At 53.7% G+C, this 114,506-nt stretch carries 112 protein-coding genes, 1 tRNA gene, 1 other RNA gene and 1 other annotated feature (2 of these 115 cut by a window edge); of the genes, 52 read left to right on the top strand and 62 right to left on the bottom strand.

The genetic code is table 11. The annotated features are described in order from the left end of the window. Positions 1–677, bottom strand: partial view of a Kdo(2)-lipid IV(A) acyltransferase gene (locus PGR10_RS16615; protein ID WP_087860324.1) — the 5' portion only. Its footprint begins 244 nt before the window's first position; 677 of the gene's 921 nt are visible here — the first part of the coding sequence; its start codon is at positions 675–677; its stop codon lies beyond the left edge, outside the window. A gap of 287 nt (positions 678–964) precedes the next feature. Next, positions 965–1,801 (bottom strand): alpha/beta fold hydrolase, encoded by an 837-nt coding sequence (locus tag PGR10_RS16620; protein ID WP_045393439.1) that lies wholly within the window; start codon positions 1,799–1,801, stop codon positions 965–967. A 603-nt stretch (positions 1,802–2,404) separates the two neighbouring features. Here PGR10_RS16620 and PGR10_RS16625 point away from each other — a divergent pair. Further along, positions 2,405–3,271 (top strand): GNAT family N-acetyltransferase, encoded by an 867-nt coding sequence (locus PGR10_RS16625; RefSeq protein ID WP_020079430.1) that lies wholly within the window; start codon positions 2,405–2,407, stop codon positions 3,269–3,271. Positions 3,272–3,389: 118 nt separating this feature from the next. Next, complete coding sequence (locus PGR10_RS16630; protein WP_087860325.1) at positions 3,390–4,289, top strand: LysR family transcriptional regulator; 900 nt, start codon at positions 3,390–3,392, stop codon at positions 4,287–4,289. On the opposite strand, the gene PGR10_RS16635 is transcribed toward PGR10_RS16630, so the two are convergent. From PGR10_RS16635 to PGR10_RS16660, 6 genes are all read right to left on the bottom strand, one after another. After that, positions 4,290–5,090: a substrate-binding domain-containing protein gene (locus tag PGR10_RS16635; RefSeq protein WP_430923805.1), complete on the bottom strand. Its 801-nt coding sequence runs from the start codon at positions 5,088–5,090 to the stop codon at positions 4,290–4,292. 9 nt (positions 5,091–5,099) lie between these two features. Continuing rightward, positions 5,100–6,407, bottom strand: a complete 1,308-nt coding sequence (locus tag PGR10_RS16640) for an MFS transporter (protein WP_015367869.1) — start codon at positions 6,405–6,407, stop codon at positions 5,100–5,102. Positions 6,408–6,662: 255 nt separating this feature from the next. After that, on the bottom strand, positions 6,663–7,499 hold the full coding sequence (gene kduI / locus PGR10_RS16645; RefSeq protein ID WP_430923806.1) for a 5-dehydro-4-deoxy-D-glucuronate isomerase: 837 nt from the start codon (positions 7,497–7,499) through the stop codon (positions 6,663–6,665). Positions 7,500–7,557: 58 nt separating this feature from the next. Further along, a complete protein-coding gene (gene kdgT, locus PGR10_RS16650; RefSeq protein WP_411325652.1) occupies positions 7,558–8,556 on the bottom strand; it encodes a 2-keto-3-deoxygluconate transporter in 999 nt (332 codons plus the stop codon). 402 nt (positions 8,557–8,958) lie between these two features. Further along, positions 8,959–9,360, bottom strand: a complete 402-nt coding sequence (gene uraH / locus PGR10_RS16655; RefSeq protein ID WP_015367872.1) for a hydroxyisourate hydrolase — start codon at positions 9,358–9,360, stop codon at positions 8,959–8,961. Between the two features lie 160 nt (positions 9,361–9,520). Next, a tRNA-Arg gene (locus PGR10_RS16660) sits at positions 9,521–9,597 on the bottom strand. Between the two features lie 319 nt (positions 9,598–9,916). Between PGR10_RS16660 and folD the strand changes: the two genes are divergently transcribed. The 5 genes from folD to PGR10_RS16685 all read left to right on the top strand — a co-directional run bounded on the left by folD (position 9,917) and on the right by PGR10_RS16685 (position 12,917). Next, positions 9,917–10,783, top strand: coding sequence for a bifunctional methylenetetrahydrofolate dehydrogenase/methenyltetrahydrofolate cyclohydrolase FolD (gene folD, locus PGR10_RS16665; RefSeq protein WP_087860332.1), 867 nt, complete (start codon positions 9,917–9,919; stop codon positions 10,781–10,783). 1 nt (position 10,784) lies between these two features. Beyond that, positions 10,785–10,997, top strand: coding sequence for a ribosome-associated protein YbcJ (gene ybcJ, locus PGR10_RS16670; RefSeq protein WP_015367876.1), 213 nt, complete (start codon positions 10,785–10,787; stop codon positions 10,995–10,997). A 118-nt stretch (positions 10,998–11,115) separates the two neighbouring features. Beyond that, on the top strand, positions 11,116–11,649 hold the full coding sequence (locus PGR10_RS16675) for a metal-dependent hydrolase (RefSeq protein WP_430923807.1): 534 nt from the start codon (positions 11,116–11,118) through the stop codon (positions 11,647–11,649). Positions 11,650–11,658: 9 nt separating this feature from the next. After that, the gene (locus tag PGR10_RS16680; protein WP_430923808.1) at positions 11,659–12,090 is read left to right on the top strand and encodes an STM0539 family protein; all 432 of its coding nucleotides are present in this window, start codon (positions 11,659–11,661) and stop codon (positions 12,088–12,090) included. Then, positions 12,087–12,917, top strand: a complete 831-nt coding sequence (locus tag PGR10_RS16685) for a DUF2145 domain-containing protein (protein ID WP_430923809.1) — start codon at positions 12,087–12,089, stop codon at positions 12,915–12,917. Before PGR10_RS16680 ends, PGR10_RS16685 begins: the two co-directional genes overlap by 4 nt. A gap of 45 nt (positions 12,918–12,962) precedes the next feature. Here PGR10_RS16685 and cysS read toward each other — a convergent pair whose 3' ends face one another. Continuing rightward, a complete protein-coding gene (gene cysS / locus PGR10_RS16690; RefSeq protein WP_045393462.1) occupies positions 12,963–14,348 on the bottom strand; it encodes a cysteine--tRNA ligase in 1,386 nt (461 codons plus the stop codon). A gap of 173 nt (positions 14,349–14,521) precedes the next feature. Here cysS and ppiB point away from each other — a divergent pair, with 173 nt between their 5' ends. The 7 genes from ppiB to mnmH all read left to right on the top strand — a co-directional run bounded on the left by ppiB (position 14,522) and on the right by mnmH (position 19,392). Further along, positions 14,522–15,016, top strand: coding sequence for a peptidylprolyl isomerase B (ppiB, locus tag PGR10_RS16695; RefSeq protein ID WP_015367878.1), 495 nt, complete (start codon positions 14,522–14,524; stop codon positions 15,014–15,016). 3 nt (positions 15,017–15,019) lie between these two features. After that, complete coding sequence (gene lpxH / locus PGR10_RS16700; protein ID WP_411325647.1) at positions 15,020–15,742, top strand: UDP-2,3-diacylglucosamine diphosphatase; 723 nt, start codon at positions 15,020–15,022, stop codon at positions 15,740–15,742. A 105-nt stretch (positions 15,743–15,847) separates the two neighbouring features. Continuing rightward, positions 15,848–16,189 carry a hypothetical protein gene (locus PGR10_RS16705; protein ID WP_087860337.1) on the top strand — a complete coding sequence of 114 codons (342 nt, stop codon included), beginning with the start codon at positions 15,848–15,850 and terminating at the stop codon, positions 16,187–16,189. Between the two features lie 8 nt (positions 16,190–16,197). After that, positions 16,198–16,536, top strand: coding sequence for a hypothetical protein (locus tag PGR10_RS16710; protein WP_430923810.1), 339 nt, complete (start codon positions 16,198–16,200; stop codon positions 16,534–16,536). A 96-nt stretch (positions 16,537–16,632) separates the two neighbouring features. Beyond that, the gene (purE, locus tag PGR10_RS16715; protein WP_087860339.1) at positions 16,633–17,142 is read left to right on the top strand and encodes a 5-(carboxyamino)imidazole ribonucleotide mutase; all 510 of its coding nucleotides are present in this window, start codon (positions 16,633–16,635) and stop codon (positions 17,140–17,142) included. Continuing rightward, the gene (purK, locus tag PGR10_RS16720) at positions 17,139–18,206 is read left to right on the top strand and encodes a 5-(carboxyamino)imidazole ribonucleotide synthase (RefSeq protein ID WP_087860340.1); all 1,068 of its coding nucleotides are present in this window, start codon (positions 17,139–17,141) and stop codon (positions 18,204–18,206) included. The genes purE and purK overlap by 4 nt, the downstream gene beginning before the upstream one ends. A 109-nt stretch (positions 18,207–18,315) precedes the next feature. After that, on the top strand, positions 18,316–19,392 hold the full coding sequence (mnmH, locus tag PGR10_RS16725; RefSeq protein WP_430923811.1) for a tRNA 2-selenouridine(34) synthase MnmH: 1,077 nt from the start codon (positions 18,316–18,318) through the stop codon (positions 19,390–19,392). A gap of 107 nt (positions 19,393–19,499) precedes the next feature. On the opposite strand, the gene PGR10_RS16730 is transcribed toward mnmH, so the two are convergent. From PGR10_RS16730 to ybbA, 3 genes are all read right to left on the bottom strand, one after another. Then, complete coding sequence (locus tag PGR10_RS16730; protein ID WP_087860342.1) at positions 19,500–20,645, bottom strand: porin; 1,146 nt, start codon at positions 20,643–20,645, stop codon at positions 19,500–19,502. Positions 20,646–20,826: 181 nt separating this feature from the next. Further along, on the bottom strand, positions 20,827–23,241 hold the full coding sequence (gene ybbP, locus PGR10_RS16735; protein ID WP_430923812.1) for a putative ABC transporter permease subunit YbbP: 2,415 nt from the start codon (positions 23,239–23,241) through the stop codon (positions 20,827–20,829). After that, positions 23,238–23,924 (bottom strand): putative ABC transporter ATP-binding protein YbbA, encoded by a 687-nt coding sequence (gene ybbA / locus PGR10_RS16740; RefSeq protein ID WP_047049495.1) that lies wholly within the window; start codon positions 23,922–23,924, stop codon positions 23,238–23,240. The genes ybbP and ybbA overlap by 4 nt, the downstream gene beginning before the upstream one ends. On the opposite strand from ybbA, the gene tesA reads away from it, so the two are divergent. The 3 genes from tesA to PGR10_RS16755 are packed head-to-tail and all read left to right on the top strand — an operon-like array spanning position 23,892 to position 26,227. Further along, on the top strand, positions 23,892–24,518 hold the full coding sequence (tesA, locus tag PGR10_RS16745) for a multifunctional acyl-CoA thioesterase I/protease I/lysophospholipase L1 (protein ID WP_430923813.1): 627 nt from the start codon (positions 23,892–23,894) through the stop codon (positions 24,516–24,518). The two genes, ybbA and tesA, sit on opposite strands and share 33 nt — an antisense overlap. Further along, positions 24,508–25,314, top strand: coding sequence for an SDR family oxidoreductase (locus PGR10_RS16750; protein ID WP_162750175.1), 807 nt, complete (start codon positions 24,508–24,510; stop codon positions 25,312–25,314). Before tesA ends, PGR10_RS16750 begins: the two co-directional genes overlap by 11 nt. A 58-nt stretch (positions 25,315–25,372) precedes the next feature. Continuing rightward, a complete protein-coding gene (locus tag PGR10_RS16755; RefSeq protein WP_113373769.1) occupies positions 25,373–26,227 on the top strand; it encodes a thioredoxin family protein in 855 nt (284 codons plus the stop codon). A 94-nt stretch (positions 26,228–26,321) separates the two neighbouring features. On the opposite strand, the gene fetB is transcribed toward PGR10_RS16755, so the two are convergent. Continuing rightward, complete coding sequence (gene fetB / locus PGR10_RS16760; protein ID WP_015367890.1) at positions 26,322–27,104, bottom strand: iron efflux ABC transporter permease subunit FetB; 783 nt, start codon at positions 27,102–27,104, stop codon at positions 26,322–26,324. Further along, on the bottom strand, positions 27,091–27,768 hold the full coding sequence (gene fetA, locus PGR10_RS16765; protein ID WP_087860346.1) for an iron efflux ABC transporter ATP-binding subunit FetA: 678 nt from the start codon (positions 27,766–27,768) through the stop codon (positions 27,091–27,093). Before fetA ends, fetB begins: the two co-directional genes overlap by 14 nt. A 139-nt stretch (positions 27,769–27,907) precedes the next feature. Between fetA and PGR10_RS16770 the strand changes: the two genes are divergently transcribed. Next, positions 27,908–28,825 carry an SPFH domain-containing protein gene (locus tag PGR10_RS16770; RefSeq protein WP_020079443.1) on the top strand — a complete coding sequence of 306 codons (918 nt, stop codon included), beginning with the start codon at positions 27,908–27,910 and terminating at the stop codon, positions 28,823–28,825. After that, complete coding sequence (locus PGR10_RS16775) at positions 28,822–29,280, top strand: NfeD family protein (protein WP_430923814.1); 459 nt, start codon at positions 28,822–28,824, stop codon at positions 29,278–29,280. Before PGR10_RS16770 ends, PGR10_RS16775 begins: the two co-directional genes overlap by 4 nt. Here PGR10_RS16775 and cueR read toward each other — a convergent pair. Further along, entirely contained in the window at positions 29,277–29,687 is a 411-nt protein-coding gene (cueR, locus tag PGR10_RS16780; RefSeq protein ID WP_430923815.1) for a Cu(I)-responsive transcriptional regulator, read from the bottom strand. The two genes, PGR10_RS16775 and cueR, sit on opposite strands and share 4 nt — an antisense overlap. 105 nt (positions 29,688–29,792) lie before the next feature. On the opposite strand from cueR, the gene copA reads away from it, so the two are divergent. The 3 genes from copA (at position 29,793) to ybaK (ending at position 33,903) form a co-directional block, all read left to right on the top strand. Further along, on the top strand, positions 29,793–32,294 hold the full coding sequence (gene copA, locus PGR10_RS16785) for a copper-exporting P-type ATPase CopA (protein ID WP_213317123.1): 2,502 nt from the start codon (positions 29,793–29,795) through the stop codon (positions 32,292–32,294). 133 nt (positions 32,295–32,427) lie between these two features. Then, positions 32,428–33,222 carry a TraB/GumN family protein gene (locus PGR10_RS16790; protein ID WP_113373765.1) on the top strand — a complete coding sequence of 265 codons (795 nt, stop codon included), beginning with the start codon at positions 32,428–32,430 and terminating at the stop codon, positions 33,220–33,222. Positions 33,223–33,423: 201 nt separating this feature from the next. After that, entirely contained in the window at positions 33,424–33,903 is a 480-nt protein-coding gene (gene ybaK / locus PGR10_RS16795; RefSeq protein WP_015367897.1) for a Cys-tRNA(Pro)/Cys-tRNA(Cys) deacylase YbaK, read from the top strand. Positions 33,904–33,960: 57 nt separating this feature from the next. On the opposite strand, the gene ushA is transcribed toward ybaK, so the two are convergent. Next, a complete protein-coding gene (gene ushA / locus PGR10_RS16800) occupies positions 33,961–35,613 on the bottom strand; it encodes a bifunctional UDP-sugar hydrolase/5'-nucleotidase UshA (protein WP_213794240.1) in 1,653 nt (550 codons plus the stop codon). A 295-nt stretch (positions 35,614–35,908) separates the two neighbouring features. Here ushA and PGR10_RS16805 point away from each other — a divergent pair, with 295 nt between their 5' ends. Beyond that, positions 35,909–37,129, top strand: coding sequence for an MFS transporter (locus PGR10_RS16805; protein WP_430923816.1), 1,221 nt, complete (start codon positions 35,909–35,911; stop codon positions 37,127–37,129). Positions 37,130–37,364: 235 nt separating this feature from the next. Further along, complete coding sequence (gene ybaL / locus PGR10_RS16810; RefSeq protein ID WP_015367901.1) at positions 37,365–39,041, top strand: YbaL family putative K(+) efflux transporter; 1,677 nt, start codon at positions 37,365–37,367, stop codon at positions 39,039–39,041. Positions 39,042–39,081: 40 nt separating this feature from the next. Here the strand turns inward: ybaL and PGR10_RS16815 are convergent, their stop codons facing one another. From PGR10_RS16815 to PGR10_RS16855, 9 genes are all read right to left on the bottom strand, one after another. Continuing rightward, complete coding sequence (locus tag PGR10_RS16815; protein ID WP_015367902.1) at positions 39,082–40,386, bottom strand: inosine/guanosine kinase; 1,305 nt, start codon at positions 40,384–40,386, stop codon at positions 39,082–39,084. Between the two features lie 63 nt (positions 40,387–40,449). Beyond that, positions 40,450–41,412, bottom strand: coding sequence for a ferrochelatase (gene hemH, locus PGR10_RS16820; protein WP_087860353.1), 963 nt, complete (start codon positions 41,410–41,412; stop codon positions 40,450–40,452). A gap of 128 nt (positions 41,413–41,540) precedes the next feature. Then, positions 41,541–42,185 carry an adenylate kinase gene (gene adk, locus PGR10_RS16825; protein WP_015367904.1) on the bottom strand — a complete coding sequence of 215 codons (645 nt, stop codon included), beginning with the start codon at positions 42,183–42,185 and terminating at the stop codon, positions 41,541–41,543. Positions 42,186–42,422: 237 nt separating this feature from the next. Further along, on the bottom strand, positions 42,423–44,297 hold the full coding sequence (gene htpG, locus PGR10_RS16830; protein WP_045393519.1) for a molecular chaperone HtpG: 1,875 nt from the start codon (positions 44,295–44,297) through the stop codon (positions 42,423–42,425). 114 nt (positions 44,298–44,411) lie between these two features. Beyond that, on the bottom strand, positions 44,412–45,017 hold the full coding sequence (gene recR, locus PGR10_RS16835; RefSeq protein ID WP_113373763.1) for a recombination mediator RecR: 606 nt from the start codon (positions 45,015–45,017) through the stop codon (positions 44,412–44,414). Then, positions 45,017–45,349: a YbaB/EbfC family nucleoid-associated protein gene (locus tag PGR10_RS16840; protein WP_008805448.1), complete on the bottom strand. Its 333-nt coding sequence runs from the start codon at positions 45,347–45,349 to the stop codon at positions 45,017–45,019. Before PGR10_RS16840 ends, recR begins: the two co-directional genes overlap by 1 nt. 57 nt (positions 45,350–45,406) lie before the next feature. After that, positions 45,407–47,317 (bottom strand): DNA polymerase III subunit gamma/tau, encoded by a 1,911-nt coding sequence (gene dnaX / locus PGR10_RS16845; RefSeq protein ID WP_213317120.1) that lies wholly within the window; start codon positions 47,315–47,317, stop codon positions 45,407–45,409. Beyond that, positions 46,010–46,074 (bottom strand) — a sequence feature (DnaX frameshifting element). It overlaps the preceding gene by 65 nt. Positions 47,318–47,409: 92 nt before the next feature. Further along, positions 47,410–47,961: an adenine phosphoribosyltransferase gene (gene apt / locus PGR10_RS16850; RefSeq protein ID WP_047076200.1), complete on the bottom strand. Its 552-nt coding sequence runs from the start codon at positions 47,959–47,961 to the stop codon at positions 47,410–47,412. A gap of 150 nt (positions 47,962–48,111) precedes the next feature. Beyond that, complete coding sequence (locus PGR10_RS16855; RefSeq protein ID WP_015704615.1) at positions 48,112–48,489, bottom strand: DUF454 family protein; 378 nt, start codon at positions 48,487–48,489, stop codon at positions 48,112–48,114. A 69-nt stretch (positions 48,490–48,558) separates the two neighbouring features. Here PGR10_RS16855 and priC point away from each other — a divergent pair, with 69 nt between their 5' ends. Together priC and rsmS are read left to right on the top strand one after the other, a co-directional pair. Beyond that, positions 48,559–49,086: a primosomal replication protein N'' gene (priC, locus tag PGR10_RS16860; protein WP_213317119.1), complete on the top strand. Its 528-nt coding sequence runs from the start codon at positions 48,559–48,561 to the stop codon at positions 49,084–49,086. 12 nt (positions 49,087–49,098) lie between these two features. Beyond that, complete coding sequence (rsmS, locus tag PGR10_RS16865) at positions 49,099–49,272, top strand: pleiotropic regulatory protein RsmS (protein ID WP_430923817.1); 174 nt, start codon at positions 49,099–49,101, stop codon at positions 49,270–49,272. A gap of 37 nt (positions 49,273–49,309) precedes the next feature. Here rsmS and mscK read toward each other — a convergent pair whose 3' ends face one another. Together mscK and acrR are read right to left on the bottom strand one after the other, a co-directional pair. Further along, on the bottom strand, positions 49,310–52,654 hold the full coding sequence (mscK, locus tag PGR10_RS16870; RefSeq protein ID WP_087860355.1) for a mechanosensitive channel MscK: 3,345 nt from the start codon (positions 52,652–52,654) through the stop codon (positions 49,310–49,312). Positions 52,655–52,783: 129 nt separating this feature from the next. Continuing rightward, positions 52,784–53,434, bottom strand: a complete 651-nt coding sequence (gene acrR / locus PGR10_RS16875) for a multidrug efflux transporter transcriptional repressor AcrR (protein ID WP_045393528.1) — start codon at positions 53,432–53,434, stop codon at positions 52,784–52,786. 141 nt (positions 53,435–53,575) lie between these two features. On the opposite strand from acrR, the gene acrA reads away from it, so the two are divergent. The 6 genes from acrA (at position 53,576) to PGR10_RS16905 (ending at position 60,321) form a co-directional block, all read left to right on the top strand. Then, positions 53,576–54,775 carry a multidrug efflux RND transporter periplasmic adaptor subunit AcrA gene (gene acrA, locus PGR10_RS16880; RefSeq protein WP_087860356.1) on the top strand — a complete coding sequence of 400 codons (1,200 nt, stop codon included), beginning with the start codon at positions 53,576–53,578 and terminating at the stop codon, positions 54,773–54,775. Between the two features lie 22 nt (positions 54,776–54,797). After that, positions 54,798–57,944 (top strand): multidrug efflux RND transporter permease subunit AcrB, encoded by a 3,147-nt coding sequence (gene acrB, locus PGR10_RS16885; RefSeq protein WP_015704610.1) that lies wholly within the window; start codon positions 54,798–54,800, stop codon positions 57,942–57,944. 472 nt (positions 57,945–58,416) lie between these two features. Then, entirely contained in the window at positions 58,417–58,791 is a 375-nt protein-coding gene (gene tomB / locus PGR10_RS16890) for an Hha toxicity modulator TomB (RefSeq protein ID WP_015367917.1), read from the top strand. A 26-nt stretch (positions 58,792–58,817) separates the two neighbouring features. Continuing rightward, positions 58,818–59,036: an HHA domain-containing protein gene (locus PGR10_RS16895; protein ID WP_015367918.1), complete on the top strand. Its 219-nt coding sequence runs from the start codon at positions 58,818–58,820 to the stop codon at positions 59,034–59,036. A gap of 131 nt (positions 59,037–59,167) precedes the next feature. After that, positions 59,168–59,728, top strand: a complete 561-nt coding sequence (gene maa, locus PGR10_RS16900; protein ID WP_087860357.1) for a maltose O-acetyltransferase — start codon at positions 59,168–59,170, stop codon at positions 59,726–59,728. Positions 59,729–59,856: 128 nt separating this feature from the next. Next, positions 59,857–60,321, top strand: a complete 465-nt coding sequence (locus PGR10_RS16905; RefSeq protein WP_087860358.1) for a YlaC family protein — start codon at positions 59,857–59,859, stop codon at positions 60,319–60,321. Here the strand turns inward: PGR10_RS16905 and PGR10_RS16910 are convergent. After that, positions 60,296–61,750, bottom strand: coding sequence for a PLP-dependent aminotransferase family protein (locus tag PGR10_RS16910; RefSeq protein WP_395226829.1), 1,455 nt, complete (start codon positions 61,748–61,750; stop codon positions 60,296–60,298). The genes PGR10_RS16905 and PGR10_RS16910 overlap by 26 nt on opposite strands. A 102-nt stretch (positions 61,751–61,852) precedes the next feature. On the opposite strand from PGR10_RS16910, the gene PGR10_RS16915 reads away from it, so the two are divergent. Next, complete coding sequence (locus PGR10_RS16915; RefSeq protein WP_087860360.1) at positions 61,853–62,563, top strand: GNAT family N-acetyltransferase; 711 nt, start codon at positions 61,853–61,855, stop codon at positions 62,561–62,563. On the opposite strand, the gene ykgO is transcribed toward PGR10_RS16915, so the two are convergent. Then, complete coding sequence (ykgO, locus tag PGR10_RS16920) at positions 62,560–62,700, bottom strand: type B 50S ribosomal protein L36 (RefSeq protein ID WP_003859006.1); 141 nt, start codon at positions 62,698–62,700, stop codon at positions 62,560–62,562. The genes PGR10_RS16915 and ykgO overlap by 4 nt on opposite strands. 2 nt (positions 62,701–62,702) lie before the next feature. Continuing rightward, positions 62,703–62,963 carry a type B 50S ribosomal protein L31 gene (locus PGR10_RS16925; protein ID WP_015367923.1) on the bottom strand — a complete coding sequence of 87 codons (261 nt, stop codon included), beginning with the start codon at positions 62,961–62,963 and terminating at the stop codon, positions 62,703–62,705. 222 nt (positions 62,964–63,185) lie between these two features. On the opposite strand from PGR10_RS16925, the gene PGR10_RS16930 reads away from it, so the two are divergent. Then, positions 63,186–64,745, top strand: a complete 1,560-nt coding sequence (locus tag PGR10_RS16930; RefSeq protein ID WP_348854129.1) for an EAL domain-containing protein — start codon at positions 63,186–63,188, stop codon at positions 64,743–64,745. 40 nt (positions 64,746–64,785) lie between these two features. Here the strand turns inward: PGR10_RS16930 and PGR10_RS16935 are convergent, their stop codons facing one another. Both PGR10_RS16935 and PGR10_RS16940 read right to left on the bottom strand, forming a co-directional pair. After that, entirely contained in the window at positions 64,786–65,139 is a 354-nt protein-coding gene (locus PGR10_RS16935) for a DUF1428 domain-containing protein (protein WP_015367925.1), read from the bottom strand. A gap of 88 nt (positions 65,140–65,227) precedes the next feature. Beyond that, on the bottom strand, positions 65,228–65,842 hold the full coding sequence (locus PGR10_RS16940) for a YczE/YyaS/YitT family protein (protein WP_045393554.1): 615 nt from the start codon (positions 65,840–65,842) through the stop codon (positions 65,228–65,230). 87 nt (positions 65,843–65,929) lie between these two features. On the opposite strand from PGR10_RS16940, the gene PGR10_RS16945 reads away from it, so the two are divergent. Further along, positions 65,930–67,357 carry a PLP-dependent aminotransferase family protein gene (locus PGR10_RS16945; RefSeq protein ID WP_087860364.1) on the top strand — a complete coding sequence of 476 codons (1,428 nt, stop codon included), beginning with the start codon at positions 65,930–65,932 and terminating at the stop codon, positions 67,355–67,357. A gap of 132 nt (positions 67,358–67,489) precedes the next feature. Here PGR10_RS16945 and PGR10_RS16950 read toward each other — a convergent pair whose 3' ends face one another. The 3 genes from PGR10_RS16950 to ffs form a co-directional block, all read right to left on the bottom strand. Further along, entirely contained in the window at positions 67,490–67,705 is a 216-nt protein-coding gene (locus PGR10_RS16950) for a hypothetical protein (RefSeq protein ID WP_015367928.1), read from the bottom strand. Continuing rightward, positions 67,702–67,959, bottom strand: coding sequence for a hypothetical protein (locus PGR10_RS16955; RefSeq protein ID WP_015367929.1), 258 nt, complete (start codon positions 67,957–67,959; stop codon positions 67,702–67,704). Before PGR10_RS16955 ends, PGR10_RS16950 begins: the two co-directional genes overlap by 4 nt. Before the next feature lie 313 nt (positions 67,960–68,272). Further along, an RNA gene (ffs, locus tag PGR10_RS16960) (signal recognition particle sRNA small type) lies at positions 68,273–68,369 on the bottom strand. Between the two features lie 254 nt (positions 68,370–68,623). Here ffs and PGR10_RS16965 point away from each other — a divergent pair. After that, positions 68,624–69,022, top strand: a complete 399-nt coding sequence (locus PGR10_RS16965; RefSeq protein WP_032705506.1) for a hypothetical protein — start codon at positions 68,624–68,626, stop codon at positions 69,020–69,022. A 60-nt stretch (positions 69,023–69,082) separates the two neighbouring features. Continuing rightward, positions 69,083–69,397, top strand: a complete 315-nt coding sequence (locus PGR10_RS16970) for an MGMT family protein (RefSeq protein WP_087860365.1) — start codon at positions 69,083–69,085, stop codon at positions 69,395–69,397. Positions 69,398–69,435: 38 nt separating this feature from the next. On the opposite strand, the gene PGR10_RS16975 is transcribed toward PGR10_RS16970, so the two are convergent. Beyond that, positions 69,436–69,948, bottom strand: a complete 513-nt coding sequence (locus PGR10_RS16975) for a YbaY family lipoprotein (RefSeq protein WP_020079459.1) — start codon at positions 69,946–69,948, stop codon at positions 69,436–69,438. 220 nt (positions 69,949–70,168) lie between these two features. On the opposite strand from PGR10_RS16975, the gene tesB reads away from it, so the two are divergent. Next, positions 70,169–71,032 carry an acyl-CoA thioesterase II gene (gene tesB / locus PGR10_RS16980; RefSeq protein WP_087860366.1) on the top strand — a complete coding sequence of 288 codons (864 nt, stop codon included), beginning with the start codon at positions 70,169–70,171 and terminating at the stop codon, positions 71,030–71,032. Between the two features lie 34 nt (positions 71,033–71,066). Here the strand turns inward: tesB and PGR10_RS16985 are convergent, their stop codons facing one another. Further along, positions 71,067–71,957: a LysR substrate-binding domain-containing protein gene (locus tag PGR10_RS16985; RefSeq protein WP_213317112.1), complete on the bottom strand. Its 891-nt coding sequence runs from the start codon at positions 71,955–71,957 to the stop codon at positions 71,067–71,069. A 119-nt stretch (positions 71,958–72,076) separates the two neighbouring features. Here PGR10_RS16985 and PGR10_RS16990 point away from each other — a divergent pair, with 119 nt between their 5' ends. Continuing rightward, on the top strand, positions 72,077–73,561 hold the full coding sequence (locus tag PGR10_RS16990) for a UbiD family decarboxylase (protein WP_430923818.1): 1,485 nt from the start codon (positions 72,077–72,079) through the stop codon (positions 73,559–73,561). A gap of 65 nt (positions 73,562–73,626) precedes the next feature. On the opposite strand, the gene amtB is transcribed toward PGR10_RS16990, so the two are convergent. From amtB to PGR10_RS17015, 5 genes are all read right to left on the bottom strand, one after another. After that, positions 73,627–74,916: an ammonium transporter AmtB gene (amtB, locus tag PGR10_RS16995; protein WP_020079462.1), complete on the bottom strand. Its 1,290-nt coding sequence runs from the start codon at positions 74,914–74,916 to the stop codon at positions 73,627–73,629. A 32-nt stretch (positions 74,917–74,948) separates the two neighbouring features. After that, a complete protein-coding gene (gene glnK / locus PGR10_RS17000; RefSeq protein ID WP_015367937.1) occupies positions 74,949–75,287 on the bottom strand; it encodes a P-II family nitrogen regulator in 339 nt (112 codons plus the stop codon). A 241-nt stretch (positions 75,288–75,528) separates the two neighbouring features. Then, positions 75,529–77,307, bottom strand: coding sequence for a SmdB family multidrug efflux ABC transporter permease/ATP-binding protein (locus tag PGR10_RS17005; protein WP_113373753.1), 1,779 nt, complete (start codon positions 77,305–77,307; stop codon positions 75,529–75,531). Beyond that, positions 77,300–79,069 carry a SmdA family multidrug ABC transporter permease/ATP-binding protein gene (locus tag PGR10_RS17010; protein WP_087860370.1) on the bottom strand — a complete coding sequence of 590 codons (1,770 nt, stop codon included), beginning with the start codon at positions 79,067–79,069 and terminating at the stop codon, positions 77,300–77,302. Before PGR10_RS17010 ends, PGR10_RS17005 begins: the two co-directional genes overlap by 8 nt. Positions 79,070–79,112: 43 nt before the next feature. After that, positions 79,113–79,571: an Lrp/AsnC family transcriptional regulator gene (locus tag PGR10_RS17015; RefSeq protein ID WP_015367940.1), complete on the bottom strand. Its 459-nt coding sequence runs from the start codon at positions 79,569–79,571 to the stop codon at positions 79,113–79,115. A 115-nt stretch (positions 79,572–79,686) separates the two neighbouring features. On the opposite strand from PGR10_RS17015, the gene PGR10_RS17020 reads away from it, so the two are divergent. Next, entirely contained in the window at positions 79,687–80,739 is a 1,053-nt protein-coding gene (locus PGR10_RS17020; protein WP_213317110.1) for a PLP-dependent cysteine synthase family protein, read from the top strand. A 44-nt stretch (positions 80,740–80,783) separates the two neighbouring features. On the opposite strand, the gene cof is transcribed toward PGR10_RS17020, so the two are convergent. Continuing rightward, on the bottom strand, positions 80,784–81,602 hold the full coding sequence (cof, locus tag PGR10_RS17025; protein WP_213317109.1) for an HMP-PP phosphatase: 819 nt from the start codon (positions 81,600–81,602) through the stop codon (positions 80,784–80,786). A gap of 107 nt (positions 81,603–81,709) precedes the next feature. Here cof and PGR10_RS17030 point away from each other — a divergent pair, with 107 nt between their 5' ends. Further along, positions 81,710–83,410: an SgrR family transcriptional regulator gene (locus tag PGR10_RS17030; RefSeq protein WP_430923819.1), complete on the top strand. Its 1,701-nt coding sequence runs from the start codon at positions 81,710–81,712 to the stop codon at positions 83,408–83,410. 66 nt (positions 83,411–83,476) lie between these two features. Further along, entirely contained in the window at positions 83,477–84,187 is a 711-nt protein-coding gene (gene queC / locus PGR10_RS17035; protein ID WP_308959032.1) for a 7-cyano-7-deazaguanine synthase QueC, read from the top strand. 70 nt (positions 84,188–84,257) lie between these two features. On the opposite strand, the gene PGR10_RS17040 is transcribed toward queC, so the two are convergent. The 9 genes from PGR10_RS17040 to bolA all read right to left on the bottom strand — a co-directional run bounded on the left by PGR10_RS17040 (position 84,258) and on the right by bolA (position 94,695). Beyond that, entirely contained in the window at positions 84,258–84,659 is a 402-nt protein-coding gene (locus PGR10_RS17040) for a YbgC/FadM family acyl-CoA thioesterase (protein ID WP_316425296.1), read from the bottom strand. Between the two features lie 110 nt (positions 84,660–84,769). Then, entirely contained in the window at positions 84,770–85,135 is a 366-nt protein-coding gene (locus PGR10_RS17045) for a helix-hairpin-helix domain-containing protein (RefSeq protein ID WP_213317107.1), read from the bottom strand. A 148-nt stretch (positions 85,136–85,283) separates the two neighbouring features. Then, on the bottom strand, positions 85,284–87,158 hold the full coding sequence (gene ppiD, locus PGR10_RS17050; protein ID WP_430923821.1) for a peptidylprolyl isomerase: 1,875 nt from the start codon (positions 87,156–87,158) through the stop codon (positions 85,284–85,286). 214 nt (positions 87,159–87,372) lie between these two features. After that, entirely contained in the window at positions 87,373–87,645 is a 273-nt protein-coding gene (gene hupB, locus PGR10_RS17055) for a nucleoid-associated protein HU-beta (protein ID WP_002444653.1), read from the bottom strand. 206 nt (positions 87,646–87,851) lie between these two features. Beyond that, positions 87,852–90,206 carry an endopeptidase La gene (lon, locus tag PGR10_RS17060; protein ID WP_430923823.1) on the bottom strand — a complete coding sequence of 785 codons (2,355 nt, stop codon included), beginning with the start codon at positions 90,204–90,206 and terminating at the stop codon, positions 87,852–87,854. Positions 90,207–90,389: 183 nt separating this feature from the next. Continuing rightward, on the bottom strand, positions 90,390–91,664 hold the full coding sequence (gene clpX / locus PGR10_RS17065; RefSeq protein WP_015704591.1) for an ATP-dependent protease ATP-binding subunit ClpX: 1,275 nt from the start codon (positions 91,662–91,664) through the stop codon (positions 90,390–90,392). Between the two features lie 134 nt (positions 91,665–91,798). Further along, positions 91,799–92,422: an ATP-dependent Clp endopeptidase proteolytic subunit ClpP gene (gene clpP / locus PGR10_RS17070; protein WP_003021624.1), complete on the bottom strand. Its 624-nt coding sequence runs from the start codon at positions 92,420–92,422 to the stop codon at positions 91,799–91,801. Positions 92,423–92,733: 311 nt separating this feature from the next. Beyond that, entirely contained in the window at positions 92,734–94,032 is a 1,299-nt protein-coding gene (gene tig, locus PGR10_RS17075; protein ID WP_015367952.1) for a trigger factor, read from the bottom strand. Positions 94,033–94,377: 345 nt separating this feature from the next. Then, entirely contained in the window at positions 94,378–94,695 is a 318-nt protein-coding gene (bolA, locus tag PGR10_RS17080) for a transcriptional regulator BolA (RefSeq protein WP_015367954.1), read from the bottom strand. 370 nt (positions 94,696–95,065) lie between these two features. Between bolA and PGR10_RS17085 the strand changes: the two genes are divergently transcribed. From PGR10_RS17085 to PGR10_RS17130, 10 genes are all read left to right on the top strand, one after another. Further along, a complete protein-coding gene (locus PGR10_RS17085) occupies positions 95,066–95,644 on the top strand; it encodes a lipoprotein (protein ID WP_032705501.1) in 579 nt (192 codons plus the stop codon). Positions 95,645–95,687: 43 nt separating this feature from the next. Further along, positions 95,688–97,163 (top strand): muropeptide MFS transporter AmpG, encoded by a 1,476-nt coding sequence (gene ampG, locus PGR10_RS17090; RefSeq protein ID WP_087860377.1) that lies wholly within the window; start codon positions 95,688–95,690, stop codon positions 97,161–97,163. Positions 97,164–97,643: 480 nt separating this feature from the next. Continuing rightward, positions 97,644–98,588: a cytochrome o ubiquinol oxidase subunit II gene (gene cyoA / locus PGR10_RS17095; protein ID WP_015704588.1), complete on the top strand. Its 945-nt coding sequence runs from the start codon at positions 97,644–97,646 to the stop codon at positions 98,586–98,588. A gap of 19 nt (positions 98,589–98,607) precedes the next feature. Continuing rightward, positions 98,608–100,599 (top strand): cytochrome o ubiquinol oxidase subunit I, encoded by a 1,992-nt coding sequence (gene cyoB / locus PGR10_RS17100; RefSeq protein WP_015704587.1) that lies wholly within the window; start codon positions 98,608–98,610, stop codon positions 100,597–100,599. Next, the gene (locus PGR10_RS17105; protein ID WP_087860378.1) at positions 100,589–101,200 is read left to right on the top strand and encodes a cytochrome o ubiquinol oxidase subunit III; all 612 of its coding nucleotides are present in this window, start codon (positions 100,589–100,591) and stop codon (positions 101,198–101,200) included. Before cyoB ends, PGR10_RS17105 begins: the two co-directional genes overlap by 11 nt. Further along, positions 101,200–101,529: a cytochrome o ubiquinol oxidase subunit IV gene (locus PGR10_RS17110; protein ID WP_015704585.1), complete on the top strand. Its 330-nt coding sequence runs from the start codon at positions 101,200–101,202 to the stop codon at positions 101,527–101,529. Before PGR10_RS17105 ends, PGR10_RS17110 begins: the two co-directional genes overlap by 1 nt. 11 nt (positions 101,530–101,540) lie before the next feature. Next, positions 101,541–102,428, top strand: a complete 888-nt coding sequence (gene cyoE, locus PGR10_RS17115; RefSeq protein ID WP_015367961.1) for a heme o synthase — start codon at positions 101,541–101,543, stop codon at positions 102,426–102,428. 260 nt (positions 102,429–102,688) lie between these two features. After that, positions 102,689–103,021, top strand: a complete 333-nt coding sequence (locus tag PGR10_RS17120) for a hypothetical protein (RefSeq protein ID WP_047739997.1) — start codon at positions 102,689–102,691, stop codon at positions 103,019–103,021. Positions 103,022–103,222: 201 nt separating this feature from the next. After that, on the top strand, positions 103,223–104,590 hold the full coding sequence (locus PGR10_RS17125) for an MFS transporter (RefSeq protein WP_087860379.1): 1,368 nt from the start codon (positions 103,223–103,225) through the stop codon (positions 104,588–104,590). A 262-nt stretch (positions 104,591–104,852) separates the two neighbouring features. After that, entirely contained in the window at positions 104,853–105,179 is a 327-nt protein-coding gene (locus PGR10_RS17130) for a hypothetical protein (protein ID WP_087860380.1), read from the top strand. A 46-nt stretch (positions 105,180–105,225) separates the two neighbouring features. Here PGR10_RS17130 and PGR10_RS17135 read toward each other — a convergent pair whose 3' ends face one another. The 10 genes from PGR10_RS17135 to PGR10_RS17180 all read right to left on the bottom strand — a co-directional run. Next, on the bottom strand, positions 105,226–106,092 hold the full coding sequence (locus PGR10_RS17135; RefSeq protein ID WP_430923864.1) for a hypothetical protein: 867 nt from the start codon (positions 106,090–106,092) through the stop codon (positions 105,226–105,228). Positions 106,093–106,222: 130 nt separating this feature from the next. Further along, positions 106,223–107,152 (bottom strand): ACP S-malonyltransferase, encoded by a 930-nt coding sequence (locus PGR10_RS17140; protein WP_113373745.1) that lies wholly within the window; start codon positions 107,150–107,152, stop codon positions 106,223–106,225. A 13-nt stretch (positions 107,153–107,165) separates the two neighbouring features. After that, complete coding sequence (locus tag PGR10_RS17145) at positions 107,166–108,554, bottom strand: hypothetical protein (protein ID WP_430923824.1); 1,389 nt, start codon at positions 108,552–108,554, stop codon at positions 107,166–107,168. After that, positions 108,551–109,339: an outer membrane lipoprotein-sorting protein gene (locus PGR10_RS17150; protein ID WP_213317103.1), complete on the bottom strand. Its 789-nt coding sequence runs from the start codon at positions 109,337–109,339 to the stop codon at positions 108,551–108,553. The genes PGR10_RS17145 and PGR10_RS17150 overlap by 4 nt, the downstream gene beginning before the upstream one ends. Positions 109,340–109,347: 8 nt before the next feature. After that, on the bottom strand, positions 109,348–110,658 hold the full coding sequence (locus PGR10_RS17155; RefSeq protein WP_430923825.1) for an ABC transporter permease: 1,311 nt from the start codon (positions 110,656–110,658) through the stop codon (positions 109,348–109,350). Next, positions 110,659–111,309 carry a hypothetical protein gene (locus PGR10_RS17160; protein WP_430923826.1) on the bottom strand — a complete coding sequence of 217 codons (651 nt, stop codon included), beginning with the start codon at positions 111,307–111,309 and terminating at the stop codon, positions 110,659–110,661. Then, complete coding sequence (locus PGR10_RS17165) at positions 111,284–112,000, bottom strand: ABC transporter ATP-binding protein (protein WP_087860385.1); 717 nt, start codon at positions 111,998–112,000, stop codon at positions 111,284–111,286. Before PGR10_RS17165 ends, PGR10_RS17160 begins: the two co-directional genes overlap by 26 nt. Before the next feature lie 11 nt (positions 112,001–112,011). Continuing rightward, positions 112,012–112,974 carry an ATP-binding protein gene (locus PGR10_RS17170; RefSeq protein WP_430923866.1) on the bottom strand — a complete coding sequence of 321 codons (963 nt, stop codon included), beginning with the start codon at positions 112,972–112,974 and terminating at the stop codon, positions 112,012–112,014. A 1-nt stretch (position 112,975) separates the two neighbouring features. Continuing rightward, positions 112,976–114,196 (bottom strand): beta-ketoacyl synthase, encoded by a 1,221-nt coding sequence (locus tag PGR10_RS17175; RefSeq protein WP_308958227.1) that lies wholly within the window; start codon positions 114,194–114,196, stop codon positions 112,976–112,978. Between the two features lie 4 nt (positions 114,197–114,200). Further along, positions 114,201–114,506 carry the end of a beta-ketoacyl synthase N-terminal-like domain-containing protein gene (locus PGR10_RS17180; protein WP_430923827.1) on the bottom strand. 2,253 nt of this gene lie beyond the right edge of the window, so only the last 306 of its 2,559 coding nucleotides appear in the window; its start codon lies beyond the right edge, outside the window; it ends in the stop codon at positions 114,201–114,203.

Consider the following 114,506-nt stretch of genomic DNA (forward strand, 5'->3'; position numbering starts at 1 on the left):
CAGGTCCCGGTGGTAGTCGCAGCATTATCAACATTGAAAAAGGGAACAAATACGCTGCTGGCGCGCCCATAATCATGATCCGGAGCGTACCAGAGAATTTCTCCCTCTTTCAGTGACTTAACCATACCTTTCAAGTTCTTACGATCCAACATCGTCTTGTTAGAACGCAGTCGTCCCCAGGTTTGTAGCCAGTCGATCAGCGGATTATCGTTTGGCCGGTAAACGCCAATCCCCGGCGTGAACATGCCAAACATCCGCGCGCCGAGCTCCAGAGTCAGAAAGTGAATGCCAATCAGCAAAATACCCTGTTTCTGTTCCTGCAGTTCAACGACTTCGTTGACGCCGCTGGTCTCGGTCCAGCGCTCGACGCGATGGGTCGGCCAGAACCATGCCATGCCGGTTTCCATCAACCCCATGCCCAGAGATTCAAAATTCTTAACCAACATTTCATGACGCTGCGCCGGGCTGAGATGTGGAAAACAGAGCTCAAGATTGCGCTTCGCAATACGTACCCTTCCGCGCAAAAAATGCATGGATAAACGCCCTAACCCATGGCCCAGACGATAGATCAGCGGATAAGGTAGTTGTACCACCAGCCACAATAAGCCAATACCCAGCCATGCCGGCCAGTAACGCGGGTGTAATAATGAAAGAGAGAATTTGGGTAAATGCGACATCTGAGTATTGCTCTTCAGGATCCTTGATTTACATACCAGCGGGAGGCCTCAGTCCGAATTTGCGGATAAGGTACCCGATCCATAACATTTAGTTTTTTCCTATTCGTGCGGTAATACGCATACAAGCGTAGACTATAACCTGTACACTGCCCTGGTATTACACGAACTATGTAACAAATTTATTATTAATTTTTTCGTACAGCGGCACGCAAACTAAAGTTTGCGTTATTCATCTTCAACAATAAATAAATAGCCTCCGAAGAAACGTCTTCGAAGGCTGAATATCGTTATGAACGAATGAAGGCCAGCAGATCGGCGTTAATCACATCCGCATGTGACGTGTGCATACCATGCGGTAAGCCCGGATAAATTTTCAGCTCGCTATTCGCTAATAGTTTGTCCTGCAGAATCGCGGCATTTTTATAAGGAACGACCTGGTCGTCGTCACCCTGCATAACCAGCACTGGCACCGTAATCGCTTTCAGATCTTCTGTCTGGTCGGTTTCAGAGAAGGCTTTAATCCCTTCATAGTGGGCTTTCGCGCTACCGGTCATCCCCTGGCGCCACCAGTTTTGAATGGTACCTTGCGAAACCTCTGCGCCATCGCGATTAAAGCCGTAGAACGGTCCACTGGCAACATCGAGATAAAACTGCGAGCGATTGGCGGCAAGCGCCTTGCGGAAACCGTCAAACACTTCGATGGGCGTACCGCCAGGGTTATTGTCGGTTTTGACCATCAGCGGCGGAACGGAACTGATTAATACCGCTTTAGCTACCCTGCCCTGCGGTTGGCCGTACTTGGCCACATAACGCGCGACCTGGCCGCCACCGGTTGAATGGCCAACGTGGACAGCGTTATGCAAATCCAGACTTTCCACTACCGCCGAAGCATCGGCCGCATAGTGATCCATATCATGGCCTTCGCTTACCTGGTCGGAGCGCCCATGTCCACGGCGATCGATAGCGATGACGCGAAAACCCTGTGCGAGGAAAAACAGCATCTGGTTATCCCAGTCATCAGCGCTTAACGGCCAGCCATGGTGGAACACAATCGGCTGAGCCTCCTTCGGACCCCAGTCTTTAAAATAAATATTAACGCCATCTTTAGTTGTTACGAATGCCATATCAGGAACTCCTCTCTTGAAAATATGACAACTTCTCATTAACATTCAATTGGTTACATTCAGCGCTGATATGAAGCCTTTCCCTTGCTTGCGAAAAACCTCAATGGCAACGGCGCCATAAAGTGTAGAAGATGATGGCTCATTTAGCTCATCTCTCAGCAATTTAATATCAACGCAGCAACTAAAATACGCCATATACTGTTGAGCGTTAGTGCATATTACCTATTGATAAAATATGCCTTTCCGATATTTTTTATTTATAGATAAATATCAGCGAGCTATGTCAAAAAGAAATAATTAAAATATTTTCCTCTTATACTTACGTTTTACTGTAAATTTCTCTCAAATAGATTTCTTCAGATTATTCCCCGAGAAAAAAGAATAAACCAAATTCCACCGCAGGTGCGTCTCACTGACCTTATCCACGCAGAATGTTCGCTGTTAATTGTGAGCCAGGCAACGTCCTGAGCGATGCCCTTCTGTCAATGCTGTACAAACCACAGAAAACCGCCATACTCAGGCGCAAAGCCTGTGATTTTCAAGGGGTAAAATTTGCCTGTAGCAATCCCGGATAGTAAAACGAATAAGAAAGGAATGACTGCGATGCACTACAAATTGGTTAAGCAACTCAAAGATGATAATACATTAAGAAAGAGCTTTATTGATTTAGCCATCAAAACGTTCGATCTTTCCTTTGACGCCTGGTATCAGCAGGGGTACTGGAGTGAATCCTATATCCCTTACGCTTTCGTTGATAAGAATAAAGTTATCGCCAACGCCTCCGCGAATATTATTGATCTGGTCTGGCAAGGCCAACCCCGACGCTATATTCAAATAGGTACGGTAATGACCAACATTGATTACCGTAATAAAGGGCTTGCCGGACAGTTGATACAACATATTCTTGATGACTGGCGTGACAAAGCGGATGCTTTTTTCCTGTTTGCCAATTCTACTACCGTCGATTTCTATCCCAAATTTGGCTTTACGCGGACCGACGAATATCAATATGTTGCGCCCGTTTCGCCTACACCCGGCGACTTCCGTAAACTGGATATGGATAGTGCGCAGGATATCGCCCTGCTTAAGCACTACTACCAGAAATCCAACCCCTTTTCACAGCTACGAGTGGAAAATAACTTCGGTCTGCTGATGTTTTACTGTTCGGCGTTTATGAAGCATTTTGTCTACTACTCGGAGAAAAACCAGGCCGTCGCCATTGCGATGCAAAGCGCCCATGAGCTGATCTGCTTTGATATTTTTTGCGATGCCGGACAATCCATGGCGACCATTATCAATGAACTCGCCCAACCGCAATCGCAACAGGCGGTGCTCGGTTTTACGCCGAAGGAAGCGCGCCTTGGCGAGTACGAAAAAATAGACGGCGACGATATGTTGTTTATCTATTCGACTAAAGAGAACATCTTCCACGACAACAAATTAATGTTCCCGCTACTGGCGCACGCCTGATGCCGGGCCGCAGGTCATCTATTTAACCTGCGGCTGGTCGGCGTTGTTTCTTCCTGGAAAACAAAATAAACAGTACAATCAATTGTTGTTTTTTTGTTAAATCCAGGAGAAACGCCACTTGCCCCTTTTTGATCTGCAGGATCTCTACGCCTTTTTAGCCCTCAGCGAGCACGGCAGCTTTCGCTACGCCGCCGAGGCGATTTGCATTTCGCAATCGGCGTTAAGCAGGCGAATCGAGAAGCTGGAAACCGCTTTAGGGGTGAGATTGTTTGAAAGAACCACTCGCCGGGTGACGCTCACACAAACCGGCAGAGCTTTCGCTCCAAAGGCGCAGCATCTGCTTTCCGAATTCGAAGATGCCCTGGACGGCATTAGCGACCGCGCGGCTTTCGGCAACGGGCTGGTGACGGTCGCCTGCGTTCCTTCAGCCGCCAACTATTTTATGCCCCAGGTCATTACGCAATTCCGTCAACGTTTTCCTAAGGCGCGGATCAAGGTTATTGATACCAGCGCCGGAAATGTTTATAGCGCCGTGCAAAATCGCCAGGCGGATTTCGGCCTGAGTTTTCTCTCTGAGATCGCGTCTGATGTGGTGTTTACGCCGCTGGTTCATGAACGTTACCTGGCGGTTTGCCGACGCGACGATCCGCTGGCGCAGCGTAACAGCCTCTGCTGGCAGGAGTTTTTTAACCGCGATTATATCTGGCTCGATAAGATCTCCGGCAATCGCCACCTGCTGGATGGCGCCCTGAGCGATGTAGGGCCACGACGCACTGCGGTTTGTGAAACCCGCCATGTCACGACGATGCTGGGTATGGTGGATGCCGGCCTTGGTATCGCGGCAATACCGGCGATGGCGCTGCCGGCCTACGCGCACCACGCGTTAGCCAGTATTCCGCTAGTAGAACCTGAAGTGAAAAGGCAAGTGGGACTGATAAAAAAAGCGGGCAGAGCGTTACCCCCTCTGGCCGCCGAACTCGAAAAAGCCATTACTGATTTTTACCATCCCACCGCATAATTAGCCCTCTTCCGGTAATTCACAAGCGTTGGAGGGTAAAGGATCCATGCCTGTGCGACGAATTTCCGCCTGCGCCGGGACTGAAGCCAGATAGCACAGCAACTGCTTCGCCTGCGACTGCGCGGATGAATCGGCAACTACGGCGCCCGCGAAGCGGGTAACGTATTGCACTTCATCCGGCAAACGGCCAACGAACGTCACGCCGCTGACCGGCAACAGTTCGCTAACCTGCTGAAACCCTATCGCGTAGTCCCCTTTTGCCACCAGCGAAGCAACGGGGATTTTTTCGATCATTTTTGCTTTGGGGCTCGCCTGCGCGGCAATATCCAGTTTGCTGAACAGCTCCTTTTCAACATAGCGCCCACTGGCGCTATCCGAATAGGCGATGGATTTCGCCTGCAGCAATGTTTGTTTCAACGCGGCGACGCTGCTGATATCCGGTACCGGGGCCCCCTTTGGCACGACGGCGCCAATACGTGAATCCGCCAGTTCAATACGCGACCCCGGCACCACTTTGCCCTGCTTCTGCAAATCATCCAGGGCGTATCCCACCATAATCACCACATCCGCCTTTTGCCCTGCCGCCAGGCGGTTCGGTATCGCCTCCGCGGATTTCCCCATCGAGGGACCATGAATGATATGTAAGGTATTGCCGCTTTTTTGCTGATAGTCGGGCGCCAGTTTATCCAACGCCGCGGAGAAGCCGCCGGAAATCATCACCGTGATCTCCTGCGCGACGGCAACATGCGCATAGCCGCAGGTGAATACCACTAACGAGAAAACCCATGATTTACGTTGCATATTCACCTCTTAACCTAAAGAATTTTGCGTTTTCAATGCCTGTCGGGAAACGCGTTGATAGAGATACAGCGTCGCCAGTAGCGCGCAGATTGCCGCAAAACTCATCCAGTAGCCGGGCGCCGCCTTATCCCCGGTGATTTTAATTAACGCAGTGGACATCGCCGGCGTAAAACCGCCAAACAGAGCGGTAGCCAGGCTGTAAGCCAGGGAAAAACCAGCGACCCTGACCGACCTAGGCATAATTTCCGTCAGTGCGGGGATCATCGCGCCGTTGTAGATGCCGTAAATAAAGGAGAGCCACAGCAGCACGGACAACATCATGGCGAAGTCCGGCATGCGGGCCAGCAGCGATAACGCAGGCCAACTGGTGAAAATAGCCAGCAGCGTCATGCTGACCAGCACGGGTTTACGACCAAACTTATCGGAAAGCATGCCGCCGATAGGCAGCCAGATGAAATTGGAGATAGCCACCAATAGCGTGACCAGCAGGCTATCCGAGGCGCTTAATAACAACACGTTTTTGCCAAAGGTTGGCGCGTAGACCGTGATCAAATAGAACGCGGTAGTGGTCATGGCCACCATTAGCATCCCCGCAATCACCACCCGCCAGTTTGCCAGCAGAATAGTCAGCGATTGTCCTAAGGTCGGATGTTCCTTACGCTCCGTATACTCCGCGGTTTCATTCAGGTTGCGGCGTAAAAAGAAGATAAAAGGCACGATCAGGCAGCCAATCGCGAACGGGATTCGCCATCCCCACTGATGCAGACTCGACTCACTGAGCAGCATATTGAGCAGATAGCCCAATGAAGCGGCCACCATAATCGAGACCTGCTGACTGGCAGATTGCCAACTGGTATAGAACCCTTTACGTCCAGGTGTCGCCATTTCTGCGAGGTAAACCGAGACGCCGCCCAGCTCCGCACCAGCAGAAAAGCCCTGCAGCAGCCGGCCGCACAGCACCAGCGCCGGCGCCCACAAACCGATAGTCTGATAACCTGGCACCAGCACGATCAGGATGGTCCCCATCGCCATAATCGACAACGTGCCGATTAAACCTTTACGTCTGCCGACCTTGTCAATCCAGGCGCCTAACACCACGGCGCCAACGGGCCGCATCAAGAACCCGGCGCCGAAAACGGCGAAGGTCATCATTAAGGAAGCGAATTCATTTTCGGAAGGAAAAAAAGTATGGGCAATATAGGTGGCGTAAAAACCAAATAAAAAGAAGTCAAACTGCTCAAGAAAATTCCCTGAGGTCACTTGCAGGATCACTTTGGCCCTGGCACGAAACACTGAAGTAGCGGCAGTTGCGGACATCACACTCTCCCTGATTAACTGAATAGTTAACTCTCATTAACATTTAGGTAACCGTAAGAGTGCGGGAAGTTGCGAAAGAGAATAAGCGCATTTTGCGCATCTATTGATGCGTAAGACACATTAATAAAGTCGGCTATCTACGCGACACCAACAATGACGGGGCAAAGGGTCTTACCCCCCGCCCCGCCTCTACACACTGATAGTGTGAACTCCGCTGCATTTCCCCCCAAGGCAATCCGGGCTTGAGGGGGAGTTTTAACGAAGATCGCGTACGGCGACGTGATCCATATCGTCAAAGACCTGGTTCTCGCCGACCATCCCCCAGATGAAGGTATAAGCGCGGGTACCTACGCCTGAGTGAATCGACCAGCTTGGCGAAATTACCGCCTGCTCGTTATGCATCACAATATGACGGGTCTCCTGCGGCTGCCCCATCATGTGGAAGACGCAGGCGTCCTCATCCATGTTGAAATAGAAATAGACCTCCATCCGCCGCTCATGGGTATGGCAAGGCATGGTGTTCCACAGGTTGCCCGGCGCCAGTTCGGTCAGGCCCATGCTGAGCTGACAGGTTTCCAGCACATCCGGCACGAAATACTTATTGATGGTGCGGCGGTTGCTGGTCAGGTTGTCACCCAGCGTCACCGGCGCTACATCGGCAGGGGTGACTTTCTTCGTCGGATAAGTGGTATGCGCCGGGGCGCAGTTGTAGTAAAACTTCGCCGGTTTTGCGTGGTCGATGCTGGTAAACACCACCTCTTTCGCCCCCTTACCGACGTACAGCGCCTCACGGTGGCCGATTTCATAACATTGGCCATCAACGGTAATACAACCCGGGTCGCCGATATTAATCACCCCTAACTCACGGCGTTCGAGGAAATAGCTTACCCCAAGCTGTTTACCGACTTCTCCGCCCACCGACACGCCGCGCTGCACCGGCATAACGCCGCCAACAATAATGCGGTCAATATGGCTGTACACCATGGTGTATTCATCAGCCACAAACACGTGTTCAACTAAAAATTCATTACGCAGCCCCTGGGTATCCAGAGTTTTCGCATGCGCGCTGTGGATACTTTGTCTTACGTCCACGTTAGCCTCCAGGCAGATTCTTGAATGATAAAGCCCTCCTGCGGAGGGCGAGAATAAGTTAGTGATTCGCGGATGGTGCAACATTTACCGCAGGTGCTTTCACCGCCTGCACGTTGCCAAAGCGTCTGGCATACAGCGCGGTAATAATCGGTACTAAAATCGCGGTGACGATGACGCTTGCCGCGACTAGCGCCGTCGCCGAAGCCGCCACCGGTTCAAAGGCCGGATTAATCTGCGCGATGATCACCGGGTTCGCGACCGCCGCGCCCGCTGCGGAAGAGGCCGCGACGCCAGCCGTCCCGTTACCGCCGCCGATAACCCGATCAGCAATAATCAGCGGGATGCCGGTAATGATGATGACCGCCACGCCAAGCACAATCCCCAGCAGTCCGGTATCCAGAATCACGCTCAGGTTGATGGTGTTGCCCAGCGCAAAGCCAAAGAACGGAATCAGCACCGGGGTGGCTTTGCTAAAGAAGGCGCGGAAGTCGTGGTCGAGGTTACCTAAGGCAAAGCCCACCAGGAATGGCAGCACCGCGCCGATAAAGTGGTGGGGCTCGAAGGAAGCCAGTCCGGCGGAGCCAAGGATAACCATGGTCATCAGCGGGCCGGACTCCAGCGACATCAATACAAACGCGCCGGATTCTTCTTTACTGCCGTACTGATTCATCAGGCTGGCGTACAGACCGCCGTTGGTCATATCCATTGCTGAGACAATAGCCAGCACCGACAGTCCGGCAAAGAAACCGGTCTGGACGCCATTTTCCGGAATGACCATCGCAGCGATAAAGGCCACAATCCAGGCGACGGCAATTTTGGTGATCACTAGCGTGCCGGATTTACGTAATACGGTGCCGGTGGCGCGCAAATCAATCGATGCGCCGATACAGAAAAACCACACCGCCAGGATCGGCACCGTGCCGCCAATCATGCCTTTGGTGAATGAACCAAAGTAATTACCGGTATCCGGCGCCAGGGTATTGAGAAGCGCGCCAAGCAGCAATGGGACCAGCATCATGCCGCCAGGGATACGTTCAATGGTTGCTTTGATTTTCATTTTTTATCCTCATCTCCACCCCACCTGAACGGCAAGGATGTGACTTATTCTTTCAATAGCGTTTGAAAAAATTCTTTCTGTTCATTGCATTACGAACAGATGAGAAAAGTCAGGAGTCTCAGGGTTGTGCGCACCACACTGATACCATGCCGTTATCATTGATCATGTGAAATAATGATTCAATGAAAACAAAACAGCGTTTTAGTTACCGTCATCACATATCAAAAAGAAATCGAACGAAGGATCGTTTATTGAAAACAAAAGGGAGGTATAGCCACGACGTTGCGGCAATCAGGGGCGGGATGAAATGTTAGATAGATGTTTTAGTGAATTCGGTGACATGCGCCGGACAAAGCAAGACACGACGGTCTTCGCTTTGCCCGGCCAGGAAATGTGCGTGGATCAACTACCGCGGTAGGTAGAGTAGCCATACTGGCTCAACAACAGCGGGATATGTAGCTTTTGGTTCTGTTCGGTTACGCTGAAAATAACCGGAATGACGGGAAAGAAGGTGCTCATATTATGACTTTTAAAGTAGTCACCGGTTTTGAAGGTCACTTTATACACCCCAGGTTCCATATTATCGGCCTGCGGATAGAGCGACTTGATACGGCCATCGGCATCCGTTTTACCGCTGGCGATATGCTGCCAGCCGCTGCCCTGCTGCTTATCGAGCTCAATCTGCACCCCTTGAGAAGGCAGACCGGTCTGCTGATTGAGAATATGTACGCTTAGTGTCCCTTCCGGCGCCGCAAGCGCGCTGAAGCTCAACAACGAAATAACGGAGGCAATAATTAACTTCATGAACGATGACCTTAATAAGCAAGTGAATGTGTCATCACTATAATCAGCGCGATGGGAAATAAAATTAAACTTTTCGTTATTAATTAACGGGTAATATCAGCACGGTTCTACGCCAAAGTCTTGTGTTGGATGGAGGAATCGAGCGTAAGAGAAGCGATAATGGCACGCCCTACAGGATTCGAACCTGTGACCTACGGCTTAGAAGGCCGTTGCTCTATCCAGCTGAGCTAAGGGCGCACTGAGAAGCGGGAGCTTCGGGAGGTGCAATCGCGTGAAATTATACGGTCAACCTCCGGTGAGTCAATGCATTTTGCCGGGAAAAGGCAGCGGCATAGCGAGCTTGTCGATTATTAACGCGATGTCTGGTTAAGGATTGTTCGCCCCGTTCGTTCGCGACTGGCCCCTTCCGCCGCCACGGCGCGGAAAAATAGCCTGTTTTTACCTCCTCGCGGCGGAAAACCGATAAAAACGCAAACGATAACTGACAGCGGGGCTGGCTTCTGACAAAATATCCGCATCCCCCTTTCGTAAAGTGACAGATGGAATCCTCTCTCTGATGGCAGCAAAAATTATTGACGGTAAAACGATTGCGCAGCAGGTGCGCTCTGAGGTCGCGGAAAAAGTGAAGGCTCGCGTAGCGGCCGGAAAACGCGCCCCCGGGCTCGCCGTTGTGCTGGTCGGCAGCAACCCTGCGTCGCAGATTTATGTCGGCAGCAAACGCAAGGCATGTGAAGAGGTGGGCTTCGTCTCCCGCTCTTACGATCTCCCGGAAACCACCAGCGAAGCCGAGCTGCTGGAACTTATCGACACGCTTAACGGCGATAACACTATCGACGGCATCCTGGTGCAGTTGCCGCTGCCAGCCGGTATCGACAACGTTAAAGTCCTTGAGCGCATTGCCCCGGACAAAGACGTCGACGGCTTCCATCCGTATAACGTTGGTCGCCTGTGTCAGCGCGCACCGCGCCTGCGTCCTTGTACGCCACGCGGCATTGTCACCCTGCTTGAGCGCTACAATATCGACACCTATGGCCTCAACGCGGTGGTGATCGGCGCCTCTAACATTGTCGGCCGTCCGATGAGCATGGAGCTGCTGCTGGCGGGCTGCACCACCACCGTCACCCACCGTTTCACCAAAAACCTGCGCCACCACGTCGAAAATGCCGATCTGCTGATTGTCGCGGTTGGTAAACCAGGCTTTATTCCGGGTGAATGGATTAAAGAAGGCGCCATCGTGGTGGACGTCGGCATTAACCGTCTGGAAAGCGGCAAAGTGGTCGGCGATGTAGTGTTTGAAGATGCAGCGGAACGCGCGTCCTACATTACGCCCGTGCCTGGCGGCGTTGGCCCAATGACCGTAGCGACCCTCATTCAGAATACGCTGCAGGCGTGCGAAGAGTATCACGACATTCAGGAGGCCTAAGATGGCGAATTTTTCTCTGGGCAAACACCCGCATGTTGAACTGTGTGATCTGCTGAAGCTGGAAGGCTGGAGCGAAAGCGGCGCGCAGGCCAAAATCTTTATCGCTGAAGGGCTGGTGAAAGTCGACGGCGCGGTGGAAACCCGCAAACGCTGTAAAATCGTCGCCGGCCAAACGGTGACCTTTGACGGTCAAAGCATTACCGTTATCGCCTAACCCTCTCTGGCGCCGGTCCCGGCGCCAGCGCTCTCCCGCTGGAAAATCAGAAAAATGCGGGGATGTAATTCTCAAATACCCTACTGATAATAGGCTTTTATTTGTAGAATATAAGCCAATGCCAACTATCGTCACTCATGCCGCTGTTCCACTGTGCCTGGGGTTAGGGCTGGGATGCAAAATCATTCCCCCTCGCCTGCTGCTGGCTGGCGTGGCGTTGGCAATATTGCCGGATGCCGACGTGCTGGCGTTTAAATTCGGCGTCGCCTACGGCAATATTTTCGGCCACCGCGGATTTACCCACTCTTTATTGTTCGCCTTCGTGGTTCCTTTGCTGTGCATGGTGATGGTTGGCAGGAGGTTTCACTGCGGGCCGGCGCGCAGTTGGGCATTTCTTAGTGTCTGCCTGTTATCCCATAGCCTGCTCGATGCCATCACCGATGGTGGTAAAGGCGTCGGCTGGCTGTGGCTCTGGTCCGATCAACGCTTCTTCCTGCCCTGGCAGGTGATTAAAGTGGCGCCATTCGCGCTATCACGCTATGCCACGCCTTATGGACATCAGGTGATCCTCTCCGAGCTGCAGTGGGTCTGGCTGCCTGGTTGCGTACTGGCGTTACTACTCTGGTTGTATCGTCAATCTATTCAACGTTAAGGGATTAACATGCATAAAACGACCATCCTCGCCGCTGCAGCACTGCTGGCGGTTTCTTCCACCATTCGCGCCGAGGATCATACCAACGCCTATGCCGTCTCTTCGACCATTACCAGTATCGGCAGTTCAGTGCTGGTGAGCGGCATCATTCTCTCCCCGGTCCTGCTTCCCGCCGCGCTGATCGCCGCTTCTGTCGACAAAAATAAAGAGCAGAAAACCGCGCTGTTGACCACCAAAGATCCTAAGCAGAACACCGTCAAAATGGTGCTGCCGCTGCAGGTGGTCGAAGAGGCGGAGCTTAAAGCCGGGGACAAGCTGACGCTGGAGGAAGCCCCGGAAGGCACAGGCGCATTGCTGAAAAAAGAAGATAAAGTCCTGGCCCATATGGTGAACCAAGAGGATGCCTCGCTCTCCGCTAACCAACCGTTGTCGGCGAAATGAAGCGCCTGGCGCTCGCCTTGTGCCTGAGCGTGACATCAGTAAGCGCAACGGCCGCCAGCACCGATTGCGGCACGGGGTCGCCATCAGCGGAAACCATTGCCGCAACCATGCATCAGGCACAATTGCTCAAACAACAATTAAATAGCGAGCCGGAAGCGGTGGTTATTTTAGTCCGCCAGGGTCAGGATATGTCCAGCCGCGGGTTAACCTGGTCCCATGCCGGCTACGCCCTGCGACAGCCCGATAACAGCTGGCGGGTTTATCATAATCTGAATACCTGTGGCACCGCGCGGTCAGCGCTGTACGTGCAGGGATTATATGAGTTTCTCGCCGATGAACTGGTTAACCAGCAGATAGCGGTTTTACGCCCGCGCGGCGAACTTAACGCCGCCTTACAAGCGCTTTTGCACAGTCCTGTCAAACTGAACCTGTTCCACAGCCCACGCTATAACCTGATCGCCTGGCCCTTCTCCGGGCCGTATCAGAATTCTAACGGCTGGCTGCTGGAAGTCTTTGCCCGAGCGGGCGATAGCAATATCTGGTCACGTGAACAGGCCAGACATTGGCTCTTACAGCAGGGTTATCAACCCTCGTTAGTTAAGGTCACGCTTTTCGAACGCCTTGGGGCAAAAATGGTTGCCAACAATGTTTTTACCGACGATCAGCCGGAACAACTATTGGCAAATGGCAAAGTAGGTTTAAACAGCGGCGATAGCGTTATTCAGTTTATTGCCCGTTACAGCCGCAAAATATCCTCCTGCCAGCATCTGAATCTGCACGAATCCGTATGCGTTTTTCAGCCCACACCACTGGAAGTCAGTCCCTAACGCAAAAAGGCCACGCAAGCGTGGCCTTTTCATTAGCAATGGCGCTTACTTACGACGCCAGGTGGTACCCTGCGGACCATCCTCCAGCACGATACCCATCTCGTTAAGACGGTCGCGCGCCGCATCCGCCGCCGCCCAGTCTTTCGCTTTACGCGCATCCAGACGCTGTTGGATAAGCCCTTCGATTTCCGCCACTTCGCCATCATCGGCCTGCGCGCCGCTCTGCAGGAAAGCGTCCGGTTCCTGTTCAAGCAGACCCAGCACCGATGAGAGCTTACGCATATGGGCCGCCAGCGCGTTCGCGGCAGCCGCGTCTTCCGTTTTCAGACGGTTTACTTCACGCGCCATATCGAACAGTACCGAATAGGCTTCCGGGGTGTTGAAGTCGTCATCCATTGCTTCGATAAAGCGTGCTTCGAAGGCTTCGCCGCCCGCAGGCTGTGCGGATTTGTCGGTCCCGCGCAGCGCGGTGTACAGACGCTCCAGCGCCGAACGCGCCTGCTTGAGGTTCTCTTCACTGTAGTTTAGCTGGCTGCGATAGTGGCCGGACATCAGGAAGTAGCGGATGGTTTCGGCATCGTAGTACTTCAGCACATCGCGGACGGTGAAGAAGTTACCCAACGATTTCGACATTTTCTCGCGATCGACCATCACCATTCCGGAGTGCATCCAGTAGTTGACGTATTCGCCGTCGTGGGCGCAGGTCGATTGCGCGATTTCGTTTTCGTGATGCGGGAACATCAGATCCGAACCGCCGCCGTGAATATCAAAGTGATTACCCAGCTGTTTGCAGTTCATCGCCGAGCACTCAATGTGCCAGCCCGGACGCCCTTCGCCCCACGGAGACGGCCAGCTCGGCTCGCCCTCTTTCGACATCTTCCACAGGACGAAGTCCATTGGGTTACGCTTGACGTCAACCACGTCGACGCGAGCGCCCGCCTGCAGCTGGTCGAGATCCTGGCGCGACAACAGACCGTAGTTAGGGTCGGTCGGTACGTCGAACATCACGTCGCCGTTATCCGCCACATAAGCGTGACCGCGGGCGATCAGCTGCTCGGTGATTTCGATAATTTCAGCGATATGGTGGGTGGCGCGCGGCTCGTTGTCCGGGCGCAGAATGTTGAGGGCATCAAAATCTTTGTGCATTTCAGCGATCATGCGATCGACCAGCGCGACAAAGCTTTCGCCGTTTTCATTAGCGCGCTTAATGATTTTATCGTCGATATCGGTAATGTTGCGCACGTACTTCAGCTTGTAACCAAGGAAGCGCAGGTAGCGAGCGACAACGTCGAAGGAGACGAAGGTGCGGCCATGGCCGATATGACAGAGATCGTAAACGGTAATTCCACACACGTACATGCCAACTTCCCCGGCATGAATAGGTTTAAATTCTTCTTTTTGGCGCGTCAGTGTATTAAAAATTTTTAACATCGAAGATTCCGTGTAGACGTGTGTGGATATAAGTCGCTTATTCTAACCCTAATTCAAACCGGAAGCAGCACACATTGCAAGGTGCATCGACCCCCGCGGTTATGCTATAACAGCCACCTATGTCATACCCAACCTTGGGTTCAGCACTACAATCATCGGAACAGGATGCAAAAATGGTTACTTTCCACACCAATCATGGCGATATCGTAATCAAAACGTTTGACGACAAAGCGCCGGAAACAGTTAAAAACTTCCTGGACTACTGCCGCGAAGGTTTCTACGACAACACCATTTTCCACCGTGTTATCAACGGCTTCATGATTCAGGGCGGCGGTTTTGAACCGGGCATGAATCAGAAAGCGACCAAATCTCCGATTCAGAACGAAGCCAACAATGGTCTGAAAAACACCCGTGGTACGCTGGCGATGGCCCGTACCCAGGCGCCGCACTCCGCCACCGCTCAGTTCTTCATCAACGTGGTCGACAACGACTTCCTGAACTTCTCTGGCGAAAGCCTGCAGGGTTGGGGCTACTGCGTCTTTGCCGAAGTGGTTGAAGGTATGGACGTGGTCGACAAAATCAAAGCGGTTGCCACCGGCCGCAGCGGCATGCACCAGGATGTGCCGAAAGAAGATGTTGTGATCAAAAGCGTCACCGTCAGCGAATAATTCGTGGCGACACTTTTTATTGCAGACCTGCATCTGCAAACAGAAGAACCGGCGATCACCGCCGGTTTTCTGCGCTTTTTAGCCGGCAGCGCCCGCGAAGCGGACGCGCTGTATATTCTCGGCGACCTGTTCGAGGCCTGGATCGGCGATGACGATCCGAACCCGCTGCATCAGCAAATCGCTTCGGCAATCAAAGCCGTCGTCGACGCCGGCGTTCCCTGCTACTTCATCCACGGCAACCGCGATTTTCTCGTCGGCCAGCGCTTCGCCCGCCAGAGCGGCATGATCCTGCTCGCCGAAGAAGAGCGGCTGGACCTCTATGGCCGTGAAGTGTTGATTATGCATGGCGACACCTTATGTACCGATGACCCCGGTTACCTGGCGTTTCGCGCTAAAGTCCACACCCCGTGGATCCAACGTCTGTTTCTCGCCCTGCCGCTGTTTATCCGCCGCCGCATCGCCGCCAAAATGCGCGCCGATAGCCAAGCCGCCAACAGCAGCAAAGCGATGGAAATTATGGATGTGAATCCGCAGGCGGTAATTGACGCGATGGAGCGGCATCAGGTGCAGTGGCTGATTCACGGCCATACCCATCGCCCGGCCGTCCATGAACTCCAGGCCAACGGGCAGCCCGCGTGGCGCGTGGTCCTCGGCGCGTGGCACAGCGAAGGGTCAATGGTTAAAGTCAGCGCCGACGGCGTCGAACTCATCTATTTCCCGTTTTAATCCCCCAGGCACAATTCCGAAAACCTTCATCTGAAGGGGAGAATGACTGACGCTATCTGTTCTCCGCATGCTAGCCTTTGGCTAAATCTCACTCAAGGAACGAGTATGAAAAAATGGAACCAACCCCTGGTTTGGGGAATGATAGTCGCTTTCATCTGCTCGCTAGGCGCAAGTTATATGGCGTTAATCGGCGTATTTATAGGCAACTCGCTTAATTTTTTCTGGTGCGCAGTACTGCTATGGGTGCTCTATTTTTATGCACTTTATCGGTTCTTCACCCGTCCTCCTGAAGACCCTTTTATTCAAAACTTTGTCTTAATTTTAGGGATCCTTACGGTGTTATTTTGGGGAGTGGGATTTATGTTGATATGTGCCTATTATGCCAGTAAGACAAAAGCTAAAAACCAACTTATGTCATCACGCACAAATGCGTCTAATAGTGACTAACTCAGGGAATGAGTATGAAAAAATGGAACCAGCCCCTAAGCTGGGGATTGATTATTTCAATTGTTAGTCCACTTGGCGTCAGCTATTACGGTTTGGTTTTCCTGTATATAGCTAGCACATATGCTGTGATTTTATATGCGATGTTTCTATGGTTGCTCTGGCTCTATGCGATTTACCTGCTCTTTACCCGCCCACATGATAGCCGCTTTGTACAAATATATATGCTAATTATGGGCGTCCTTATGCTGCCCTGGGGGTTAGTGCTGGTTATTACCTGTATCGTTAAAGAGAGAAAGGCCAGTAAACAACGAACTTCATCGTCGACAAGCGAGACAAATGACGGCTAACCACGCGTACGCAACCGTTTTCCTTGCCGGGATATCGTGCTATTCTCTGTGGCCTCTAAAGCAGTGTGAAGCACACCCACAGGAGTTTTCAGACGCATGTCTTCCCGCAATAATCCGGCGCGTATCGCCATCGTGATGGGGTCCAAAAGCGACTGGGCTACCATGCAGTTCGCCGCAGAAATCCTTGATACCCTGAACGTTCCGCACCATGTTGAAGTGGTCTCCGCCCACCGTACGCCCGATAAACTGTTTAGCTTCGCCGAAGGCGCGGAAAACAACGGTTATCAGGTGATCATCGCCGGTGCGGGCGGCGCGGCGCATTTGCCGGGCATGATTGCAGCGAAAACTCTGGTGCCGGTGCTCGGCGTGCCGGTTCAGAGCGCAGCGTTAAGCGGCGTTGACAGCCTCTACTCTATTGTTCAAATGCCGCGCGGCATCCCGGTCGGCACGCTGGCCATCGGTAAAGCCGGCGCCGCTAACGCCGCCCTGCTCGCCGCGCAAATTCTCGCCCAGCATGATGCCGAACTGCACCAGCGCCTGAGCGCCTGGCGTCAGGCGCAGACCGATGAAGTGCTGGATAACCCGGACCCGCGAGGTGCGGCATGAAACAGGTTTGCGTCCTCGGTAACGGACAGTTAGGCCGCATGCTGCGTCAGGCCGGTGAACCGCTGGGCATCGCCGTCTGGCCGGTCGGTCTCGAAGCCGACCCGGAAGCGGTACCATTCCAGCAAAGCGTCATCACCGCTGAAATCGAACGCTGGCCGGAAACCGCCCTGACCCGCGAACTGGCGCGCCATCCGGCTTTCGTCAACCGCGACGTTTTTCCGATCATCGCCGACCGCCTGACCCAGAAACAGTTGTTCGACAAACTTGGCCTCGCCACCGCGCCGTGGCAGCTACTGGCGGATAAAAGCGAGTGGCCCGCCGTGTTTGCCCGCCTGGGCGAACTGGCTATCGTCAAACGCCGCGTCGGCGGCTACGATGGCCGCGGGCAGTGGCGCCTGCGCGCTGACGAAACCGCACAACTGCCGGATGATAACTACGGCGAGTGCATCGTCGAGCAGGGAATTAACTTCTCCGGCGAAGTGTCGCTGGTCGGCGCCCGCGGGCGCGACGGCAGTACGGTGTTTTATCCGCTGACCCGCAACCTGCACCAGGATGGCATTCTGCGCGCCAGCGTCGCCTTCCCGCAGGCCAATGCGCGCCAACAGGCGCAGGCCGAAAGCATGCTGACGGCGATCATGAACGAGCTCGACTACGTGGGCGTGATGGCCATGGAGTGCTTCGTCACCGCCGAGGGACTACTGATCAACGAACTGGCGCCGCGCGTGCACAACAGCGGCCACTGGACGCAAAACGGCGCTTCCATTAGCCAGTTTGAACTACATCTGCGCGCCATTACCGATTTACCGCTGCCGCCGCCGGTGGTCAATAGCCCGTCGGTGATGATCAACCTGATCGGCAGCGATCTGAACTACGACTGGCTGAAGCTGCCGCTGGTGCATCTGCACTGGTACGACAAAGAAGTCCGTCCGGGGCGTAAAGTCGGGCACCTGAATCTAACCGACAGCGATACCGATCGCCTGAGCGCCACGCTGGAAGCGCTAAAACCACTCCTGCCGGTTGAATACGCCAGCGGCGTTTTCTGGGCGCAGTCGCAGCTTAATTAAGCCATTCGTGCCGGGGATTTGATCTATCCCCTTCCCCGGCACGCCCTTCGGCGCGTAGAATCCCCACCTCGCAGTAAGCACATCTGGTTTTAACTCAAAAGGACGACCCATGGAAAATGGGACACACTATCGCGCCATCCTCTGCGCGGATACGCCGCTTATCGACGTTCGCGCGCCGGTGGAATTCCAGCAAAGCGCGATGCCCGCGGCGATTAACCTGCCGCTGATGAACGACGAAGAACGCGCCGCCGTCGGTACCTGTTACAAGCGCCAGGGGCCGGAAGCGGCATTATCCCTCGGCCATAAGCTGGTCGATGGCGACCTGCGCGCCAGCCGCCTGAAGGCGTGGCTGAAAGCCTGCGCCCGCTATCCACAGGGTTATCTGTGCTGCGCCCGCGGCGGCCAGCGCTCGCATATCGTGCAGAAGTGGCTGCGGGAAGCGGGCGTCGATTATCCGCTGATTGTCGGCGGCTACAAAGCGCTACGCCAGGCGGCAATACAGGCTACCGAGGAGCTGGTACAGCGCCCCATCGTGCTGATTGGCGGCTGCACCGGCAATGGCAAAACCCAACTGGTTTGCTCGCGCCCGGACGGTATCGATCTCGAAGGCCACGCCCACCACCGCGGCTCGTCATTTGGCCGAACGCTGTTGCAGCAACACCCACAGGCGACGTTCGAAAACCATCTGGCGGTCTCCCTGCTTAAAAAGGCGGAACAACAAACACGTTGGGTGCTGGAAGATGAAGGCCATATGATCGGCGCGAACCACCTGCCGGAGTGCTTGCGCATCCGCATGGCGCAATCGCCGCTGGCGGTGGTGGAGGATCCCTTTGACGTTCGTCTCGAACGGTTGCGCGAAGAGTACTTCGATCGTATGCATCACGACTTTATTACCGCCTATGGCGAAGAGAAAGGCTGGCAGGAATATAGCGAGTATCTGCATCATGGGCTGTTTGCCATCCGGCGTCGGCTGGGGCTACAGCGCTTTGCCCAGTTAACCGAACTGCTCGACGCGGCGCTGTTGCAGCAGCAGCGTTCCGCCAGTACCGAGGCGCACTTCGCCTGGCTGGTACCGCTGTTGAATGAATACTACGACCCGATGTATCGCTATCAGTTGGGGAAAAAAGCCGGAAAAATCATTTTTCGCGGCAACTGGCAAGAGGTCGCCGCCTGGCTGGCGAAGTAGTTCCCCCAACCAGACGGCTTCCCGGGTAGCGGCTAGCGCCTTACCCGGGCGACTCCCGCTTAACGCAGCGCAAGCCGGGGAAATTCCCAGCTTGCGGCAACTCATCGTCAGAAGTCGTAGCGCAGACGCACCAGGTTCATATCGCCCAGATCATCGGTGCTGGAGGTAAACACGTGCTCGTAATCAACACGGAAACCGTAATCCAGCTGGAAGCTAATACCCAAACCGTTATCAATACGCTGATAGTTGCGGCCATTCACATACTCCAGGCGGTCGCCCATAAAGTACGGCTGAATAGATTTAACAGCGTATTGATTGATCGGGAATTTATAGCCGGCAAAGTATTCAATACCCCAGGCATCGCCGGCGAAGTAGTTATGAACATCGGTTTTCTTGGTAGTCAGGAAGTTCTGATACCAGCCGCCGCCGAAGGAGAAAGTCCAGTTATCCGGGGTCCAGCTCAGCGCGGTACCAACAATATTCTGGTCATAGGTTTTGCTATCGGAGCTTGACGGGTCGCGCATTTCGGCGCGGGTGTAGTTCCACGCGGTACCCCAGGTCAGGTCCTTCATGATGTGGTAATCCGCACCGATAGAACCGCCGCCTTTACGCTTGTAGCGTAGGCCATTACCCGGCAGATATTCGCTATCTTCAAACAAATAGGATCCGTACAGATCGACATCGCCCACGGTTTTCTTATATTTCAACATATTGCGTGAACGATAAGAACCATCGTAGTCGCCATTGATACCGTTACCCGGGGCCTGACCAATCATATCGTAGTCCCAGATATCGGTTTTCACGCCGACGACATCATAGTAAATACTGTTCTGCTGACCGTAGGTTAAGGTACCCCAGGTATCACTCTTCAGACCGGTATAGAGCATACGACGGGAGGTATTGTTCGCCCCTTCCGCGTAGTGATTGTCCCAATCGAACAGCGCCGGAATATTGACGCCCAGTTCGTAGTAGCTGATCCAGCTAATATCATCAAACAGATAGTAATCAGCTGCGAAACGGAAACGGGTGCCGCCATCGAAACCGTTACGCTTGTAGGAACCTTTATCGCCATCGCCGGTCATCATATTGAACTGCGGACGAATACTGCCGCCGACGGTAAAGTTAAGGCGACTTAACGGATCGCCCGCCTGCGGATCTTGTTTCAGCAGCGTAATCTCAGCCTGGGATGCAAAAGAGGTTAACGCTAATGCTGCGCCGATCGAGATCGCCAGCGCTTTTATTTTATGTGCCATGCTTTTTCCTTGAGTAATAAGCAACCTTATATTTGCCAGTTGAATATTAACTGCGAATTAGCACGACGTGTTGTTGGGTTTTTAATGTTTTGTGCGCTTAAAAATCAACGAATTATCATTTTGTGCCGTTAAAATAAAAGCGCCGCGAAATTGCGCGGCGCTTCATAAAAATGAAATCTATTTACTGGTTAAATTGTCGGAATAACGCTTTGCCTTTTAATAAGCGTAATCCCAACCATCCGCCGCATAATGATAATAAAATAGCGCCTGAGAGTGGCAGCATAACCCACAGCCGCCAGTCCGGCGTCCATGGGAAATCAAACACTTTTGTTTGCAGCATCGCCAGCGCTACCTCGGCGCCAATGGCCGCCACCAGCCCCGACACCACGCCAAGCAGGGCGAACTCCGCCCACAGCGTGGTACGCAGCAAGCTTTTTCCAGCCCCCAGCGTCCGCCAGACGACCAGCTCCTGATGCCGCTGACGCATCCCGACCTGCACCTGAGCCAGCAGCAGTAATACGCCGCAGGCGGTGACCAGCACCACCATGACTTCCAACGCCCGACTTACCTGCGTCAATACCTGGCCGACCTGGCGCAGGATGGCGCCGATATCCAGCAGGCTAACGGTGGGAAACTCGCGGTTAAGCTGGGTCAGCATCGCGTTGCCATTATCCCAGCGGAAGCTGGTGAGCCAGCTTTGCGGCTGCCCATCCAGCGCCCCTGGCGGGAAAATAAAGAAGAAGTTTGGCCGCAGGCTCTCCCAGTCAACTTTGCGCACGCTGGTCACCTTAGCGTTAAATTGCTGGGTGTCGCCGGTAAAGGTGACGCTATCACCGATCCTGACGCCCAACCGCTGCGCCAGCCCCTCTTCAATTGACACCTCGCCCACCTTCGGCGGCCAGCTCCCGGCCACCAGCGGATTATGATCCGGGCGCTGCTTGCTCCAGGTGAGATTCAGTTCGCGATTCAGCGCTTCGTCTTTATTCCCTTCCGTCGTCTGACCGTTAATCTGCGTCAAACGCGCGCGCACGATGGGATAAAACTCCGCCGCCCGGGTCTGGTGTTCGGCCAGGAATGTCTTCACCGGCACAACCTGTTCGGGAGCGATATTAATCAGGAAGTAGTTCGGGCTTTCCGGGGGTAACTGCTGCTGCCAGCGTTCGAGCAGATCGCCGCGTAACACCAACAGCAGAGCCAGCAGCATAAACGACAGTGAAAACGCCGCCAGTTGGCTCAGCGTTGACCACGGCTGGCGCAACAGGCGGTTCACCGCCAGGCGTAGCGGTAACGCTTTCAGCGTTAAGCGCTTGAGCAACCACAGCAAGGCCCAGCCTACCAGCCCGCACAGCAGCGCCAGCACCAGCGCCCCGACCAGCACCGACCATAGCAGCGGACTACCGCCCATCAGCCAGGCTAGTCCGCCCACGACAACCGCGCAGACCACGGGAATATAGTGTTTCAGCGGCCAGACGTTAGCCACCACATCTTGCCGTAATACCCGTAGCGGCAGGGTCGCCAGCAGCAGCCGATAGGGCCGCCAACCAACCAGCAGCGAAATTACCACCATCGCGCCGATAGCCCATAGCCACGGCCAGCCGCTGGCCGGCGGCAGCGCGGCGGGCAGCACCGGTTTAAGCATCAACAGCAGGGCTTTTTCCAGCAGCAGCCCCATCGCGCCCCCCGCCGCCACCGCCAGCGCCAGCAACATCAGCCACTGACCGACGATAAGTTTACGTAGCTGCGCCCGCCCGGCGCCCAGCGTCTTAAGGATGGCGACCAAATCATAGCGGCTGCGGCAGTAATGCCCCATCGCGACCGCTACCGCAGCGACCGCCAGCAGCAACGTTAATAACGCGGACAGCAGCAAAAATTGCTGCGAGCGTTCCAGCGATTTCCCCAGCGCGCTATCATCCTGCTCCAGACCAATCCAGCGATGTTCCGCGCCAAGTTTCGGCAGCAGCCACCGCTCGTAAGCCGCCAGTTGCTGCGCGCTACCGGCGAACTTATAGCGCCAGGAGACGCGGCTGCCGGGCTGTACTGCGCCGGTTTTCGCCACGTCGGCGATATTCATCAGCAGCCGCGGCGCCATCTGGAAGGGGTTGAAGCCGGCGTCAGGCTCCTGAATGACCTCGCCAGCGATGCGCAAGGTAGCGTCGCCAACATCAATGTTATCGCCGGTTTTTAGATTCAGCAGCGCCATCAGCCTTGGGGCCAGCAGGACGCTGCCGCGCTGCGGTTTTAATCCCGCCGGAGCGGTCTCCAGCGTGCCGTACAGCGGGTAGCTATCATCAACCGCCTTCACGTCCGCCAGTTGCGGGGTATCTACAGCGAAAGTCATGGTGGCGAAGCTCAGCTGTTCGCCCACGGTTAACCCTAGCGTACGCGCCTCGGCGATCCACTCGGCGGGCACTTCGCGCGAACTGCGCAGAGTGCGATCCCCGGCCATAAAATCGCGGCTTTGCTGGCTCAACCCTTTTTCCATACGGTCGCTGATTGAGCCCAGCGCCAGCACGCAGGCCACCGCCATGCTTAATGCCAACCAGACGATGAGCAGCGAAGGCGAGCGCCATTCGCGCCAGAACCAGCGGGCTATCATGCTTCCTCCTGCAACTTGCCATCCACCAGGCGTAAGCGACGATCGCAGCGCGCCGCCAGTAGCGGATCGTGGGTCACCAGAATCAGCGTGGTGCCGTGTTCGCGGTTAAGCGAGAACAGCAGATCGGCGATTTTATCGCCGGTATGACGGTCAAGATTGCCGGTCGGCTCATCGGCAAACAGCAGCGCCGGACGGCCGTTAAAGGCGCGGGCCAGCGCCACCCGCTGCTGCTCGCCGCCGGAAAGCTGGGCCGGCAAATGGTGCAGGCGTTTGCCAAGCCCCAGCTGTTCAAGCAGCGCGCGCGCATCGCCACGGCTCTGGCTATCGCTGGCGCCGCGCAGCAATGCCGGCAGCTCGACGTTCTCAAGGGCGTTTAACGTCGGAATCAACATAAACGATTGAAAGACAAAACCTACGTGCTTTGCGCGTAGCGTCGCCCTCGCCTCTTCATCCATCTGATGCAGCGGTTGCCCCAAAAGAGACACTTCGCCGCTGCTCCCATCATCAAGCCCGGCGAGAATGGCCAGCAACGTGGATTTCCCGGAACCAGACTCGCCAATCAGGGCGATGGTTTGCCCCGGTTTGACAACCAGCTCAACTCCGGTAAGGATGGACAACTGATGCTCTCCCTGACCGACGGATTTCTTAAGATGATGAACTTCAAGTATGTTTTCCGCTGGCATTTGCCTTTCCTGTTTATGGTTCTGTTTACCTGTCGCGCGATGGCGGCGGATACGCTGTTAGTGCTTGGCGATAGCCTGAGCGCCGGCTATCGAATGGCGGCCAATACGTCCTGGCCTGCTCTGCTCAACGACAAGTGGCAGGCCAAAACGACGGTGATCAATGCCAGTATCAGCGGCGACACCTCGCAGCAGGGACTGGCGCGCCTGCCGGCGCTACTGAAGCAGCACCAGCCGCGCTGGGTGCTGGTGGAGCTGGGCGGCAACGACGGACTGCGCGGTTTCCCGCCGCAGCAAACGGAGCAGACGCTGCGCACCGTTATTCAGGATATCAAAGCGGCAAAGGCCCAGCCGCTGCTGATGCAAATACGCCTGCCCGCTAACTATGGGCGCCGTTATAATGAAGCCTTTAGCGCGATTTATCCGCAACTGGCCAAAGAGTTCGATATTCCTCTGCTGCCCTTTTTTATGGAGGAGGTTTATCTCAAGCCACAATGGATGCAGGACGACGGCATTCATCCTAATCGCGATGCGCAACCGTTTATTGCCGACTGGATGGCAACCCGGTTGGCTCCCTTAGTTAATCATGACTCCTGAACGCCGGGAGTCATTCACAGGTAAAGTTATGCAAAAATCGGTTTTAGTTACAGGATGTTCCAGCGGAATTGGCCTCGAAAGCGCCCTTGATTTAAAGCGCCAGGGCTTCCGCGTACTGGCCGCCTGCCGTAAGGGGGAGGATGTCGCTCGTATGCAGGAACTGGGTCTGACCGGTATTTTGTTGGATCTTGATGACCCGCAAAGCGTCGAAAATGCCGCCGCCGAAGTCATCGCGCTGACCGATAACCGCCTGTATGGCCTGTTCAATAATGCAGGCTACGGCGTCTATGGCCCGCTCACCACCATCAGCCGTCAGCAGATGGAACAGCAGTTTTCCGCCAACTTTTTTGGCGCCCATCAGCTCACCATGCTGTTGCTGCCCGCCATGCAGCCGCACGGCGAAGGCCGCATCGTGATGACCTCTTCGGTGATGGGCCTGATTTCCAGCCCCGGTCGCGGCGCCTATGCCGCCAGTAAATACGCGCTGGAGGCGTGGTCCGATGCACTGCGTATGGAACTCCGCCACAGCGGCATAAAAGTCAGCCTGATTGAGCCTGGGCCAATCCGCACCCGCTTTACCAACAATGTTAACCAGACCGGCGACAAGACGGTAGAAAATCCCGGTATTGCCGCGCGCTTTACGCTCGGCCCGGAGGCGGTGGTGGAAAAAGTGCGTCATGCCTTCGTCAGCGACAAACCGAAACTGCGCTATCCGGTGACGCTGGTCACCCACGCAGTAGGCTGGTTAAAACGCCTGCTACCGGCCCGTGCGATGGACAAAATTATCCAGGGCTGAGTTGAAGCGCTGAATGTCGCCCCCATCTAAAACAGAAATCGACCAACGAGATACGCTCATGTCCGAACAGAATATTGTCAATATTACCGAAGCTAATCTGCAGCAGACGCTGCAGCAATCCATGAATGCGCCGGTGCTGTTTTACTTCTGGTCCGCCCGCAGCCAGCACTGCGAACAGCTGACGCTGGTGCTTGAGCGCCTGGCCGCCCAATACCACGGTCAGTTTACGCTGGCGAAAGTAGATTGCGACGCGGAGCAGATGCTGGCCTCGCAGTTTGGTCTGCGCGCGATCCCAACGGTGTATCTGTTCCAGAACGGCCAGCCGGTAGATGGTTTTGAAGGCCCGCAGCCGGAAGAGGCTATCCGCGCCCTGCTGGATAAAGTGCTGCCGCGCGAAGAAGAATTGAAAGCGCAGGAAGCGCTGGCGCTGATGCAGGAAGAAAAATACGCCGACGCGCTGCCGCTGCTGAAAGAGGCCTGGCAGTTGTCTAACCAGGATAGCCAGATTGGCCTGCTGCTGGCGGAAACGCTAATTGCCCTGCAGCGTTCCGATGAGGCCGAAGGTGTGCTGAAAACCGTGCCGCTGCAGGATCAAGACACCCGTTATCAGGGACTGGTGGCGCAGATTGACCTGCTTAAGCAGGCCGCTGATACCCCGGAAATCCAGCAACTTCAGCAGCAGGTCGAGCAGAACCCGGACGACGCGGCGCTGGCGTCTCAGTTGGCGTTGCAGCTGCACCAGGTCGGGCGCAACGAAGAAGCGCTGGCGCTGCTCTTCACGCATCTGCAAAAAGATTTAGGCGCCGGCGATGGCCAGGTGCGCAAAATGCTGCAAGAGATCCTCGCGGCGCTCGGCACCGGCGACGCCCTGGCGGCGAAGTACCGCCGCCAGCTGTATTCACTGCTGTATTAATCAGAGGCGCTGACCCGGATAGCGCTACGCTTATCCGGGCTACAGATTACGCCGTGGTAGCCCGGGTAAGGCGTAAGCCGTAACCCGGGAATACTTACGGGCGCTTTTTCAACTGCGTCACCACCAATTGATGGCGGGCATTGAAGAACTTCCGGTAGGTCAGATAACCGGCAATAATCGTCGACAGGCTGGCGGTCGATAGCAACATAAACGTGACCATAATCTGATACTTAATCGCCTTCACCGGGTCAATCCCGGCGAAAATCAGTCCCGACATCATGCCCGGTAAACTCACCAGCCCGACCGTTTTCGCCGAATCTACCGTGGGAATCAACGAAGCGCGTATGCTGTCGCGAATCAGCCGCGCGGAGGCCATCTTCGGCGTCGCGCCGAGGCTTAGCTTCTCCTGAATCTGCTGCTGCTCACTGTTAAAACGCTGGCCCATATTGTTGTAGCACAGTCCTACCGCCACCATAGCGTTACCGGCCACCATGCCGGCAATCGGAATAACCTGCATCGGCACAAAGGCGATCGACCCCGAGAAGACCAGTACCGCCAACGTTAGTCCAGCGCCGGTGGTAATAGCGATAAACGATGAAACAAAAGCTTTGTCGATATATTTACTGCGCTTCTTCGCATTCCACGCCGCGTTGAAGCAGATAAACAGCACCATCAATAGCGTCAACACCGCATGGTTGACGTTAAAGATATATTTCAGCACGTAGCCGACGATAATTAATTGCACTATCGCCCGGCAAATACTCCAGATGATATCTTTTTCCAGCGCTAGCTTTTCCCGATAGCTGACGACGATCGCTACCAGCACCAGCACCATCGAGAGCGCCAGTGATTCGTTAGTAATATTATGCCCGTTCATTTTTCACCTCCTGCATTTTCCCGCCGGCAGGCTGTAGCGTAATGACTTCATCAGCATGGGCAATTTCGTTCTGGTCGTGAGTGACCCACAGAATGGCCATCCCTTTTTCCGTCGCGTAGCGATGAATAATCTCGTTAACGTTGCGCTTATTACTTTCATCCAGCGCGCTGGTAATTTCATCAAGCAGCAAAACCTGCGGTAGAAACTGCAAATTACGAATGAGCGAGACCCGCTGCTTTTCACCGCCGGAAAGCTCATTAATGGATTTCTCCAACGTATTATCCGCCAGCCCGAATCGTTCGAGGTCGGCAATCAGCGCTTTAGGATCCGGCTGTTTGTTGCGGATCTGCCATGGGAAGACCAGGTTGTCATAGACCGAATCGCCGAATAGCGCCGGGGTTTGCGCGCAGTAAGAGACCTGCTGGCGATAGTTTTCTGGCGTCAGCGTAGTGATATCTTTGTCATTGAAAAAAATCTCTCCGCTGGTCGGGCTCAGCAGCGAGGCGATAATTTTCAGCAGCGTACTTTTGCCGCATCCGGATGGCCCGGTAATCAACTTAAATTCCCCGGCCGCAATCCGGAGATCGATATTATTCAGGATGACCGCGTCGTCGGTTTTAAAACCAACACCCTCGAGACGTAAAATCGCGTTATTTTCCTTCATTATATGTCCAGTTTATTTCCTCAAACCCAGACAGTTTACTCCAGTTTTCTTTCACCGGAACAAGGAGAAAGTTATACTCTGTTTAAACATGCGCCATTTCGCTGCGGCGCCCATCAGGCAACAAGACAGGAGGTTTTTGATGCTGATTTTTATCCCCGTTCTTATTTTTGTCGCACTGGTCATTGTGGGGGCGGCAGTAAAAATCGTGCCGCAGGGATATCAATGGACCGTCGAACGCTTTGGCCGCTACACGCAGACGCTGCAGCCGGGCTTAAGTTTAGTGGTACCGTTTATGGACCGCATCGGCCGTAAAGTGAACATGATGGAGCAGGTGCTGGATATCCCTTCACAGGAAGTCATCTCCCGCGATAACGCCAACGTCACCATTGACGCCGTCTGCTTCATTCAGGTTATCGATGCGCCAAAAGCCGCCTATGAAGTCAGCAATCTTGAGCTGGCAATCGTCAATCTGACGATGACCAATATTCGTACCGTGCTCGGCTCGATGGAACTGGATGAAATGCTCTCCCAGCGCGATAGCATTAACACCCGCCTGCTGCATATCGTCGACGACGCCACCAATCCGTGGGGGGTAAAAATCACCCGCGTCGAAATCCGCGACGTTCGTCCGCCTGCGGAACTTATCTCCTCAATGAACGCCCAGATGAAAGCCGAGCGAACCAAACGCGCCTACATCCTGGAAGCTGAAGGGGTGCGCCAGGCGGAAATTCTCAAAGCCGAAGGCGAAAAGCAGTCGCAAATCCTCAAAGCCGAAGGTGAACGTCAGTCAGCCTTCCTGCAGGCGGAAGCCCGCGAACGTTCCGCCGAAGCGGAAGCCCGCGCCACCCAGATGGTGTCATCGGCGATTGCCTCAGGGGACATTCAGGCAATTAACTACTTCGTGGCGCAGAAATATACCGACGCGCTGCAGCAGATTGGCGCCGCCAACAACAGCAAAGTGGTACTGATGCCGCTGGATGCCAGCAGCCTGATGGGCTCGATAGCCGGGATCGGCGAACTGTTGAAAGAGAGCAGCGCCGAACGGAAAAAATCATGATCGCCCTGATCCTCGCCCATCCGCATATTTTCTGGCTGACTCTCGGCGGGCTATTGCTGGCGGCAGAGATGCTCGGCAGCAATGGCTACCTGCTGTGGAGCGGCGTAGCTGGCGTCGTCACCGGCCTGCTGACCTGGGCTATTCCGTTCAGTTGGGAATGGCAAGGGACGCTGTTTGCCGTTCTTACCCTGCTGGCGGCCTGGCTGTGGTCAAAATGGCTGCGTAAACGTATGAGGCAGCAGCGCCCCGCCGACGCGCAGCTTAACCAGCGCGGCCAGCAGCTGGTTGGCCGTCGTTTCACTCTCGACAACGCGCTGGAAAACGGTCGTGGCCACGTCCGCGTCGGCGATAGCTCCTGGCCGGTGATTGCCGATGAGGACCTCGCGGCGGGCAGCAAGGTTGAAGTGGTCGCCATCGAAGGAATTACCTTGCGGATAAGAGCCGCCGTCCGTTAAGCCTGCGCTTTGCGGTGACAGCAGCCGGAGAGGTTATCCATTATTGGGCAATCCGCGCTCTCATCGCCTGGGCAGGCGTCCGCCAGCGCCAGCAGATGCGCGCGCATTTTTTGCAACTCGCGGATATGGTTCTCAATATCCGCGACTTTCTCCAGCGTTCTTTTTTTCACATCGGCGCTGTGCCGCGACGGATCGTTGAATAACGCCACCAGCTCGCGGCACTCTTCCAGATTAAATCCCACCTGCCGCGCCTGGCGCAGCAGCGTCAGTTCATCCAGATGCTTCTGACTATAGGTACGGTAGCCGTTATCGCTACGCAGCGGCGCCGTCACCAGCCCTTTCTCTTCGTAAAAACGAATCGCTTTGCTGGTTAAGCCGGTTTTTTTCGCCACATCGCTAATATTCATTTTTCCCCCTTGACCTTCCCCTTGCTGGAAGGTTTAACCTTCTTAATACTCGATGAAAGAGTGTGTTCGGTCAATCATTAACCGGAAATTATTCAGGAGTTTTTTATGTCTAACACTATCGACCTGACGCTTGATGGCCTCTCCTGCGGCCACTGCGTTAAACGCGTGAAAGAGAGCCTCGAACAACGTCCCGACGTTGAACAGGCTGATGTCACTGTTACCGAAGCCCACGTCACGGGCAGCGCCAGCGCTGCAGCCCTGATTGAGACCATCAAACAAGCCGGATACGGCGCGGAGCTCAGCCACCCAAAGGCTAAACCGCTGGCAGAATCATCAATCCCGTCGGAAGCACTGACAGCGGCCACTCCCGAGCTTCCGGCAGCCCATGACGAGGATGACAGTCAACAGCTGCTGATCAACGGCATGAGCTGCGCCAGTTGCGTTTCCCGGGTACAAAACGCGCTTGCCGCGGTGCCGGGAGTCTCACAGGCGCGGGTAAACCTGGCGGAACGCACGGCGCTGGTGATGGGCAGTGCGTCCGCCGCAGAATTAGTGCAGGCGGTGGAAAAAGCCGGCTACGGCGCGGAGGCGATCGAAGACGATCTCGAACGCCGCGAACGACAGCAGGAAACCGCCATCGCCACCATGAAACGTTTTCGCTGGCAGGCGATTGTCGCCCTGCTGGTCGGCGTACCGGTTATGGTCTGGGGCATGATCGGCGATAACATGATGGTCAGCGACGACAATCGATCGCTGTGGCTGGTCATCGGCCTTATCACCCTCGCGGTGATGGTCTTCGCAGGCGGTCACTTCTACCGCAGCGCCTGGAAAAGCCTGAAAAACGGCACCGCCACCATGGATACGCTGGTCGCCCTGGGGACTGGTGTCGCCTGGCTATATTCAATGAGCGTCAACCTGTGGCCGCAGTGGTTTCCGATGGAAGCGCGCCACCTGTATTACGAAGCCAGCGCAATGATCATTGGTCTTATCAACCTCGGCCATATGCTGGAAGCCCGCGCGCGCCAGCGCTCCTCGAAAGCGCTGGAAAAACTGCTCGACCTGACGCCGCCTTCGGCACGCGTCGTGACGCCTGAAGGCGAGAAAGATCTGCCGCTCGCGGAAGTTGAGGCGGGTATGACGCTGCGCCTGACCACTGGCGATCGCGTTCCGGTTGACGGCGTGATAAGCCAGGGCGAAGCCTGGTTTGATGAAGCCATGCTCACCGGCGAACCGGTACCGCAGCAAAAAGGCGATGGCGACGCCATTCATGCCGGTACCGTGGTGCAGGACGGCAGCGTGCTGTTTACCGCCAGCGCCGTCGGCAGCCAGACCACGCTGGCGCGGATTATTCGCATGGTGCGCCAGGCGCAAAGTAGCAAACCGGAAATCGGCCAACTGGCGGATAAAATCTCGGCGGTATTTGTTCCGGCAGTGGTAGCCATTGCGCTGATTAGCGCCGCTATCTGGTACTTCTTCGGCCCGGCGCCGCAAATCGTCTATACCCTGGTCATTGCCACCACGGTACTGATTATCGCCTGTCCATGCGCGTTAGGCCTGGCAACACCGATGTCGATTATTTCCGGCGTCGGCCGGGCGGCAGAATATGGCGTTCTGGTGCGTGACGCCGATGCTCTGCAGCGCGCCAGCGAACTCGATACGCTGGTGTTTGATAAAACCGGCACCCTGACCGAAGGCAAGCCGCAGGTGGTGGCCGTGAAAACCTTTGCAGGGGTTGATGAAACAACCGCGGTGCGTCTTGCCGCCGCGCTCGAGCAGGGTTCGAGCCATCCGCTGGCGCGGGCGATCCTTGATAAAGCCGCCGACAGCACTTTACCGGAGGTAAGCGGCTTCCGTACCCTGCGCGGGCTCGGCGTCAGCGGTGAAGCGGAAGGCCATCGACTGCTGCTCGGCAACCAGGCGCTGCTTAACGAGCAGCATATCGCCACCGCCGAGCTGGAAAGCGAGATGACGACACAGGCCTCGCGCGGCGCCACGCCGGTACTGCTGGCGATCGATGGTCAGGCCGCCGCGCTGTTCGCCATCCGCGACCCGCTACGTGAAGATAGCATCGACGCGCTGGCGCGCCTGCATCGTCAGGGCTACCGGCTGGTCATGCTCACCGGGGATAACCCGACCACCGCCAATGCCATCGCCAAAGAAGCGGGCATTGATGAAGTGATAGCCGGCGTGCTGCCGGACGGAAAAGCCGATGCCATTAAACGTCTGCAGAGCGAAGGACACAAAGTGGCGATGGTCGGCGACGGTATTAACGACGCCCCGGCACTGGCGCAGGCGGATGTCGGTATCGCCATGGGCGGCGGCAGCGATGTCGCCATTGAAACCGCGGCGATCACCCTGATGCGCCATAGTCTTAACGGCGTGGCCGATGCTTTAGCGATTTCGAAGGCGACGTTACGCAATATGAAACAGAACCTGCTGGGCGCATTTGTTTATAACTCGTTAGGCATCCCGATTGCCGCTGGGATCCTCTGGCCGCTGACCGGTACCCTGCTGAACCCGGTGGTCGCCGGCGCGGCAATGGCGCTGTCGTCAATCACCGTGGTGAGTAACGCTAACCGCCTGCTGCGCTTTAAACCGAAAGAATAGGCACAGCCACAGGAAAACGGGCGCTGAGGTTACTCAGCGCCCGTTTATTTATTGGCGGCAATAAAAACCCGCGGGAAAGATGACGGCCACCACCAGATGCGCTAGCATGAATGCCTCACACTTCGGAGCGCGTATGGGCCTGTTAAACCGAATAAAAATGCTGTGGCGAGCCGCCGTCGGCTCGTCTTATTCCTGGCCTGCAATGGATATCGTCCTGCCCGGCGACCGTTATTTACACCTCGTCGGCAGCATCCATATGGGCACCCGCGACATGGCGCCGCCGCCGGCTAAGCTACTGAAAAAGATACGTCAGGCCGACGCCTTAATCGTCGAAGCAGATATCACCGGTAATGAAACGCCTTTCAGTAATCTCCCCTCTTATCCCCCGCTGGCTGAACGTCTGAGCGAAACACAATTAGCAGAATTACGCTCACGCGCCGGCGAACTGGGTTTGTCGGTCGATCTTTTCGATAGCCAGCCGCTATGGCAGGTGGCGATGGTGCTACAAGCCACTCAGGCGCAAAAGCTGGGGTTACGACCCGATTACGGCATTGATTATCAGTTGCTGATGGCTGCCCGCGAGAGCAACATAAGGGTAATGGAGCTGGAAGGCGCCGATAGCCAGATCGCGCTGTTACGCAATCTGCCTGACGGCGGTAAGGCGCTGCTGGAAGATACGCTGAGCCACTGGCGCACCAACGCCCGTTTACTGCAGGTCATGATCGGCTGGTGGCTGGAACAACCGCCGTCGCGCGGCGCGGAAACGCTGCCGACGACCTTCAGCCAGTCTTTATATGATGTACTGATGCATCAGCGCAACATAGCCTGGCGCGACACGCTGCTTGCCCTGCCGCCGGGGCGTTACGTCGTCGCCGTCGGCGCGCTGCATCTGTATGGCGAAGGGAACCTGCCGGATATGTTGACGTAAAAAAATGGCCAATATTGCTATTGGCCCGTCAAAGAGGAATTTCATCATTATTATTATCCCGGGATATACATCCCGGATCGTCTGATTGTCGCTCAAAGTGACCATCACTGCCAATACTATTGCGCAAGATGGTACTATTTTTTATACAACCCTCACGCGTATGCTGGTCATACGTTAGGTCGGTTGGTAAGAAGGATTACTATGACTCCCGCCGTTAAATTACTCGAAAAAAACAAAATTACCTTTCAGATCCACAGCTACGAACACGATCCTCAAGAGACCAATTTTGGCGATGAAGTGGTTCGCAAGCTGGGGCTCAATGCGGATCAGGTTTACAAGACGCTATTAGTGGCCGTTAACGGCGATATGAAACATCTGGCGGTCGCCGTCACCCCGGTTGCCGGACAGTTGGATTTGAAAAAAGTGGCCAAAGCGCTGGGCGCCAAGAAGGTAGATATGGCCGACCCAATGGTCGCACAGCGGATCACCGGATACCTGGTCGGCGGCATCAGCCCGCTGGGGCAGAAAAAGCGCCTGCCGACGGTGATTGATGCCCCGGCGCAGGAATTTGCCACCATCTATATTTCCGGCGGCAAACGCGGGCTGGATATTGAACTGGCGGCAAGCGATCTGGCGAAGCTTCTGGACGCGAAGTTCGCCGATATCGCCCGCCGCGATTAAGCACACCGTCCCGGATAGCGGCGCACGCGCCTTATCCGGGCCCCGGTACGCGATGGCTTACTGCCAGCTGACCTCGCCCTTCGGCTCGTAGGCCGCCGCATCCAGCGGCGAGTTCTTCTCGATGTACTCTTTCAGCACCTCGGCATCGATAAAACCGGTATTTACGTATCCCGGTTTATTATCGATGTGCGGGTAGCCGTCACCGCCGGTGGCGTTAAAGTTCAGCGTCGCCATACGGTAAGTTTTCGCCGGATCAACCGGTTCGCCTTTGATTTTCAGATCGTTAAGCTTGCCGTCTTTGGCAACGAAACTGACGTTGGCGAACTGCGGATAAGCGCCGGAATCCGGCTTCATCTGCGCGACGGCGGTCAGGTACTCAGTCACCTCTTTACCGCTCATATCGACGTAAGTCAGCACGTTGCCGAACGGCTGCACTTTCATCACGTCTTTATAGGTAATATCACCCGCTTCGATAGAGTCGCGAATACCGCCGCCGCTCATCACCGCGAAATCAGCATTGCTGCGCGCCATCTGCGCCGCCAGCAGCAGACGCCCCATATTGGTTTGTACGAAGCGAACTTTGCTGCGATCGCCTTCAAGATGGCCGTTGACGCTGCCTATTTTCACCTGTAACTGCGCCTTGCCTTTATTCTGGAACGGCGTTAACAGCGAGAGCATCTGCGGGTTTTCAGCAATTTGCGGCGTATACAATACGCGCTCGCTCTGACCGTTGTCCCAGGTGACTTTCTTCTTCAGGTTGACCGGGATTAGCTGATAGTGCACCAGCTTCATCTCACCGTTGCGGAATTCAAAATCGGCGCGGCCGACATATTTTCCCCACTCGTGAGCCTGCACGATCCAGATGCCATTCTGGCGATCCGGTGCGCACGGGGTTCCGGGGACATAATCGACCTGCTTTTTATTCTCCGACGCCATGCATACCGGATCCTGCGAGTGGCCGCCGACGATCATCGCCAGCGATCCCGCAGGTAGGCTCCGCGCCATTTCAACGTCGCCCGGCGCGTTAGAGCCGTGATTACCGTTGTCATAGTGGCCCATGTGGGTGGTCGCCAGAATCACGTCCGGCTTTTCATTTTGCTGTAATTCCTGGATAACCAGCTTGGCTTCTGCCGCCGGATTACGGAATTCGATATCGGTGAAATATTCCGGGTTGCCGATTTTCGCCGTATCATCGGTGGTTAAGCCAATCACCGCAATCTTCAGCCCGCCGCGCTTAAACAGCGCCCAAGGTTTAAACAGGCGTTCGCCGGTGCTTTTCTGATAGATATTGGCCGACAGGAACGGGAACTTCGACCACTTCTCCTGCTGGCGCAGCACGCTGAGCGGGTTATCAAACTCATGGTTGCCGACCGCCATGGCATCGTAACCTATCAGGTTCATGCCGCGAAAATCAGGTTCTGCATCCTGTAAATCGGATTCCGGCACCCCGGTATTGATATCGCCGCCGGACAGCAGCAGGACGCTACCGCCTTCGGCCGCCACCTCTTTGCGGATACCGTCCACCAGCGTCTTCTGCGCCGCAAGGCCATATTCGCCATAATCGTTGCGCCAGAAATGACCGTGGTGGTCGTTGGTGTGCAGGATGGTGATTTTATAGGTTTTGTCCTGCTCATAGGCCTGCGCTGACAGGCTTCCCAGCGATAAGGCGGCGAATAACGCCAGCGCCACGCCGCGTTTTAAATAATGCATGTTTCACTCCCTGACTTAATAACAAGTGCCGAAAGTATAGCGAGTCAGCCGCTTTGACAAATATGTTTTCAGAATTGCGACTTCCTTCAAACCTTAGGGACAGGTATGTTAGTCTGATAATAATTCTACCCGTCATACTTCAAGTTGCATGTGCGTTGGCTCTCCTCGCTCACCCCAGTCACTTACTAGAGTAAGCTCCTGGGGATTCTCTGTGTCGCCGCCTTCTTGCAACTCGAATTATTTAGGGTATCAACCTGCATTCTCTACAACAAATAGAACTCGCTGAAGTGAACCTATGACAACCAACCAATCCGCTCAGTCCTTACCCGGTACCGGCGTGCCGCCGCAAAAAGCGCGCACCTCATTTGGCATCCTGGGAGCAATCAGCCTCTCCCATCTGCTAAACGACATGATCCAGTCGCTCATCCTGGCGATTTATCCGCTGCTGCAGGCGGAATTCTCGTTAACTTTCGTGCAGATCGGCTCGATCACCCTCACCTTCCAGCTGACGTCATCGCTTTTCCAGCCGGTGATTGGCTACATCACCGATAAACGCTCGATGCCGTGGTCATTACCGGTGGGGATGTGTTTCACCCTCTGCGGCTTAATTCTGTTAGCGCTGGCCGGCAGCTTCGGCATGGTGCTGCTGGCCGCTGCGCTTGTCGGCACCGGCTCTTCGGTCTTCCATCCGGAATCCTCACGCGTGGCGCGGATGGCTTCCGGCGGCCGTCACGGTCTGGCGCAATCGCTATTCCAGGTTGGCGGCAACTTCGGCAGCTCGCTGGGGCCGCTGCTGGCGGCGGTGATCATCGCTCCCTACGGCAAAGGCAACGTCGCCTGGTTCGTGCTGGCCGCGCTGCTGGCGATCGTCGTGCTGTCGCAAATCAGCCGCTGGTACGCCGCGCAACACAGAATGAATAAAGGCAAACCGAAGCCGGTTATCGTTAATCCGCTGCCGCGTAACAAAGTCATCCTTGCCGTCTGCATCCTGTTAATGCTGATTTTCTCCAAATACTTCTACATGGCGAGCATCAGTAGCTATTACACCTTTTATCTTATGCATAAGTTCGGATTATCGGTGCAAAACGCCCAACTTCACTTGTTCGCCTTCCTGTTTGCAGTAGCCGCAGGTACGGTGATTGGCGGGCCTGTTGGCGATAAGATAGGTCGTAAATATGTAATTTGGGGCTCTATCCTCGGCGTGGCGCCATTTACCCTTATTTTACCGTACGCATCGCTGGAATGGACCGGGATCCTGACGGTGATAATTGGTTTTATCCTCGCATCAGCCTTTTCCGCTATTCTGGTCTATGCCCAGGAGCTGTTGCCGGGGAGAATCGGTATGGTTTCCGGTCTGTTCTTCGGATTCGCGTTTGGCATGGGCGGCCTTGGCGCCGCGGTGTTGGGGTTGTTAGCCGACCATACCAGCATCGATCTGGTCTATAAAATCTGTGCTTTCCTGCCGCTTCTTGGCATTCTGACGATATTCCTGCCTAATAACCATCAAAAAGCCTGAGTATCTGGCGGCCAAAGTGAAAGTTTGGCCGCCGCAATCCCTTATCCCATCAGCATTACGCCACCATGACCTGCCGCCATTTTCCTGTCTGTGCTTTTTTCTGCCGTAATTCCAATTTTTCGCAAATTTCAATAATTATTCATAAACAAAACGAGCAAAAGTGTCATAAACTATTAATCGGTTTTTTGCTTTAAGTAGCGAAAATGGATCGGCTCACCACACGCAAGGAGACGGAATGCATCACGCAACACCGCTAATCACCACCATTGTCGGCGGCCTTGTGCTCGCCTTTATTCTCGGCATGATTGCCAATAAGCTACGTATTTCTCCACTGGTAGGATATTTATTAGCGGGCGTGCTGGCCGGTCCATTTACTCCTGGTTTTGTTGCGGATACCAAGCTTGCGCCTGAACTGGCCGAACTTGGCGTCATCTTGCTGATGTTTGGCGTCGGGCTGCACTTTTCGCTGAAAGATCTCATGGCGGTAAAGTCGATAGCCATTCCCGGAGCCATCGCCCAGATAGCCGTGGCGACGCTGCTCGGGATGGCGCTCTCTTCCCTGCTCGGCTGGTCGCTGATGACCGGCATCGTTTTTGGCCTGTGTCTTTCCACCGCCAGCACCGTGGTGTTGCTGCGCGCGCTGGAGGAACGGCAGCTTATTGATAGCCAGCGTGGGCAAATCGCCATCGGCTGGCTGATCGTTGAAGATTTAGTGATGGTACTGACGCTGGTGCTGCTGCCCGCTATCGCCGGAATGGTGGAAAAAGGCGATGTTGGGCTGGCATCGCTGGCGCTCGATATGGGTATTACCATCGGTAAAGTCGTCGCCTTTATTGCCATTATGATGCTGGTGGGCCGCCGTCTGGTGCCGTGGATCATGTCGCGCAGCGCGGCAACCGGCTCTCGCGAACTGTTTACCTTGTCGGTACTGGCGCTGGCGCTCGGGATCGCCTTCGGCGCCGTTGAGTTGTTCGACGTCTCCTTCGCACTGGGCGCATTCTTCGCCGGGATGGTGCTTAACGAATCCGAACTCAGCCACCGCGCCGCTCACGATACGCTGCCGCTGCGCGACGCCTTCGCGGTGCTGTTCTTTGTCTCCGTCGGGATGCTATTTGACCCGATGATCCTGGTCGAACAGCCGCTGGCGGTGCTGGCGACGCTGGCGATTATCATCTTTGGTAAATCCGCCGCCGCTTTCTTCCTGGTACGTATGTTCGGTCACTCGCCGCGTACCGCCCTGACCATCGCCGCCAGCCTGGCGCAAATCGGGGAATTCGCCTTTATTCTTGCGGGTCTCGGCATGGCGCTGGATCTGCTGCCGCAGGCCGGGCAGAACCTGGTGCTGGCCGGGGCGATAATTTCGATTATGCTCAACCCGGTGCTGTTTACCCTGCTGGAAAAATATCTCGATAAAACCGAAACGCTCGACGAACAGACGCTGGAAGAGGTGTTGGAAGACGAAAAACAGGTGCCGGTGGATATCTGCAACCATGCGCTGCTGGTCGGCTTTGGCCGCGTCGGCAGCCTGCTTGGCGAGAAACTGATGGCCCAGGGGATCCCGCTGGTAGTAATTGAAACCTCCCGCACCCGCGTGGATGAGCTGCGTGAGCGCGGCATCAGCGCCGTGTTGGGCAATGCCGCCAACGAAGAGATCATGAATCTGGCGCATCTCGACTGCGCCCGCTGGCTGCTGCTGACCATTCCTAACGGCTATGAAGCCGGTGAAATTGTCGCCTCAGCGCGGGAAAAATGCCCGAACATTGAGATTATCGCCCGCGCCCATTACGACGATGAGGTCGATTATATTACCGAACGCGGAGCCAATCAGGTGGTGATGGGGGAACGCGAAATCGCACGGGCGATGTTACGTCTGCTGGAAACGCCGCCGGCTGGCGAGATTGTTACCGGTTGATCCGACGCCCCGCTCGCGGGGCGTACTCTTATCCACGGGATTAACGGTCCCAGTAGGCCTCTTCCAGACTATCTTCCCGCTCCGGCAGGCCGCGCGTTAAACGCGGCGAATGCTGATTCAGCACCTGATAGCTGACGCGGTTGGCGTATTTGCACACCTGCGCCAGAGATGAATAAGTCAGCCATTTGCATTTATGTTTGCTGGAGTTCGGCACGTTATTACGATGGTAGTTATTGGCGGTGATATCATGCAACAACGCCGCCAGCGCGCCGTCGCCTGCGCCATTGGTGTTCATGATCTTCTCCGGGCCGCCCATATAAGGCGCGATGTGCGAATAGATACGCAGCGGATTAACACAGTCCTGATGGCGCATCGCGCGGCTGAATTCATACTGGTTGAACTCGGCAATCGCCCCCGGCAGAAGTGGATGCTGCGTTTTACGCTTCGCTTCCTCCTCGGTGAAGCTCGCCATATAGAGACCCGCCGGTCCTGCGGTACACAGCACCAGGTCGACCCAGTCCAGCGCTTTATCCGCCGCGGTGAGCGGGTCGGCGATACCGGTCAGCGCTTCCGCTTCTTCTTCATTCATCGCCAGAATCGAAACGTGTTCCTTGAGAAACTGCTGCCACCATTGCGGGTTGTCGGCAATCACGTATTTCGTTCCCAGCGTCAGCACCACCGGCACATCATGCTTTTTGGCATACTCAATGGCTTTCATCGTCGCGTCCGGCATCGGCTCGCCCGGCTTACAGCGCACAAGGTAGGAGGTCAGCACCAGCGCGGAAGCGCCGGCAATCACCTCTTCCGGGATGCTTTCCGGACGCAGCTTGTTCATGTGGCCTGGACTGATGGCAAAGGTACGTTCGCCGCTATCGCTAATCAGCGTAAAACAGCGGCCAATGGCGCCATCGACGCCCTGCAGGTAGTTGAGATCGGTACGGCTGGAAGTATTGCACAGGTAGCGATAAGCGTAACCGCCGATCTCAATGTTGCTGCACATCACGCCGAGCAGCACCGAGCGGTCGTCCGCCAGCACCGAATAATTGTGCATGGTATTGCCAATGGTGCCGCCGGCAAATTGATGGGTGATCAGGCCGTCGCGCACCAGTTCCTGATACAGCGCTTCGGCGACATCATCTTCAATCACCAGCGAATGACCGGCGCTCAGGCCGTAGCGTACGATAAACGCCTCATCCACTTTCGCTTCGATATCCACCAGCGTCTGGTCGATGCCAACCACCCAGGAGACGTTGGACTCATTTTCTGGCTGAATTTGTTGCAGCAGCGGATCGCGAGCGCTAACGGGGAAATAGTGTTTAGATTTGCGTTTACCGGGAAATTTCATAGTGGCGATTTAATGACAGGGAACAAGCGGGGAATAGTAGCATATTCCCCGCCACGCGCGCGATCAGCGATACGACGCGGTCAGGTTCACCATCATCTCAATATGCGCAGGATCGGCATTAAGCGCCGGAATATACTCATATTGCTTACCGCCGGCCTCAAGGAAAATTTCCCGGTTCTGCACCGCGATTTCTTCCAGCGTTTCCAGACAGTCGGCGGAGAAGCCCGGACAGATAACCTGAACGTGCTTTGTGCCCTTCTCGCCGAGCATTTTTAGCGTTTCGTCGGTGTACGGCGTCAACCAGGGTTCACGGCCAAAACGCGACTGGAAGGTCATCATCACCCGCTCCGGCGGCAGCCCGAGCACTGAGACCAGCTCGCGGGTCGTTACCCGGCAGCGCTGCGGGTAATCATCGCCCTCATGGGCGTAGCGTTGCGGTATACCGTGATAGGAGAGCAGCAGCACATCCGGTTCGCCGTGAACGGCAAACGAAGCGCGCACGCTGGCCGCCAGCGCGTGGATATAGTCAGCGTCATCGGCATAGTCGCGGATAAACGAAACGCCCGGGATGGCGCGCTTTTTCGCGAGGATCCGCGCCAGTTCATCCCATACCGCCGCCACGGTAGAACACGAATATTGCGGATACAACGGCAATACCACGATATGGTCAACGTCCTGAGCCAATAGCTCATCGACAGCGCTTGCCAGCGACGGCGAGCCATAGCTCATCCCCAAGGCCACCGGGACATCCGGTAATCTGGCCGCCAGCGCCTGCTGCTGCTGACGGCTATACACCATCAACGGCGAGCCTTCCGCCATCCATACGGACTGATAGAGCTTCGCCACGCGGGGAGCGCGAATCGGCAGTATGATGCCGCGCAGCAGCGGCCACCACAGCAGACGAGGCGTATCCACTACCCGTTTGTCGCTAAGAAATTGTCGCAGATAGCGCTTCACCGCATCGGGCGTGGGCGCATCGGGAGTGCCTAAATTGGCTAGCAAAATACCTGTTTTCGTCTGATGCATTACCGCCTCTTAACCATTTGAATCGCTGACAATTGTAGCGTAAATGGCGTTAAACGGAACCAATCATAGCAAAAGGTAGAAATGAGAGGTGTTCTCATCCTGCCGCAGCAGGATGAGAAAGGGCTTAATTAGCCGAGGATTTTTTCCAGATCGGCGCGCACGTCTGCCACCGCTTTGGTGCCGTCGACTTTCGCGTACTGGGTGTTACCCGCCTGCGCTTCTTTCTGATAGTAGCCGATCAGCGGCGCAGTCATCTGATGGTATTCCACCAGACGCTTACGTACGGTCTCTTCCTGATCGTCTTTACGGGTGGTCAGCTCTTCGCCGGTCACGTCGTCTTTACCTTCCACCTTCGGCGGGTTGAATTTAATGTGATAGACGCGGCCGGAAGCAGCGTGTACGCGGCGGCCCACGATACGATCGACGATCAGTTCGTCCGGTACCGCGAACTCCAGAACGTAGTCAACGGCGATGCCGGCTTCTTTCATGGCGTCAGCCTGCGGGATAGTGCGCGGGAAGCCGTCCAGCAGGAAACCGTTACGGCAATCTTCCTGGGCGATACGCTCTTTCACCAGCGCGATGACCAGCTCATCGGTAACCAGTTTGCCGGCGTCCATAATGTCTTTCGCTTGTTTACCGAGCTCGGAGCCGGATTTTACCGCGGCGCGCAGCATGTCGCCGGTGGAGATTTGCGGAATACCGTATTTCTCCATGATGAACTGAGCCTGAGTTCCTTTACCCGCGCCCGGAGCGCCAAGCAGAATAATACGCATTACGAAAATCCCCTCAAATGTCGTTTCAATTTTTCAAAAAACGCTAAACCATACCACCAGAACGGCCATGGCTCAAGGAAGGCGGTGCGGCTGAAACGGTTAATGGTGAGATATTTTACGGTTGAGGAAGATTAAGGCCCTCACCCCGGCCCTCTCCCGCAGGGAGAGGGAGAAAAGCCCCTCTGCGGCGAGCAGTCCCCTCTCCCTTTAGGGAGAGGGTTAGGGTGAGGGTAAAGCTTAGGATGCCAACAGCTGGTTCATACGACGGATGAACTGGTTAGGGTCCTCCAGCGTGCCGCGTTCCGCCAGCAGCGCCTGATCCAGCAGCAGCTCAACCCACTCGCCAAACTGCGCGTCGTCCTGGGTATCGGCGGCGCGTTTCACCAGCGGATGCGCCGGGTTCAGCTCGAAGATGTACTTCACTTCCGGCGCCGCCTGACCGGCAGCGGCGAACAGCTTCGCCATCTGGGTGCTCATTTCGTCGGCATCGGTGGTGACAATCGCCGGAGTGTCGGTCAGACGATGCGTCAGACGCACCTCTTTCACGCGCTCGCCAAGCAGACCTTTCACGCGCTCAACGAACGGCTCCAGCGCTTTTTCAGCTTCTTTGGCGGATTCGTCAACTTCGTCCGCCAGTTTCTCCAGCGACTCGTCGGCTTTGGCGACCGACTGGAACGCCTTGCCGTCGAACTCGGTCAGGTAGCTCATCATCCACTCGTCAATGCGATCGGACAGCAGCAGAACTTCGATACCTTTCTTACGCAGCAGCTCGAGATGCGGGCTGCTCTTCGCCGCCGCATAGCTGTCGGCGGTGATGTAGTAGATCTTCTCCTGTCCTTCTTTCATGCGCGAAACGTACTCTTCCAGCGACACGGTCTGCGCGGAAGAATCGGTATGCGTCGTGGCGAAGCGCAGCAGTTTAGCAATGGCTTGCTGGTTGGAGGCATCTTCCGCCGGGCCTTCTTTCAGCACCAGGCCAAACTGTTTCCAGAAGGTCTGATATTTTTCGGCGTCGTCTTTCGCCAGCTTTTCAAGCATTTGCAGCACGCGTTTGGTCAGCGCGGTACGCAGGTTGCGGGTAACGTTGCTATCCTGCAGGATTTCACGCGACACGTTCAGCGGCAGATCGTTCGAGTCTATCAGGCCGCGAACGAAACGCAGGTAGTTCGGCATAAACTGCTCGGCGTCGTCCATGATGAAGACGCGCTGTACGTACAGCTTCAGGCCGTGCTTATGATCGCGGTTCCACATATCCCACGGCGCCTGCGACGGAATATACAGCAGGCTGGTGTACTCCTGCTTACCTTCGACGCGGTTGTGGCTCCAGGTCAGCGGATCGCTGAAATCATGGGCAATATGCTTATAAAACTCTTTGTATTCGTCGTCGCTGACTTCAGATTTGCTGCGGGTCCACAGCGCCTGCGCCTTGTTGATTTTTTCCCACGAAATAACGGTTTCGCCGTCCACTTCTTCGCGTTTTTCAATCTCAACCGGCAGCGCGATATGGTCAGAGTATTTGCTGATGATAGAACGCACGCGCCAGTCGTTAAGGAAGTCATCTTCGCCTTCACGCAGATGCAGCGTGATTTCGGTCCCACGATCGGCTTTGGTGATATCGGCGACGGTATATTCGCCTTCACCAGCCGATTCCCAGAACACGCCGTTTTCCGGTTTGTCGCCCGCGGCGCGGGTGCGCACGGTGACTTTGTCGGCAACGATGAAGGCCGAATAGAAGCCGACGCCGAACTGGCCAATCAACTGGCTGTCTTTCGCCTGATCGGAGCCCATTGATTCGAGGAACGCCTTGGTGCCGGATTTGGCGATGGTTCCGAGATGGTCAATGACCTCGTCGCGGTTCATGCCGATGCCGTTATCGGCGATGGTCAGCGTACGGTTGTCTTTATCAAACGATACGCGTACGCGCAGCTCGCCGTCGCCTTCATACAGATCCGGCTGGGAAAGCGCGCGGAAACGCAGCTTATCCGCCGCATCCGAGGCGTTGGAGATGAGCTCGCGCAGGAAGATTTCTTTGTTGGAATAAAGAGAATGGATCATCAGGTGCAGAAGCTGTTTCACTTCTGACTGGAAACCACGGGTTTCTTGTCCTTTCATGTAAGTCGACCTCAACAATGCCATTTATTATTAATGGAAATAACGTGTTGGGGAGGAGATGGGGATAGGTGCGAGATTTTTCAAGCGGAGGCGGCGAACGCAGCCTCCATTTGTTCAGAAAATAATCTTGTGACGCCCGGCCAGTGAGTGCGACAGCGTGGTGCCGTCGACCATTTCCAGCTCGCCGCCAACCGGTACGCCGTGGGCGATGCGGCTGGCGTCAACGCCATACTGCGCGCAGAGCTCAGCGATGTAGTTGGCCGTCGCCTCGCCTTCAACCGTTGGGTTGGTTGCGAGGATCAGCTCGCTGATTGACTCGGCTTCAAGACGTTGTTCAAGACGATCGAGCCCGATGTCATCCGGCCCGATGCCGTCAAGCGGCGACAGGTGGCCCATCAGCACGAAGTAGCGGCCGGAATACTGCCCGGTCTGCTCAATGGCGTAGATGTCCGCTGGACTCTCCACCACGCAGATCTGACCGTTTTCCTTGCGACGCGGATTGCTGCAAATATTGCACACCTCCTGCTCGGTGAAGGTGCGGCAATCGGCGCAGTGGCCGATTTCCGACATTGCGCGCGTCAGCGCCTGCGCCAGACGCATACCGCCGCTGCGATCGCGCTGCAGTAGCGTAAACGCCATGCGCTGCGCCGACTTGGGGCCAACGCCCGGCAGACAGCGAAGCGCTTCCATAAGCTGAGTTAACAGCGGGCTGGTTTGCATCAGAACGGCATCTTGAAGCCTGGCGGCAGCTGCATGCCGGCAGAAACGGAGGCCATTTTCTCTTTCTGGGTCTCTTCAATGCGGCGCGCAGCGTCGTTGAACGCGGCAGCCACCAGATCTTCCAGCATCTCTTTGTCGTCTTCCAGCAGGCTTGGGTCGATTTCCACACGACGGCAGTTATGCGCGCCGTTGATGGTCACTTTTACCAGACCCGCGCCGGACTCACCGGTCACTTCCAGCTGCGCGATCTCTTCCTGCATTTTCTGCATTTTGTCTTGCATCTGCTGGGCCTGTTTCATCAGGTTACCCAGGCCGCCTTTTCCACCAAACATAGGCTTCTCTCTCAGTAAGTCATCGTTAAGGGTACTGAACGCCAGTCAGACTGGCGATCAAATGGGGCGGATACTCTCTTCATCCAGATCGGCGTCGAAGAATCTTCGCAGGGTCTGAACGTTGTTATCCGCAATAATTGCCTCGCGCGCCTGCGCGAGCTTCTCTTCATAAATTGCCTGTCGCCACTCCAGCGGCGTGCGCATCGCCGAATTATCGTCTTCAACGATGGTCAATTCAACCGGCGCGCCGTACAACACGCCCAGCGCTTCGGCCAGTTTTTGCTGCGCGCCGGCGGAGTTGAGATGGCGCTGACTCGGGCGCAGATGCAGGCAAATGCGGTTGCCGTCCTGCTCTTTCCACGCGTTCAGCGCGACCTGCTCAACCAGTTTCGGTACCGCCAATTGGCTCACTTCCGCCGCCCAGCTATCGCGCTCGACCGCTTCCACGGCCAGTTTCGCCGCCAGCTCCGGCGTTTTTTCATGCTCCAGCGCTTTTTTCAACGCTTTTGGCGTGGCGACTTCGACTTTGGTCTCTTCAATCGGAGCCGTCGATTTCCAGCGATAGGCTTCTTTTTTCGCCGGGGCCTGCTCAAGCGCGGCCGCAGCCGGACGAGCCTGTACGCGCTCGGTAATCGAACTCAGTCGTTCCAGCGCAGCGTTATTCACCGGCCGCGCGCGGGATGCGGCTGCCGGTTCACTCTTTTTTGGGGTGGTTGCTCCCGGGGTTCGCTGCAGCCGACTACGCGCCGCCAGCACCTGGCTGGTGCTTTGCGGTAGATTCTGCGGCGGCGCTGATGGCGACGATACGGGCGGTGCCGCTTGTTGTACCGGCGCAGAGGTTGGAACCTGAACGGGCTTCACTTCCGGCTCCGGCAGCGGCTGACGCGGATGGAAAGCCAGCGCGCGCAGCAGCGTCATTTCAACTCCCATACGCCGGTCCGGCGCATAAGGCAGCTCTTTGCGGCCAATCAGCAGCGTCTGATAGTAAAGCTGCACATCAGCCGGCGGTACGGTACGAGCCAGCTCGCGCATTCGTAGCTCGACGGCGGCCATATCCGCCCCCAGCGCCGATGGCGAGAGCTGGACCATCGCGATACGGTGCAGCAGGCTTTGCATTTCCACCAGCAGCGCTTCCCACTCAACGCCGCGCGCGGCGGCGTCGCTGACGCCTGCCATCACGCGCTCGCCGTCGGCGGCCACCAGCGCTTCTATCAAGGATAGCGCCTGATCGTCATCGAGGGTGCCGAGCATTTCGCTGACGGACTGCGCGCTTAAGCGGCCATCGCCGCTGGCGATGGCCTGATCGGTCAGGCTTAACGCATCGCGCAGGCTGCCATCCGCGGCGCGCGACAGCAGCTGCAGCGCGCGCGGCTCAAACGCGATCTGCTCTTCGCCAAGAATGTGTTCAAGCTGATGGCGGATCTGTTCGACATCCAGCGCCTTGAGGTGGAACTGCAGGCAGCGGGATAAAATCGTCACCGGCAGTTTTTGCGGATCGGTAGTCGCCAGCAGGAATTTGACGTGCGCGGGCGGCTCCTCCAGCGTTTTCAATAACGCGTTGAAGCTGTGACGCGACAGCATGTGCACTTCATCGATCAGGTAGACCTTGAAGCGACCGCGGGCCGGCGCGTACTGGACGTTGTCAAGCAGATCGCGGGTATCTTCCACTTTGGTGCGCGAGGCGGCATCGATCTCGATCAGATCGACAAAGCGGCCTTGTTCTATTTCGCGACAGTTATCGCAGACGCCGCACGGCGTCGCGGTAATACCGCTTTCGCAGTTTAACCCCTTCGCCAACAGCCGGGCGATGGAGGTTTTCCCTACTCCGCGGGTACCGGAAAAGAGATATGCGTGATGGATGCGCCCTAACGATAAGCCGTTCGCCAGTGCGGTCAGCACATGTTCCTGGCCGACGACGTCAGCAAAGGTTTGTGGGCGCCATTTACGGGCTAAGACCTGATAACTCATGGGCTGGCTCTGAAACGCTGGAAGGTGAATTCACGAGGGGGTAATGCTATCACAGCCCCGCCGGATCGGCGAGGCTATGTGTCGGGATTTGCTTAGTGGCCCGGGAAAGGCACCAGGCTAAAGCAATTGATGCCCAGTTTTTCCAGGCGCTGTTCGCCGCCCAGATCGAAAAGATTGATAATAAAAGCGGCATCGTGAACTTCGCCGCCCAGGCGACGAATCAGCTTCACGGTGGCGTCAATGGTGCCGCCGGTCGCCAGCAGGTCATCAACGACCAGCACTTTATCGCCTTTTTTGATGGCATCAACGTGGATTTCCAGCTGATCGGTGCCATATTCAAGCTCATAGCTTTCGGCGATGGTTTCGCGCGGCAACTTGCGCGGCTTACGAACCGGAACAAAGCCAACGCCCAGCGCCAACGCAACCGGGGCGCCGAACAGAAAACCACGCGCTTCGGTCCCCACCACTTTGGTGATGCCGGCGTCTTTATAACGCTCGGTTAGCAGTTCAATGCTAAGCGCATAGGCTTTAGGGTCTTCCAGCAAGCTGGTGACATCGCGGAAAAGGATGCCCGGTTTCGGATAATCCTGGACGCTTTGGATGCTGTTTTTCAGATATTCAAGCTGCTGTGCAGTTGCGGTCATAAGTGTATGCCTGATTGAAACGGTGTTACCCACGGGCGTGCAAAATGGGCCAAAGAAACATTTGTTTAACCTTTGACCAGGCTTACCCGCGCTCGAAAACGCCAGAATTTACTGGCTGTCGCCAACAATTGCAACAGGCATTATTGCGCATCAGTGCTTTTGTTGCTTTGCGTCAACCACCGGAATGCGCCACATAAATATCAGCAGGCAGGCGAGGATTGCCAGCAACAGGATGCGCACCCACATAAGCTTAACCAGCCACAGAGAAATGGCAAAGGTCAGTAAAATCATGATAATGGCTCGCGGCTTGGCCCCCGGCGGCATCGCCCGGTATTGCTGCCAGTGGCGAAGATAGCCGCCAAACCACGAGCGATACAAAAGCCAGTGGTGAAAGCGCGGCGACGAGCGGGCAAAACACCACGCGGCGAGCAGGATAAATGGCGTTGTCGGTAACAGCGGTAAGAAGACGCCCAGCGTCCCCAGCACTACCGCCAGCCAGCCAATGATGATTAAAATAATACGTGGCATAATGCGAATCGTTATCAAGCAGATGTCGCTACTGTAGCACAGTTGCTGAGTAGGGAATGGAGGAGTTATTTGAAAACAACCCGGCTTTTACAAACGCTGAAAAATCAGCTGGCCGAGCTGGCGCTTCAGGTGGAGCCGCTGTCCAGCCACGCTACGCTGAGCCCGCGTTTCGACCGCCAGCTGTTCCGTACCCGCGACACGCAGATGCAGGCATATCTCGACGAAGCGCGGCACAATCTCGCCGAACTCCAGCATGCCGTTGAGCATCAGCATCTGCCCCAGGTCGCCTGGCTCGCCGAGCGTCTGGTGGCGCAAATTGCCGCCATTAGCCGTGAGACGGCGACCTGGTCGTTACGCCAATGGGACAGCGCCTCGCCGACGCTAAACCGCTGGCAACGCCGCCGCCTGCAGCACCAGGAGTATGAGCGCCGCCTGCTGGCAATGCGCAACGATCGCCAACGTCAGCTGGCGTCGGCAACAACCCTTGCTGAACAGCAACGGCTAACGAAAGAGGTCGAGGCCTATGCCGGGCGCCTGGCCCGCTGTCGCGATGCGCTGGAAAAAATTGAAAACGTACTGGCGCGTTTAACGCGCTAACAGGAGAGGATTATGTCGCTGGAAAATGCACCGGACGAGGTCAAACTGGCCGTCGATTTAATCATGTTGCTGGAGGAAAACCGGGTCAGCGCAAAAACGGTGCTGGGAGCGTTGGATATTATTAAGCGCGACTATGAAAACAAACTGAAAAATGCCCAACCTGACACGCCTTTGTCAGAAGAATAAAACGAATCGGGGCGGCATATGCCACCCCGATTAGCGATTATGCGACGCCTGGCGCCGTATCATCCCCTTTATTATCGCGCTTCACTTCCGTCACTTCATCTCCCTTCTCGTTACGCAGATGAACTTCCAGCTGGTTGAAGGCAATATCGATATTGTTTTCACGGCACAGGCGATCGATCGAGCGGTTAAGTTCGTCCACCGCGTAGCTGCGATCGCGCAGTTCACGCACGTAGAGGCGCAGTTCATGATCCAGCGTGCTGGCGCCGAAGGTGGTAAAGAAGACCGACGGCGCCGGTTCCTGCATCACTTTCGGATGTTCATGCGCCGCCTGCAGCAGCACTTCTTTAACTTTATCGAGATCGGATCCATAAGCCACGCCCAGGCGGATCACCACACGGGTGATGGTATCGGAGAGCGACCAGTTGATCAGCCGTTCCGTCACGAAGGCCTTGTTCGGAATAATCACCTCTTTGCGATCGAAATCGGTGATGGTCGTCGCGCGGATACGGATCTTACTGACGGTGCCTGAGAAGGTACCGATAGTGACCGTATCGCCGATCCGCACCGGACGTTCGAAGAGAATGATCAGGCCGGAGACGAAGTTACCGAAGATCTCCTGTAAGCCAAAACCTAAACCAACCGACAGCGCCGCGGCCAGCCACTGCAATTTATCCCACGACACGCCTAACGAGCCGAATACCGTCATCGCGCCGATGGCGATAATCGCGTAGTTGAGGATCGTCGTTATCGCATAGGAAGCGCCCTGGCGCATATTAAGACGCGACAGCACCAGCACTTCCAGCAGGCCCGGTAAGTTACGGATCAGCGCCCAGGCGACCATCGAGGCAACAATCGCAAACAGCAGGCTGCCCATGGTCACGCTTTTCACCACGCTGGCCCCGGCTTCAGTGCCGTTGTAGTGCCAGAGCGTAATGCTGTCGAGATAGGCGAACACGGTTATCAGATCGGACCAAATCGCCCAGAACAGCACCGCGAACAGCGCCACCATCACCAGCATGGTGATACGCAGCGTTTGCTGGTTAACCTGTTCGAGCGCGATCGTTGGCTCTTCCTGCGGTTCAGCGCCTTCCGCCCCTTCTTTCACCAGATGCTGGCGACGCGCCAGCGCCCGGCGCCAGGCAATACGTCGCGCCGCTACGCTCAGGCCGCGCAGCACGGTCTGGTACAGCAGGTTCCACATCATTACCAGATAGACGGTCTCAATCCAGCGGCCAGCCAGACGCAGCGTGGTATAGAAGTAACCGGTCGCCGTGAGGACCATCAGCGCGACGGGTACAATCGACAGCACGGTCACCGTCAGCAGGCGTAGGCTGTGCGACTCTTTGTCACGCCAGCTTTCGCGGCACATCGGCCACACCAGCACCGCAATCAGCAGCAGGTTGACGAAGATAACAAACTGCCCGAGTACATCGTCCATCAAATTAAGCGGAGAGAGCTCAGAAACAACCGACCAGAAATTCAGCGGCAGCAGCGCCAGGCTGACGCGGACGATCTGCCGTCGCCAGTGGCTGGTTAGCTGCGCGGGCATATTGAAATGCTTCACCGCCACGCCGTCTTTTTCCAGTACCTTCCAGCACAGGCCGAACACCAGCCAGAACATCGCCAGCTTCTTACTGTAAGCCCACAGCAGGTTGCTGACATTCAGCTGCATGGTCAGCAGGATAAGCCCGACGGCGAGGATGAGCAGCACCACCGGCAGCGCTCTGATCAAATCAATCAGGATCGCTTTTGGCGTGTTGAGCTGGGTATCGTTGCGTAACTGACCTACCTGAGAGGCCAGCTTCGCCTGGTAATCACGCAGCCACTGCAGGCGCCAGCGGATGAGACCGGCAATCAGCAGCAGCGGCAGCCCGGCAAGGAACGCGATAAACACCGCCGGCCAGGCTTTTTCCCAGTTGACGGTGATTTTCATCGATTTGAACTGGCCTTTCAGCGCTTCCGGGAAGGATTTAATCCACTCCCAATCCATCGGTTTATTGCTGTTCACCCAGAAAATCTGCTGGGTCAGAATTGATTTCAGATTGCTGGAGACGCTCATCAACTGCTGCTGGTTAATCTGCAGGTTGATGGCCATCATCAGCTGGTTCCCCAGCTGTTTGTTAAACTGGTCGAGCAATTCACGGCGCATGTCCACAACCTCCAAAAGGGCGGCGTGAACCTCCGGCGTGACTTCGCTGCTATGGCCTTCTTCCAGTTTTGCCACGAAGGCATCGCTCTGGAATAACGCATCGCGCTGCTGGTTAACTTCAAACTGCTCCAGGCGTAGGTCGGCGATGCGGTTGGTCATATCCTGCAGCTCATCCGCTGATGGCAACGTTTGCTGCTGCTGATAAAGGATACGTGACAGCAGCAGGCTGCCTTTCAATACGGAAATCTGCTCTTTGATATCGCGTTCGGACTGCAGCGCGCGGTCGAGCCAGTTTTTGACTCTGATATTACGCTGCACCAGCTGGTTGCCGTTTTCGGTCGCCTGAATCAGCTTTTCGCTGAGCTGGTGGTTGACATCAAGCTCCTGCTTAACTAGCGGATTATTTTGGATCCGCGTAGTCTCCTCAGGCGAGACCGCTTCCTGAGCGGTTTTCTCGGTGAGCGTCAGCCGCTTGCTGTTCACCGCTTCCTGTAAGAGCTGTAGCTGATGTTCCAACCGGTTGCTATGGGCGGTGACATAGTCGCGCTGTTTCTGCAGCGTATCCTGCAGAACGGTATTGCCTTCCAGGCTCTTACGCTGCTGTTCGATCTCCGCATTCAGCAACGCCTGCTGCGCCAGCAGCAACCCCTGCTGCGTCGGGCGCAACGTCTCTTCGCCCGGCGCGGTGCCGTTGAGGCGGTTACGAATTTGCTGTAATTGCTGAGAGGCAGAATACATCGCGTTCTGCACGCGCTCCGGCTGAGTCTGCAGCGAAACTAATTGGCTGTTGTAGGTCGCCAGATCGTTCTGCGCGCTTTGCAGATCGTCGAGCGCCTGGGACACGCGCGACTCAAGCTGTCGCAGCGACAACGTGCTCAGAGTTTTACGGGTGACTTCATCATCAGGAACGTCGCTCAGCGCATTCAGACTGTCTACCGCCTGACGCATTTTCGCCGGCGCCTGTTCAACCTGCTGACGCAGTTGAACGGTTTCAGACTTTATACGTTCAATCTTATCGAGCGTTTCTAAAGTCTGAGTCAGGTCCTGCTGAACTAATTTTTCCTGCGGCGTGAGTTCTTTTTGCTTATTTAGCGTAGTGAGCTGGCTTTGAATGTCAGAACGGTCAGGTAAATCTGCAGCCTGAACCTGGCTGAAGCTCAGAGTGCCAACTATAAGGACCAGTGCAAAGACAATGGTGGAAATAGCATGAGGCCAACGATTTGTATGCTGCATAGTATTAACATGAATGGTTGCAAATGCCGGAGAATACCGGGGGTCGTCGCAGCGCGCAGAATAGCACTTCTCCCTGCGCACGAATAGCGGCAGAGATAAGTAAAATTTACCTTTATTTACTGCTGGTCGTCAGGCCACAATTGCAGACGGGCTACGCAACGATGGACAGGTTTGGTACATCTCAATGAGCGTGTCTACATAAGCGCGGGCTTCCGCATGGAGATTAAAGGTCTCGGGCGCAAAGAGCCAATTTTCCATTAATCCGGAAAGATAACTGCGCATCAGAATTGCCGCACGGCGAGTGAGTAAATTCGCAGGTAATTGTTGAGCAGTGATACACTCTTTTAATGTTTGCTCAATACGATCGTAGCTTTCAAGCCATAAACTGCGCTGTGCTTGTTGGACAACGGCCATTTCTCCGACAAATTCGCATTTATGGAAGATGATTTCCATCATCAGGCGTCTACGTTCCTCTACTACCGTCGCTTCGAGGATATAGACCAGTATTTCGCGAACAACTGACAGTGGATCGTTAGGGAATTTTGCCCGATACTCAACTTCGAGATCGCTAATGCTGGCGTCAGAGAGACTCCATATTTCATTAAACAGATCGGATTTGTTTTTGAAATGCCAGTAAATCGCGCCCCTGGTCACTCCGGCAGCTTTTGCAATCGCGGCCAACGAGGTAGATGATACGCCTTGCTGCGAAAACAAACGCAGGGCAACGTCAAGAATCAGTTGCCGGGTTTCAAGTGCCTGTTGTTTGGTTTTTCGTGCCATAGGTTGATGACTTTACAGAGGTTGCGTTTACATACATTTGTGAATGTATGTACCATAGCATGACCATAATAGAAAGACTGAAGTGGGTTTGTGGACGTTTGAGCCACTGAAAATTTGAAATTGGACACTCGAGGTTTACATATGAACAAAAACAGAGGGTTAACGCCTCTGGCGGTCGTTCTGATGCTCTCAGGCAGCTTAGCGCTAACAGGATGTGACGATAAACCGGCTCAACAAGGAGCCCAGCAAATGCCGGAAGTCGGTATTGTCACGCTCAAATCCGCACCTCTACAAATCACCACTGAACTTCCTGGTCGTACCAATGCTTATCGTGTCGCAGAAGTCCGTCCTCAGGTAAGTGGCATTATTCTGAAACGTAACTTCACTGAAGGCAGCGATATTCAGGCGGGGGTGTCTCTTTATCAGATCGATCCGGCAACCTATCAGGCAAGCTATGAAAGCGCCAAAGGCGACTTAGCGAAAGCCCAGGCCGCCGCAAACATCGCTCAGTTGACGGTTAAACGCTACCAGAAACTGGTTGGTACCAAATACATCAGCCAACAAGAATATGATTCAGCCGTTGCCGATGCTCAGCAAAGCAACGCCGCCGTCGTTGCCGCCAAGGCTGCTGTTGAAACTGCGCGTATCAATCTGGCTTATACCAAAGTGACTTCGCCAATCAGCGGACGCATCGGTAAATCTACGGTCACCGAAGGCGCGCTGGTGCAAAACGGGCAAACTACCGCGCTGGCTACCGTTCAGCAGTTGGATCCTATCTATGTTGACGTTACCCAATCGAGCAACGATTTCCTGCGTCTGAAACAGGAACTGGCGAACGGTAAACTGAAGCAGGAAAACGGTAAGGCCAAAGTCGAACTGGTCACCAATGACGGCCTGAAGTACCCGCAAGAGGGTACGCTGGAATTCTCCGATGTTACCGTTGACCAGACCACCGGTTCTATCACGCTGCGCGCTATCTTCCCGAACCCGGACCACACTCTGCTGCCAGGGATGTTCGTCCGCGCACGTCTGGAAGAAGGTATTAACCCGGATGCGCTGCTGGTCCCACAACAGGGCGTTACCCGTACCCCGCGCGGCGATGCCAGCGTAATGGTGGTCGGCGAAGGCGACAAAGTTGAAGTTCGCCAGGTCACCGCAACTCAGGCTATCGGCGATAAGTGGTTAGTGACCGAGGGTCTGAAATCAGGCGATCGCGTGATCGTCGCTGGCCTGCAAAAAGTCAAACCAGGCGTACAGGTAAAAGCGCAGGAAGTAGCTTCAGACAACCAACAGCAAACCGCCGGCAACGCGAACGCTCAGTCTGAACAAACCAAGTCTTAACTTAAACAGGAGCCGTTAAGACATGCCTAATTTCTTTATCGATCGCCCCATATTTGCATGGGTGATCGCCATAATCATCATGTTGGCCGGGGGGCTTTCAATTATGAAACTCCCCGTGGCGCAATATCCAACGATTGCGCCGCCAGCAGTGACGATCTCGGCCACCTACCCGGGGGCTGATGCGAAAACGGTGCAGGATACCGTGACACAGGTTATCGAACAGAACATGAACGGTATCGATAACCTGATGTACATGTCCTCAAACAGTGACTCCACCGGTACGGTGCAGATCACCCTTACCTTCCAGTCCGGTACTGACGCAGATATCGCCCAGGTACAGGTGCAGAATAAGCTGCAGCTGGCGATGCCGCTGCTGCCGCAGGAAGTACAACAACAGGGCGTGAGCGTGGAGAAATCCTCCAGTAGCTTCCTGATGGTTGTCGGGGTTATCAACACTAACGGCACCATGACGCAGGAGGATATTTCCGACTACGTGGGCGCCAATATGAAGGATGCCATCAGCCGTACCTCCGGCGTCGGCGACGTTCAGCTGTTCGGTTCCCAGTACGCGATGCGTATCTGGATGGACCCGACGAAGCTAAACAACTTCCAGTTGACTCCGGTAGATGTCATCAACGCCATTAAAGCGCAGAACGCCCAGGTCGCGGCAGGTCAGTTAGGCGGTACGCCGCCGGTGAAAGGCCAGCAGTTGAACGCCTCGATCATCGCCCAGACGCGTCTGACTTCCGCTGATGAATTCAGTAAGATTCTGCTGAAAGTCAATCAGGATGGTTCACAGGTTCGTCTGCGCGACGTGGCGAAAGTTGAGCTCGGCGGCGAAAACTACGACATCATCGCGAAGTTCAACGGCCAACCGGCTTCCGGTCTGGGGATTAAACTGGCCACCGGCGCTAACGCCCTGGATACCGCCAACGCCATCCGCGCCGAGCTGGCGAAGATGGAACCGTACTTCCCGTCAGGCCTGAAAATCGTCTACCCGTACGATACTACCCCGTTCGTGAAAATCTCTATTCATGAAGTGGTAAAAACGCTGGTGGAAGCGATCATCCTGGTGTTCCTGGTCATGTATCTGTTCCTGCAGAACTTCCGCGCCACGCTGATCCCGACCATTGCAGTACCGGTGGTATTGCTTGGGACATTCGCCATCCTGGCGGTGTTTGGCTTCTCGATAAACACCCTGACGATGTTCGGGATGGTGCTGGCCATCGGCTTGCTGGTGGATGACGCCATCGTGGTAGTAGAAAACGTCGAGCGCGTAATGGCGGAGGAAGGATTGCCGCCGAAAGAAGCGACCCGTAAGTCGATGGGTCAGATTCAGGGCGCGCTGGTCGGTATCGCGATGGTGCTGTCTGCGGTATTTATCCCGATGGCCTTCTTCGGCGGTTCAACCGGCGCGATTTATCGCCAGTTCTCGATCACTATCGTTTCCGCGATGGCGCTGTCGGTACTGGTAGCGCTGATTCTGACGCCAGCGCTGTGCGCCACCATGCTGAAACCGATTCAGAAAGGCGGCCATGGCGAGCACAAAGGCTTCTTTGGCTGGTTTAACCGCATGTTCGATAAGAGCACGCACCACTACACCGACAGCGTAGGCAACATTCTGCGTAGTACCGGTCGTTACCTGGTGCTGTATCTGATTATCGTCGTCGGTATGGCCTACCTGTTCGTTCGTCTGCCAAGCTCCTTCTTGCCGGACGAAGACCAGGGCGTGTTCTTGAGTATGGCGCAGCTTCCGGCGGGCGCGAGTCAGGAACGTACGCAGAAAGTCCTCGACGAGATGACTGACTACTACCTGACCAAAGAGAAGAACAACGTTGAATCGGTGTTCGCGGTTAACGGTTTTGGTTTTGCAGGTCGCGGTCAGAACACCGGTATCGCCTTCGTGTCGTTAAAAGACTGGAGCGAACGCCCGGGTTCAGAAAACAAAGTTGAAGCGATTACCGGCCGCGCGATGGCCCGTTTCTCGCAGATTAAAGATGCGATGGTTTTCGCCTTTAACCTGCCGGCGATCGTCGAACTGGGTACCGCTACCGGCTTTGACTTCCAGCTTATCGATCAGGGTGGTTTAGGGCATGAGAAATTAACTCAGGCGCGTAACCAGCTGTTTGGTATGGTCGCGCAGCATCCCGATCTGCTGGTCGGCGTGCGTCCTAACGGCCTGGAAGATACGCCGCAGTTCAAGATCGATATCGATCAGGAAAAAGCGCAGGCGCTGGGTGTTTCAATTAGCGACATTAACACCACCCTCGGCGCAGCGTGGGGCGGCAGCTACGTCAACGACTTCATCGACCGCGGTCGCGTGAAGAAAGTGTACGTCATGTCTGAAGCGAAATACCGTATGCTGCCAGAGGATATCGGCAACTGGTATGTACGCGGCAGCGATGGCCAAATGGTGCCGTTCTCCGCCTTCTCCACTTCCCACTGGGAATATGGTTCACCGCGTCTGGAGCGTTACAACGGTCTGCCGTCGATGGAAATCCTCGGTCAGGCAGCGCCGGGCCGCAGTACGGGTGAAGCGATGGCGATGATGGAACAGCTGGCAAGCAAACTGCCTTCTGGCGTCGGCTACGACTGGACCGGTATGTCCTATCAGGAACGCCTGTCAGGCAACCAGGCCCCGGCGCTGTACGCTATCTCGCTTATCGTCGTCTTCCTGTGTCTGGCGGCGTTGTACGAGAGCTGGTCGATTCCGTTCTCCGTCATGCTGGTGGTACCGTTGGGTGTTGTTGGCGCGCTGTTAGCGGCAACCTTCCGCGGGCTGACTAACGACGTTTACTTCCAGGTCGGCCTGCTGACGACCATCGGCCTGTCGGCGAAGAACGCGATACTTATCGTTGAATTCGCCAAAGACCTGATGGAAAAAGAAGGCAAAGGCCTGATTGAAGCGACGCTGGAAGCGGTACGTATGCGTCTGCGCCCAATCCTGATGACTTCTCTGGCGTTTATCCTCGGGGTAATGCCGCTGGTTATCAGCTCAGGCGCAGGTTCCGGCGCGCAGAACGCCGTCGGTACCGGCGTAATGGGCGGGATGGTGACCGCGACGGTTCTGGCGATCTTCTTCGTGCCGGTATTCTTCGTGGTGGTTCGTCGCCGCTTCAGTAAGAAAACTGAAGATATTGAGCATAACCATCCGGTTGAGCATCATTAATCTTGCTTAAGCTAAGGGCCGCGTTTGCGGCCCTTTTTCTTTAGGGGTATTTAAACGCACACATTGTTATTGTTTATTTTACGTTCTGACATATAATATACATTGATGAACGTTGTTCTATCTTTATTAAGATTTCCGTTATCGGCTTCACCATCAGGCTTTATTCAGAATATTCTTAATCACCAACAACTTCCCGACAACCTTCCCGCTGCAGGCAGGCGTCAATCAGATAAACTGATGATATATAAGGCTGACGTTCCAGTTTCGCCAAACATAAAAGGAATCCGTATAATAGGATCTGTTTTTTTAAGATAAATTAACCGTATTTATTGTAATTTTTCGTAATAGCACGGTGAAATGTTTTTGAGACTGGATTATAGTTAAATCACAGGATTACAATGTTTGAGCCTGGTCTTCATCCCACAACGGTGTTTGTTAGTCGTCGTTTAAACCACTTACAAGGGGATGTGTTATGGACGAGTACTCGCCAAAAAGACATGATATCGCGCAGCTTAGATTTCTCTGCGAAACCCTGTATCATGACTGCCTTGCAAACCTGGAAGAGAGCAACCGCGGCTGGGTTAACGACCCCACTTCGGCGGTGAATCTTCAATTAAATGAATTGATCGAGCACATAGCAACTTACGCGCTTAATTATAAAATTAAGTATGCTGAGGATAATAAGCTGATTTCTCAGCTTGACGAATACCTGGATGACACTTTTATGCTGTTCAGTAGTTATGGCATAAACACAAGCGATCTCCAAAAATGGCGCAAATCAGGCAATCGCCTATTCCGATGCTTTGTCAACGCCAGCCGGGAGAACCCGGCAAGTCTTTCTTGTTAGAATTATTACATTCAAAAGGTGAAATGATGTCTGGTAAACCATTAACTAAAACAGACTATTTGATGCGTTTACGCCGCTGTCAGACAATTGATACGCTGGAGCGCGTAATTGAAAAGAATAAATATGAACTTTCCGACAATGAATTGGCGGTATTTTACTCAGCAGCCGATCATCGTCTTGCTGAATTGACCATGAATAAGCTATACGACAAAATCCCAACTTCAGTATGGAAATTTATCCGCTAGTTCATTTTCTGTCATTAATACAACGGTACCTCAACAGGGATTGATCAGAATATTAAACGTCTGAGTCCCGTATTGCTGCATATGAAACCGGTTTCGCTTTATACTGTTTCTTCTTTAACCAGGAGAAGACCATGAGCGAAGAGAAAAGGAAAATGATCGCCGGCGAGCCGTATCTGGCTGGAGACGCCACGTTAAAAGCAGACCGCCTGCACGCCAGGCAGGTACTGCACCGTTACAATCACTCTGCGCCGGATGAACGCGAAATACGCGCCACGCTGCTGGCTGAACTTTTTGGCAAGGCGACCGACGCCTATATTGAACCCACTTTCCGCTGCGATTACGGCTATAACATCAGCCTCGGCGCCAATTTTTACGCTAACTTTGACTGCGTGATGCTCGATGTTTGCCCGATCCGGATTGGCGATAACTGTATGCTGGCGCCGGGCGTCCATATCTATACCGCCACCCATCCACTGGATCCGACGGAACGCAATAGCGGTATTGAGTACGGAAAACCGGTGGTTATCGGCCATAACGTGTGGATTGGCGGCCGGGCGGTTATCAACCCCGGCGTAACAATCGGCGACAACGCGGTTATCGCATCCGGCGCCGTCGTGGTGAAAGATGTGCCGGCCAATGCGGTGGTCGGCGGTAATCCTGCAAAAATCATCAAGCAGCTATTAACCGAATAATAGTAACTGTTATGCTTTTCTGTAACTGATCTGTTACTTTAACCCCGGTCTCCGGCAACATAAAATAACTGTCAAACTGAGCCGTAGAGCCTGAAATGCCGGGCTCTACGAAGAATTCGGGGATTAAAATGACAGAAATACAGCGCCTGCTAACCAACACCATTGAGGAACTGAACGAAAAAGAAAAACGCGATAATCGCCCGCGTTTTAGTATCAGTTTTATTCGCAATCACCCGTGGCTATTTGTCGCCATGTACGCCGCCTTTTTGGCCACTCTCGTCGTCATGCTGCGCTCTGAGACGCTGGTTGATTCCGTATGGCTGCTGGTCGTCCTGTTTGTTCTGTTGAACGGCTTTTTCTTCTTTGACGTCTACCCGCGTTACCGTTATGAAGATATCGACGTGCTCGATTTTCGCGTCTGTTATAACGGCGAATGGTATAACACCCGTTTCGTCCCTGAGCAGCTGATTGACGGTATTCTGCAATCGCCGCAGGTCGCTCATGAGCAGAAAGCCCAACTGCAGAAAATGATCGCCACGAAAGGTGAACTCTCGTTCTACGATGTTTTCACCTTGACCCGCGTTGCTGCTTGATTAGCCGGTTCAACGTCCGCAGCGCCGGTACGAAATGCGCCGCTGACGTATTACCATATCCCAACACCAGGCCGCTACGCGCGGTCTGCTGGTTAAGATAAAAGCGGCTTAGCGCCGCTGGCGCCATTTGATAACGTCGCGCCTGCTCGACAATTTGCACATCGTCGATGCCATCAATGGCGACGGTTAAATGCAGCCCGCCCTCTCCGCCCCAAATCTCATTCGCCAGCGCGAATTCGCTTGCGACCGCCTCGCGTAACAGCTGCTGACGCCGACGATACAACCGGCGCATTGAAGCCAGATGGCGCGCATAATGCCCCTCTTCGATGAACAGCGCCAGCGCACGCTGCTCCAGCCGATGGCCGCCGCGCAACAGCGCGCCGATCGCCTCCTGCGCCGCCTCGGCCAGCGCCGGAGGCATTACTGCAAATCCTATCCTAAGTGACGGGAAGAGCGTTTTACTGAAGGTACCAAGGTAAACCACCGGCGCCTGCGCCACCATGCCGAGCATCGCCTGAATGGGTTCGCCGCTGTAGCGAAACTCGCTGTCATAGTCATCTTCAATAATCCACGCATCATGCTGGCGGGCATACTCCAGCAACGCCAGACGGCGCCCGGCGCTCATCACCGCCCCGCTCGGATACTGGTGCGAAGGTGAGGTAAAAATAAGCCTCGGCGCCTGCTCTTCCGCGGTATCTGGCCGCATGCCATCGCTATCAACCGCAATTCCCTTTATTTGCAGACCGGCTTTAATAAACACGCTTTTGGCGCCGAAATAACCGGGCTCTTCGACCCAGGCGGTATCCCCCGCCTCGCTCAGCAGATGCGTGCAAAGATTAACCCCCTCCAGCGCGCCTTCAGTGATCACAATTTGCCGCGCTGTGCAGCGAATGCCCCGGGATAAGGTCAGATGACGGGCAATCGCCTCGCGCAGCGCCGGTTCACCGGCCGCCTCCCCATACCCAAGAATCGTGCTGCCGTCCTCGCGCAGCACCCGATCGAGCAAACGGCGCCAGATAGCCAGCGGGAAGTAGTTCACCGCGGGCATGCCGGTAGTCAGCAACAGTGCCGGCGAATCCCGTCGCCCCGGCAGCGGTAGTGCGCGCAAGCGCTCAGGTAACACAACCTTTGGCGGCGTCGGTTCGCTTTCCACCAGCGTATTGAGCGCCGCGACATACGTCCCCTGACGACTGCGGATCAGATATCCCTCTATCGCCAGCTGTTCCAGCGCGCTGTTTACGGTATTGCGCGATACGCCAGCACGCTGAGCAATAACGCGCGCCCCCGGCAACCGGCTATGACTGAGTAGCTCGCCCTGTAAAATGGCCTCGCGCAGCGCCTGATAGAGCGCGCGCTGTAGCGTCGCGTCTCCCCGCTGCTGTATCCCGCGCGTCAGCAGGGTAAAAAAAGCATCGTCCGGAATATTCATCATGGCTCCTCGTGGCACCATGAAAAGATACCCTTATGGCCCTTTTTATGGAACCAGTAGACGTTTAATCTCAGGACTCTTCCCGCAAACAGGACTTGACCGATGACGCAATACAACCAATTTAACCAACTCGTTGGCGACGCTTTACCTGACTGGCAGCCGCGTCCCTGGCCGCAGCGCCAGACCTTGCAAGGACAGTCATGCCGCCTGGAACCGCTTGCCGTCAAACACGCGCAAGCGCTGTTCAACGCCTATCGACAGGCGCCTGATACCCGCGCCTGGACCTGGCTTTTGCGTGAACCGGAAAACAGCGTTGCCGAGTTCAGCGCCTGGATTGCCAGCATCAGCGAGCTAAACGATCCGCTTCACTTCGCGGTGATTGATGAACGCAGTGGGCAACCGGTCGGATCGCTAGCGCTGATGCGTATTGACGCCAAAAACGGCGTCGTTGAAGTCGGCCATGTTCACTTTTCGCCGCTGCTAAGCCGCAAAGCAATGGCCACCGAAGCACAGTGGCTGCTGATGCGTTATGTCTTTGAGTCGCTCGGCTACCGCCGCTATGAGTGGAAATGCAATAGCCTGAATGAACCATCGCGGCGCGCGGCGCTGCGCTTAGGCTTTCAGTTCGAGGGGCGCTTTCGACAAGCGCTGGTGATAAAAGGCCACAATCGCGATACCGACTGGTTTTCCATTATTGATAGCGAGTGGCCGCAGGTGGATAGCGCAATGCGTCAGTGGCTGGCCGCCGGTAATTTTGATGCCAACGGCCAGCAATATCGCACGCTGGAGAGCTTTCGCAAGCCTACGAATTAACGCCGTTTTTTACGCCCCTGCACCGCTTTAAAGCGCGGGTTACTTTTGCAGATAACGTACAACCGCCCTTTGCGTTTCACTATCTGGCAATCCGGGTGGCGCTGTTTAGCGCTACGCAATGAGTTCAGTACCTGCATATTTAGCTCCTTTTGGCATCAATAAAACCACCGAAGCGCTGACGGAAACGGGCGGCGCTACCTTCGGTGGCATGCGTTTTCTGCTTACCGGTGTAATACGGATGGGATTTAGACGAAACATCTAAGGTGACATACGGATAGGTCACGCCATCCAGTTCAATCTCACGCTCGGTTTTAATGGTGGATCCCACTTTGAAGTACTCGTTCACGCTCGTATCGTGGAAAACGACGGTACGGTAGTGCGGATGAATATTAGCTTTCATGGCGAACCTCAATTAATATGTTATAACATAACAATTAAGGTACACCGTTCATAGCTAAAGATCAACCATACGAAATTAGCGGCTTCAACGAGCACCACGCGGAGCCTCAATGGACGATGATTTGCGGCCCCCTCCCCTCCAAATCGCGGTATTCGCGATCCGAGTCTTTTTTCCGCTTTCGCGTATACTCTGTGCAATCCCCGTTAAAATAAGGACATACCCATGACGACTCGCCATTTAATGAGTCTGGTTACAGGGGTGCTTATTCTCGCTATCGTACTCCCCATCGCCCTAAGCATCTGGCTGGCAATGCGTCAGGCGCAGGCGCAGTTTTATAGCGAGCTCGACCACTACTCAAAGCGTATTGTGATGCGCGTGGAACAGGTCGCCACTCAGGCCAAAGAAGCATTACAAGAAGCCGATGCTCACAGCGCCACCGCCTGTTCACCAGAACATTTGCTGAATATGCGCCGCATTGCCTACACCCATCGCTACGTGCAGGAGGTACTATGGTTGCGTAATTCGGTACCGATGTGCTCATCACTTGAAGATCATCGGGTTTCAGTGACATTCCCACAACCCGATCACGTGACCGCCGACGGCTACAGTACCTGGCTTACCTCGATCAATGACCTCGGCCTGCAACATCGCATGACCGCCTTCGGCAACAAAAATCATATTGTGATGATCGACCCGATATCATTTATTGATGTTATTGCCAGCGGCCAGGAAAAGATCCATACGATATTATTCGGCACTGAGCACGATCGGGTGGTGATCAGCAGCCAACCTCTCGATCCCGCGGTTTGGGCGCGAATTAAAAACCTCCATAGCGAGACGCTAACGCTGAATGACACCGTCTATCGCGTGCATATTATCCCGGAACTGGGTCTTGGCGTCGCAAGTTGGTCGTCCACGCAGCCCCTGGATGCGCGCCTTCGCCAGCAGCTGCTGTTATGGCTGCCGATAGGGCTCTTTACCAGCCTGTTGACCTCTTTTTTACTTCTACGCCTGCTGCGCAGATTACGTTCGCCACGTTATGGCATGCTGGATGCGCTGCAATCCGATGCCATCCAGGTTTACTATCAGCCGATAGTCTCGCTGGAAGATGGCAAAATCGCCGGCGCAGAAGCGCTGGCCCGCTGGCAGCAGCCGGATGGCACTTTTTTATCACCCGATATCTTTATCCCACTGGCTGAGCAAACCGGGCTTATCACCCGGTTGACCGAAGATATTGTGCGCAAAATCTTCGCCGACCTCGGCCCCTGGCTGCGCCAACATCCGCAGATGCATGTCTCCATAAATCTGTCGGTTGATGACCTGCGCTCGCCTACGTTACCCACGCTACTCAAGGAGCAGCTGGCGCGCTGGGGAGTCAATCCGGAACAGATTCCTCTTGAGCTTACCGAACGCGGTTTTGTCGATCCGCAAACCACCCTGCCGGTAATTATTGGCTATCGCCAGGCGGGACACAGGATCTCGATCGATGATTTCGGCACCGGCTATTCCAGCCTCAGCTACCTGCAGACGCTGGATGTGGATACGCTGAAGATCGACAAGTCATTTGTCGATACGCTGGAATATAAGCCGCTGACGCCGCATATCATTGAGATGGCGAAGGCGCTGAATCTGGCGATTGTCGCCGAAGGGGTGGAAACGCCCGCTCAGCGCGACTGGCTGCGCGCGCATGGCGTCAATTACGCGCAAGGCTGGCTGTATTGTAAGGCGCTACCGAAAGAGGAATTTGTTCAGTGGGCGGAACATAATATTAAAGCGCATTAATTCATGTGCGGCGCGCTGGCAACCAGTCGCGCCGCCGGATTTACTCGTCAAGAATCGGCGCAAACCCACCGAAGATCATACGCTTGCCGTCAAAAGGCAAGCTATCGCTAAGCGCTTTGATCCGCGGGTCGCTCATCATTTTCGCATTGGCCGCATCCCTGATCTCCTTAGACGGGTACTCGATCCAACTGAAAACCACTTCCTCATCCGCCTGCGCTTTAACCGACATGCGGAAATCCGTCAGCTTCCCTTCCGGGACATCATCCGACCAACACTCCACCACGCGCGTGGCGCCAAACTCTTTAAATAGCGGCGCCGATTTTGCTGCCAGTTCGCGGTATGCCTCCTTATTTTCCGCAGGGACGGCAACGACAAAACCATCAACATACTTCATGAGTGAGTCTCCGAAGTGAACAGCGCCGGCGGCATATCCGTCGGCGTCTGAGTGATAAGTTTAGTCGCTGCTATCGCGAACGGCGATTTCAGGACGCCAGCTCCCGGCTTTTCGCCGCCGCGCTGACTGGCCGCGGTTGACGGAACCAGGGTAAAAACAGCTGGATCAGCGGGCCGATAGCAAAGGCGTAAACCACGGTGCCGACCCCTACTTTGCCGCCCAGCAGCCAGCCAATTAGCAGTACCGAGACTTCGATGGCGGTACGGATACCACGCAAAGACCAGCCGGTTCGCGCATGCAATCCGGTCATCAGGCCATCACGCGGCCCGGGACCAAAACCGGCGCCGATATACATCCCGGTTGCTATCGCATTCATCACTACCGCGCCGGCTAGCAGCAGACTACGCGCGGGCAGCGATTCCAGCGGCGGAAGTACCGCGAGTGTGGCATCGGCAGCAAGGCCAAGCACGATGACATTGCTAATGGTACCGAGACCCGGCATCTGACGCAGCGGGATCCACAGCAGCAGCACCGCGGCGCCGGTCACAATAATCACCGTGCCGAAACTGATATTAAGCTGTTTCGCCACCCCCAGATGAAACACATCCCACGGATCGGCCCCGAGGTTGGCATGGACGAATAACGCCGTCGACACGCCATAGAGAACCAGACCAATATAAAGTTGTAGCAAGCGACGGACCATAAACACCTCAGTATGTATTGCGAATACCCCCATCATCAGCAAAAATGGATTGGTAATTAATGGCCAGTTTTTTAAAAGTGGATCGCTATGTCAGTACGTCGTTTTGGAACACAATCACTGGTACGCCTGCTCGGCAACTGGCAGTCCCCTTCCTCGCGCGCGCCGCTGTGGCGGCAGTTGGCGGAAGCGCTGCGTCTGTTGATCCTCGATGGACGGCTGGCGCTGGAGACCCGTCTGCCCGGCGAACGAGAACTGGCGACGGCGCTAAATGTTAGCCGCACCACTATCGCCAGCGCGCTGGGGTTATTGCGAGAAGAAGGCTATCTGCAAAGTCGCCAGGGGAGTGGTTCACGCATTGCGCTACCTGCCGGTCCGCTACTTCCCGGCGAGCAGACGCTTTCGGCGCCATCGGTCAATCTCGCCACCGCCGCCCTCAGCGCCGGACCGGAGATTCATCAAGCCTACAGCCACGCGCTGACGCTGATGCCGCAGTATTTGTCCTATACCGGGTACGATCAGCAGGGGTTAGTCGATTTGCGCGCAGTCATTGCCCGCCGCTATAGCGAACGCGGCCTGCCGACGCAGGCGGATGAAGTGATGATTGTGAATGGCGCGCTGAGCGGATTTGCCCTGGTACTGCGTCTGTTAACCGGGCCTGGCGACCGGGTGGTGGTTGACGCGCCCTCTTACCCGATGGCGATTAACGCTATTCGCGGCGCCTCCTGCCGACCGGTAGGCGTCGCGTTACCGGAAAAGGGCTGGGACTGCGACGGCCTGGCGGCGACCATTGCGCAAACTTCGCCGCGGCTGGCCTTTATGATGCCGGATTTTCATAATCCCACCGGTCGCTGCATGGATAGCGAAACCCGGCAGCGCGTCGCCGATTTGGCCGCCAGCACGCGAACGACGCTTGTCGCCGACGAAACGATGGTCGATTTATGGTACAACGCCCCGCCGCCGGCGCCGCTGGCGGCTTTCAATCCGGAAGCGCCAATAATCACTATTGGTTCAGCGGGTAAAACGTTCTGGGGAGGACTGCGAATTGGCTGGATCCGCGCCCCGGCGAGGACTATTGCCTCGCTCATCCAGGCGCGGGATACGCTCGATCTCGGTTCGCCGCTGCTGGAACAGCTGGCTTGTTGTTGGCTACTGGAGAACGAACAAACACTGTTGCCGCAACGGCGGGCAATGCTGGCCGCGCGTCGTGATATGTGCGCTGCGTTGATGGCGGAATATTTTCCCCACTGGCGCTTTTCCGTCCCCGAGGGCGGGCTATCGTTTTGGGTGGAGCTGCCGGAGATGTTGGCAACGCAGTTCTCGGTGCGCGCTGAGAATGCCGGCATTCATATCGGCACCGGTACGCGATTCGGTCTGGAAGGTGCCTTCGACCGTTATTTACGTTTGCCTTTCACGCTACCAGATACGGAATTGCGCAACGCCTTCAGCATTTTACAACCGCTGTGGCAGACCCTTACGCAACAGAAAGAAATGGCGAGAACACGTAAAATTATATAATAAAATATCGACGGGCTGCGATCAGCCCGTCAAAAACCACCATCCATGATGAATATGAGATGTTTTATAAAATTGCAGTTCCATCTTGCCCACGCCGCATGTCATTACGATGACAGCGGTGTAGTAATTTCATTAATGCTGGCGCGGAATAGGAAAACCTTTTAGCGAAATAATAAAGCCATCGTCATCTTTTTTAATTTTTGCGCCGGTTTCACACCAGTCGGAAGCAATGCGAAAAAACTCATCACTACCGATATTCCAGTTCAGGCGCACGTGCTTAACGTACCCGGAACGCAGCAGGTCACAGGCTTCACTGTAACTGCTGGCTGTAGAGAATTGTTGTTTCATCTTTTCTTCTTCAGAAGTTTTCGTAATGCTTTGATTTCTTTAGGGGTTAACGGCGACGCTTCCTCTTCGGTATGCTGGTTATCAATATCCTCATGCGAAACCCCCGCCTCGTCTGCTGAATCAATGGCCGCCAGCGCCAATTGCAGCAGCTTCTCCGTAGCCGTGCCTAAATTCTCGTTATTCACTTCCGCATAATGACGCAGTTTATCTTTTAACTCTGCGTCAATTTTCACATTCAGAACTACTGTGGTCATGATCACGCTTCCCGTGCAATAAAATCATCATAATTAATACACGAAGTTAACATCTTGATCCAGAGATATTATTTATCCTTAATAATATCTGGTAATTCCGGGAAATAATTTGCCCATTATATATGACATGAAGATGACATGAGTATGTCATTATTATTTCACATTTATGACAATGCAAAATTAAGGAATGAAAAAGAGTCGTTTTAATCACGTAAAACAATAAATGAGGTGAAGCTGCCTATAATGGTAGCAGAGAATAAAAGCACATCAAATGAAGGGAAATTAAATCAGGACCGCCAGAATTGGGTGGGGGCCCTGCCAGCTACATCCCGGCACACACGTCGTCTGCTCTGGCTGCTTCCTTCCGGACCTGACCTGGTAAACAGAGTAGCGTTGCGGGAGAACCAACAGAGCCCCCATTGAGAGCGTTGATAACCAACGCGCTGGCGCATTATCCCTATAGCACTCCTGAATTGCAAGCCACTCGCGTCCAGCTGCTGGTTTATTACGCAAAACGTTGGATTTCACAGCAAATAGTGCCTTCACAAGGCCATACGTCCCAGCAATGAAAAAGATTGCGAGCCCCATCGCGGCACACTTTACCGCAACCCGCCATACTTATTCGTCCTGTATCTTTTCAACGTGTAGCCGCTACGGTAATCGCATGACTCAATCGCCACGCCCCACCACCACCTTGCCCATGCCCGCCATTGATGGCGTAACCGTACCCTTTCACGGCATGAATTTTCTACGCCCCGAGCTGCTGCTGGATTTCGTCAGCGTCAGTCCCGCGCCGTTGTTATCAGTGACCCCCGTCGCCCTGCTCTTTTCCACGGTGGGCGTGTTGCAACACGTCGAGCTGCGTAAGCTGCCCGTTGAGGTCAAAGGCAAGGTGGTTTATCCCATTTCATCACTCAAATACCCGACACTGCGCGGCAAACTGATTATCAATGCGCAATCACAGCGGCTGAAATTTCTTGAAAGCCTGATCGCTACCAGCCCGCATGACAATATTCACGGTATGCAGATCCTCGGGCTGGCGCTGGAATTCACCGTCCTTTGACGGCTGTACAGCACGCGGGCTAGCGCTTATTCTGGGCTTTTCTCACGCGAAGGAGTGATGATGGAGGACGCCCACGACAGCTTTCCCCAGCGGGTCTGGCAGATAGTCGCCTCAATTCCAGAGGGGTATGTCACCACCTATGGCGATGTCGCTCTGCTGGCGGGTTCACCGCGCGCGGCGCGTCAGGTGGGCGGCGTGTTAAAGCGCCTACCGGAAGGCTCAACCCTGCCATGGCACCGGGTGGTGAATCGCCACGGCGATATTTCTCTGACCGGCCCCGACCTTCAGCGCCAACGCCAGGCGCTGCTGGCGGAAGGCGTCCAGGTCTCCGGCAGCGGTCATATCGACCTGCAACGCTATCGCTGGGTATATTAAGGGCAAAAAAATGCCCCTGAACAGGGGCATGAAGACGTTTATTGCGCCATCGGCGCCATATCGTTAGCCACCGGCACTGGCGCATGCTGCACCGGCACCAGCACCAGATCGGCACGATTACCGCCCTGGGTAATCACGGTCTGTACGGTATCGGTAATAAACATCAGTTGGCCATTTACGGTGATCGCCGAACTCAGCAGGATCCGCGCGTTCGGTTTGATATCCGCTTGGTTATACGGCAGAACAAAGTTGAACGGCGCCTGCTTACCTTCTGTGCGGACCGCTTTTTGCGACAATACGCGGGCTGGCGCATCGGCGAGCGACGCATCGGACAACGTCACTGTCAGTACCGCATCCGGCGGTAACGCTACGCGTTGGCGAATATTGATAGTCCCGGAAACATTAGGCTGTTGCTGCGAGGAGCTCAGTGAGGCAATGCCGTAAGGATCGGGTGCCGTCGTCTGATGAGCGGCGTTGCTGTTCGGGTTATTCGCACAGGCGGATAAGGCCGCAGCAACGGCGATAGCACTTAACATATAGGCAAATTTCATTATGTTCTCCTTTTCATCCCTTTAGTCACAGGAGTACGTCCTGCCATCACGATGGCTAAGACATTAGTATCGTGAATAAGTGTGGCACAGATCTCAGAATAATTCCCGGAAAGGGGCATTTATTCAGATTATTACACCCATCGGACCACTTGAGATTCCAGGTTATACTTGCCCTCAATATGCGCTGCGTCAGCGCCGCTATCAATAATTGAGGGTATCTATGAGTCAGGCTCTAACCAATCTGCTGGCATTATTAAATCTGGAAAAAATTGAAGAAGGGCTGTTTCGCGGGCAGAGCGAAGATCTCGGCTTACGTCAGGTCTTCGGCGGCCAGGTGGTCGGTCAGGCGCTGTATGCCGCTAAAGAAACCGTGCCTGAGGGCCGCCTGATTCATTCCTTTCATAGTTACTTCCTGCGTCCTGGCGATAGCCAGAAACCTATCGTTTATGATGTTGAAGTACTACGAGACGGCAACAGCTTCAGCGCTCGCCGGGTGGCGGCTATCCAGCACGGTAAACCCATCTTTTACATGACCGCCTCGTTCCAGGCGCCGGAACCGGGCTACGAACATCAAAAAGCAATGCCGTCAGCGCCTTCACCGGAAGGCCTGCCCTCTGAAACCGATATCGCTCGTAAGCTGGCGCATCTGCTGCCGCCACAGGCGAAAGAGAAGTTTCTCAGCGACAAACCGCTGGAAATTCGCCCGGTTGAGTTCCATAACCCGCTAAAAGGCCACGTTGCCGAACCCACCCGCCAGGTGTGGATCCGCGCCAACGGCGTAGTACCGGATGATATTCGCGTCCATCAGTCGCTGCTGGGCTACGCGTCTGATTTTAATTTCCTGCCGGTGGCGCTGCAGCCACACGGCGTCGGCTTCCTTGAGCCTGGTATGCAGGTCGCCACCATCGACCACTCAATGTGGTTCCACCGCCCGTTTAACATCAACGAATGGCTGCTGTACAGCGTCGAAAGCACTTCCGCCTCCAGCGCCCGTGGCTTTGTTCGCGGCGAATTCTATACCCAGGACGGTATTCTGGTCGCCTCGACGGTGCAGGAAGGTGTCATGCGTAACCGCAATAACTAATTCGCGACGGGCCCACGGCGGGCCCGCTCGCCCCCTAACGGCCAAGCAGTTCGCGAACATCGGCAATAAAATCCCCCAAAAGTCCGTTGCGACTCTGCCGCCGCCAGCACAACGTGAGCGTCGTTACGGCAAAGGTCTCTTCCAGCAGGCAATAACTGACTTCCGACACCAGCATGGCGCTTTGCGTCTCGGGCACCAACGTCACCCCCATCCCCATCGATACCTGGCCAATCGCCGTGGAGACATCGCGCGTGTACTGAATCTTACGGGGCGTAAAACCCGCCTGCCGACAGGCGCTGATGGCTGACCACCCCAATCCGACGCCGCTGGGATCCTGCTGAATGAAAAACGTCTCTTCCGCCAGCGCCGCAAGTGGAATAGCGCGCCGGCTGGCGAGCGCATGATGGCGAGGCACCACCGCTACCAGCGGCCGGGTCGCAATATCCAGCGACTCCAGTTCATCATATTGCGCGCCTGGCGAGCGGATAAACGCCAGATCGACCGTATCGCTTAAGAGCCCGGTTATCAGGTCGTTAACGTTATGCTCTTCAATCAGCAGATCGGCTTCGGGTTTACGTTGACGATAATTTCCAATTAACACGCTCAACGCCGGGTCGAAAATAGCAGAGCCAACGTAGCCAATTTTCAACTGCCCTTTGCGCCCCTGCCGCAAACTGCGCGCATTCTCGCGAAATTTATCGCAGTGGCCGAGGATCATCCGCGCCTCGGCCAGCAAAAATTGCCCCTCGGCGGTCAGCGCGACGTTGCGTCGATCGCGGGTAAATAGCCGCAATTCCAGCGCGTTCTCAAAACTTTTAATCTGCTGCGTCAGCGCCGGTTGCGTGATATGCAGACGCTGCGCCGCCCGGCCAAAGTGCAACTCTTCCGCCAGCACCGTAAATGCCTGTAGTTGTCGATAATCCATCACGTCCTCCCGAAAACACTGATAATAATCTCTTATTAAAACAAGGGGAAATGTGATTGGACTCTTATCGGTATCTGGTGAGAATGAATAGCCATTGCCAGAAACCTGAAGGAAGTATGATGTCTGAACAACAAAAAGTAACCGATCTGCGTTCTGCTTTGGCGCTACTAAGCCAGTACGATGATGAACTTATCTACACCTACGAACCCGTTGACCCCATTGCCGAGCTCTCCGGGGTATACCGCTATGTCGGCGCCCACGGAACCGTACAGCGCCCGACCCGCGTTGGCCCGGCGATGATCTTTAATAAGGTCAAAGGCTACGATGATGTCAGAGTGCTTATTGGCCTGCTGTGTTCACGCCAGCGCGTCGCTCGTCTGTTTGGCACCACGCCGGAAAATCTGGCGTTTATGCTCAAAGACTCCGTGGCGAATCCTATCGCCCCAATCACCATCCCTCGCGACCAGGCGGCCTGCCAGGAGGTGGTACATCTGGCAAGCGATCCTGATTTCGATATTCTCAAAATTTTGCCGGCGCCGACCAACACCCCGGAAGACGCCGGCCCCTACTTTACCCTCGGCATGTGCTACGCCGCGGATCCGGAAACCGGCGATCATGACGTCACCATCCACCGCCTGTGCGTACAGAGCAAAGACGAAATCTCGATGTATTTCGTACCGGGACGTCATCTCGATACTTTCCGGCAAAAAGCCGAGGCGGCCGGGAAAGCGTTGCCTATCTCGATTAGCATCGGCGTGGATCCGGCGATTGAAATTGGCGCCTGCTTTGAGCCGCCGACCACTCCTCTCGGGTTTGATGAGCTCTCCATCGCCGGCGCTCTGCGTAATCAGGCCGTCGAGCTCAGCGAATGCGTGAGCGTCAACGCCCGCGCCATCGCCAATGCCGAAATCGTTATTGAAGGTGAACTACTGCCGGGCGTGCGGGTACGCGAAGATCAGAATACCAACAGCGGGAAAGCGATGCCGGAGTTCCCAGGCTACACCGGTAGCGCTCAGGCGGAAGTGCCGGTGATTAAAGTCAAAGCGATTACCCACCGCCGCCACCCGATTCTGCAAACCTGTATCGGGCCGAGCGATGAGCATACCAATCTTGCCGGGATCCCGACCGAAGCCAGCATTCTGCAAATGGTAGAGCGCGCGCTTCCAGGCTTTGTGCAAAACGTCCACTGCCCCTCTCCGGGCACCGGTAAATATCTCGCCGTGCTGCAGGTGAAGAAACGCACCCCCAGCGATGAGGGCCGTCAGCGCCAGGCCGCGCTATTGGCGTTTTCCGCTTTCTCGGAGCTGAAGCACGTGATGCTGGTCGATGAAGACGTCGACGTTTTCGACATCAACGACGTGATGTGGGCGATGACCACCCGCTATCAGGGCGATGTCAGCACCGTGTTTATCCCCGGCGTGCGCTGCCATCCGCTGGATCCGTCATCCGACCCGGCCTTCAGCCCATCGATTCGCGATAACGGTATTGCCTGTAAAACCATTTTCGACTGCACCGTCCCGTGGAATATGAAAGCCCACTTCCAGCGCAGCCAGTTTATGGAAGTGGATGTTGACCGCTTTATCCCTGGCTTCAGTAAGAAATAAATTCCACGCAAAGAAAAAGCCTCCCATGCGGGAGGCTTTGACGCTTATGGAGATTGCTCAATACATCAGGCGTTGTAGGCGTTTTCGCCGTGGCTGTTGACGTCCAGCCCTTCGCGCTCCTGCTCTTCCGGTACCCGCAGGCCGACGGTCATCGCCGCCACTTTGAAGCCGATCCAGGCGACGACGGCGGACCACACCACGGTAATACCGATACTTTCCAGCTGTACCAGCAACTGATGCCCCATCGTTACGCCTTCCGCATAGCCGACGCCGCCAAGGGTGGTAGAGGCGAAGATGCCGGTCAGGATACAACCGATGATACCGCACACGCCGTGAACGCCAAACACATCGCATGGGTCATCGACGCGCAGCCAGCGTTTCAGCACCGTGACGCCCCACAGCCCGGCCAGTCCGGCGATGATACCGATAATCAGCGAGCCGCCAACGCCAACATAACCGCACGCCGGAGTAATGCCGACCAGACCGGCAATCGCGCCGGAGCAGGCGCCCAGCAGCGAGGGTTTGCCGCGGGTGGCCCATTCGCCGAAGGTCCAGGCCAGAATCGCGCCAGCGGTCGCCACGACGGTATTAACGAAGGCCAGGGCGGCAATTTCGTTGGCCGCGCTTGCGGAACCGGCGTTAAAGCCGAACCAGCCGACATACAGAATCGCCGTACCGGTAAAGACCATCGGCAGGTTATGCGGTTTAAACGCTTCTTTGCCAAAGCCCACGCGTTTGCCCATCATATACGCGCCCACCAGCCCCGCCACCGCGGCGTTGATGTGTACGACGGTACCGCCGGCGAAGTCCAGCGCGCCATGGGTCGCCAGCAGGCCGCCGCCCCACACCATATGCGCAATCGGCACATAGGAGAGCGTGAGCCAAACCACCACGAAAATCAGTACCGCGGAGAAACGAATACGTTCCGCCAGCGCGCCGACGATCAGGCCTACGGTGATACAGGCGAAAGAGCCCTGGAAAGCGACGTGAATATATTGATAGAACGAGCCCATCAGCGCTTTCAGTTCAATATTCTTCAGCATCACCCAGTCGAAACTGCCGAAGAAGCTACCGCCGCTACCGAAGGCAAGCGTATAGCCATAGATAACCCACAGCACGCAAACCAGGCCAAAAGTCACAATGACCTGAGTGAGCATTGAGAGCACGTTTTTACCGCGAATCAGGCCGCCGTAGAACAACGCAATGCCGGGGATTGTCATAAACAGCACCAGCGCGGTGCAAATCATCATAAAAGCGTTGTCGGCTTTATCCGCCACCGCCGGTTCGGCCGCCAGCGCCAGTCCCGGAAGCAGCGCCAGCGCTCCCAGAGCCGTTTTCATCGTCGTTCTCATCATCTCTTCATCCCCATCGCTGTGTGGTCAGGCAATTACAGTGCCGCTTCGTCGGATTCGCCGGTACGAATACGAATCACGCGCTGCAGTTCGGCGACAAAAATTTTGCCGTCGCCAATTTTTCCGGTCCAGGCGGCCTTGCCTATCACCTCGACAACCTCATCCAGCTGATCGTCGGCAATCGCAATATCAATTTTTACTTTTGGCAGGAAATTGACGCTGTATTCGGCGCCGCGATAGAGCTCGGCGTGGCCTTTCTGGCGGCCGAAGCCTTTCACTTCCGTGACCGTCAGGCCCTGAATGCCGATGGAGGACAACGCTTCGCGAACGTCTTCCAGTTTGAATGGTTTGATTACCACGGTAACCAGCTTCATAAATCCCCTCCAGTCAGTATTTGATAGTGGCCGCAGCTAACACAGGAGATAAAGCAAGGGATATGCCAAAAATGAAAACGGGCCGTGAATCGGCCCGTTTATGGAGAAAAAAACGCGGGGATGTTACTGGCGAGACGGCAAATAGCCGCTAATGCGCAAAAACGCACCAATTCGGTGCACACTCAGTGAGCAAGTTGCACCACTTCACGTCACCCCTGCCCCCATGCCTGCTGATGGTGCATCAGGCGCTCAGTGACTCCTCCTCAACGCTGGCGGCTAGCTCTTCGCCAGCCAGCTGTAGCTGGTACATCTGCCAGTAGCGGCCCTTCGCCGCCAGCAATTGCTGATGGTTCCCGCGTTCGACGGCCTGGCCACGATGCAGCACCAGGATTGTATCAGCCTCGACGATAGTCGACAGACGGTGGGCGATGACCACCAGCGTGGTGTGCTCGCGCACTTTCGCCAGCGCCTGCTGGATAGCCTGCTCGGTACCGGAGTCGATGTTCGCTGTTGCTTCATCGAGGATCAGCACCTGCGGCGTCTCGACCAGCACACGGGCCAGCGCCAACAGCTGTTTCTGTCCCACCGATAGGTTGTTGCCCTGCTCGCCCAGTTGGGTATAAATCCCGTCGCTCATTTCACGGGCAAGGTCAGCGAGCTGCACCGCTTCCAGCGCTTCCCAGACCTGCTGCTCGCTGATATCGCGGCCCAGCGTCACGTTGGCATAGAAGGTATCGGCTAATACCACCGGATCCTGTTGCACCATCGCGACGCCCCGACGTAAAGCGCTGTGGCTTAACGACGATAGCGGGCGACCATCGAGGCGAATTTCGCCTTTAGTCAACGGGTAGTAGCCCATCATCAGGCTGGCCAGCGTGCTCTTGCCGCTACCGGTATGGCCAACCAGCGCCACAAAACCGCGCGAAGGAATATCCAGATTGATATCCTGCAGCACCAGCCGATCGTCGCGATAGGCAAAAGAGACGTTATCAATCGCCACCGCGCCGCTGCGTAACGGCGCGCTATCGTTACCCCAGCTCTGGCGTGGACGGTCCATCAGCTCAAACACGCGTTCGCCCGCCACCACCGCTTGCTGCAGCATCGACTGCTGAGTGGTGAGTTCGATCAGCGGTTCGTTAAGCCGCCCGAGGTAGCTAATAAAGGCATATAACACGCCGACTTCGATACTTCCGGAAGCGCTAAAACCAAACAGCATCAGCAGGCCGCAGAGGATCAGCGATGAAAACAGACTTAACAGCGGGCGCAGCAGGAAACCATCCAGACGCAGCGTCTGCATGCGCGCCAGATAGTGGCCGTAACTGGCTTCACGCATTCGCTCGCCGAATCGCGCCTGCTGGCGGAATTGCTGAATAACGCCCATACCGTTGATCACTTCGTTGAAGCCATCATTGATATCGGCAAGCCAGGCGCGCATGCGACGCACGATCGGCGTGCTGTAACGCTGATAGATAGCCATCACGATCAGCACCGCCGGGAAGATAGCCACCGCCACCAGCGCCATTCGCCAGTCGAGACTAAACATCGCCACCAGCATCGCGCCAATCAGCGCCGCGCTACGCAGCACCGTCGCCACGACCGTCACGTACAGGTCGCGGATCACTTCGGTATCGTTGGTAACGCGTGATATCAACTGGCCGACGGGTTGCGTATCAAACTCGCTTAACGGCTGACGCAGCGCGGCATCCATCACATCGCTGCGCAACTGCTGCACCACGCCGACCGCCGCCCGGTTAAACAGCAGCGCCTGGTTATAGTGCAGCGTAGCGGCAAGGATCTGCAGGCAGATATAGGCTGCCGCCAGGCCGCAGACCAGCTTCACCGGCAGCGACTGTTTCGCCACCATGTTATCAATGAAATAGCTTATCAGCAGCGGGCCGCTGACTTCCGCCGCCGCCGCTATCCACATCATGATAACCGCAATGATGAGCGGCTTACGCCACGGCGAACCGTAGGCCAGCAGACGTTTCAGGGTCGGCCAGAGATCGGCGAAATTACGCATCTGTCGCCTCCTCATCCTGCGGCGCATCGTCGAGCGCCGCTTCCAGTTGCTGATAGCGGTACATGTCGCGATACCATCCCGACTGGGCGGCAAGCTGCTCATGGCGTCCGCGCTGGGCAATATGGCCGTGTTGCAGAACCAAAATTTCACTGGCTTCGGTTAATGCTGAAAGGCGGTGGGCGCTGATAATCACCGTCCGCCCTTCCCCCCACTGCCGCAGGTTATGCAAAATATCATGCTCCGTCCGCCCATCAACCGCCGACAGCGCGTCATCAAGGATCAGGATTTCCGCCTCCAGCAGCAGCGCTCGGGCAATAGAAATACGTTGTTTCTGACCGCCTGAGAGCATGACGCCGCGCTCGCCGACTTCCGTTTCATAGCCCTGCGGCAGGCGCAGAATATCATCATGAACGCTGGCCAGTCGCGCGACGTGCTCGATTTGTTCTCGCGTCGCGTCCGGTTTACCCAAGGCAATGTTATTGGCCACGGTATCGGAGAACAGGAATGGGGTTTGATTGACCACCGCCAGCCGCCCGCGCCAGCTATCAAGCTGCAGGCGAGACAGCGGAATATCATGGAAACGGATCTCACCCTCGGTAACATCAAAATGGCGCTGAATAAGGGATAGAATGGTACTTTTCCCGGCTCCCGTCGGGCCGCAGATACCGAGCATTTGCCCCGGCTGCAGGGTGAAGTTAACCTTCTCCAGCGACGCTTTCGTCGCCTGCGGATAGATAAATTCGCGCACCGCCACGTTTAGCGAACCGCGCCCCTCCGGCACCGTTTCGCTACCATCGTTGACCACCGGCGCTTCTTCCAGCATCGAACGAATACGACCATAGGCGGCGCTACCTCGCTCAACGATGTTAAACATCCACGCCAGCGCCAGCATTGGCCAAATCATCAGCCCGAGGTACATGACGAAACTGGTTAACTGACCAAGGGTCAGCTCGCCCTGCAACACCAGCCAGCTACCGCCGCCGATTGCCAGCAGGTTAGCGGCGCCGATAGCAATATAAATTGTCGGGTCGAAACGGGCATCAATACGCGCGACCCGCATGTTCTTCGCTCCGGTATCCGCCGCATCGGCGGCAAACTGCGCCGACTGGCGGTCCTCAAGGCCGAACGCTTTAATCATACGTATGCTGGTCAGGCTTTCCTGCGTGCGATCGTTGAGGCTGGAAAAAGCCGCCTGCGCCACGCGGAAACGCTCATGCAGGGCATCGCCATTGCGTTTGATCGCCAGCGCCATAAACGGCATCGGCACCAGCGCCAGCAGCGTTAACTGCCAGCTGATTTGCGTCGACATCACAATCAGTACCGCACAGCCCATCACCAGTGAATCCACAAGCGTCAGGACGCCCTCGCCGGCGGCGAAGACGACGCGGTCAACATCGTTAGTCGCGCGGGCAATGAGATCGCCGGTACGGTGACGCAGATAAAAGGCCGGATGTTGGCGGCTGAGCTGGCGGTAGAAGTCTTCACGCAGTTCAACGGCCAATTGATAAGAGGCGCCGAAGAGCAGCACGCGCCAGACATAGCGCAGTAGATAAATCATCACCGCGATAACCACCAGCGCGCCGATCCACATCCACACCTGCTCTGCGGTGTAATGTTCTTTAGTCACGCCATCGACCACAATCCCCACCACTTTCGGCGGGATTAGCTGGAGTACGGCAATAACGGCAAGCAGAGCGACGGCGCCGAGATAGCGGCGCCACTCCCGGCGAAAGTACCAGCTAAGTTGAGCAAATAATCGCAAACGGTAAAATCCTGAATGTATAATTCGTGGCGGCAAAAAGCCGTTAATCAATAGGCAAGGCCGTGGTGTATTTTATCTGTTCCATGGCAAAACTCGAAGTGACATCCGACAGCCCCGGCACGCTGTTCACCAGACGTTTATAAAAATCGTCATAGCGCTTCATATCCGCGACCTGCACCCTTAGCAGGTAGTCGTACTCTCCAGCCATACGCCAGAAACCCAGCACTTCCGCCATTTGCGACACTTCGCTGACAAAACGGCAGTACCAGTCACTGCTGTGGTGCTGGGTTTTTATCAACACAAAGGCGGTTAACCCGAGCCCCAGCTTTTCCGCATCCAGGATGGCCACGCGCTCGCGCAGGATGCCTTCGTCCTCAAGACGCTTGAGCCGTTTCCAGCAGGGCGTGGTGGTCAGATTAACGGCATCCGCCAGCGCCTGCAAAGAGAGGGTGCAGTCAGTTTGCAGCAATGAGAGCAGCTTACGGTCAATTTTATCTAGCATAAGGCCACCAGAGAGAATAATTTACTCCCGTAATTGTAATTGAAAGGCCAAATAGCAACAATTTTTCCCGCACAATCCGCTAAGCTGGGCACAAAATGACAAACAGGAATCCGAGATGAACAGCGCCTGGGTAAAACATGCCATTAGTGAAATTAACGCCGACTATCAGCGTTCCGCCGATACACACCTGATCCGCCTGGCGCTGCCTGGTTTTCCGGGGATCCCTATTTATCTGAAGGATGAAAGTACGCATCCAACCGGTAGCCTTAAGCACCGTCTGGCGCGCTCGCTGTTTCTCTATGGCCTGTGCAACGGATGGATCAAAGAAGGCACCACGATTATCGAATCGTCTTCGGGTTCGACGGCGGTCTCAGAAGCCTATTTTGCTCGCCTGCTGGGCCTGCCGTTTATTGCCGTGATGCCCTCCTGCACCGCGAAACGTAAAATCGAACAGATTGAATTTTATGGCGGACGCTGTCATTTCGTCGACAACGCCTGCGAAATCTACGCCGCTTCTGAAATGCTGGCGCGCGAGTTGAATGGCCACTATATGGATCAGTTCACCTTCGCCGAGCGCGCCACCGACTGGCGCGGCAATAACAATATCGCCGACAGCATTTTCCGCCAGATGACCCATGAGCCGTATCCGCAGCCGTCGTGGATCGTCATGAGCGCCGGTACCGGCGGTACTTCTGCAACCATCGGCCGCTATATTCGCTGCCAGGGTTACGAGACGCAACTGATGGTCGTCGACCCGCAGAATTCGGTGTTCCTCGATTACTGGCAAAGCCGCGACGCCAGCCTGCGCAGCCCGGTCGGCAGCAAGATCGAAGGGATTGGCCGTCCGCGCGTCGAGCCATCGTTTATTCCCGACGTCGTCGATGAGATGCTGCGCGTTCCGGATGCCGCCAGCGTCGCTACCGCCCTGTGGCTGGAAACGCAGCTTGGAAGAAAAGTCGGCGCCTCAACCGGCACCAATATGTGGGGCGTGCTGCAACTGGCCACGCGCATGCGCGATGAAGGACGCCAGGGTTCCATCGTCACCCTGTTGTGCGACAGCGGCGAACGTTATCTCGAAAGCTATTACAACCCGCAGTGGGTCGCGGCGAATATCGGCGATATTACCCCGTGGCAGACGCAGATTATGCAACTGAGCGGCGCACAATAAAAAAAGCCGGATAGAACGCTATCCGGCTTGCTGGTAGGGTCTCTCTATTCGGGGGAATAAGGAAGATCAGGATTATCCAGCCAATGTGTTAAAAAATGGGAAACAGCCTGATGACGGCAGTCTCCGATGATCGGTAGATGCGGCAGTTCAGCTTTGAGCTGCGGCATCGCGTTGCCCATAATGAACCCTCGCCCTACGCTACCAAGCATCTCGCGATCGTTCATTGCATCACCAAATGCCATGCAATCCTGCAACGTAAAACCTAAGTGCTGGCTCAGCACCGCCAGCGCGGCCCCTTTGTTACAGCCGACCGGCAGCACCTCCAGACAATCCATCGCCGAGAAACAAAGAAACGCGCGATCGCCTAGCGCTTCATTTAGCTGGATCCGCAGGCGGCGCAGATCGTCATGATCGCCGCAGAAACAGATCTTGGTAACGTGGTGCGCCGGCATCCGTTTCGGATCGCGCAGTTGATAATGAAAGCCGCTGAAGGCGTGAGCCCGGAGCAGTTCCGGCCTTGCCTGGCCGGTAAACCAGCCGCCATCATTGAAAACGTGCATACTCGCCTGAGTATCCCACACGCTGTGCAGCACCTCTTCCGCCACTTCCGGATTTAGATCCTGGCGATACAGCTCTTCACCTTCCAGTGAATGGATGCGCGTGCCGTTACCGGTAATCAGAAAAGCATCAAGGGAAAACTCGCCGATCACATGGTGCATTTCCAGAGCATGGCGACCGGTGGCAAAGGTCAGGGCGATATCGCGTTCACGCAGCCGTCTCAGCGCCGTCAGAGTCTGTTCTCCGAGACGATGGTCCGGCATCAGCAGGGTGCCGTCCATATCAAATGCCGCTAATTTTGCCATGGTATTTTCCCCGATGTGTGATGGGTTTCGCTTGTGTTGCAGTATCGCCTGAGATATACGGAAGTAATAGTGAATAGATATTTTTTATTGTTCCGGGTTTTCGGCAAATGAGATTATTAAACCGATTAAATCAGTACCAGCGGCTATGGCTGCCGTCGTCCGGCGCACCGCAGCAGGTGACCGTGGGCGAGTTGGCTGAACGCTGCTTTTGCAGCGAGCGTCATATCCGTACGCTGCTGCGTCAGGCTCAGGAGGCCGGTTGGTTAAGCTGGCAGGCCAGCTCCGGGCGCGGTAAGCGCGGGCAACTCAGTTTCCACAAGACCCCGGAAAGCCTGCGTAACGAAATGATGGAACAGGCGCTGAATAAGGGTCAGCAGCAAAACGCGCTGGAGCTGGCGCAGCTGGCGCCGGTTGAGCTGAAAGCGTTGTTGCACCCCTTCCTCGGCGGACAGTGGCAAAACAATACCCCGACGCTGCGTATTCCCTACTATCGTCCACTGGAACCGCTGCGCCCCGGTTTTCTCCCCGGGCGTGCGGAACAACATTTGGCCGGGCAGATCTATTCCGGCCTGACGCGTTTTGACGATAGCGACAATACGCCGGTGGGCGATCTGGCGCACCACTGGCAGGTATCACCCGATGGACTGCGCTGGCACTTTTATATCCGCTCTACCCTGTGCTGGCATAACGGCGATACCGTGGAAACCTCACAGCTGCGGCAAAGACTACTGTTGCTACTGGAACTGCCGGCTCTCCGCACCCTTTTTGCCAGCATCAGCCGCATCGATGTCACCCACTCCCAATGTTTGACGATTACGCTGCATCGCCCGGACTACTGGCTACCGTTCCGTTTAGCCAGCTACTGCAGCGTGCTGGCGCATCCTGACGATCCGGCGCTCGGTAGCGGTCCGTTCCGAATAAAGCTTTTTGGCCCGGATCTGGTCCGGCTGGAGAACCATCCCCGCTACCATTTACAGCATCCGCTGATCCAGGCGGTAGAATATTGGATCACGCCGCAGCTATTCGAAAGCGATCTCGGCACCAGCTGTCGCCATCCAGTACAGATCACCATCGGCGATCCCGAAGAGCTCAATAATTTGCGCCAGGTGAGCAATAGCATCAGCCTCGGCTTCTGCTATTTGACCCTGCGTCAGAGTCCACGTCTCAGTAAAGCGCAGGCCCAGCGGCTGATTTCGATTATCCACCGCTCGTCGTTGCTGGAAACGCTACCGCTGGATGAAGATCTGATTACGCCGAGCCATGAGGTGCTGCCCGGCTGGTCCATTCCTCAGGGCCCGGAAAACCATGAGGTGCCGCTGCCGCCCCAGCTCACCCTGCTCTATCATTTGCCGGTCGAATTACACACTATGGCTGAGCAGCTCAAACAGCGCCTCGCCACTCTCGGCTGCGAACTGACGCTCATTTTTCACGACGCCAAAAATTGGGACGGCTGCCGATATCTGGCGCAGGCCGATATGATGATGGGCGACCGGCTGATTGGCGAAGCGCCGGAATATACCCTTGAACAGTGGCTGCGCTGCGACACGCTGTGGCCCCATTTGCTGAGCGGGGCGCAATATGCGCACCTGCAGGCTACGTTAGATGCCGTGCAGGCGCAGCCCGAAGCGCGTAGCCGCAACGATGCCCTGCGCAACGTCTTCAATACGCTGATGGATGACGCCATCATGACGCCGTTATTCAAATACAATTACCGCATCAGCGCGCCGCCGGGGGTTAACGGCCTGCGCCTTAATGCCAGAGGTTGGTTCGACTTTACCAGCGCCTGGCTACCGGCATCATCGACGTGAGAGAGCTGGTCGCCGCGAGCGTCTGACGGTACCATATGGTTCTCACTTATTTAGTCAGGAATTGCCATGAAACGCGCCGTAGTTGTCTTCAGCGGAGGACAAGACTCAACAACCTGCCTGGTGCAGGCACTGGAACAGTATGATGAAGTGCATTGCGTCACTTTTGATTATGGCCAACGCCACCGCGCCGAGATTGACGTGGCTCGCGAGCTGGCGCTAAAACTGGGCGCGGTGGCGCATAAAGTGCTGGACGTTACCCTGCTTAACGAACTGGCGGTGAGCAGCCTGACGCGCGATAGCATCCCGGTACCGGATTACGAGCCGGATGCCGATGGTATTCCGAATACCTTCGTTCCAGGTCGCAATATTCTGTTTTTAACCCTGACGGCGATCTACGCCTATCAGGTTAAGGCCGAAGCAATTATTACCGGCGTTTGCGAGACCGACTTCTCTGGTTACCCGGACTGCCGCGACGAATTTGTTAAAGCGCTGCACCACGCGGTTAGCCTTGGCATGGCGAAAGACATTCGCTTTGAAACGCCGCTGATGTGGCTCAACAAAGCTGAGACCTGGGCGCTGGCCGATTATTGGGGCCAGTTGGATCTGGTTCGCCGCGAAACGCTCACCTGCTATAACGGCATCAAGGGCGACGGCTGTGGCCATTGCGCGGCCTGCAACCTGCGCGCCAACGGCCTGAATCAGTATCTGGGCGATAAGGCCGGCGTGATGGCGGTCATGAAGCAAAAAACCGGCCTGGGCCAAGGGCACGAAGCTTAAGTTCAACGTCCCCGGTGGCGCTTCGCTTACCGGGGCTACGGGTTCACAGCTCTCCTCGGTCCGACTGTTGTTAGCGTAAATTCATCTGGTCGAGCTTTTCGCGCAACTCCCCTTCCAGCGGCTGCGCCTTCTGCGTTTTCAGATCAATGCAGACAAAGGTAATCAACGCATCGGCCACCACTTCACCGTTAGGATTAAGGGTCACCACCTGACTTAGGGTGCCGCTTTTACCGTTCAACTGCTCAAGTTTACTGGTGATGGTAAGCACATCCCCGAGTACCGCCGGGCGACGATAATTGATATTGATGTTGACCACCACAAAAGCGATGTTATGGCTGGTCATCCAGTGAAACGCCGGACTACTCTCCAGCCCATCCCAGCGCGCCTCTTCAAGAAACTCCAGATAACGAGCATTGTTAACGTGCTGGTAAACATCCAGGTGATAACCGCGAACTTTAATTTGAGTCTGCATAGCGCACATGCCTTACTATTATTGTTGTTAATCAGGTAAGAGGTCACACCAGATGATGTAACCTCTTTAGCATGGCAAAGATTTGCCACTGTGCAAAGCAGCGGGTGAAATTAGAGCGTCAGATGTGACAGATTTCTCTCTACCAGTGAACTCCCCATCCCCGGAACCTGTTTAAGATCGTCGAGAGTCTTAAACGGTCCGTACTCTTCGCGGTAGCTGACGATTGCCTGCGCTTTCTTGAGCCCAACGCCGTTCATGGCCTGTGCTAGCTCCTCCGCGCTGGCTGTATTAATGCTGACCCGCGCGCCGACGTTATCCGTCGTTTTCGCTTCCGCCGGCATTTTCGTTTGCGGAGTCTGAATAGTCTCTTTTGCCGATACCGCCTTACCGCTCGCCGGTGCCGCCAGCGCCCCCTGAAAACCCGCCGTACAAGCCAGCAATACGGCGACAATAACCATTTTCATTCCTCTGTTCATGCTGTTATCTCCTTGTTTGTTGACAGCAAGGTCACGATAGCGGCTGCGAAAAAGGAGTACAAAAGGCAGATTGCGGAAATGGAAAAGGCCGCGAAAGCGGCCTTTGAGTGTTGCATCACGTTACCTCGTTTTGCGAGGCAGCGCGAAATTATTGCTGCTGGTCGACGAGGTCGCCGAGCTTGATTTTGGCTTCTTTACGCAGATTGCTCATCAGCGCTTCGAATGCGATTTGCGCATTATTCTGGGTAATACCCTGCACCATCGCTTTCTTCTGCTCTTCTGGCATAGAACCCGCTTTCACTTCATCCAGCGCCAGCAATACTACGTTGCCTTTGGCATCGCTGCCCACGCCGTAGCTCGCTTTATCTTTCTGCGGCAGCGGCAGAGAGAAGGCCGCCTGGCTCAGCGGATCCTGGCCGGTACGGGACAGGGTCTGCGCGGCGCCGAAGCTCAGCCCTGCGGCTTTCATCGCGTCATCGCCCTTGCCCGCTTTCAGGTCGGCCAACAGCTTATCGGCATCCAGTTTCGCCTGCTGTTCCGCTTTATTGCGCTTAACGATATCGGTCACCTGCGCTTTCACTTCCGCCAGCGGCTTAACGCTTTCCGCTTTGTGCTCGCTGATACGCAGAACGAAAGCCCGATCGCCGTCAACGGTAATGATGTCGGAGTTATTGCCCGGCGCGCCGTTTTCACCCACCAGACCACCATTAAAGATAGCATCGGCAACCGGCTTGAAGTTCAGCTCTTCCGGCAGGCTGTCACGACCAAACCAGCCGGTCTCAACCACTTTCAGGCCGGCGACCTGCGCCGCCCCCGCCAGGGATTCGTTATCATTGCTGGCCGCGTCGCTGACCTTCTGCTGTAGCGCGTAGTATGCATCCAGTGCTTTTTCCTGTTTTACTTTTGCCGCGATGTCGTTACGCACGTCGGCCAGCGGTTTTACCTGTGCCGGCTGAACATCGTCAAGACGCGCCACCAGGAAGCCTACGGAAGATTTGATCACCCCGGAAAGCTGACCTTTGTCTTTCAGGCCGGCATCTTTGAGCTCAGGTACGGTGGAAGCTTCTTCCATCCAGCCCATATCACCGCCGTTACGCGCAGAGATGATGTCGGTGGATTTATCTTTTGCCAGCGTGGCGAAATCGGCGCCTTTTTGCAGTTCGGCCAGTACCGCTTTCGCATCAGCTTCAGTTTTAGTCTGAATCACGCTGTAGCGATTACGCTGCGGCTGAGTGAACTGATCTTTATGCTGGTCGTACCATGACTGGATTTCTTCGTCAGAGGCGTTTTCCTGCATGCTGGCGGCATCCATCTTGATGTAGCTCACGCGGAACTGCTCCGGCGCCATAAAACGGGCCTGGTTCTGCTGCCAGAAAGCGTTAATCTCTTCATCACTAACGGTCTGTTTCGCCGCCAGCGCGTTAACGTCGATAGTTGCTTCACGTACCACACGCTGCTGGGAGACCAGCGCCGCCAGTTGGTCGGACTCGCCCGGCAGCATGAAATCGGTACCGGCTACCGCATTGATCAGCTGTTGCGTCGTCAACTGGTTACGCAGCGCTTGCGCGTATTGATCGGTAGTCATACCCATTTGATTCACGATGCCGCTGAAGCGTTCGTTATCAAACTTGCCGTTCGACTGGAAGGCCTGGGTCTGGAAGATGGCCTGTTTCACCTGGTCGTCGCTGATGCTCAGGCCCAGTTCACGGGCATACTGATCCAGCAGCGATTCATCGATCAGACGGTTCAGCACCTGCTGACGCATGGTCTTCATGTAGTTTTCGTTGGCCGCCAGCTCGGAGAACTGATCGCCTAGCTGCTGCTGCATGCGGTTACGCTCGCTGGCAACGGCATTTTCAAACTGCGCGCGGCCAATCTCCTGACCATTCACTTTTGCGGCATAGTTGTTGCCGCCGCCAATCAGGTAACCACTCACCCCGGTCAAAATGAACGAGACGATAATGATACCGAAAATAATCTTGAGCACGACGCTGTTGGCGGCCGTGCGTAGGTTGTCCATCATGGTGTAACAACGCTCCGCTGTAGATGACTTTAGCTCGCGCAGCATAGCACGTGATGGCTGCCGCGCGTGAGGACGTATTTTGACAAGAAAACGGGGCAATTGTCAGCCCACAAGTGCGCATAAACACACATAAAGTCGCGTTCTGGACAAATAAAAAAGGCACATCTCGCGATGCGCCCTTGTACTTCGTCACATTCCCTGACGGGAGTGCCGATTAGTTTACCGCGTCTTTCAGCGCTTTACCTGCACGGAAGCCCGGTACTTTAGCGGCAGCAATGGTAATTTCTTTACCTGTTTGTGGGTTGCGACCAGTACGGGCAGCACGCTCTTTAACAGCAAAAGTACCGAACCCTACCAGCGCAACATCATCCCCAGCTTGCAGAGATTCAGTAACAGAAGCGATCAAAGCATCTAACGCACGTCCAGCTGCAGCTTTAGAAATGTCCGCACCCGCAGCAATTTTGTCAATCAGTTGAGATTTATTCACTGTTCTCTTCCTCTCTTTATAATTTATATCGCACCAGAATCCTTCATGGCGCGACCGCGCAGCAGTTATATCAGGACTGTCATGCCCTTACAACAGAGTTGTCGATGACCCCTGCCAGCGATCTAAGTTAGCTACACAAAAAAAGGCTGGCAAGTACGAATTTACTTACCAGCCCCACTTTTCTTAACGCTATTTGCGCGATATCACTATTTTGCGCTTACAACCTGCATGCCAAACGGTTCATTTTGCAGAGCAAGTGTCAGAACTTCCTCGATTCGCTGTACCGGGTGGATATCCAAATCGGCGATAACGTTTTCCGGAATTTCTTCAAGGTCACGCTTGTTTTCGTAAGGAATCAGAACAGTCTTAATGCCCCCACGATGCGCAGCCAGCAGTTTTTCCTTCAGGCCGCCGATTGGCAGCACCTGACCGCGCAGGGTGATTTCCCCAGTCATCGCCACATCGGCGCGTACCGGGTTACCGGTCAGGCAGGAAACCAACGCGGTGCACATCGCCGTACCGGCGCTCGGGCCATCTTTCGGTGTAGCCCCTTCCGGTACGTGCACGTGAATATCGCGTTTTTCGTAGAAGTCCGGGTTAATACCGAGCTTCTCAGCACGCGCGCGAACCACGGTCAGCGCAGCCTGAATCGACTCCTGCATGACTTCGCCCAGCGAACCGGTATAGGTCAACTTGCCTTTACCCGGAACGCAGGCGGTTTCGATGGTCAGCAAATCGCCGCCCACTTCCGTCCACGCCAGACCGGTGACCTGACCTACGCGGTTTTCGCTATCCGCACGGCCGTAGTCAAAGCGCTGTACGCCGAGATAATCGTGCAGGTTTTCACCGTTAATCTCGATATGTTTCAGCGATTTATCAAGCAACAACTGCTTAACGGCTTTACGGCACAGCTTGGAGATTTCACGCTCCAGGCTACGAACGCCCGCTTCACGAGTGTAGTAACGAATAATGCCGATAATGGCGCTATCGTCGACCGTCAGCTCGCCCTTTTTCAGCGCATTGCGTTCGATCTGCTTCGGCAGCAGGTGACGCTTAGCAATGTTCAGTTTTTCATCTTCGGTATAACCGGAGAGACGAATCACTTCCATACGGTCCAGCAGCGGCGCAGGGATATTCATGGAGTTGGAGGTCGCCACGAACATCACGTCGCTGAGATCGTAGTCCACTTCCAGATAGTGGTCGTTAAAGGCCACGTTCTGTTCCGGATCCAGTACCTCCAGCAGTGCTGAAGCCGGATCACCGCGCATGTCGGAGGACATTTTGTCGATTTCATCCAGCAGGAACAGTGGGTTTTTCACCCCCACTTTCGCCATTTTCTGGATCAGTTTACCCGGCATTGAGCCAATGTAGGTACGGCGGTGACCGCGGATTTCCGCTTCATCACGCACGCCGCCTAGCGCCATGCGTACGTATTTACGCCCGGTGGCTTTGGCAATCGATTGACCCAGCGAGGTTTTACCCACCCCCGGCGGCCCAACCAGGCACAGGATCGGCCCTTTCAGCTTGTTAACGCGGCTCTGCACCGCAAGGTACTCAAGGATGCGGTCCTTGACTCGCTCCAGACCATAGTGGTCGGTATCGAGGATCTCTTGCGCCTGACGCAGATCTTTTTTGACCTTGCTACGGGCATTCCACGGCACCTGCACCATCCAGTCGATGTAGCCGCGCACGACGGTAGCTTCCGCCGACATCGGGGACATCATCTTCAGCTTTTGCAGTTCCGCTTCAGTTTTTTCTTTCGCCTCTTTCGGCATTTTCGCCGCGTCGATCTTACGTTTCAGCGCTTCGTTTTCGTCCGGGGCGTCATCCATCTCGCCGAGCTCTTTCTGGATGGCTTTCATTTGCTCATTCAGATAGTACTCACGCTGAGATTTTTCCATCTGCTTTTTCACGCGGTTGCGAATGCGTTTCTCAACCTGCAGCAGATCGATTTCAGATTCCATCATCGCCATCAGATATTCCAGACGTTCATTCACGTCGGACATCTCCAGCACGGACTGTTTGTCCGCCAGCTTAAGCGGCATATGCGCAGCGATGGTATCCGCCAGACGCGCGGGATCGTCAATGCTATTGAGCGACGTCAACACTTCCGGTGGGATTTTTTTGTTCAGCTTGATGTAGCCTTCAAACTGGCTGATAGCCGTACGCACCAGCACTTCCTGCTCACGCTCTTCAATGGCCGGAGAAGCAAGGTACTCTGCTTTGGCGGAGAAGTGCTCGCCGTTATCAGACAGCGCAGTAATACGCGCACGCTGCAAGCCTTCCACCAGCACTTTCACAGTGCCGTCCGGCAGCTTCAGCATTTGCAAAATTGACGCCACGGTCCCGACGGTGAAAAGATCGTTTACACCCGGCTCATCCGTCGACGCTTCTTTCTGCGCGACCAGCATGATTTTTTTATCATGGTCCATGGCCGCTTCCAGACAACGGATAGATTTTTCCCGCCCTACAAACAGGGGTATGACCATGTGCGGATAAACCACCACATCGCGCAACGGCAATACGGGGATTTCAATGCGTTCAGAACGCTCAGGATTCATAGAGCTCTCTCTTAGTTTAAAGTCCGCCAGGTAGCCGACGACGCCTTCATTAACGCGTCGCCGTTAATATGTAATCCAGTATATGGGGATGTATTCCATACATTCAACGGCGGGAACACAGGAAAAATAAAAGGGGGGATAAAATCCCCCCTTTTTGCTTAACTGCTTGTGTCGATTGGCGAATTATTCGCCAGATGCCTGCTGCGCTTCCGGCTTGCCGTAGATCAGCAGCGGCTTGCTCTGACCTTCGATCACCGACTCGTCAATCACCACTTTTTCGACATCTTCCATGGACGGCAGATCGTACATGGTGTCGAGTAGCGCAGCTTCAACGATCGAGCGCAGACCACGGGCGCCGGTTTTACGCGCCATCGCTTTCTTGGCGATCGCATCCAGCGCTTCATCACGGAATTCCAGCTCAGCGCCTTCGAGGCCAAACAGCGCCTGATACTGTTTAGTCAGGGCGTTTTTCGGCTCTTTCAGGATCTGAATCAGCGCTTCTTCACTCAGTTCATTCAGCGTCGCGACAACCGGCAGACGGCCGATAAACTCCGGGATCAGACCAAACTTGATCAGATCTTCCGGCTCGACCTGCGCCAGCAGCTCGCCTTCGCTGGCTTTGTCGGATTTCGCTTTAACCGTCGCGCCAAAACCAATGCCGGAGCCGGTTTCTACACGATGGGAAATCACTTTGTCCAGGCCTGCGAACGCGCCGCCGCAGATAAACAGGATCTTGGAGGTATCGACCTGCAAGAACTCCTGCTGCGGATGTTTACGCCCGCCCTGTGGCGGAACAGCGGCTACGGTGCCTTCGATTAGCTTCAGCAGCGCCTGCTGAACGCCCTCGCCGGACACGTCGCGGGTAATCGACGGGTTATCCGATTTACGGGAAATTTTGTCGATTTCATCGATGTACACGATGCCGCGCTGCGCTTTCTGCACATCGTAATCGCATTTCTGCAGCAGCTTCTGAATGATGTTTTCCACGTCTTCACCCACGTAACCCGCTTCGGTCAGCGTGGTGGCATCGGCCATAGTAAACGGAACATCCAACAGACGCGCCAGCGTTTCAGCCAACAGCGTTTTACCGGAGCCGGTCGGCCCGATCAGCAGAATGTTGCTTTTACCCAGTTCTACGCCATTGCTGGTGTCGCCGTTGCGCAGACGTTTGTAGTGGTTGTATACCGCCACGGCCAGCACTTTTTTCGCCTGTTCCTGGCCGATAACATAATCGTCCAGATGGTGGCGAATTTCGTGCGGCGTCGGCAGCGCGCTGCGCTCGCGGTGCGGAGCGACTTCTTTAATCTCTTCGCGAATGATGTCGTTACATAAGTCAACGCATTCGTCGCAGATATACACGGATGGCCCGGCGATCAGCTTACGCACTTCATGCTGGCTTTTGCCGCAAAAAGAGCAGTACAACAGTTTGCCCGAACCATCTTTGCGTTTATCTGTCATGAGTCCAAACCTCTTCTTAAGTTCTTTGTGCCGCAGATGACGACGCAAATGCCATTCTCAGGCGCAAGTCGCGATCACGCGTTGTGCCGCCCAGTAGTTAAAACAAGTATAGCGGCACCCTTACGCCACGGGCATCAATTACGATGGGTCAAGATGGAATCGACCAGGCCGTATTCCACCGCTTCCGACGCCGACAGGAAGCGGTCACGCTCGGTATCGCGCTCGATCTGCTCAAGGGATTGACCCGTATGATGCGCCATCAGTTCATTCATGCGCCCTTTCACTTTCAGAATTTCACGGGCGTGGATTTCGATATCCGTCGCCTGGCCCTGATAGCCGCCCAGCGGCTGGTGAATCATCACGCGGGAGTTCGGCAGGCAGAAACGCTTACCTTTCGCTCCGGCGGTCAGCAGGAAGGCGCCCATTGAAGCCGCCTGCCCCATACAGATAGTGCTGACATCCGGCTTGATGAACTGCATGGTGTCGTAAATTGACATCCCGGCGGTGATCACGCCGCCCGGAGAGTTAATGTACAGGTAAATATCTTTTTCTGGATTTTCCGCTTCCAGAAACAGCATCTGCGCCACGATCAGATTAGCCATGTGGTCTTCCACCTGGCCGGTCAGGAAAATAACGCGTTCCTTGAGCAGACGGGAATAGATATCAAAAGAACGTTCACCGCGTGAGGTCTGTTCAATGACCATCGGCACCAGGGCCATATGGGGTGCAAAGTTATCTCGTTCGCCACTGTATGACATTTCCGTCTCCTGGATTAATTTTGAAAAAACCTGCTGCACTGATTGTAACCTTATGGACGGATTATCAGCCAGAGTTTCTATCCGCAGGGCACTGATACGTTGAGCTGGTCATTATTTCTGACGCTGCGGATGCAGATACATCCCCCGGTTATGGGGATGGCGCAACCATAATTCAAGCATAACAACCTTTTGGAGTAACGCTATCACTGAAAATGTGTTTTAGCACTCATCCTAAGCCTATCATTGCAATAAAAAAACCCGCAGCCTTTCGGCAACGGGTTTTTGCGCGAACTTTAAACAGCCGGGCGAAATTACGCCTGCTGGTTCATCAGTTCGTTGAAGGAAGTGGCTTTTTCAGACACTTTAGCTTTCGCCAGCACGGCTTCAACAGCCTGCTCTTCCAGCGCCACGTTGCGCATGTTGTCCATCAGCTCTTTGTTTTTGCTGTAGAACTCAACCACTTCTGACGGATCTTCGTACGCGGAAGCCATCTCTTCGATCAGGCCTTTCACGCGCTCTTCGTCAGCTTTCAGCTCGTTGGTGCGAATCACTTCGCCCAGCAGCAGGCCAACAACTACACGACGTTTAGCCTGCTCTTCGAACAGTTCGCGAGGCAGTTCCAGAGCCTGTTTCTCGTTACCGCCGAAACGCTGAGCAGCCTGACGACGCAGTACGTCGATTTCGCTGTCGATCAGAGCAGCCGGAACGTCGATGTCGTTCGCTTTCACCAGGCCTTCGATAGCCTGAGATTTAACGCGGTTACGCACGGCGCCTTTCAGCTCGCGCTCCATGTTTTTACGCACTTCAGCGCGCAGACCTTCTACGGAACCATCTTCAACGCCGAAACGTTTGATGAATTCAGCAGTCAGTTCCGGCAGTTCGCGTTCTTCAACTTTTTTCAGGTTGATAACGAACTTAGCGGCTTTACCTTTCAGGTTTTCAGCGTGGTACTCTTCCGGGAAGGTCACGTCGATGGTGAACTCTTCGCCAGCTTTGTGGCCTTTGATACCGTCTTCGAAGCCCGGGATCATACGACCCTGGCCCATCGCCAGTACGAAGTCAGACGCTTTACCGCCTTCGAACTCTTCGCCGTCTACGGAACCGGTGAAGTCGATGGTAACGCGATCTTCAGCGTCAACGGCGCCTTCTTTTTCTTTCCAGTTCGCCTGCTGCTTGCGCAGGGTGTCCAGCATGCCGTCAACGTCAGCGTCGGTGACTTCAACAACCGGTTTTTCAACTTCGATTGCGTCCAGACCTTTCAGTTCAACTTCCGGATACACTTCGAACTCTACCGCGTAGGTGAAGTCTTCGCCCAGCTTGTATTCGCCCGGAACGTAGTTCGGCGCGCCGGCCGGATTAATTTTCTCTTTGATGATCGCGTCAACGAAATGACGGCTCATCAGGTCGCCCAGCACGTCCTGGCGAACAGAAGCGCCATAACGCTGAGCAACAACATTCATCGGCACTTTGCCTTTACGGAAGCCGTCAATGCGAACTTTTTTCGCTACGTTGACCAGCTCGCTTTTGACAGCATTCTCGATGCTGTCAGCGGCGATAGTAATCGTTACACGGCGCCCAAGGCCCTGAGTGGTTTCAACTGAAACTTGCATCTTGTTACCTCAAAAAAATCACAGTGCTCGGTCAACTCTGGAAGCGCGTGTAGGTGGCTTCGCAGAACCGGGATGCCCTCTTCAAATCAGAAACACATTCCCTGTCGTCAGAATCATCCCGAAGACATTCATATATAAGACGCGGCATTATAGCGGCATCACTTTTGTGAGTCGAGAACGGTTGTCACCCACTGCTGCGGGGTTTTTCACATTTCCCGCTCAAATTTGTCTGCAAAAGCGCGAACTTTGCGCATTTTCCAGGCAAAAGAAAACGGCCCGCAGGCCGTTTTTGCTAAATCTTCACGCAACATACTGGAAAAGCGCCAGCGGTTGCAAATGTGATTTTTACGCGATGCTCCCCGCTCCGCGGCAGGGCGGAGAGGCAAAGACGGTATCCTGTAGCCCTTCCCACTCTTTAATCGTATAGGTATGCAGCGCCAGCGCGTGCACGGTGCTTGACAGCTCCTCGGTCAACGTACCGTAAATCATACGATGACGATTAAGGAAACGTTCGCCGGTGAAGCGGTCGCTCACCAACACCACTTTAAAATGACTTTCAGAGCCCGCAGGGACGTTGTGCCGATAGCTTTCATCCACGACTTCCAGATACATCGGGTCGAACGCTGCTCTAAGTTTTGCTTCGATCTGCTCACGTATCATCATGAATTTTCTCCTCCGACAACGCTGAGATGCCGCCTTTCCCTTTAAATGTTAGCCGCTTTTACCGCTTCCATTGGCAGAAAACAACAAAAAATTAGCATTCCTCTGATATTTTCACGCAAAAGTATCAGGTTTACTGATATCTCCAGGCCAAATCGCCACCGGAAATGGGACGAGGTCATAAAACGCACAACACGATGATTTTCCACTCGTAGCCACTTCCCCTCACCGTTGGCGATGTTATGATGGCGGGAATTTTCCTTAAACACCCTAACTACTTCGAGTTGCAGAAAAAAGCGCCCACGATAACCCCGTAGCGCCTGAAACCTGAATTATGACGGGTATAACAACACCGTGCGTTGAGACCCTGAACATGCTGAAGAAAATTCTATTCCCGTTGGTCGCGATGTTTGTACTCGCAGGATGCGCCACTCCACCGACGACCATTGAAGTATCACCGAAAATCACCCTGCCGCAGCAGGATCCGAGCCTGATGGGCGTTACCGTCAGCATTAACGGCGCGGACCAGCGTACCGATCAGGCGCTGGCGAAAGTCACCCGCAACAACCAGTTGGTGACCCTGACCGCCTCTCGCGACCTGCGCTTCCTGCTGCAGGAAGTGCTTGAGAAGCAAATGACGTCGCGCGGCTACATGATTGGCCCGAACGGCGCCGTCGACCTGCAGATCATTGTTAACAAACTGTATGCTGACGTCTCACAGGGCAACGTGCGTTACAACATCGCCACCAAAGCGGATATCGCCATCGTCGCCACCGCCGCTAACGGCAACAAGATGACTAAGAACTACCGCGCCAGCTACTCCGTTGAGGGCGCTTTCCAGGCTTCCAACGAGAACATTGCTAACGCGGTTAATAGCGTGCTGACCGATACCATCGCCGACATGGCGCAGGACACCAGCATTCACGACTTCATCAAACAAAACGCTCGTTAATAAAATAGCAGGCCCGGTTCACTCCGGGCCTGCTCTATATGCCATGTCCAATCACTACTTGCGTATTTTTCAGCAGCCCAAATCAGCTATTTTGCTGATCCTCGGCTTTGCTTCTGGTTTACCTCTCGCACTGACTTCCGGCACGCTGCAAGCGTGGATGACCGTTGAAAATATCGATTTAAAAACTATCGGCTTCTTCTCTCTCGTCGGTCAGGCCTACGTGTTTAAATTTTTGTGGTCGCCATTAATGGACCGCTACACGCCGCCGTTTTTAGGCCGCCGCCGCGGCTGGCTGCTGACGACTCAGCTTGCGCTACTCGTCGCCATCGCCGCGATGGGCTTTCTTGAACCTTCAACGCAGTTGCGCTGGATGGCGGCGCTGGCTGTGGTTATCGCCTTTTGCTCCGCGTCGCAGGATATCGTCTTTGATGCCTGGAAAACCGACGTCCTCCCGGCGGAAGAGCGCGGCGCCGGTGCGGCGATAAGCGTGCTCGGCTATCGCCTGGGGATGCTGGTATCCGGAGGGTTAGCGCTCTGGTTGGCCGACCGTTGGCTGGGCTGGCAGGGGATGTACTGGCTAATGGCCGCCCTGCTTATTCCGTGCATTATCGCCACGCTGCTGGCGCCGGAGCCCAGCGACGTCATTCCGGTACCGAAATCTCTTGAGCAGGCCGTTGCCGCGCCGCTGCGCGACTTCTTCGGCCGCAACAACGCCTGGCTTATCCTGCTGTTAATTGTCCTTTATAAGCTTGGTGATGCCTTCGCCATGAGCCTGACCACCACTTTCCTGATTCGCGGCGTTGGTTTTGATGCCGGTGAAGTCGGGATGGTGAATAAAACGTTGGGCCTGTTCGCCACCATTGTCGGCGCCCTCTACGGCGGTGTGCTGATGCAGCGCCTGACGCTGTTCCGCGCCCTGCTAATTTTTGGACTGCTGCAGGGGGCCTCCAACGCCGGATACTGGATCCTCTCGGTCACCGATAAACACCTTTATTCGATGGCGGCGGCGGTATTTTTTGAAAACCTGTGCGGCGGGATGGGCACCGCGGCGTTTGTCGCGCTGTTAATGACGCTGTGTAACAAGTCGTTTTCCGCCACTCAGTTTGCGCTGCTGTCGGCGCTGTCGGCGGTAGGTCGCGTTTACGTTGGGCCGATTGCCGGCTGGTTTGTCGAAGCGAACGGCTGGCCGACGTTTTATCTTTTCTCCGTCGTTGCCGCCGTGCCGGGGATTTTGCTCCTGCTTCTGTGTCGGCGTACGCTGGAATATACTCAACGAACGGAAAGCTTCTTGCCGCGCACGCAATACCCTCAGACTTACGCCCTGGCGCTGGTTATCCTGGCGGTAGGTTGTTTGATGCTGGCGATATGGCTGCTGCTGTTGGCGATGAACGCGCTGGATTACACCTCTTTCTCCTTCCTGCCAGGCCTACTGGAAGTCGCCGCACTGACCGCTATCGGTGGTATTTTGCTCGGCGCTGTTCTGGACTATATGGCGCTACGCAAAACGCAGCTGATTTAATTTTCGCCAAACCGTTAATAGCCGTTTTAATTACCCGAGGTAATTATAACGGCTTATTAGCGATTTTATTTTCCTTGGGAGCTGATTTGTTGTTTTGTGCGTTTTAGATTTCTGGAAATTATTGACAATTTTTACGCGATTCTTTAATTAATTTAACCGATTCAGCAGCGTTACTTTATTTTAACGTTTTCTTTATGTCTTTTATTTGATAATTAATTGTTAATTATTTGTGTTATTTTTACGATGTTTATACTCGTAACTCCATAAGCATTCCCTTTCTTATCCCTTTTGTTATAGATCCAGCGTAAATCAGGCTTTGCAAGCAATTACGTCACATTCCGTAACATATGTGACAATCCAAGCAGAACCCGCTAACACAGAACTGACACAGATCCAATCGTGTTTACAGTAATGCAACCTTACCGTAAAATGCCCATACACTTTAAACGCCACCAGATCCCGTGGAATTGAGGTCGTTCAATGAGACTCAGGAAATACAATAAAAGTTTGGGATGGATGTCATTAATCGCAGGTACTGTATTACTCAGTGGTTGTGATTCTGCGCTCCTTGACCCAAAAGGACAGATTGGACTGGAGCAACGCTCTTTGATTCTGACGGCATTCGGCCTGATGATGATTGTCGTTATTCCCGCCGTCTTAATGGCAGTAGGATTTGCCTGGAAGTATCGCGCGAGCAATAAAGATGCGAAGTATAGCCCGAACTGGTCACACTCCAACAAAGTTGAAGCTGTGGTCTGGACGGTTCCTATTCTGATCATCTTGTTCCTGGCCGTTCTGACCTGGAAAACCACTCACGCTCTGGAGCCAAGCAAACCGCTTGTCCACGACGAGAAAGCAATCACCATCGAAGTTGTATCGATGGACTGGAAATGGTTCTTTATTTACCCGGAACAGGGTATCGCTACCGTCAACGAAATCGCCTTCCCGGCGAACGTACCGGTGCACTTTAAAGTCACTTCCAACTCCGTGATGAACTCGTTCTTTATTCCGCGCTTAGGTAGCCAGATTTATGCGATGGCCGGGATGCAGACTCAGCTGCACCTCATCGCTGATGAAGCAGGCACTTATGACGGTATCTCCGCAAGCTATAGTGGCCCTGGCTTCTCTGGTATGAAGTTCAAGGCTATCGCCACCCCGGATCGTGCAACCTTCGATCAGTGGGTAGCAAAAGCGAAACAGTCCCCGAACTCCATGGACTCCATGGCTGCATTCGACAAAGTGGCTGTGCCTAGCGAAAACAACAAAGTGGAATACTTCTCTAACGTGAAACCGGATTTGTTCAAAGACGTTGTTAACAAATTCATGTCTCACGAGAGCATGAACATGTCTAAACCTGAAGGCGAGCACGCTGCGCACGAAGGGATGGAAGGCATGGACATGAGCCACGCGGAAACCGCTCACTAAGGGGCCGAGGAAGAAAACGATGTTCGGAAAACTTACACTGGATGCAGTGCCCTACCACGAACCTATTATCGTGGTAACGGTTGCTGCAATCATCGTCGGGGGACTGGCGATACTGGCAGCGATCACTTACTTCGGTAAGTGGTCCTACCTATGGAACGAGTGGCTGACGTCCGTCGACCACAAACGTCTCGGTATCATGTACGTTATCGTGGCAATCGTCATGCTGCTGCGTGGCTTTGCCGACGCCGTTATGATGCGTAGCCAGCAGGTGCTGGCTTCAGCCGGGGAAGCAGGATTCCTGCCGCCTCATCACTACGATCAGATCTTTACCGCCCACGGCGTTATCATGATCTTCTTCGTGGCAATGCCATTCGTTATCGGCCTGATGAACCTGGTGGTTCCGCTTCAGCTCGGCGCGCGTGACGTTGCGTTCCCGTTCCTCAACAACCTGAGCTTCTGGTTCACGGTTGTGGGCGTGATTCTGGTTAACCTGTCTCTGGGCGTCGGTGAGTTCGCACAGACCGGTTGGCTGGCGTATCCGCCGCTTTCGGGAATTGAGTACAGTCCTGGCGTAGGGGTCGATTACTGGATTTGGGCGCTGCAGCTCTCCGGTATCGGTACTACCCTGACCGGTATCAACTTCTTTGTGACCATTATCAAGATGCGTGCCCCTGGCATGACCATGTTCAAGATGCCGGTATTCTCCTGGGCATCTCTGTGCGCCAACATCCTGATTATCGCCTCCTTCCCAATTCTGACCGTCACCGTCGCGCTGCTGACCCTGGACCGCTACCTGGGCACCCATTTCTTTACCAACGATATGGGTGGCAACATGATGATGTACATCAACCTGATTTGGGCCTGGGGTCACCCGGAAGTGTACATTCTGGTTCTGCCGGTATTCGGGGTCTTCTCCGAAGTCGCAGCAACCTTCTCGCGTAAACGTCTGTTTGGTTACACCTCGCTGGTGTGGGCAACCGTCTGTATTACCGTTCTGTCGTTCATCGTTTGGCTGCACCACTTCTTCACCATGGGTGCCGGCGCGAACGTAAACGCCTTCTTCGGTATTACCACTATGATTATCGCGATCCCGACCGGGGTTAAGATCTTCAACTGGCTGTTCACCATGTACCAGGGCCGCATCGTCTTCAACTCGGCGATGATGTGGACTATCGGCTTCATCGTTACCTTCTCCGTTGGTGGGATGACCGGCGTTCTGCTGGCGGTACCGGGCGCAGACTTCGTACTGCACAACAGTCTGTTCCTGATTGCGCACTTCCATAACGTCATCATCGGCGGCGTGGTATTCGGTTGCTTCGCAGGTCTGACCTACTGGTGGCCGAAAGCCTTTGGTTTCACCCTGAACGAAACCTGGGGTAAACGCGCATTCTGGTTCTGGATCATCGGCTTCTTCGTAGCATTTATGCCGCTGTACGTGCTGGGCTTCATGGGGATGACCCGTCGCCTGAGCCAGGACATCGATCCGCAGTTCCACTCCATGCTGGTAGTTGCAGCATGCGGCGCGGCGCTGATCGCTTGCGGTATCCTGTGCCAGCTGATTCAGTTCTACGTTTCTATCCGCGATCGCGATCAGAACCGTGACCTGACCGGCGACCCATGGGGCGGCCGTACTCTGGAGTGGGCAACCTCTTCTCCACCGCCGTTCTATAACTTCGCAGTCGTTCCTAACGTTCACGAACGTGACGCGTTCTGGGAAATGAAAGAAAAAGGCGAAGCGTACAAGCAACCTGCGCATTATGAAGAAATTCATATGCCGAAAAACAGCGGCGCGGGCATCATCATTGCTGCATTCGCAACGGTGTTTGGCTTCGCGATGATCTGGCATATCTGGTGGATGGCGATTGTTGGTTTCGCCGGCATCGTAGTGACCTGGATTATCAAGAGCTTTGACGAGGACGTGGATTACTACGTACCGGTTGCGGAAGTCGAAAAACTGGAAAATCAGCATTTCGATGAGATTAACAAAGCAGGGCTGAAAAATGGCAACTGATACTCTTGCGCACAATGCCCACGCGCATGAACACGGGCACCATGATACAGGACCGATGAAAGTCTTCGGTTTCTGGATCTACCTGATGAGCGACTGCATTATCTTCGCTACGCTGTTCGCAACCTATGCCGTTCTGGTGAACGGCACGGCTGGCGGCCCGGCGGGTAAAGATATCTTTGAACTGCCGTTCGTTCTGGTTGAAACCGCACTGCTGTTATTCAGCTCCATCACCTATGGCATGGCGGCTATCGCCATGTACAAAAACAACAAGAGCCAGGTCGTTTCCTGGCTCGCCCTGACCTTCCTCTTCGGTGCAGGGTTCGTTGGTATGGAAATCTATGAATTCCATCACCTGATTGTTGAAGGTATGGGTCCGGATCGTAGCGGCTTCCTGTCAGCGTTCTTCGCGCTGGTTGGTACCCACGGTCTGCACGTCACCTCCGGTCTGCTGTGGATGGCGGTGCTGATGGTTCAGGTATCGCGTCGCGGCCTGACCAACACTAACCGTACCCGTATTATGTGCCTGAGCCTGTTCTGGCACTTCCTGGACGTGGTGTGGATCTGCGTGTTCTCTGTTGTTTATCTGATGGGGGCGATGTAATGAGTCATTCTACCGATCATAGCGGCGCTTCTCACGGCAGCGTGAAGAGCTACATGACAGGGTTCATCCTGTCGATCATTCTGACGGCTATCCCGTTTGCAATGGTTATGAGTGGCTCTGCCTCGCATGCAGCGATTCTGGGAACCATCCTGGTCACGGCTGTGGTGCAGATTCTGGTACACCTGGTGTACTTCCTGCACATGAACAGTAAATCAGACGAAGGTTGGAACCTGACCGCGTTTATCTTCACCGTAATCATCATTGCTATCGTAGTTGTCGGCTCCATCTGGATTATGTGGAACCTCAACTACAACATGATGATGCACTAAGAGCGGCGAGTATGTTTAAGCAATACCTGCAAGTAACGAAACCAGGCATCATTTTTGGCAACCTGATCTCCGTGATCGGCGGTTTCCTGCTGGCCTCCAAAGGCCACATCGACTATCCGCTGTTCGTCTGGACGCTCCTCGGAGTATCCCTGGTGGTCGCCTCGGGTTGTGTTTTCAACAACTACATCGACCGTGATATCGATCGTAAGATGGAACGGACGAAAAACCGGGTGCTGGTCAAAGGGCTGATCTCGCCAGAATCATCGCTGGTATACGCCACCTTGCTGGGTATTGCTGGCTTCATGCTGTTGTGGTTCGGCGCCAACCCGCTGGCCTGCTGGCTTGGCGTGATGGGGTTTGTGGTTTATGTCGGCATCTACAGCCTGTACATGAAACGCCACTCCGTCTACGGCACGCTGATTGGCTCACTCTCCGGCGCTGCGCCGCCGGTGATTGGCTACTGCGCGGTAACCGGTGATTTTGACAGCGGCGCGGCGATTCTGCTGGCGATCTTTAGCCTGTGGCAGATGCCTCACTCTTACGCCATCGCGATCTTCCGTTTCAAGGATTATCAGGCGGCGAATATTCCGGTTCTGCCGGTAGTGAAAGGTATCTCCGTCGCGAAAAACCATATCACGCTGTACATCGTGGCCTTTGCCGTGGCAACGCTGATGCTTTCCCTTGGGGGTTATGCCGGATACAAATATCTGGTCGTCGCTGCCGCCGTAAGCGTCTGGTGGCTTGGCATGGCGCTTCGCGGGTATAAAGTGGCGGATGATAAAGTCTGGGCACGTAAGCTGTTCGTCTTTTCCATCGTCGCCATCACCGCGCTGTCAGTCATGATGTCTGTCGATTTCATGGTGCCGGATTCACATAATCTGCTGGCTTACGTCAGATAAGATTACGCTAATGTGAAATGAAAAGAGCCTCCGCTAGCCGGGGGCTTTTTTATGCGCCAACATCGGATTACTTCATTAATACCGCCCTCCCCTCACTTTTCTACTTCATTTTCTTCACTCATCACGCAGCTAAAAATTGAGGAAAAAATTGAGCATCGCTAACCGCCGCCCATCTCGCGCCATTAGCGGAGATGGTGCTAGCCTTGCACGGTAGGCAAACGTCTACAAAAAATATGGATTTTTAATAGCAAGGAATAACAATGAAAGAATTAACATTCAACGAAATGGAATCTGTCTCAGGTGGTTTCAACCTGGTGAGCGCTGCAACCGGCTTCGCCAGCTTTGTCGCTAATTCTGCAGCAGGATTTACCTCATTTGCACTGACCTCCGGTCTGGCTTTCGCCTCTTTCGTTGGCGATAGCGCAATTGAATTTGGTAAATTCCTCCTTGGACAAGCAAACTGGGAAAGCGTAGTCAGCACCGGTCAGGAAAACTGGGCAAACTTCGTTTCCACTGCTGGAAACAGCTGGAATACTTTCGTGAACAACGCCGCAACCGACTGGAACAGCTTCCTGGATCAGGCTGCGTCCTAATCGGTATAATGATAAGGGCAGGTTTCATTTCTGCCCTTTCTGTTGTTTTAACGCTTTTATTTAGCGCTTCACCATTTTAGCCTCGGGTTCTCATCCCTTCTTCTATTACGCAACACAGTCGTAATATCTGCTAAACAAACATTTATTTACGCGTCCTTATCCCCCCACTACACTAGTCACAGTTTTTATATTGAGGTGGTAATGAACGATAACAAAATGACGCCAGGAGAACTGCGCGCAACCTGGGGTTTAGGGACCGTGTTTTCACTGCGCATGCTAGGCATGTTTATGGTCCTGCCCGTTTTGACCACATATGGCATGGCGCTGCAGGGGGCTAGCGAAGCGCTGATTGGTTTGGCTATTGGTATTTACGGGCTAGCCCAGGCCGTCTTCCAGATCCCGTTCGGCCTCCTGTCTGACCGCATTGGCCGTAAGCCGTTAATTATTGGCGGTTTGCTGATATTTGTTATCGGCAGCATCATCGCCGCGCTGACCGATTCCATCTGGGGCATTATTCTTGGCCGCGCGCTGCAGGGCTCTGGCGCTATCGCCGCCGCCGTCATGGCACTACTTTCTGATTTAACCCGCGAACAGAACCGTACCAAAGCCATGGCCTTCATTGGCGTCAGTTTTGGCGTGACCTTTGCTATCGCCATGGTGCTCGGCCCTATTGTCACTCACCAGTTAGGATTACATGCGCTATTCTGGATGATCGCTATTCTGGCCAGCCTCGGTATTTTGCTGACTCTATGGGTAGTACCAAATAGCCACAATCATGTACTGAACCGTGAATCTGGCATGGTAAAGGGCTGCTTTAGCAAAGTGCTTGCTGAACCTAAACTCCTCAAGCTGAACTTCGGCATTATGTGTCTGCACATCATGCTAATGTCGACTTTTGTTGCGCTGCCAGGACAACTGGAGGCCGCTGGTTTCCCGGCCGCCGAGCACTGGAAAATTTACCTGGTGACCATGGTCATTTCCTTTGTCGCCGTGGTGCCATTCATCATCTATGCGGAAGTGAAGCGCAAGATGAAACGAGTTTTCCTGTTCTGCGTCGCCCTACTCCTCATCGCTGAAATCGTACTCTGGGGCGCAGGTGGCTATTTCTGGGAGTTAGTCGCAGGGGTGCAGCTGTTCTTTCTCGCCTTTAATCTCCTGGAAGCATTATTGCCTTCATTAATTAGCAAGGAATCGCCAGCAGGGTATAAAGGCACGGCAATGGGTATTTACTCTACCAGCCAGTTTATCGGCGTGGCCATCGGTGGCGCCCTCGGCGGCTGGGTCGATGGTTTCTTTGATTCACAAACGGTGTTCCTGCTTGGGGCCCTGCTCGCAATGTTATGGCTGCTGGTTGCCAGTACCATGAGCGAACCACCTTACGTGAGCAGTCTCCGAGTTGAGATCCCGGACGATGTCATCATTAATGATGAACTACAGCGCCGTCTATTGTCGAAACCTGGCGTTGAGCAGGTCATGATTGTCGCTGAAGAACGTTCAGCCTACATAAAAATTGACAGCAAAGTAACCAACCGCTTTGAGGTTGAACAGGCTATTATCGCAACTTCGTAATCGCCCCCATTTCTACGCTCTAAACAATAAGTTGAACGCGCGGCCACACAGAAGATACCTTCGGGTATCTTCTGTTATCAAACATGAATTGACGTAATAAGCCCCCGCACTTTTCTAATTCTGTTTTGTGAAGTTTAATTCACATTAAAACTAATAGATCATTTAAATATTCACTATTATATAAAAAACCCTCTGATTAGTATATTGCCCGGTGTGCATAGGCACATCATTAACAATTCATTAATCTAGGATGGAATTAAAAATGAAAGAATTAACCGCAAACGAAATGGAATATGTCTCTGGTGCAGGCATTATCGACCTGCCTTGCGCTTTGGTTGATTTCACCATTCAATCAGCGCTGGGCCTGGTAGCAGCAGGTATTAATGCTGGTATGATTCTGGCCTCCTCCGCACTGGAAACCACTATTGATTTGGTTTCCAATATTCTTGGCGGTTCGCCATCTAGCCTGGGAAGCATTATAACCGACCATATCAACTCCCTGCTGTATGCTGAATCAGGGGTTTGGTCAAACTTTGTTTATAATGCTGCTACTGACTGGGGTGGTGTTGTTGATGCCCTGCAGAGCTAAATAGCATATGGCCAGTCAGGAAACTGACTGGCCATATTTTTTGATGTTAATTATTATTTTCACCACATCTGAGATACATATCACATGCCGTCATGTAATCATCATGCCATCGCCAGTAAACATGTAAATAAAAATATCCTATCGCAGGTATCATACATAATATGAAATATGCATAAAAATATATTTCCCACCCTAATAATTTCAGTAACAGGCTTAAAGTGAGGATCCATAACAGTTGAAGAATAAAGAGAATAACTAACCGTAACCACAGCGGTTTCCTATAAATCAGGGTAAGTGGAATAGTTTTCGCCAGATTCACATCAAACTCTTTCTGAAAAAGCCGTCCTAAAAAAGTATAGCGTCTGGAGGGATGAGCAAAAATTAAATTGACCACCAGTATCGCTGAACACAGAATCAACATAGCGACTATCAACTTTGCTGAAAAAAAACCATTTGATAAGGAAAAATCCTCATCCGCTACCAACGGACTGACAACCCAAAAACTGGTTAGAAACGTGACGGTAACGTTCAAACAAGCATAGTGGTGGAGATTACGGTATTTAAGCGTATGCACAGTTGCCTGCTGTAACTGCTTGACGTAACAATTCCTGGCGAACCAGCACATCATATAGACCATTATCGGCACAAAGATGACAATACAGGCCATCGCGGCAATGCTTGAAAAAAAGAGTAGAAATCCTCTAACAACCAGGTAGCACCCCAGTAAACAGCAAGCTGTAGCAACGAGCGGATGCCATAGTATTACCTCAAATTGCGAATACTTTTTCCCTTGAAACCATGAAAAGTTAATATTTTTTATCGCATATTTGTATGACCAATAACCTTTAAGCTCATAAACAAAGCTAAACATAGTTAACGAAAAAATGGCGCTTACGGGAAATGCATCTTCCACGGTCAACAGATACCCTCTGTTTTTAACGTAGAATGCAATCAGCAGTGTACAAATAAAGTACAAATAGGGCAGAAGCGACCGATCCTGACGTCGAATAAAAGTTAGATAATCCGGTATCATGATAGCCTCGTTACGCCAACAACATTTTTCGACAATGAATAAAATTCTCTGCAGAGAAGTCGTCGAAATCATTTAGCAATTGTCCAAGATAAGCTTTATTACTGATTTCAACGAACCTGACGAGGGGGATATGTTGTAGAAAGGCAGTCATAGAGGCAGTCCACTGTACCCGGTGGGTCAAATGCAAAGAAAGGTTCTCTCTAATTTGCTGCGGGTTAGATTCTTCCCGTCCGGTGACATTCATCAGTACAGGATAATTTGGCCGTACAATTTCCACCATCTTCAGCGCATCCCGCATGGGTTGAACTCCCTCAGCCATCAGAGGCGTATGCCAGGCTCCGCTTACGCTCAACTTTACCGTCTCCAGGCCTGCTCCCATCAGTACCCCGGTGAATTCACTTAAATCTGGCAGCGTACCGCCAACCACCTGCTGATAGAGGCTGTTATCACAACTCACGACAACCGGACTCCCGGAGTCGTTAATTAACTGGCTTACCGTTTTAAAATCGGCGCCTCTCACGGCCAGCATTGTACCTTTACGAATTTTGCTTAAATTATCCATGATAGTTGAGCGCGCCAGGATTAACTTGAACACATTCTCCAGCGTTAAAGCGCCGGCCGCATAAAGCGCGCTATATTCACCCACGCTATGCCCACACGAGCCAATAATGTTAGCGTCAGAGAATTGCTCAGCATACAGACTATAGAGCGTGACATTGATAGCCGTCACCGCTGCCTGTTGCGTCGTCGTTTTCACCAGACGATTCATCGGCCCTTTCTGACATAATCGCCGAAGATCCAGCCCTGTTACATCGCTGGCGCAGTCCCAGATTCGCCTGGTGGTTGCGTTTAGATCCCATAAATCTGCCCCCATTCCTACCGTAGGGTTTCCCTGACCGGCGAAAAGAAGTACCGTCGGCTGCTTTGATAACGTTGTCATAGACAATATGTCCTTATAAATAGTATTTAAATCCGACATAGACTCCGAGGGTCTCGCCAAAAAGGGCGAACTCTGAATCACGACGACCTAATGCGCTATAAAACCCCGTATAAATTTCTACCCTTTCGCCCAACCCTTTTAGCGGCTTAATGTAATGTGTTCCAATTAAGGAACTACCATCGACTACGTTCATCACCAGATAGGGTTGAAGGGTTGAATGATCTGCATTCTGTAAACTTAACCATGAATTAATATAATGTCGCCCTTGTAACATTCCTTTGTTTCCTGTATTACTTATTTCTGACCCCATTAGAAACTTATAATCATCAAATACTTTATCTAATCCGGTAATACCGGTTTTCTTACTTAACAGCCTAATAAAATCAGTTTGCTCCCGCCATGCCGATTTCGAGTACCCTTCACTCTGATAATAGTATTCGATACCCAATACGCTAAAAAGGTCAGTGGTATACTGGCCGCCAACGGCTAATTCATAGTTTGTTTTATCATTCTGTGTATAAAGCGATGAAGGATATTTCCCAGATAATATGTCATCTCGTTTTTCACGGGAAAAATGACGCCATTGTTGCGTTTTGTGTAAAGCCGCCTCGACGTTGACAACAAACTGCGGAGTTAGATTGTAGCTATCTGCCAGAGCCAATGAAGGAGAATCGCCAAGCATCATATCTGCTGCCAGTCTATGATTAACAAGACGATAATCGGTGTAAGTTAATAAATAATACTCACTACTGTTGCCCCGTTGATTGGCCGTCCAGTTACTGGATGACTCATAATATTTATCAATACTCACTAATTTGGGCATGATGGTAAGCGAGAATGCATAATCACGAAACTCTGCTGAAACTCGCCCTCCCCAAAACGGCTCATGATAGGAGGAGTTAAACGCCGGGTCGTAAATTCGGGTAGGTTTAAATCCGGCATAATAAGTTGTCAGCAATGCGGCAGGCGACCTCAAATGAAAAGCGCCGGGATCCGGTCTAAGCTTTCCGCCTTCCAGACTGACGCTTTCGGATAACGTTGCGTTCAGCTTTAACCTATCGATTAAGCTTTTAGAGCGACTATCGTCTTCTTCGAATAGCCCGACACCTTTCATTGGTTGATATCCTAAGCCATACAATGAAAGATCCAGTGCCAACACATCATCAATAATGTCGCAAGTGCTAGAAGCATTGATTGAAATATTATTGTAGGCATTATCAGTCGTATAAGGATTAGATCCACTGATACGCCATAAAGACTCATTTCTATGCGTAAAGGATATTTGCTCCGTCAAAACCAACTGGCCATTACGCTGTATCTCATCCGCGGAAAGACAGTCAGCCATTACCAACAATGGTATGAACGTTAGAATTAATAGTAATGCAGCCAGAAGCAATTTCACTTTGCTTCCCTCTGAATATACTCCTTCGTGAAGTGAAATTCCGGTAAGGATTCGAGACGAACGTTGCTATACTTCATGACAGAATATCCCTTTTCGTTGCGAGCATTCTGCACAATAATTTCTGTTGGCCGGTTCTTTCCTAATACCATTTGATAGTTTTTATACAAAACACTTTTGAGTAATTGATTATCAAGTGAGTAATACGATGCCTTAAATGGTCGGAACTCTGCATTTTTTTCTACCAGGTAAATCACTTTTGGATAAGTAATGGCCTCCGATTTACGGGTAAGAGATAAGCGATAGCAGACTTTATCACCGCAAGGTTCCTCGCCCTCGAGCGTAGAATCATAGGCATATTCGAAGTTCGTTACGATAACATCGCCATTAGAGATCTGGCCTATTAATCGTTGTGAACGCGAAATGGGAACTGGCCTGCGAAGTTCCGGTGTATAAAACCATAAATCATACCAATCAGATAACATAACTTTACCTTTATCTCGCGGAGGATAGATAAAGCGTATAAGTGAACGAGCGTCAGCTTTCTTACCGCTTTCGGGCTTAATAAAACGCATCGAAATATCGAGAGATTGCTTATTTTCGGGTTCCTGCATTCCCTCTTTGAACTCCAACACGGTTACTTCATAGCGGAAAGGTTCATTTGGAGAACGAGCCTCATCAGCCTTTCGAATTATTTCCAAAGCCTGCTGGTCAACTTTCGTCGCTTGCGCCGCAGATGAATACAGTAATACTGCCAAAGAGCATAAATACCACACACCAATTTTCATACTAGCCTCTATGAAGATTTAAATGCATCAGTAATATTAAGCCGCGATGCACGATATGCAGGAATGATGGAAGCCACGGCTGATGTTAAAATTGGCAACGTTAAGGTAAACCAAATTAACTCTGCATCATTGGTTATAATAAATGCAGTATATCCAACAGACTGGCCAGGTGAAGGCGGCATCGCAATACCGGAAATATTAATAATTGATGCAATGGCATAGCCAAAAGCAAGACTACCTAATGCACCTAAAATACCTATATATACACCTTCCAACCAAAATAAAAGCGTCACACGGCTGGACTGTAAGCCGATGGCTCGTAGTGTGGTGATCTCTTTAGTCCGTTCAACGATATTCATGGTCATTGAATTACCGATCATGAATACCACAATAAGTGCCACGATAACTTTGATAAAAAAATAGATACCAGATAGCATGCCTTCAACTTGCTGGTAAAAAATAGAACTTTCCTTCCAGTCCTTAACAATAAGAGGTAAATCCTGTTGAGAGATAAACTCTCGCATTTGAATAATAAATGGTGCGACATCATCATGTTTTAATAAAATAACTATTTTACTGACGCCATTGGTTCCCATGATTCGCTGCGCAGTATCAAGAGGTATCTTTAATACAACATCATCATAATCCTTAATCCCCGACTCAAAAATACCACGAAGCTTTACTGAAATAGCGCCCTGTCCTCCTGACACATTAACCGCCAGGATATCAAGCCAGTCACCATAATGGCTATCAAGAGTTCTCGCCAGACCGCTTCCTATCGTAATTTCATTATGTTTTACGCGAGACAGATCGCTTCCATAAACTATCTTATCAAATGCTCCTAACTTTAGGGCTGGTAATGGCTCAACGCCTTGTGCTGAAAAATAATTTGATGTTTCGCTTTCGTAGTGAGAGATAATCCCGCTAAACTCAAGCTGACCGGAAATTGTCGAAATAGCATTAGAAAAATAGGTGTTTTGCAATATCTTATGTTTTAGTGCACCGTAGTCAGCAATAAGGCTCTTATTCTTATTGGCTGTTTCAAAGTAGGATTTATTATAAATTTGCACATGGCCAATATTCGTTCGTATCGTCTGCTCTTTGAGTATCCAAAAAGAGTATTTGATAAAACCGCCATATAAAAATATCGCACCACCGCCTAAAATAATTGCAAAAACCGTAGACAGTGTTCTACGCTGATGTCGTAGTAAATTCAAGAATGAAAATTTAGCATCACCATAGTTGAAAATGATATTATAAATCACAAAAAGCAATAGCAACACTACAATACCATTAATGAATATCACATCCCTTGACATTTAATCACCTTTAATAACCGGAACAATAACCTGCAAAACTTCAGCCATGTCCCAAGGGGGTGGATTGTTATTTTCATAATCGATTTTAAGGTTTTGGCCCACGCTTCTCAGCTGCTGAAGGAGTTGTTCTTCTTGTTGTTTGTTATGGCACTGGTGGAGCGCTCGTAAACGCATCTCGTTTATCTTTCTAACAATCTTGGCGCTGAATTTATCTTTATTCCTCATCAGCGAGTCGGTATCTTCAATCGTAATCACGCAGCGCCCCAAATTAGCCGGAAGCCACGCATCAACACGCGCACGTAAGTATCTGATCAGAAAATTATCTTCATGGGTATCGACCGACTCATCCAGATAGAAAAATCCCGTCTTTGCATATTCAGAAGCGTGAATCAAATCATTAACATTCTGATAATGAGCGGCTTGTCGTAGCATCCCCCATGAATAAAAAATCAGCACACCAACGTTATTAGTGCGTTCATATTCTTTAAACAAATGTGTAGTGATCGATGCTAATGACGCTGGCTCATGTGGAAACCCATCCTGTAACACACGATTGGCCACAGGTGTGGCTACCGATTCAGCGAATGCTGAAAATGTAACCGCGGTTAAACACAGAAGCAAAACTCTACAAAGATTGCTTCGCTGAATCATATATTATTGCTCCATCTTTAATTTCCACTCTCCGACGCGCTCGTTCTTGTAGCTGAGTCGAATGTGTGGAGATAATAAACGTCGTTTCCGTTCGCCGATTAATATCTAACAGGAGGTCGAGAATCGCATCGCCAGTAGCCAGATCCAAATTTCCGGTAGGTTCATCCGCAACAATGATTTCAGGGCTATGTGCTAACGCTCTTGCAATCGCGACACGTTGCTGTTGGCCACCTGATAATTGGCCTGGTTTTCTCTCCACTAAATGGGCTAAATCAACACTATCGAGAAAATGTAAACTCCGCGCTCTCGCCTCTTTTGCACTGAAATGTCCATTTAGCATTAGAGGATAAAAAACATTATCAAATACGCTCAGCACCGGAATTAAATTGAAAAACTGAAAAATAAACCCTAAATGACGACTGCGTAGGGACGCCAAATTCTTTTCAGACAACGCATTTAGATTTTTCCCAAGAAAAAAAACATGGCCCGTCGTAGGTTTATCAATACCTGAAAGTATATTAAGCAGGGTACTTTTACCGCTACCTGAAGGGCCACATAATGCCAGGAACTCACCTTTTACAACATCAAGATTGATATCATTCAGTGCAGGAGTCATATTATCCTGAGATCCATAATATTTATGTATGCCGTACAGAGATATATCGGGTAGTTCTGTTATATTACTGCGCATATAGCCTTCTATTAGTACCAGGTGTCAAAGTAAGCATAGCCACCGGCGACCCCGGGGATAACGGTTCGAAGACAACCATTATGCAAAGCATGTTGTGTAATGTATTGCCAGCTCAAGGCGGGGGTCATGCAGCCACTACAACCATAACGAGTAATGAGATCGATTCCGTTGTTAGAGGGTGGCTTTGATTTATTGATACCACCGGCATAGGCAATAAAGTCAATATCATTATTGTTTTCTGATTGCGATACAAACAAGCTACCTGGCCCATTAGGTATATATGGGCCACAATTCACTCGCAAATGACTTTCCCTTCTACTAAATATAAAGCACCCCACTCTTTCAATAGAAAAATTTACACCTGGAACATACTTATGCGGTTTTTTTGTTTCACAATGGCGAAGGCTTTCTGCCGTAAACGCCAACAAGGGCACCGCACGGTAACCTCCGCAGATCACTACAAAATCAAATACATCCCAAGCAAGATAATCTTGAGCTAATGCCATTGCCTGGAATAGAGAATAGTTTTCACCTCGTATTTTACAAGTCACATTATTAATAGAGAACTTCTTAATTATATTCTTAGGTAAAGTATCAATAGTTGATAAATTAAGGCTACTTATATTGTATTCAAAAACGCCTGATTCGCCCCATGAATCAATATAGATAAAGGCGGTGCGTGATTTCAAAAGCAACATTCGCTCTTTTGCTGACAAGCTATGTAATGCATCATCCGACACCCTTTCCATAGCATTAATATAAGGTATATGATCTGGCCGCCTTGTGATTTCACGATTATACATTTCGGCTCGTGTGCCAAAGCGTTTAAATCGCCAACCATTTGCTCCCGTGGCCTTCAACGCTGTATTGAATGAATGTGATTCCCAAACATTTAACCAGTTTGGGTAATATAAATAAAACGGTTCTTCAGGTTCAATAAATGAATATGAAGACAAATACATTTTACTATTCATATCAGCCACAGTGCTTATTCAAGTTAGTCATTAATAAAGCGACAACTGAGCCATCGACGCCTAGTCCGGTCTTCAGAAGATGTTTTTTCTCATGTTTTCTCACCCCTCCATCTACAGAGATATGGTGAGCGACGTCATCTATGATTTCATCATTAATAACAGGAAAAATTAACTCACTCGTGATGAGTAAATGATAGCCAATAATCAAGTCTATTAGTCCAGACCCGGTTGCGGTATAACCAATCTGCCCCTTATAGGCCAATATGGGAAGCGGGGTTTCACCAGCAAACATAGCGATCGCTTTTGCTTCAACTTTATCACTGGATGAGGTTCCATTACCATGGGGAATAAATCCACAAAGGTCTTCTTTTCTCACCCCGACATCATTTAATAGTGAATTAATCAACTTGAAAATACTGGTACTTTGCCAGGAAGAGTCATTACTGCGACCAGCATTGATTTGCTTATATGCCGAAGTAATACACACACCCGGACTTTTTCCGCGCGCCATTCGGTGCTGATGACTTTCCAGTAACATAACGCTATAGCCTTCAGCAAAATGCACACCATTGCTGTTTACGCCGAAGGGTTGGACAATTTCACTATCTAACATCCCCTGACTTGCCAGAAATCCGAGATCCTGATATTTGATTTTTGAGATATTAATGATAAGCCCTAGATCGATTCCCCCACTCTCTATTGCCCTGGTAACCAAATGAATCGCCGTCAGTGACGAGTTACTTGTACAATTCATATTTGGTGGCAAATAGTGCAGTCCATACCTCTGTCCAATCGTATAGGAAACATTATCCTGCGACATATTTTTCACAGAAAGGTTTTTAATGGAGGATGTTACCGAAACATCTTCCATGTCATTGTAATTATAGAAGTTCCTGTAATCCATGACATCAACACGAGGACCTATTCCGGTAATGTATACTCTAACCCTATTACCTTTCAGACTGTCATTACTAAGACCAGCCTGAAGCAAGGCGTCATCGATAAGTTTGTATACCAGTTCAAAAGCGCTATCGTTTTCTCGTTGTAGTTTCGCAATGAATATATTCCCCGCAAATCCACATTCTCTAGCTTGGTTATCTGATATAAACCATGGCGACAAATGCACCCGTTTGCCTTGCTGCAGATTTCGAATTAACAGCGAACCATTCTCAGCATAAGGCAAGCATACACTGAAGCCAGAAATAATAGCTCTCCCACTCACCTTATTATCCTTTAATGACGATAGCGTAATAATTCCCACCTTCGGTAGCGCCAATCAAAAGAACATATTTGATAGTTATTTCTCGCGTTTCATTGACAAAATTAATTCTTTTATCGGCAAAAGTTTGTGTATAAGGAATAGCAGGAACGGATTGTCTTTGAATACAATCAAGAATCACCGCAAGATTTAAAAGCCCTGCAGATGAAGCAACAAAGCCAAAGAATGCGTTATAATTCACTACTGGCACATTTGGATTATGGCAATGGAAAGAATTATAAATTGCATTAATTTCTATTATTGAGCTCACTTC

This window comes from Klebsiella sp. 141198, assembly GCF_050600785.1.
GTDB lineage: Bacteria > Pseudomonadota > Gammaproteobacteria > Enterobacterales > Enterobacteriaceae > Klebsiella > Klebsiella aerogenes.

Bases quoted from the DNA above. Each gene is read 5' to 3' on its own strand.
- PGR10_RS16620 (WP_045393439.1), bottom strand. From the start codon at position 1,801: ATGGCATTCGTAACAACTAAAGATGGCGTTAATATTTATTTTAAAGAC.
- PGR10_RS16625 (WP_020079430.1), top strand. From the start codon at position 2,405: ATGCACTACAAATTGGTTAAGCAACTCAAAGATGATAATACATTAAGA.
- PGR10_RS16635 (WP_430923805.1), bottom strand. From the start codon at position 5,090: ATGCAACGTAAATCATGGGTTTTCTCGTTAGTGGTATTCACCTGCGGC.
- PGR10_RS16640 (WP_015367869.1), bottom strand. From the start codon at position 6,407: ATGTCCGCAACTGCCGCTACTTCAGTGTTTCGTGCCAGGGCCAAAGTG.
- kdgT (WP_411325652.1), bottom strand. From the start codon at position 8,556: ATGAAAATCAAAGCAACCATTGAACGTATCCCTGGCGGCATGATGCTG.
- uraH (WP_015367872.1), bottom strand. From the start codon at position 9,360: ATGAAGTTAATTATTGCCTCCGTTATTTCGTTGTTGAGCTTCAGCGCG.
- folD (WP_087860332.1), top strand. From the start codon at position 9,917: ATGGCAGCAAAAATTATTGACGGTAAAACGATTGCGCAGCAGGTGCGC.
- ybcJ (WP_015367876.1), top strand. From the start codon at position 10,785: ATGGCGAATTTTTCTCTGGGCAAACACCCGCATGTTGAACTGTGTGAT.
- PGR10_RS16675 (WP_430923807.1), top strand. From the start codon at position 11,116: ATGCCAACTATCGTCACTCATGCCGCTGTTCCACTGTGCCTGGGGTTA.
- PGR10_RS16680 (WP_430923808.1), top strand. From the start codon at position 11,659: ATGCATAAAACGACCATCCTCGCCGCTGCAGCACTGCTGGCGGTTTCT.
- PGR10_RS16685 (WP_430923809.1), top strand. From the start codon at position 12,087: ATGAAGCGCCTGGCGCTCGCCTTGTGCCTGAGCGTGACATCAGTAAGC.
- cysS (WP_045393462.1), bottom strand. From the start codon at position 14,348: ATGTTAAAAATTTTTAATACACTGACGCGCCAAAAAGAAGAATTTAAA.
- ppiB (WP_015367878.1), top strand. From the start codon at position 14,522: ATGGTTACTTTCCACACCAATCATGGCGATATCGTAATCAAAACGTTT.
- PGR10_RS16705 (WP_087860337.1), top strand. From the start codon at position 15,848: ATGAAAAAATGGAACCAACCCCTGGTTTGGGGAATGATAGTCGCTTTC.
- PGR10_RS16710 (WP_430923810.1), top strand. From the start codon at position 16,198: ATGAGTATGAAAAAATGGAACCAGCCCCTAAGCTGGGGATTGATTATT.
- purE (WP_087860339.1), top strand. From the start codon at position 16,633: ATGTCTTCCCGCAATAATCCGGCGCGTATCGCCATCGTGATGGGGTCC.
- purK (WP_087860340.1), top strand. From the start codon at position 17,139: ATGAAACAGGTTTGCGTCCTCGGTAACGGACAGTTAGGCCGCATGCTG.
- mnmH (WP_430923811.1), top strand. From the start codon at position 18,316: ATGGAAAATGGGACACACTATCGCGCCATCCTCTGCGCGGATACGCCG.
- PGR10_RS16730 (WP_087860342.1), bottom strand. From the start codon at position 20,645: ATGGCACATAAAATAAAAGCGCTGGCGATCTCGATCGGCGCAGCATTA.
- ybbP (WP_430923812.1), bottom strand. From the start codon at position 23,241: ATGATAGCCCGCTGGTTCTGGCGCGAATGGCGCTCGCCTTCGCTGCTC.
- tesA (WP_430923813.1), top strand. From the start codon at position 23,892: ATGATGAACTTCAAGTATGTTTTCCGCTGGCATTTGCCTTTCCTGTTT.
- ybbA (WP_047049495.1), bottom strand. From the start codon at position 23,924: ATGCCAGCGGAAAACATACTTGAAGTTCATCATCTTAAGAAATCCGTC.
- PGR10_RS16750 (WP_162750175.1), top strand. From the start codon at position 24,508: ATGACTCCTGAACGCCGGGAGTCATTCACAGGTAAAGTTATGCAAAAA.
- PGR10_RS16755 (WP_113373769.1), top strand. From the start codon at position 25,373: ATGTCCGAACAGAATATTGTCAATATTACCGAAGCTAATCTGCAGCAG.
- fetB (WP_015367890.1), bottom strand. From the start codon at position 27,104: ATGAACGGGCATAATATTACTAACGAATCACTGGCGCTCTCGATGGTG.
- fetA (WP_087860346.1), bottom strand. From the start codon at position 27,768: ATGAAGGAAAATAACGCGATTTTACGTCTCGAGGGTGTTGGTTTTAAA.
- PGR10_RS16770 (WP_020079443.1), top strand. From the start codon at position 27,908: ATGCTGATTTTTATCCCCGTTCTTATTTTTGTCGCACTGGTCATTGTG.
- PGR10_RS16775 (WP_430923814.1), top strand. From the start codon at position 28,822: ATGATCGCCCTGATCCTCGCCCATCCGCATATTTTCTGGCTGACTCTC.
- cueR (WP_430923815.1), bottom strand. From the start codon at position 29,687: ATGAATATTAGCGATGTGGCGAAAAAAACCGGCTTAACCAGCAAAGCG.
- copA (WP_213317123.1), top strand. From the start codon at position 29,793: ATGTCTAACACTATCGACCTGACGCTTGATGGCCTCTCCTGCGGCCAC.
- PGR10_RS16790 (WP_113373765.1), top strand. From the start codon at position 32,428: ATGGGCCTGTTAAACCGAATAAAAATGCTGTGGCGAGCCGCCGTCGGC.
- ybaK (WP_015367897.1), top strand. From the start codon at position 33,424: ATGACTCCCGCCGTTAAATTACTCGAAAAAAACAAAATTACCTTTCAG.
- ushA (WP_213794240.1), bottom strand. From the start codon at position 35,613: ATGCATTATTTAAAACGCGGCGTGGCGCTGGCGTTATTCGCCGCCTTA.
- PGR10_RS16805 (WP_430923816.1), top strand. From the start codon at position 35,909: ATGACAACCAACCAATCCGCTCAGTCCTTACCCGGTACCGGCGTGCCG.
- ybaL (WP_015367901.1), top strand. From the start codon at position 37,365: ATGCATCACGCAACACCGCTAATCACCACCATTGTCGGCGGCCTTGTG.
- PGR10_RS16815 (WP_015367902.1), bottom strand. From the start codon at position 40,386: ATGAAATTTCCCGGTAAACGCAAATCTAAACACTATTTCCCCGTTAGC.
- hemH (WP_087860353.1), bottom strand. From the start codon at position 41,412: ATGCATCAGACGAAAACAGGTATTTTGCTAGCCAATTTAGGCACTCCC.
- adk (WP_015367904.1), bottom strand. From the start codon at position 42,185: ATGCGTATTATTCTGCTTGGCGCTCCGGGCGCGGGTAAAGGAACTCAG.
- htpG (WP_045393519.1), bottom strand. From the start codon at position 44,297: ATGAAAGGACAAGAAACCCGTGGTTTCCAGTCAGAAGTGAAACAGCTT.
- recR (WP_113373763.1), bottom strand. From the start codon at position 45,017: ATGCAAACCAGCCCGCTGTTAACTCAGCTTATGGAAGCGCTTCGCTGT.
- PGR10_RS16840 (WP_008805448.1), bottom strand. From the start codon at position 45,349: ATGTTTGGTGGAAAAGGCGGCCTGGGTAACCTGATGAAACAGGCCCAG.
- dnaX (WP_213317120.1), bottom strand. From the start codon at position 47,317: ATGAGTTATCAGGTCTTAGCCCGTAAATGGCGCCCACAAACCTTTGCT.
- apt (WP_047076200.1), bottom strand. From the start codon at position 47,961: ATGACCGCAACTGCACAGCAGCTTGAATATCTGAAAAACAGCATCCAA.
- PGR10_RS16855 (WP_015704615.1), bottom strand. From the start codon at position 48,489: ATGCCACGTATTATTTTAATCATCATTGGCTGGCTGGCGGTAGTGCTG.
- rsmS (WP_430923817.1), top strand. From the start codon at position 49,099: ATGTCGCTGGAAAATGCACCGGACGAGGTCAAACTGGCCGTCGATTTA.
- mscK (WP_087860355.1), bottom strand. From the start codon at position 52,654: ATGCAGCATACAAATCGTTGGCCTCATGCTATTTCCACCATTGTCTTT.
- acrR (WP_045393528.1), bottom strand. From the start codon at position 53,434: ATGGCACGAAAAACCAAACAACAGGCACTTGAAACCCGGCAACTGATT.
- acrA (WP_087860356.1), top strand. From the start codon at position 53,576: ATGAACAAAAACAGAGGGTTAACGCCTCTGGCGGTCGTTCTGATGCTC.
- acrB (WP_015704610.1), top strand. From the start codon at position 54,798: ATGCCTAATTTCTTTATCGATCGCCCCATATTTGCATGGGTGATCGCC.
- tomB (WP_015367917.1), top strand. From the start codon at position 58,417: ATGGACGAGTACTCGCCAAAAAGACATGATATCGCGCAGCTTAGATTT.
- PGR10_RS16895 (WP_015367918.1), top strand. From the start codon at position 58,818: ATGTCTGGTAAACCATTAACTAAAACAGACTATTTGATGCGTTTACGC.
- maa (WP_087860357.1), top strand. From the start codon at position 59,168: ATGAGCGAAGAGAAAAGGAAAATGATCGCCGGCGAGCCGTATCTGGCT.
- PGR10_RS16905 (WP_087860358.1), top strand. From the start codon at position 59,857: ATGACAGAAATACAGCGCCTGCTAACCAACACCATTGAGGAACTGAAC.
- PGR10_RS16910 (WP_395226829.1), bottom strand. From the start codon at position 61,750: ATGAATATTCCGGACGATGCTTTTTTTACCCTGCTGACGCGCGGGATA.
- PGR10_RS16915 (WP_087860360.1), top strand. From the start codon at position 61,853: ATGACGCAATACAACCAATTTAACCAACTCGTTGGCGACGCTTTACCT.
- ykgO (WP_003859006.1), bottom strand. From the start codon at position 62,700: ATGCAGGTACTGAACTCATTGCGTAGCGCTAAACAGCGCCACCCGGAT.
- PGR10_RS16925 (WP_015367923.1), bottom strand. From the start codon at position 62,963: ATGAAAGCTAATATTCATCCGCACTACCGTACCGTCGTTTTCCACGAT.
- PGR10_RS16930 (WP_348854129.1), top strand. From the start codon at position 63,186: ATGACGACTCGCCATTTAATGAGTCTGGTTACAGGGGTGCTTATTCTC.
- PGR10_RS16935 (WP_015367925.1), bottom strand. From the start codon at position 65,139: ATGAAGTATGTTGATGGTTTTGTCGTTGCCGTCCCTGCGGAAAATAAG.
- PGR10_RS16940 (WP_045393554.1), bottom strand. From the start codon at position 65,842: ATGGTCCGTCGCTTGCTACAACTTTATATTGGTCTGGTTCTCTATGGC.
- PGR10_RS16945 (WP_087860364.1), top strand. From the start codon at position 65,930: ATGTCAGTACGTCGTTTTGGAACACAATCACTGGTACGCCTGCTCGGC.
- PGR10_RS16950 (WP_015367928.1), bottom strand. From the start codon at position 67,705: ATGAAACAACAATTCTCTACAGCCAGCAGTTACAGTGAAGCCTGTGAC.
- PGR10_RS16955 (WP_015367929.1), bottom strand. From the start codon at position 67,959: ATGACCACAGTAGTTCTGAATGTGAAAATTGACGCAGAGTTAAAAGAT.
- PGR10_RS16965 (WP_032705506.1), top strand. From the start codon at position 68,624: ATGACTCAATCGCCACGCCCCACCACCACCTTGCCCATGCCCGCCATT.
- PGR10_RS16970 (WP_087860365.1), top strand. From the start codon at position 69,083: ATGGAGGACGCCCACGACAGCTTTCCCCAGCGGGTCTGGCAGATAGTC.
- PGR10_RS16975 (WP_020079459.1), bottom strand. From the start codon at position 69,948: ATGAAATTTGCCTATATGTTAAGTGCTATCGCCGTTGCTGCGGCCTTA.
- tesB (WP_087860366.1), top strand. From the start codon at position 70,169: ATGAGTCAGGCTCTAACCAATCTGCTGGCATTATTAAATCTGGAAAAA.
- PGR10_RS16985 (WP_213317112.1), bottom strand. From the start codon at position 71,957: ATGGATTATCGACAACTACAGGCATTTACGGTGCTGGCGGAAGAGTTG.
- PGR10_RS16990 (WP_430923818.1), top strand. From the start codon at position 72,077: ATGTCTGAACAACAAAAAGTAACCGATCTGCGTTCTGCTTTGGCGCTA.
- amtB (WP_020079462.1), bottom strand. From the start codon at position 74,916: ATGATGAGAACGACGATGAAAACGGCTCTGGGAGCGCTGGCGCTGCTT.
- glnK (WP_015367937.1), bottom strand. From the start codon at position 75,287: ATGAAGCTGGTTACCGTGGTAATCAAACCATTCAAACTGGAAGACGTT.
- PGR10_RS17005 (WP_113373753.1), bottom strand. From the start codon at position 77,307: ATGCGTAATTTCGCCGATCTCTGGCCGACCCTGAAACGTCTGCTGGCC.
- PGR10_RS17015 (WP_015367940.1), bottom strand. From the start codon at position 79,571: ATGCTAGATAAAATTGACCGTAAGCTGCTCTCATTGCTGCAAACTGAC.
- PGR10_RS17020 (WP_213317110.1), top strand. From the start codon at position 79,687: ATGAACAGCGCCTGGGTAAAACATGCCATTAGTGAAATTAACGCCGAC.
- cof (WP_213317109.1), bottom strand. From the start codon at position 81,602: ATGGCAAAATTAGCGGCATTTGATATGGACGGCACCCTGCTGATGCCG.
- PGR10_RS17030 (WP_430923819.1), top strand. From the start codon at position 81,710: ATGAGATTATTAAACCGATTAAATCAGTACCAGCGGCTATGGCTGCCG.
- queC (WP_308959032.1), top strand. From the start codon at position 83,477: ATGAAACGCGCCGTAGTTGTCTTCAGCGGAGGACAAGACTCAACAACC.
- PGR10_RS17040 (WP_316425296.1), bottom strand. From the start codon at position 84,659: ATGCAGACTCAAATTAAAGTTCGCGGTTATCACCTGGATGTTTACCAG.
- PGR10_RS17045 (WP_213317107.1), bottom strand. From the start codon at position 85,135: ATGAACAGAGGAATGAAAATGGTTATTGTCGCCGTATTGCTGGCTTGT.
- ppiD (WP_430923821.1), bottom strand. From the start codon at position 87,158: ATGATGGACAACCTACGCACGGCCGCCAACAGCGTCGTGCTCAAGATT.
- lon (WP_430923823.1), bottom strand. From the start codon at position 90,206: ATGAATCCTGAGCGTTCTGAACGCATTGAAATCCCCGTATTGCCGTTG.
- clpX (WP_015704591.1), bottom strand. From the start codon at position 91,664: ATGACAGATAAACGCAAAGATGGTTCGGGCAAACTGTTGTACTGCTCT.
- clpP (WP_003021624.1), bottom strand. From the start codon at position 92,422: ATGTCATACAGTGGCGAACGAGATAACTTTGCACCCCATATGGCCCTG.
- tig (WP_015367952.1), bottom strand. From the start codon at position 94,032: ATGCAAGTTTCAGTTGAAACCACTCAGGGCCTTGGGCGCCGTGTAACG.
- bolA (WP_015367954.1), bottom strand. From the start codon at position 94,695: ATGATGATACGTGAGCAGATCGAAGCAAAACTTAGAGCAGCGTTCGAC.
- PGR10_RS17085 (WP_032705501.1), top strand. From the start codon at position 95,066: ATGCTGAAGAAAATTCTATTCCCGTTGGTCGCGATGTTTGTACTCGCA.
- ampG (WP_087860377.1), top strand. From the start codon at position 95,688: ATGTCCAATCACTACTTGCGTATTTTTCAGCAGCCCAAATCAGCTATT.
- cyoA (WP_015704588.1), top strand. From the start codon at position 97,644: ATGAGACTCAGGAAATACAATAAAAGTTTGGGATGGATGTCATTAATC.
- cyoB (WP_015704587.1), top strand. From the start codon at position 98,608: ATGTTCGGAAAACTTACACTGGATGCAGTGCCCTACCACGAACCTATT.
- PGR10_RS17105 (WP_087860378.1), top strand. From the start codon at position 100,589: ATGGCAACTGATACTCTTGCGCACAATGCCCACGCGCATGAACACGGG.
- PGR10_RS17110 (WP_015704585.1), top strand. From the start codon at position 101,200: ATGAGTCATTCTACCGATCATAGCGGCGCTTCTCACGGCAGCGTGAAG.
- cyoE (WP_015367961.1), top strand. From the start codon at position 101,541: ATGTTTAAGCAATACCTGCAAGTAACGAAACCAGGCATCATTTTTGGC.
- PGR10_RS17120 (WP_047739997.1), top strand. From the start codon at position 102,689: ATGAAAGAATTAACATTCAACGAAATGGAATCTGTCTCAGGTGGTTTC.
- PGR10_RS17125 (WP_087860379.1), top strand. From the start codon at position 103,223: ATGAACGATAACAAAATGACGCCAGGAGAACTGCGCGCAACCTGGGGT.
- PGR10_RS17130 (WP_087860380.1), top strand. From the start codon at position 104,853: ATGAAAGAATTAACCGCAAACGAAATGGAATATGTCTCTGGTGCAGGC.
- PGR10_RS17140 (WP_113373745.1), bottom strand. From the start codon at position 107,152: ATGACAACGTTATCAAAGCAGCCGACGGTACTTCTTTTCGCCGGTCAG.
- PGR10_RS17150 (WP_213317103.1), bottom strand. From the start codon at position 109,339: ATGAAAATTGGTGTGTGGTATTTATGCTCTTTGGCAGTATTACTGTAT.
- PGR10_RS17155 (WP_430923825.1), bottom strand. From the start codon at position 110,658: ATGTCAAGGGATGTGATATTCATTAATGGTATTGTAGTGTTGCTATTG.
- PGR10_RS17160 (WP_430923826.1), bottom strand. From the start codon at position 111,309: ATGATTCAGCGAAGCAATCTTTGTAGAGTTTTGCTTCTGTGTTTAACC.
- PGR10_RS17165 (WP_087860385.1), bottom strand. From the start codon at position 112,000: ATGCGCAGTAATATAACAGAACTACCCGATATATCTCTGTACGGCATA.
- PGR10_RS17170 (WP_430923866.1), bottom strand. From the start codon at position 112,974: ATGAATAGTAAAATGTATTTGTCTTCATATTCATTTATTGAACCTGAA.